The organism is Agrobacterium sp. K11 (genome assembly GCF_059429395.1).
In genome coordinates this window covers 169,655-284,297 of sequence record NZ_JCAHRB010000011.1, presented here as the reverse complement: position 1 = coordinate 284,297, position 114,643 = coordinate 169,655, and the positions used below count along the sequence as shown (strand labels likewise).

Below are 114,643 nucleotides of genomic sequence, written 5' to 3'. Positions count from 1 at the left end.
TTCTGGACGAGCCCTCCATCGGCCTGCACCAGCGCGACAATGCCCGCCTGCTCGATACGCTGAAACATCTGCGTGATATCGGCAATACGGTGATTGTGGTCGAACACGACGAGGATGCCATTCTGACGGCGGATTACGTTGTCGATATCGGCCCCGCCGCCGGCATTCACGGCGGTCAGGTCATCGCCGAAGGCACGCCGCAGGAGGTCATGGCCAATCCGAAATCGCTGACCGGCAAATATCTATCCGGCGAACTTGGCGTCGCCGTGCCGGCAGAACGCCGCAAGCCGAAGAAGGGCCGCGAAATCAAGGTTTTTGGCGCACGCGGCAACAACCTGAAGAATGTGACTGCGGCCGTTCCCCTTGGCGTGTTCACCGCCGTTACCGGCGTGTCGGGTGGTGGCAAATCCACCTTCCTGATCGAGACGCTCTATAAGTCGGCAGCACGCCGGGTGATGGGCGCGCGCGAAATTCCGGCCGAGCATGACCGCATCGATGGTTTCGAATTCATCGACAAGGTGATCGATATCGACCAGTCGCCAATCGGCCGCACGCCACGATCAAACCCCGCCACCTACACCGGCGCATTTACGCCTATCCGTGACTGGTTCGCCGGTCTGCCGGAGGCGAAGGCGCGAGGTTATGCACCTGGCCGTTTCTCCTTCAACGTCAAGGGTGGCCGCTGCGAAGCCTGCCAGGGCGACGGCGTCATCAAGATCGAGATGCACTTCCTGCCTGATGTCTATGTCACCTGCGACGTCTGCCACGGCAAGCGTTACAATCGCGAGACGCTGGATGTGACCTTCAAGGGCAAGTCCATTGCCGACGTGCTTGATATGACGGTGGAAGAAGGCGTTGAATTCTTCGCCGCCGTTCCGGCCGTGCGTGACAAGCTGCAAGCGCTGTTCGATGTCGGCCTTGGTTACATCAAGGTCGGCCAGCAGGCCAATACGCTCTCCGGCGGCGAGGCGCAGCGCGTCAAGCTCGCCAAGGAACTGTCAAAACGCTCCACCGGTCGCACGCTCTACATCCTCGATGAACCGACGACGGGTCTCCATTTCCACGACGTCAACAAGCTTTTGGAAATGCTGCAGGCGCTGGTGGATCAGGGCAATTCCGTCGTGGTAATCGAGCACAATCTCGAAGTCATCAAGACGGCCGACTGGATCATCGATATTGGCCCCGAAGGCGGCACGGGCGGCGGCGAAGTGGTGGCAACCGGAACGCCGGAAGACATCGTCAAGAACGAGCGCTCCTATACCGGCCATTTCCTGAAGGAACTTCTAGAACGCCGGCCAGCCGGAAAACGCGAGGCTGCGGAGTAATCCGCACCTTTCGCAGCAAGGGTACGTAAGGCCGATAGCCCGAGGAGGAACAGTATATGTCGACATCAGGCACGATCCGCACCGGTATCGGCGGCTGGACTTTCGAGCCGTGGGAAGGCACGTTTTATCCGGAAAAACTGCCGAAGAAACGCCAGCTGGAACATGCCAGCCGGCAATTGACGGCGATCGAGGTGAACGGCACCTATTATAGCAGCCAGAAACCCGAGACCTTCGCCAAATGGGCGGCGGACGTGCCTGAGGATTTCGTTTTCTCCCTGAAGGCAAGCCGCTTCGTCACCAACCGCAAGGTCCTGGCCGAGGCGGGTGAATCCATGACGAAGTTCCTGACGCAGGGACTGACAGAACTCGGCCACCATCTCGGTCCCATCCTGTGGCAATTCGCGCCGACGAAAAAATTCGACGCCGAGGATTTTGGCGCGTTTCTGGCATTGCTGCCCGAAAAACAGGACGGCATTAGCCTTCGCCACGTGGTGGAAGTGCGAAACCCGACATTTCAGGTGCCGGAATTCATCGATCTTCTCGCCAAACACAAGGTCGCGGTCGTCTGCGCCGACCATCACGATTATCCGATGCTGGCTGACGTAACTGCCGATTTCTTCTATTGCCGCCTGCAAAAGGGCGAAGACGATATCGAGACCTGTTATCCGAAGGCCGAGATCGACCATTGGGCAAAACGGGTCAAGACCTATGCGGCGGGCGGTGTTCCGGATGACCTGCCGCTGATCGCTCCCGATAGAAAAGTCGAGAAGACCCCTCGCGATGTCTTCGCTTTCTTCATCACCGGCGGCAAGGTCAATGCACCAAACGGCGCACAGGTATTGCAGAAATTGGTCTGACTGGCTCAGCCAGCCATTTCTTTCGCCGGGTTGAAATCGACTGCCGCGAACGCCGCCTCGATCACCTCGGTTCCAGCTCCCGGTCGTGTGGCGTCGCTGGAAAGGATTTGCCGGAAACGGCGCGCGCCGGGCATGCCCTGAAACAGGCCGACCATGTGGCGGGTGACGTGATTGAGGCGCCCGCCGGCGGCGATATAGTCGGCGGCGTAGGCCATCATCGCATCACGCAGCCCCATCCAGTCAGCTTGCCGGGCCTCTTCGCCATAAATGCGATGGTCGACATCGGCAAGGATGGACGTATTGTGATAGGCCGCACGGCCCAGCATCACGCCGTCCATATGCTGCAGATGGAGGCTTGCCTGATCGAGATCGGAGATACCGCCGTTGATGCCGATGAAGATGTCAGGATTTTCCCGCTTCATGCGATAGACGAGATCATAATCGAGCGGCGGCACCTCACGGTTTTCCTTCGGCGAAAGCCCTTGCAGCCAAGCCTTGCGCGCATGGATCCAGACCGCATCCGCGCCCGCCGCCACAACCCGCGAAAGAAAATCCGGCAGCACGGCTTCCGGCTCCTGATCGTCCACGCCAATGCGGCATTTGACCGTGACCGGCACCTTCGCAACGGCCTTCATCGCCGTCACGCATTGCGCGACAATCTCGGGTTCGCGCATCAGACATGCGCCGAAAGTGCCGGATTGCACCCGGTCCGAAGGACAGCCGACATTGAGGTTGATCTCGTCATAGCCATAATCGCTGGCGATCCGCACCGCCTCCGAAAGCTTTACCGGATCCGACCCACCGAGTTGCAATGCAACTGGATGTTCCTGAGTGTGATAGTTGAGCAACCTGTCGCGCTGGCCATGGATGATGGCGTCGGCAACGATCATTTCCGTATAAAGCAGCGCACGCTTCGACAATTGCCGGTGCAGAAATCTGCACCTCGTATCGGTCCAGTCGATCATCGGGGCGACTGCGAAGATTTTTTCTCCGTTATGGTATTGATTTTTCATGATATTCCAGAACTTCACCATTTTGCCGGCTAGGTGCTCGGCGGCATTTTGGGCCACTCTTTATCACACGTAACCCTTTGACTCCACTCAAAGCATACGGGCCGTAATTTCCTAGCTGCACCAAGAACTGCACCACGACAGCGGCGATCTGTGCTTGCAAATGCACCGTCACGTTATGCTATCATCCGTGGAAAGGTTACGCTGACCGGTGTAAGCGCCCGTCCACCTCGTAAGAGGCCCGCACCATAGAGTGGGATAACCAAGAGACTCCGGATTTAACTTCTCACGCCGCCGCCGCATTTTCGTGCATCTTCTTTAGAAGCTCGCTGACGTTTCCTGCGTGACAGGAGATGGTGCCTGCTACGCGATGCTCACGTCCACTCTCTTCTTCATCCTCATAACACGCCTCGAACATCTGAAAGGCGTCGGACCACGGTGCGATGTCGATCTCTTTGATTGCCTCATAGGCATCGACTGCAACGTTGAAGATGGCAGGCTCGATGTCAACGATCTGGGCGTACCACCGGAATGCTCCCACCACGTCTCCGGGGATGCGCTTATACTTTTTCGCATGCGCCGCCTCAGCGGCGGCTCCCCGCTCAATAAGTGAACGGTCAACAAGGCAGACACGGCTCAACTCAACGACGACCGGTTGCACGAAATCGGTGACGACACTGATCTTGCTCAGCAGTTCAGCCTCATGATGGAAAAGATTCCGTAGCGCCTTCAGCCCGATGAAGTTCGGAGAGTCGTGCAGACCGCCTTTTCTGTGACGCTTGAGTTTGTCGCTAAAGCTATGCAGCGAGTTCAGGAAGTGGAACAGCGTGTCCTCGTTCGGCGCTTGGCAGTGCCGGCCGTAGTCACGAAACAAGCGATCCGTAGCTGCCTGTAGGTCTTTCATTCACAATCCCTGATTGGAGCGTATGGCAAGAATCTATTCACGGCTAAATCTTCCAATCAACAGCCTGAAGCCGCCTTTGCCCGACATAGTGAGGGCGGTTTGTTAGGTTCATCACCAGCGCAACCGCTGCGGTAGTGAACTGGCCGCGAGTGTTGACCTTCACGTCCGCGTAGGGCTTCATCGCCATCTGAAGCTGCGCGCACAGACCGACAACCTTTTCTGTCGCAAACGACACTTTGATCTGGTGTGCGAACTCGTTACGCACCTTTCGGATCAGTTCATACTCCCGATACTCGGCTTCCGAAATCAGCCCGAGCCCGAAGGCTGCCGCGATCCGGGCAGAGAACGATCCGAGTGGCGCGTTGAACCCGCTGAGTAGCGCTTGGCTGCCCTTGTTCGGGATGAGGAACGCTTCGATGACTTTGCCGAGCTGATCGTCGAGCATTGCCGCCGCAGCGAGAGCTGCACCACGCTCGGTTTCCTTGTTGAAGTCGTCCAGAAAATCGGAGAAGCCGATCAGGTGCGGGTGGGTTTCAGAGAACGTTCTGCGATTATCTGCCACTCAACAACATCCTTTCCTTCGATCCACCATCGGTAGCATTTGCACCAGCCGCTTTGCGTTGGCTGCACCAGAACTGCACCATCGCAATTACAAAAATAAATAATCCAGCAATTTCAACGTCTTATTTCTCACCCGTCCAGTCGATCATCGGGGCCACGGCAAAGATGCGAGACCCTGATGTCACCGCTTTTTTATAGAAATTCAACTATTTACGCTCGCTTACTAGGGTAAAATTCTGTGATAGTTTTTCATTGAGCAGCACCAATGTTCATGATTGTCGGTCACTATCACGGCGAGAAGATAATAGACGTCTCGATTGATTATACCGCGCAGATCCTTTGAAAAAAAGGCGAGCGTGTAGTTTTTAACAAGGCGAAGAAATTCGACCACAACCCTAACGCTGAAGAATACACGGTTTCTCTAGAGCGAAATCGATGAGGCTGGTGGGCTTGAACGGTTGAATTCGGATCGCTTATCGCTATCCGATGCGAGCGACCGCTAGGTCAAAAATTGTGGGCGATGCTGCCGCTCGTGACGAGCCTCAGCTCGTTCTGGGAACAATTCCCAAGGTCGCGCATTAGTGGTCGTAGACGGCACTAAACACGTACCAATACGCCAAGCAGCGCGGGCGTCGTCCAATTCTTAATGCAGATTACTTTTCGGGCTCATAGAGTCGGACCGAAGTTCGGTTCCGAAATGAGAAATTATATAATCGCCTGACCAGTATTCTCTGATCGACGTAATATTAATTTTTGTGGGGCGCGGATGAGTTTTGGTTCGAAATTTTTGAAAAGTTTGTTTCAAAGTTCTCGTGAGGCGGAGCTTGAAAAATCATGGCCGACTGATTTTTACTCAACTGTTCCACATCGCTATTCCGTAAATCTTCACAGGTACAAAAAGATAGAGGATCAGCTCGATCCCAAAGCATTGTCGAGCGGCTTTACTCACAATGAAGAGCATCATAAACGTGACATGAACCGCTTCTTCACGTTTTGCCTCATATATGATCAAATTAAAAAAGAAAATATATCGGGTGATATCGCTGAAATTGGAGTATATAAGGGAAACACATCTTATATATTGGCGAATTTCGCAAGGGCGCTGGGGCGTACGGCGTATCTGTTTGATACCTTCGAAGGCTTCGATCCGAAAGATATCCAGGGCATCGATTCATCGATCCCCTTGCAGTTTTCCGATACCAGTCTTGAAAAGGTGCGGGAATTTGTAGGCGAGGACAATGTCGTCTACGTAAAAGGGTATTTTCCAGAGTCGGCTACGCAAATTCCGGACAACCTAACGTTTTCCGTCGTTCATCTTGATTGCGACCTTTACAATCCGATGATGAGTGCGCTGAACTATTTCTACCCAAGAATGGTCGAAGGTGGGTTTATCGTTGTCCATGATTATTCGAGCTTGCACTGGGATGGCGCCGAGAACGCAGCTGACGAGTTCTTTTCAGACAAGCCTGAATGCTTGATACCATTAGCGGACAGCGGCGGCAGTGCGATAGTGCGAAAGGCACGGGCATCTTCCGATAAATTCAACAATTGGCGAATAAAGCGACTTCATGATTTGTCGGTAGGAGCCTGGGTTCCCCCCCGAGTTTTAAAAACTTATTTGAAAGACGGATGGGCGGAAGTTGAAGACTGGGGCGTCTGGGGCCTGGGCGAACGCCATACGATGTCCTTGATAATTCCATTCGTACCGGAAACGGCCATTAGACTAATATTTGATGTCGATGCTCTATTACTTGGCAGACAGATAGAGCAGACTGTTGCCGTTCTGGTCGATGGTACCAATGTTGCCGAGTGGAAATTTACATCCAAAAATAAACGTGGCGATCGGGAATTGATCATTCCTTTACACTTGCTGCGAAGGGACCAGAATGATGAATCTCCCCCGACAATTTTCTTCGAATTTAGACCCGAGTTTTTTACATCTCCACATTCCCTGAAGCCATCAAGTGAGGATACGCGTCCACTTGGACTTGCGATTCACAAATTGAAGATAGAGGTTGAGTAGAGAAACTGGCCATTGCCCCATTTCGAGAAGGTCTCGGGTCTTTTTTGCCGCTGGCTTTTCTGACGGGGTACGCTACCGGCAAGCAATGATCAACGATTGAGTTTTCCGAGCGATCGTCTTGCAAACTCGCACATATATCAGGGCGGAGAACTCGGCCTCTGAACGATCGTCTGGTCGCTGGCGGTACCCACCTGCTCCTGCCGCAAAAGAAGATTAAGTTCGGTCGGCCAGCCGGGAATTCGTCTAACAAGGAGGTCGGGCGCGAATATGTGATTGTCTTTGTGTTTCGGCTACCAGGTGGTGACGGGAAGGGAACTAAGCCCGCAACTGCGCGTTGTCTAAATGGTAATCAACAAACCGGAGGAATCCCATGAAAACACTTGCGGACATTTTCGAGCACACATTGCAGGACGTCTACTACGCGGAGAACGCTATAACGAAAGCGTTGCCCAAAGTCGCGAAGGCAGCCAAAAGTGCCGAACTAAAGAAGGCCGCCGAGGATCACCTTGCAGAGACCAGGGATCAGATCAAGAAGCTTGACCAGGTCTTTAAATCCATTGGCAAGAAAGCCTCCGGGGAAAAGTGCGACGCCATTGAGGGCTTGATCAAGGAGGCCGAAGGTCTCATGGAGGAGGCAGAAGGAACTGCGCTCGACGCTGGCCTCTTGGCGGCCTGCCAGGCAGTCGAGCACTACGAGATCGCCCGCTATGGTTCGCTCCGCGAATGGGCGAAGGATCTCGGCCACGATGAAGCCCACAAAATTCTAAGCGAAATCCTCGATCAGGAGAAAGCAACGAACAACAAGCTGACTAACCTTGCGGTGACGGCCATCAATAAGACGTCCGCCGCCAAGAAAGCTGCGTAACTCGCGTTTGCGAAGGTCTCCCCAATTTGGGAGACCTTACTTTTTTGAACACTTAAAACGCGAGCCCTACCCCTCCTTCAAGTCTCATCTTGAGCCCACCTTACTGCAGCCTCGACGCGAGCCTACATTTCACACCTCGTAACCGCCGAATCGAGAGACCTGTAAGAGCCGCTATTTTCACTGAGCAAATTCGATCATCGTGGGCCAAGGCAAAGATTTTTTCGCCGTTTGCAAGCGCTTGTCTGTACCGGAACTACCTCTTTACGGCTGCGGTCATTTTGAACTGGAAATCACCCAGGAATCGCGGGACAAGACTTGCAGTTCTAAAAAAGACGACAGGAAATCCCATGGCCGCCACCGTCATTCCAGTTCCAGAACCCGTTCTTCTGCCTGTAGAGGGCACAAACGAGATGTTCCCCGTGCGGCGGGTCTATTGTGTCGGCCGCAATTATGCCGATCACGCCATCGAGATGGGCCACGATCCTTCAAGGGAACCGCCGTTTTATTTCCAGAAAAATCCGGACAACCTTCTGCCTGCGGGTCAGGATTTCCCCTACCCTTCGCTGTCGTCGAACGTGCATTACGAAGTCGAATGCGTCGTGGTGTTGAAAAGCGGCGGTGCGGATATTCCGGCAAGCGATGCGCTGGGCCACGTCTGGGGTTACGCGGTTGGCATCGATATGACACGCCGCGACCTTCAGGATGGTTTGAAGAAGATGGGACGCTCGTGGGAGGGCGCAAAAGCGTTCGAATATTCCGCGCCGGTCTCCGCCATCGTTCCCGCAGACAAGATCGGCCATCCGTCGACCGGTGCGATCTGGCTCGATGTCAATGGTGAGCGCAAGCAGACAGGCGATCTTGCGCAGATGATCTGGAAAGTGCCGGAAGTGATTGCCGAGCTTTCCAAGCTGTTCACGCTTGCCGCTGGCGATGTCATCATGACCGGCACGCCCGCGGGCGTCGGCCCTATCGTGCGCGGCGATCGGATCGAGTGTGGTGTAGACGGTGTCGGCACCCTGTCCGTTACGGTCGCCTGATCGCTATCGGCGCATAATCCAAAGGGAGAGAACCGCCATGCCGCTTTATCGCCTCGCAGATCGGGTGCCGCAGACCCCCGCCACGGATCGCTACTGGGTCGCACCCGATGCGAATGTCATTGGCTCGGTGATACTTGCCGAGGATGTCGGCATCTGGTTCGGCGCGACGCTGCGCGGCGATAATGATCCAATCAGCATCGGTCGCGGCACCAATATTCAGGACGGCGTGATGGTGCACAGCGATCTCGGTTTTGCCGCCACGATCGGCGAAATGTGCACTATCGGCCACCACGCCATCATCCACGGCTGCACCATCGGCGACAATTCGCTCGTCGGCATGGGCGCAACGATCCTGAACGGCGCAAAGATCGGCCGCAACTGCCTGGTCGGCGCCAATGCGCTGGTGACGGAGGGCAAGGAGTTTCCCGACAATTCCCTGATCGTCGGATCGCCGGCGCGTGCCGTCCGAACGCTGGATGACGAGGCCGTCGCCAGCATCCGCCGCTCGGCGGAAAATTACATCGAAAACTGGAAGCGTTTTTCGAAGGATCTGGAAGTCATCGAAGAATGACGGATGGCGGGCAAGAACGCCCGCTGTCGCCAAACGGTGTTACCCCGCGCAGGCGGCACACAGACCACGAATTTCGATAGTGGTCTTTTCCGCCTTGAACTTGCTGTCCTTGACCCAGCGCTCGAGGCGATGGTCGATCTCGTGATCGTGGAACTCGTTCACCTGGCCGCAGGATTCGCAAATGGCAAAGGCGACGGTGCCATGATGATGCGAGCAGCATTCGGCTTGCGTATGGGTGCAGGCAACAAAGGCGTTGAGACTTTCAAGCCGGTGCACGAGACCATATTCCACCAGCTTTTCCAACGCCCGGTAGACCTGCAGCGGCGCGCGAAAACCATCATCGCGCAGCTTGTCGAGGATCACATAGGCGCTGAGAGGCGCATGCGCATTCGACAAGGCATTCATGACCAGCGACTGGTTTTTGGTAAGGTTCTGCGCATTCATGACTTGCCTCCTTCATCTGCGGAGCGGGAAAAACCCGGTGCCGGCAACAGGCTTATAACGAACAGGATCACGGCGGCAACCACGATGGACGGTCCCGATGGCGTGTCGTAACTCAGCGATCCGAACAGGCCGCCAACGACGGCAACCGCTCCGATCAGAGATGCGACCACAGCCATCACCTCAGGCGTGGAAGAAAAACGTCTGGCTGTCGCCGCCGGTATGATGAGCAGCGATGTGATCAACATGATGCCGACCACCTTCATGGCGATGGCGATCACCAGCGCCATCAACAGCGTGAAGATGAGCTTGGCGCGTTCCGGGCTCAACCCCTCGGCCTCGGCCAACTCGGTATTGACTGTGGAGGCCAGCAGAGATCGCCACAGGAACACCATGGAAACCAGCACCACCAGCCCGCCGCCCCAGATCAGCGCGATATCGCTGCGGGTAACGGCCAGAATATCCCCGAACAGGAAGGAGACGAGATCGATGCGCACCCAGCTCATGAAGGCAACGATGACGAGACCGATCGCCAGCGCCGAATGAGAGAGTATGCCGAGGAGTGCATCGGCGGAAAGCGCCTGCCGCCGTTGCAGAAAAATCAGCAGGATCGAAACCGCCGAGGCTACAAGAAAGACGCTGACGATGAGGTTGATCTGCAACAGCAGCGACAGCGCAACGCCAAGCAGTGCCGAATGGGCCATCGTATCGCCGAAATAGGCCATGCGCCGCCACACAACGAAGCACCCAAGGGGACCGGCGGTGAGCGCAACACCGATGCCGGCGATCATGGCGCGAACGAAGAAATCGTCAAACATGCCGCTCTCCCTGCTGGTGGCTTGAAGTGGCGTGTCCGTCATGCTCGTGGCCGCAGCCGCAGTCCCCGTGGTCATAATTATGGTCGTGATGCTGCTCATGCGCATGATGATGGCCATCATCGGGGTGGCAATGTTCGGTCACCGAACCATCCGCGTGCTGCACCCGGCCATCGGGCAGATGGGTGTGGTCGTGATGGTGGCTGTAAACGGCAAGCGCCTTGGCGGCCGACCCACCGAAAAGTCGCATATATTCCGGGCTCTGGCTCACCGCCTGCGGCGTTCCCCGGCAGCAGACATGACCGTTCAGGCATATCACGGTATCGGTTTCCGCCATGACCACATGCAGGTCATGCGAGATTAACAGAATTCCGCAATTGTTTGAATTCCTGATATTTTTTATCAAATCATAAAGCGCGATCTCCCCGGAGAAATCAACGCCCTGCACGGGCTCATCGAGAACCAGCAGATCGGGCTTGCGCGCAATGGCGCGGGCAAGAAGCGCCCGCTGGAACTCTCCGCCAGAAAGATGCTGCACCTCCGCGTTTGCCAGATGCGCGATACCGGTGGCGTTCAGCGCGGCGTCGATTTCGCGCGCGGGAAGCGGCCCGGTCAGCGTCATCAACCGGCGCACAGACAGCGGCATGGTCCAGTCGACCGAAAGTTTCTGCGGCACATACCCGACCCTCAGACCGGCAATGCGCGATACCGCGCCCTCGCTCGGCTTCAAGACACCGATCGCCATTTTCGCGCTGGTTGATTTGCCCGAACCGTTCGGCCCGATCAACGTGACGATCTCACCCTTGCTGACGGAAAACTCCACGCCGCGCACGAGCCAGCGACCGTTGCGCTGCACGCCGGCATTGGAAAGTGACACCAGTATCTCTTTGCCCTCATGGGCGGAATGAAGCATGGGATTGTCCGATCGGCGATGTTGCTTACCGCTATCGCATACGTTATAGAGTTACGCAATAAATGTAATAACATAACTATACTTCTTCAAGTGGAGTGCATTTCATGAGATCGTTCGTGATCCCGCTCATGGCATCGGTAGCAATAGCGGCGGCCGCCTCCGGCGCCACCGCCGCCCCAAACGTCGTGGTCTCGATCAAGCCTGTCCATTCCCTCGTCGCGGCAATCATGCGTGGCGTGGGCGAACCGCAACTCATTGTCGACGGCGCCGCCTCACCGCATACCTATAATCTGCGGCCTTCCAATGCCCGCACGCTGGAAAAGGCCGATCTGGTCTTCTGGGTCGGGCCTGGACTGGAGGCATTTCTGCAGAAGCCGCTGGAGGCGTTGACCAGCAAGGCAACAGTGGTCGAACTGGAAGACGCCAAGGGGCTGGAAAAGCTTCCCTTCCGCGAAGGCGGCCCTTTCGAGGCGCATGACGATGGCGAAGAGGCCCATGGAGAACATGCCGGCCATTCGGACAGCGAAGACGCTCATGATCATGATCATGCGCACGATGACGGCGACCATGAACACGGCGCGTACGACACTCATCTGTGGCTCGATCCGGCCAACGCCAAGGCCATGGCCCAGACGATAGAAACCGCGCTGATTGCCGCCGATGCCGGCAACGCGGAAACCTATCAGGCCAATACGAAAAAACTGATCGACGATCTCGATGCGCTCGACAGCGAAATTGCGGAAACGGTCAAGCCTGTGAAGGACAAACCCTTCATCGTCTTCCACGATGCCTATCAATATTTCGAGCATCGCTACGGCGTAAAAACGGCGGGATCGATCACCGTCAGCCCCGAAACCCTGCCCGGTGCCGATCGCGTCAGGGAGATGCAGGAAAAGGTTCGCCAACTTGGCGCGACCTGCGTTTTTGCCGAACCGCAATTCGAGCCGAAACTGATCTCCGTCATAACCGAAGGCACGGCGGCAAAGTCTGCAACGCTCGATCCCGAAGCGGCCACGCTTGAACCGGGTCCTGATCTCTACTTCAAGATGATGCGCGGCATCGCCGGCTCGCTGAACGATTGCCTGTCCTGATCCGGACAGGCGTTCCTTCTATCAAGGCTTCGGCGCCATTGAGGACCAGACCGGGCGGCTGACGCTTTGCAGCGTTTCTGGCGGCGCACCGTTGATGCGTGCCAGCAGAGCCTTGGCAAGCTCCCTGCCCGCAAGCTTGATGTCCTCGTTGACTGTGTGGATTTGCGGCTGGATCCAGTTCAGGAATTCGGCGGATTGTTTCGACACGATATCGATATCCTTGCCGATCCTGACACCGGCTGCCTCAAACCCCGCCACAAGCGCAATCGTGCTGCTGCCGCTGATGGAGACAATGCCGTCAGGGCGATCGTCTGATTGCATCAGGCGCTTGCCGAAATCGCGGATCTTGTCGAGCGGCGTCTCGATGGTGATGGCATCCAACGGGAATTCGGAAACGCCGAAATCCCTGATACCGCGGGTGAACCCCTTGCGGGCGTGGTCGTGGAACGCAAACCGCGATGGCGGCACGATGATGGCGATCCTCTTTCGCCCACATTGCGCCAGCCGCTCCACGGCCTCATAGGCATAAGCCTCGTTATCGAAATCGTGATAGGCGTGCTCAATGCCCATGTCGGACCGCCCATGGGTAACGAAGGGCATTTTGCGCTCCGTCATGAAACGGACGCGCGGATCGTTCGGCTCGATTTTGGAGATGATCACCCCGTCCGCCGAACCGGTTTCGAGAATGTAGCGGATCGGCACCATGGAATCCTTGGCGTGGGTGTGAGGGGTAACGACGAGGTGATATTGCGTCGTCGCAAGAACCTCGGTGATGCCGAATACCATCTGGCTGGTGAAGCCCATCAATTCCTCGTCGACGCTCAGCACCAGCGCGATCACATTGGTCTTGCCGGTGCGAAGGCGCACACCAGCTCGGTTCGGCTGGTAACCGATCTGCTGGGCAATCAGCCGCACGCGCTCCTTGGTTTCCGCGCCGATGTCAGGCGCATCCTTCAGCGCGCGTGACACGGTGGTGATGCCAAGACCCGTCATGTAGGCGATGGTCTTCAAGGTCGGGCGCTCGCCCGTTGTCGCCTTCGCTTCGTCCCTGCCGGAATTACCAGTATCGTTCATGTTATTTCGCCACGCTTTGCAGAACAATAATCATAGATAGCTTTTTGTTTCTTGCAAAGGCAAACGTCGCCGGTCGCCGTCGCACCCGATCCGGTCTTCGGGCCTTTGGCTATAACGATGTAGGTCGTGAAAAATATCGAACAGACTTATCCCGGATTACCGACCTTACGCGCTCTCGAAACTTCCGCTCGAGAGAGAAACAATGCCAATAAACTAGATTAAATAGTATCAATAATTAATTGATATTAATAAATAAAAGTCAATAGATATCAAGGCATCCGTGCCCGTGGTTTTCCAATAGTACCAACGGGCATTTTTCGCGCATGAAGTTTCACTCCGAAGGCATGACGGAACGATTGTTTTACGGTAACGTTGCCGGAGGGAGGAGATTGCCGAGCTGAGCGAGCTGGATAACGGCTGGCTGGCGGGCATGCATCTTCCCCAGATTCCGACACAAGCCTGCGTCATAATGGCCAGCTTATCTTATTTGAATTCGTCCATGCAGGGTCCCATCATGATTTCTTCCTCCACGCGCGAAACCGTCATCGATCTGGCCGGGCTCTGGCGCCTGACCTCGGTGGAAGGAGACTACACGACCGACCTTACCGTGCCGGGAGACGTTCACAGCGCACTCAAAAACGCGGGCATCATTCCAGACCCCTATCACGGTGCCAATGAAAATGCGGTGCAATGGGTCGCGCATCGGGACTGGATCATAGAGCGGACCTTCATCCTCGATGACGCCGATGCCAGCTGGTATCTCGATATCGATTATCTCGATACCGTCGCGATCGTCTTCGTCAACGATGTCCCGGTCTTGAGTTCGGACAATTGCTTCCGACGTTACCGTCCCGATGTGTCTCGCGCCGTGCGGCCCGGTGAAAACACCATTCGTATCCATTTCCACTCCAACATCGCAGCGGGGGCGGAACGGCAGGCGCGACAACCTTTTTACATTCCCTATCATGAGGGCAACTCGCCGATTGCCAACGGCAACATGTTGCGCAAGCCACAGTGCCATTTCGGCTGGGACTGGAATATCGCGATTGCTCCGCTCGGCCTTTACGGCAAAATCCTGCTGAAGCGCCTCGATACGGCACGGGTCGAACACGTCGTCACCTCACAACATCATGTCGAGGGCGGCGTCGAGCTGCATGTGGCAATCACGCTGTTTGCCGAAGGTCCGGCGAGCCTTCCGCTCTATCTTTCCCTCAACGATGAAAGGCTGCGGCTTGATTGCGGCGTGGGTGCGGGTGAGACGGTGGTGCGCCACGTCTTCTTCGTGGAAGATCCCGCGCTCTGGTGGCCGGCGGGCAGCGGCGAACAGACGCTCTACACGCTGACGGTGGAGTTACCGGATGAAACCGTCACTCGCAGGATCGGCTTCAGGACCATTGAACTTCTGACGGACAAGGATGAGGCCGGTAGCCGATTTGCCTTCCGCATCAACGGTCGGGAAATCTTCTGCCGTGGCGCGAACTGGATTCCATCCGATGCGCTTTATTCGCTGACCAGCCGCGAAAAAACCGAAGACCTTCTATGTTCGGCCGTCGAGGCCAATATGAACATGATCCGCGTCTGGGGCGGCGGATTTTACGAGGAAGACTGGTTCTACGATCTCTGTGACCGTCTCGGTCTTCTGGTCTGGCAGGATTTCATGTTCGCCTGCAATCTTTACCCCTGCAGCGAAGACTTTCTCGACAATGTCGAACACGAGGTCGACTATCAGGTAAAACGCCTGTCCTCCCATCCGTCCATCGCGCTCTGGTGCGGCGACAACGAATTGGTGGGTGCCCTCACCTGGTTCGAGGAGCCCCGCAACAACCGCGACCGTTATCTCGTGGCTTACGACCGCCTCAACCGCACCATCGAAAAGGCGCTGAAAAAAGCCGCCCCCGAAGCACTCTGGTGGCCCTCCAGCCCGGCTTCAGGCTACCTCGATTATGGTGATGCCTGGCATGCGGATGGTTCCGGCGACATGCATTACTGGTCCGTCTGGCACGAAAACAAATCGTTCGACAATTACCGCTCGGTCAAGCCACGCTTCTGCTCCGAATTCGGTTTTCAGTCCTACACCTCCATGCCTGTCATCCGCACCTATGCGGAAGAGAAAGACATGAACATCGCCTCCCCGGTGATCGAACTGCACCAGAAGAATGTCGGCGGCAATGAGCGCATCGCTGGCACCATGTTCCGCTATTTCCGCTTTCCGAAGGATTTCGAAAATTTCGTGTATCTGAGCCAGGTGCAGCAGGCGCTGGCCATCCGAACCGCGGTCGACTACTGGCGCTCGCTGAAACCCCATTGCATGGGAACGCTCTACTGGCAGCTCAACGACACCTGGCCGGTTGCCTCATGGTCGAGCCTGGACTACGGCGGCGGCTGGAAGGCGCTGCACTATGCTGCCCGCCGGTTCTTCCAACCGGTCTCGGTTTCCGCCATTCCCTCGGAAGACGGGCGCCGGTTAAGTTTCTCCATGGTCAACGACACGGCGGAAGATGTCGAGATCGACATGAATATTGTCGCCCTCACCATGGAGGGTAACCGCGTGCCGCTGAAATCTGCCAACGGCACGTGCGGTACGGACAAGGCGGCGACGCTGACCGAAATCGACATGGACAGCCTGCCTGATGGTTCCATTCTTGCCTGGAACTTCATAGCATCCAACGGCATGACAGGCGAAGGCCATCATGTGCGCGACACCTACAAGTCTCTGGAGCTACAGCCCTCTGGACTGACGTTCTCCACCGGCACATTGAAAAACGGCCAGCTCGAAATCGATGTCACCGCAGCAGGTCTTGCCCTCTTCGTCATGCTGGAGGCCGATCAGCCCGGGCGTTATTCCGACAATCTGTTCGATCTCGCAGCGGGCGAAACACGCCGGATCATCTTCACCCCGAAGGCGGGCAGCGGGCAGCCGCAGTTCCGTATCTTCGATCTTTATACCTGCCAATCCTCGCATTGAAACCACGCGGCGAAAGGCTTAACCATCCTTAGCGGAACGGCAGGCAACGTTGCGCCTGCCCTCATCTTTCAAAGGTTTGCCGGCTTCTCCGGCAACCATTCATCAGCAAGTGGAGGAAGACCCATGGTTTGGCAACCGGCCGAAAACCGATATACATCCATGAAATACAATCATTGCGGAAAGACTGGCATGAAGCTGCCGGCGATCTCGCTCGGGCTGTGGCACAATTTCGGCAACGACACACCGCACCAGACCAAACAGGCCATTTGCCGCCGCGCCTTTGACCTCGGCATTACCCATTTCGATCTGGCCAATAATTACGGCCCACCACCCGGCAGCGCCGAAACTGCCTTCGGCGAAATCCTGAAGACGGATTTTAGAGGCTACCGCGATGAAATGGTCATCTCGTCCAAGGCGGGCTACAACATGTGGCCCGGTCCTTACGGCGAATGGGGCAGCCGCAAATATCTGATATCGTCCTGCGACCAGAGCCTGAAGCGCATGGGGCTGGACTACGTTGATATCTTCTACTCCCACCGTTTCGATCCCAACACGCCGCTTGAGGAAACCTGCGGCGCACTGGACCAGATCGTGCGCTCGGGCAAGGCGCTCTATGTCGGCATCTCGTCATACAACTCGAAACGCACCCGTGAGGCCGCCGCGATCCTGAAAGATCTCGGCACGCCCTGCATCATCCACCAGCCGAGCTACTCCATGATCAATCGCTGGATCGAGGAAGACGGTCTGGTCGATACGCTGGAAGATCTTGGCATTGGCTCCATCGTCTTTTCGCCGCTGGCGCAGGGCATGCTGACGACGAAATATCTGGGTGGCGTGCCTGATGGCAGCCGTGCATCGCAGAGCAAGTCACTCAACCCCGCCTTCCTCAACGAGCGCAATGTCGAAAACATCCGCGCGCTCAATCGCATTGCCGAGCGGCGTGGCCAAACACTCGCGCAGATGGCAATCGCCTGGGTGCTGCGCGGTGGTCGCATCACGTCGGCGCTCATCGGTGCGAGCCGTGTCGAACAGGTCGAGGATTGCGTTAAGGCACTCGACAATGCCGACTTCTCCACAGAGGAGCTTGCGGAAATCGACGGTTACGCGAAAGACGCGGATATCAACCTCTGGGCAAAATCCGCTGAACGCGTCTAATACTTGAAACAGGCTGCCCGGTTTACAACGGGCAGCCTGATCGACGCAAAAACTGGACTGAAATCTCCAACAGAAAGATTAACGTCCCCGTCTAACCATTAACAACCATTACATAAATGTAATTTTAAGTTCAGTTTCCGTTCATTCGTTTATTCGTAAGTTCTCCTTATCGAAACACGAGAGGAAACATTCATGAAAAAGTTCGTCACCATTCTTCTGGCCGCAACTGTTCTTGCTGCTCCAATGGCCCAGGCACAAAGCCGCCACGACGATCGTCATCGCGGTGTAACCGTCGAGCGTCATACGACAACCAAAAAAGTTATCGTCAAGAAGCACCGTTGGGATCGCGGTCAGCGTCTCTCGCCGGCAGAGCGTCGTCATTTCGTCGACCGCCGCGACTATCGCCGTTACCGCCTGGCAGAGCCGCGTCGCGACCAGCGCTGGGTACGCGTCGACAACCAGTTCCTGCTCATCAACGCCGTCACCGGCCTGATCGTCGGCCTTTCTGCGGCACGCTAAGTAAATCGACGGATGATATGAAAAAGGCCCGCTTGCACGGGCCTTTTGTCGTTTATCGTTATAGCCGATCAGAAAATGTCGGCGCCGCTGCCCCACGGGCCATGCGGCTTGTCGACACCGTCGGTGCGTTCGAAGCCATGCGCGCCGAAGAAGTCGCGCTGCGCCTGAATAAGGTTCGCGCTGCCGCGGGCGCGACGATAGGCGTCGAAGTAACCAAGCGCGGAAGCGAGCGCCGAAACCGGCAGACCGGAGAGAACCGCGTAGGAAACGACACGGCGCAGGGCGGCGTCGGTGTCCTTGACGATGCCGGAGAAGGCAGGCGTCACGATGAGGTTGGCCACATGCGGATCCTTGGTGAAGGCCGAGGTGATCTCATCGAGGAATTCCGAGCGGATGATGCAGCCGGCGCGCCAGATGCGGGCGATCGTCGGCATCGGCAGGTTCCAGTTGAACTCCTTCGATGCGGCCGACATGACGGCAAAGCCCTGTGCGTAAGCACCGACCTTGGCGGCCAGAAGCGCGCTTTCCAGATCGGCGATAAAGGCCTTTTTGTCAGCCGGTGCAGCTGCAACGGTCGGCAGGCCGAAGATCTTCTCGGCAGCTTCGCGCTCGTCCTTCTGCGACGACAGGATACGGGCAGCCACGGCGGCCTCGATGGCAGTTGCGGCGACGCCCATGTTCTGCGCCTCGATAACCGACCACTTGCCTGTACCCTTCTGGCCGGCCTTGTCGAGGATCAGATCGACCATCGGCTTGCCGGTGATCGGATCGGCAGCGCGCAGAACCTTCTCGGTGATTTCGATCAGGTAGGAGTTGAGACGGCCCTTGTTCCATTCACCGAATACATCGGCGATTTCAGACGCACTCATCTTCAGGCCGTCACGCAGGATGCCGTAGATTTCGGCGATCATCTGCATGTCGGCATATTCGATGCCGTTATGGATCGTCTTGACGAAATGACCGGCACCGTCGTTGCCGAGCCATGCCACGCACGGATCGTCATTATACTTGGCGGAAATGGAGGTCAGAACCTTCTCGACGCGCTTCCAGCTATCTTCGGTACCGCCGACCATGATCGACGGTCCGTGACGCGCACCTTCTTCACCGCCGGAAACGCCCATACCGATAAAGGTCAGACCGCTATCCTTCAGATTGTCGAAACGGCGGATCGTATCGCGGAAATTCGCATTGCCGGCGTCGATCATGATGTCGCCGTTCGAGAGATGCGGCTTCAGGATTTCCATCTGCTGGTCAACCGGATCGCCGGCCTTGATCATGATGATGATCGGGCGCGGAGGACGAATGGCGGCGACGAATTCCTCGATGGTTTCGCAAGGGATCAACTGCCCCTGCAAGTCCCCAGCCTCGGCGTAGAATTTTTTCGTCGCTTCAGGGGTTCGGTTGAATACGGCAATCTTGTTGCCCTTTTCCGCGATGTTCAACGCCAGGTTCGAGCCCATGACGCCGAGACCGATCAAACCGATTTCTGCCTGTTCCACGGATGTGCCTCCATCTTGCTTTTAGGTGGTCGTGTTGTGGCACTGTAATGAACAAACGGCAAGGCTAGGGGCGACTGAAACGATTAAATTTTGATGACGCAAATCAGCTTTGCATATTTGCGACAGGTCGGGGGAAGGTCGTAACCAATGCGCCCCCACTATGAAGGTCGTGGCCGGTCGTCGCCATCGTCCAGCGCTCGCCAGGCAGCGCCGTCCATATCCTCATATTGCCCTGATCGCACCGACCAGAGGAAGGCGAAAAGCCCGAGCGCTCCGAGAAACAGGGCGACGGGGATGAGATAGATCAACATGTTCATGCCGGTTGCGCCCCCTCGTCCGCAAATCCGGCCGGCACGCTCTGTTGCGCAGACACGGCTTCAGCCGTTCCGGCAAGACGCAGCGCATTTGCAACAACGATGAGCGACGATGTCGACATGGCGATGGCCGCGATCATCGGCGTCGCATAACCGGCAATCGCAATCGGCACGGCAATGACATTGTAGCCGATGGCAAGCGCGAAGTTCTGCCGGATAAGCCGTCCGGCCCGCCGCGATGTCTCGATGGCGACAGGAACGGCATCCAGATTCTCGTGCATGAACACGAAGTCGGCGGCCTGCCGGCCGATATCGGCGGCGGTTGCCGGTGCCATCGAAACATGTGCTGCGGCCAGCGCCGGCGCATCATTGATACCGTCGCCCACCATCAGAACCTTGCGTCCCTCGCCTGCCAGTGCCCCACAGCGCCCCGCCTTGTCTTTCGGCGACAGGTCCGCGTTCCATTTCGCAATGCCCAGACGCTGCGCCATGGCCTTCACGGCCGGTACCCGGTCACCGGATACGATTTCCAGCACCAGTCCTCGCGCAGAAAGGCTGCGCAGTGCCTGTACGGCGCCAGGACGCGGATTGTCCTCGAAACCGAAACTCGCCAGATACCCGCCGTCAAGCGAAAGCACCACTTCCGATCGCGCGTCGCCGTTTTCCATTTGCGATTCATCCGGGCAGGCAAAACGGCGGTTGCCGAGCCGGTAGGTTCCCGCCGGCGTGAGAGCCTCAACACCGGAGCCGGGAATTTCACGCACCGCTTCGTAGACCGGTAAAATTCCGCCATAGGCTGCATGCAGGGCTTTGGACAGCGGATGGCGTGAATGGGCGGCAAGGCCAGCCGCAATCGCCATCGTGGCGGGGTTCACATCGCCGGTTTCCACCAGTCGCGGCTTCCCGACCGTCAGGGTGCCTGTCTTGTCGAACAGCACGGTGTCGATTTCGGCCAGTCGCTCCATCGCCGAGCCTTCCTTGACCATGATGCCATGCCGAAAGAGCCGGCCTGCCGCCACCACCTGCACCACCGGAACAGCAAGGCCAAGCGCACAGGGGCAGGTGATGATGAGAACCGCAATCGCGATCAGCATCGCCTGCTTCCAGTCACCGCCCAAAACGCCCCAACCGAGAAAGGTCATGAGAGCAAGAAGATGTACGACGGGCGAATAATAGCTCGCGGCACGGTCGGCAATCCGCCGATAGCGCGCCCGCCCCCCTTCCGCCGCCTCCATCAGCCCGATCACTTCCGACAGAAACGAATCCTTTGCCGATGCGGTCACCCGCGCGGCGAGCGAACCGGTGAGATTGAGGGTGCCTGCCTGGAGCAGATCGCCCGCCTCCACCCGACGCGGCGCGCTTTCGCCGTTGACAATGGACATGTCGAGATCGCTGCTTCCGCTAGTGACCATCGCATCCACCGCCACGCGGTCACCGGCAGCAATCGCAATCGTCATGCCGGGTAGCACATCGCCAAGCGGGCGATACTCCCGCGTTCCGTCCTCACCGATAACGGTTGCGCCGCGTGGTGAAAGCCGGGCCAGGCCCGCAATTGCCGAGCGCGCCCTGTCACGCATGATATGGTCAAGCGTGCGGCCGATCAGCAGGAAGAACAGCAGCGACACGGTCGCGTCAAACCACGCATGTTCGCCATGATGAATCGTCTCCCATAGCGAGATTGCGTAGGATAGCGTGATGGCGAGCGCGATCGGCACATCCATATTGGTGCGGCCATGCTTCAGCGCATTCCAGGCCGACTGATAGAAGAACCGGCCGCCATAGATCAGCGCCGGCGCGGCAATCATCGCCGAAATCCAGTGGAACATGTCACGCGTCGCGGCATCGGCCCCGGACCAGACGGACACGGATAGAAGCATGATATTGGCGGAAGCAAAGCCGCAGAGCGCCACCGCCCTGATCAGTTGCGAGCGCAACACGTCCGAAGCATCCTGTCCGCTCGCGAAAAGATGCGTCCGGTATCCGGTTGCAAGGATTGCGCGGGCAAGTTCGGCGGGATCTGTCCTGATGCCATCGACATACTCTTTCCAGACAATCGCCACCCGTTTTGAGGACAGGTTCACGCGCGCCTGCTCCACCTGGCGGAGACGGCGCAGCGCCGTTTCGATGGTGGTGATGCAGGCGCCGCAATAAACGCCGGGCACGCTGAGATCTGTCTGGCGCAGCCCCTGCCCCAGATCGCGGCTTGCCAGCATCAGCTCCTCTGATGATGGTGGGTTGACGGGTTCGCCGAGTTGAAGCGACCCTTCCGTTCCCTGTGCACAACAGCTCATTGACGCCCCCTGATCACCGCGATCCGCGTGCCTTCATGCACGATGATCCTGCCGTCTTTTACGGCAGTGACCTCAACGATCCATTGGCCGGGCAGCATGTCATGCGGGCCGGTGAAGACCCCGGTAGACACCGGGGTCAGCTCCATGTCGAAATTCTGGTGCTCGCCGACCGGCCGGCGAAAACGCGCCGTTACGGTATCCGTATCCACAGGGCCGGTATCTGGATGAAACACCTCGTAGCGCACGGTCTTTTCATTCACCACCAGCCTGCCCTTGATACCGGTCGCGGCCCTTGCCTTGGCGGCCTCGGCCTTGGCGTTGAACTGCTGGCTGGCAACATAGGTATTGGGCACCACCAGCCCGCTCCAGCTGGTGACAGCGTTCCAGGCCATCACCATGTTGACGGTGATGACGATGCCGAAAAACATCACCATAACACCCAGCATATGCCAGCCGGTGAAAATGAAACCGGACGTCTGGCGATTGGTCGTTGTCATTTTTTCACTCCCGGAGCGTTGAAGACGGCGTCGTAACGGGCCGTCTCATGGCCGCCCGTATCGCTGACGATGAATTCGAAATTTTCAGCAGCCCGCGCGACGTGACTGCCCGGCAGGGTGACGAACACCTTCAGCGTTGTCGCCTCGTCCGGTTCCACCATCACCTCGAAGCTGCGAGAGGCTGCATCCGGCACGCCGTTTAACTTCATCACCGCACTTGGAATGCCCTCTATCGTCAGGCTCATTAGGCGCGGTTGCGGCACCATGTTGAGGATGCGAACGGTATAACCGTTGCGGATGGACCCGTTCGATTCCAGCACATATTGCGGGTTGCGGTCGTGCAGCACGTTAAGAGCCAGCCGCTCGCGCGTCACCAGAGCCACCAGCAAGCCGATGCCGACTGCAGCCCATATTGCCGTGTAAAGAAGCGTGCGCGGGCGAAAGACGATGCGCCAGTCGAAATGGCGAATGCTGTTTTTGAACCCGCCGTCCTCCTTGCGCACATTCGCAGGCCGGATTGCGTGCTGGCCGTTGCTGGTCGCAAGCGCCATGTTGGACTGGTATTCGGACAGCGTCGCATAGGCGATCAGCCCGCGTGGCTTACCAATCTTGTCCATCACCCCATCGCAGGCATCGATACAGAGCGCGCAGGTGATACATTCCAGCTGCTGCCCGTCTCTTATGTCGATGCCCATGGGACAGACTGCGACACAAGCATTGCAATCGACGCAATCGCCGACGCTCTCCCCTGTGGCCGCAGCCTTTTTGGCGTGCCTCGTGCGAGGTTCACCGCGCCAGTCATTATAGGTCACGACCAGCGAGTTCTCATCCAGCATCGCCGCCTGAATGCGCGGCCAGGGACACATATAGGTACAGACCTGCTCCCGCATCAGCCCGCCGAAAACATAGGTCGTGGCGGTGAGTATCGCGACGGTCGTATAGGCGATCATCGGTGCCTGCCCCGTCATGAACTCTCTCGCCAGCGTCGGCGCATCGGCAAAATAGAAGATCCATGCCCCGCCGGTCAGAACGCCGATCACCAGCCAGATTGCGTGTTTCATCACCCGCTTGCGCAGCTTGCCGAACGTGAAAGGTGCTGCATCGAGCTTCATGCGGGCATTCCTGTCGCCCTCGATCGCCCGCTCGACGACCAGAAACAGGTCCACCCAGACGGTCTGCGGACAGGTATAACCACACCACGCGCGTCCCACGGCGGAGGTTATGAGAAACAACCCCAGACCCGCCATGACCAGCAATCCCGCGACGAAAAAGAACTCCTGCGGCCAGATTTCGATGAAGAAGAAATAAAAGCGCCGGTTGGCAATATCGATCAGCACCGCCTGGTCGGGCGCATAGGGACCGCGATCCCAGCGCAGAAACGGCGTCAGATAATAAATGCCGAGCGTGACCAGCATAACCAGCCACTTGAACCGCCGGAACCGGCCCTCCGCGCGCTTCGGGAAAATTTTCTTGCGCGCTTCATAAAGGGGTTTACGCGTTTTTGCGGAATTGACAGCCTCCGCTTCCAGCCTTTCGACGGGCTGTTGCGGGCGGTCCTGTCCGACGGGATAGATGTTCATGATTGCAGTCCGTTTTTATCTCCTTGCTTTCTCCCATCTCACCGGCGAAACATCCTTGACTTACATCAAGCGCGGACAAAGTGGCGCAGCCTGCGGCCTGCATTAAAACAGGGAGGATGAGATGCCAGTCATGCAGTCAAAAATCATTCATCTGTCGGTGGAAAAACCATGGAGCCATGTCTTTGATTTCGCCTCCGACCCGCAAAACATGCCGCACTGGGCCGCCGGTCTAGCAGGCGGTCTGAAACCAGACGGCGAGGACTGGATCGCCGATGGCGGCCCGCTGGGTGAGGTCCGCGTCAATTTCGCGCCCTTAAACGAATTCGGCGTGATAGACCACGTCGTGACATTGCCGGATGGCATGAAGGTGTATAACGCGCTGCGGGTAACACCGAATGGCAGCGGTGCCGAAGTCAGCTTTACCCTGCTTCGCCTGCCGGACATGACGGACGGGGATTTCGAACGGGATGCGGAGATGGTCCGGGTCGATCTGGAGAAACTGAAGTCGCTGCTCGAAACGGATTGAAGGATAAAACGATGACCACGAATACGAATGACCGGCGCATCGACTATGTCGAATTCAACGTCGCCGATATCGAGCGCAGCAAGGAATTTTACGGCGGCGCTTTCGGTTGGTCCTTTAAGGATTACGGCCCGCAATATTGCGAGTTTTCCGACGGCCGGCTGACCGGCGGTTTCACCACCACGGCACCTGTGTCAGCCAAGGGTGGACCGCTTGTCATTCTTTACGCCGCCGATATCGAGAATGCGCACCGGCGTGTCGAGGCAGCCGGTGGGCAGATCAGCGTCGCCATATTCGCCTTTCCCGGCGGACGCCGTTTTCATTTCACCGATCCGGATGGATACGAACTGGCCGTCTGGTCTGATCGATAAGAAAAAGGGCCGCATCGAGCGGCCCTTTCCATTTGTTGGCTGTGACGTTCACTCGCCACCGCCCAGCGAGTGCACGAAGATCGCAAGCTGCTTGACCGTGGTATCACCAAGCCGTTCACCCCAGGCGGGCATGACCCCGTGTTTTGGCGACCGTATCTGTGCAACGATCCCCTGCTCGCCACTGGCCTTCAGCCAGATCGCGTCGGCCAGGTTGGGCGCGCCGAACTCGCGGTTGCCCTTGGCGTTCTCACCGTGGCACGAGGCGCAATTGTCGGCGAAAATCTGTTTACCGGGTTCTACGAGTGCCGGGTTGGAAGGCGTTCCTGTCAGGCTGACGACATAGGCGGCGACCTCGCGGATTTCCTCGGACTTGAGGATATCGCCGAAGGCCGGCATTTCCGACAGGCGCGTATCGGGATCGTCGGCAAAACGAATGCCGTGCTTTACCGTCGTATAGATATCCTCGACGCTGCCTCCCCACATCCAATCGTCGTCGTTGAGGTTGGGATATCCCTGCCCGCCTTCCGCACCCGAACCGTGACACTGGATGCAATTGACCTTGAAGGCGGCGGCACCGCCGGAAAGCGCAAATTGCCTTAGCGTCGGATCGGCCTCAATCTCGGCGAGCGAGGAACTGGCGATTCTGTCGGAATAGACGCTCTGCGCCTGTTTGGCGTCCGCCATATCGGCGGCGATCTCGGAACGGCTGCTCCAGCCGAGCAACCCTTGCGTTGCGCCATTGATCAGCGGCCATGCCGGATAGGCGATGGTGTAGCCGATGGCCCAGAGGATCGTGAAGTAGAAGGTCCAGACCCACCAGCGCGGCATCGGATTGTTAAGCTCGCGAATACCGTCCCATTCATGGCCGGTGGTTTCGACGCCGCTGATGTCATCAATGTGTTTTTCGGACATATCCTAGTCCTCCTTAAGCGGAATGCTGGCGGCGTCGTCCGCAGCTTTTTTCGATCCGGGACGAAGGGTGAAAACGACGACGCCGGCGAAGAACAGGGTCATGGCAAGCAGGCCCCAGCTATCGGCGAAGTGGCGCATGGCCGTGTAGGTTTCCATCGTATCGCCTCCTCACCGATATCCGGCGGCATCGTCATAGGTCGAGAAATCGACCAGCGTGCCGAGCATCTGCAAATAGGCAACCAGCGCATCCATTTCGGTAAGCTTGGCTGGATCGCCATCGAAATCGCCGACTTTCGCCTTCGGATAGCGCGCCAGAAGCTCGGTCGTATCGGCGTTCGGATCGGCCTGCGCGTGAAGATCAGCCGCTGATTTCTCGATCATCTCGTCGCTATAGGGCACGCCAACGGCGCGGTTAGCCTTCAGCTCCATCGAGATATCCGTAATCTTCAACGGCGTGGTTTTGAGGAACGCGTAGGACGGCATGATCGATTCCGGCACGACGGAGCGCGGATCGGCCAGATGCTGCACGTGCCATTCATTCGAATAGCGGTCGCCTACGCGTGCGAGGTCCGGCCCCGTGCGCTTGGAACCCCACTGGAACGGGTGGTCGTACATGGATTCCGCCGCCAGGCTGTAATGCCCGTAACGCTCCACCTCGTCGCGGAACGGCCGGATCATCTGGCTGTGGCAGACATAACATCCCTCGCGGATGTAGATGTTGCGCCCGGCCAGTTCCAGCGGCGAGTAGGGCCGCATGCCCTCCACCTTCTCGATGGTGTTTTCGAGATAGAAAAGCGGCGCGATTTCCACGATACCGCCGATTGAGACGACGAGCAGCGAACCGACCAGAAGCAGAGTGGCGTTGCGTTCGATGACGCCGTGTTTGTCGAGTATGGACATCGGCCTCTCCTTATTCAGCGGGCTGCAGCGAAGGTGCGGCGTCATTGCGGACGCCCTCCTCGCGTTGACGACCGAGGATGGTCATGGTGACGTTGTAGGCCATGATCAGCGCGCCACTGAGGAACATCAGGCCACCCAGCGCACGCATCACGTAATAGGGGAACAGCGCTGCGACCGATTCCGCGAAGGAATAGACGAGGAAGCCCTGCGTATCGTATTCGCGCCACATCAAGGCCTGCTGGATGCCGGCCACCCACATCACGGCGGCGTAGATGACGATGCCGATCGTGGCGAGCCAGAAGTGCCAGTTGACCAGTTGCAGGCTGTAGAGACGGTCCCTGCCCCACAGTTTCGGCGTCAGATAATAGATGGCACCGAAGGTGATCATGCCGTTCCAGCCGAGAGCGCCGGAATGCACGTGGCCGATGGTCCAGTCGGTATAGTGGCTGAGCGAGTTAACGGCCTTGATCGACATCATCGGACCCTCGAAGGTCGCCATGCCGTAGAAGGCCACCGCCATCACCATCATGCGCACGATAGGATCGGTGCGGATCTTGTCCCATGCGCCCGAAAGCGTCATCAGGCCGTTGATCATGCCGCCCCACGACGGCATCCACAGCATGATCGAGAACACCATGCCGAGCGTCTGCGCCCAGTCCGGCAACGCCGTATAGTGCAGATGGTGCGGACCGGCCCAGATATACATGAAGATCAAAGCCCAGAAGTGGATGATCGACAGACGGTAGGAATAGACCGGGCGGTTCACCTGCTTGGGAATGAAATAATACATCATGCCGAGGAAGCCGGCGGTGAGGAAAAAGCCGACGGCGTTATGGCCGTACCACCATTGCGTCAGCGCATCCTGCACGCCCGAGAAAGCGGAGTAGCTCTTGACGCCGAGGAACGACACCGGAATGGCGAGGTTGTTGACGATATGCAGCATGGCGATCGTCACGATGAAGCTCAGATAGAACCAGTTTGCCACATAGATATGCGGCTCCTTGCGCGTCAGGATCGTGCCGAGAAATGCGAGGAGATAGGCGACCCAGACTATCGTCAGCCAGATATCGACATACCATTCCGGCTCGGCATATTCGCGGCCCTGCGTGATACCAAGCAGATAGCCAGTGGCAGCCATGACGATGAAGAGGTTGTAGCCCCAGAACACGAACCAGCCGAGATTGCCGCCGAACAGGCGTGCGCGACAGGTTCTCTGCACCACGTAAAATGACGTGGCAATCAGCGCATTTCCCCCGAAAGCGAAGATCACCGCGGAGGTGTGCAGCGGCCGCATCCGGCCGAAATTGAAATAGGGCGCGATGTTGAGATCGGGAAAGGCGAGCTGAAGCGCCACCACGACCCCGACCAGAAACCCGACCACGCCCCAGAACACGGTAGCGACGACGCCGTATTTCACGACCTCATCGAAATATTCGGATTTCAGCCGGGCGCGCGCGGCCTGATCGACAGGCGCGAAAGAAACACGGCGCAGCAGAAGCACCGTGCTGACCAGAAGCGTAAAGAACAGCACCCACATATGGGCGGCGAAAAGACTGTCGTGAGCGAAAGCAGCCCCGAGCAGCGCGAGAAAAGCCCCAAGGGCCACGATCGCGGTTTCTAACGTGTAATTCATTGTTGGTTTCCCCCAACGTGCAAGCAGACCGACGAAAGGCTTGGCGCGCGCTTTACGAAGCGGAAACGGGCCTTTGCGTCGGTTGGAGCATTGCCACCGGCGTGGGGAAGCCACCTTGATCCAGATCAAGAAAGAGAAGCTGTCGCAGCACCGGCAAAACCGAGCCGGGATTTGGCGATAAGAAGTGCATAGAAACTGAAAGAACGGACGCCGACGCGCGACACCCGCTTTATAGGGCTTGCGTCAGCCCTTCATTTTCAGTGGCAGCCCGGCTGCGACGAAATAGACTTCATCGACGATGGCCGCGACGCGCTGGTGTAACCTTCCGGCGTGATCGCGGAATTCGCGCGCCATGCGGTTTTCCGGCACGATGCCAAGGCCGACCTCGTTAGAGACGAGAATCAGTTTCGCCTTGGTGGACGCGATTGCCGCTGCCAGCGTGGCGAACGCCGTCTCGATATCGGCGTTCTCCATCATCAGATTGGTGAGCCACAATGTCAGGCAATCGATCAGGATGACATTGTCCGGCGCATCCAGCCATGCGAGCACGGCAGCGATATCAACGGGCGCCTCGTGTGTCGTCCACTCCTCGCCGCGCCGGGCCTGATGATGGTCGATGCGATCGCGCATCTCGTCATCCCATGCCCGGCCGGTGGCCAGATAATGCAGGCGCCCGTTGGCTTTGCCCGCAAGGTCCTCGGCAAAACGGGACTTGCCGGAGCGCGCGCCGCCTAGAATGAAAACGGAGCGGTTTTTATCTGTCATGAAGAACCTGGAAGAAAAGAATAAGACGGACCGGCATCATTGCGGTTTCGCAAGCCAGAGACAGCCGTACATGAAGGGAACGATTCGTAGAAAAAGGCGTCCCCCGGTTATTCACGCCGGACTGCCGATGATACCGGGTCGGAGACGACAAAACCTGTCCGCACGATGCGGGACATATGACAGCCTTGGCAACTCCGGATGCCGGAAACACCGGTCCTGACAAAAAGCTAGGTGCGAACGGTCATTCTGTCAATCGGCGAGCGGTGTCTACGAAAAATCAAGCGGAACCGGTACGCAAAACCTTGACCCGGAACCGGCAGACCTTTCCGTCCGCGACGGGATTGATAAAGCCACTTGGTTACCGGAACGTTAGCAGAAAACGAAATGACGAAGCTGCAACGCGGCGGGAGAATGTTTGCCCATGGAGGCCGCTGCCATTGCCTTGCCATGGCCTTCAAATCAATATGGCCGCGAAGATTCGCAAACAGCAAGGTGACCTGCCCGTGATGACCGTCATGGACTATATCTCGATCGTCGTTTTTATCGTGTTATGGGCCACCTATACCCACCTCACGACGGGAACGACGCTGTTTTCGCGAACCAGCCTCAATCAGGCGATGGCGGAGCGCCGGCGCGACTGGATTTACAATTCTCTCAAACGCGACTTGAAGATGATCGACACTCAGATCATGGCGGGTTTGCAGAATGGTACCGCTTTTTTCGCGTCTACCTCGATCTTTGCCATCGGCGGCTGCTTTGCTCTTCTGGGGGCGACAGATCGGGTCGAAACCGTGTTTCGCGACCTGCCCTTCGTGCAATATGCCGGGCGCACAGCCTTCGAACTGAAGGTCATGGGGCTAACCTGCCTTTTCGGCTACTCGTTTTTCAAGTTCGGCTGGTCCTACCGCCTGTTCAATTATTGCACGATCCTGTTCGGTGCCATACCCATGGTCCATGATGTCAACGCGGATCGCGACGCTGCCGAGCGTGCCGCTGAAAACGTCATAAAGATGAACATCATCGCTGCTAAGAACTTCAATGATGGGCTGCGGACGATCTTCCTGTCGATCGGTTATCTCGGCTGGTTCATCAGCCCCTATGTCTTCATCGCAAGCACGGTCATCATCATAGTGGCGCTGTTGCGCCGCCAGTTCTTCTCCGAGGCCCGCCGCGCCATCATGGACAGGCCCGGGCCTTGAAATAGCCTTACTTCACGGGCCAAGCCCTTGAGTAGACAACGGCTTCAGACAGCTGAAACAGCGGGAATTATGGAAACAGAAACAGCTGCAATCGACACCCGCCGCAAGGGCCGCATGGGCGGTCTCGATACACTGCGCGGGCTGGCGCTCATCGCCATGGCGTCTTACCACTTCACATGGAATCTGGAGTATTTCGGCTATCTGGAGCCGGGTACGGCAACCACCGGCCTGTGGAAGCTTTATGCGCGTGCCATTGCCAGCTCGTTCCTGTTCCTCGCCGGTTTCAGCCTGTTTCTCGCCCATGGCAAAGCCATAAACTGGCCGTCCTTCGGCAAGCGTTTTGCAATGGTGGCGGGCTCGGCGCTGCTCATCACCATCGCTACCTATGTCGCCTTTCCGGATAGCTTCATCTTTTTCGGAATCCTGCACAACATAGCCGCTGCAAGCCTTGTCGGGCTGCTGTTCCTGCGGGCACCCCCGCTGGTGACGCTGCTTTTCGCGGCTCTTGCCTTTGCGCTGCCGCAATACGTCCAGTCGGATTTTTTCAACAGCAAATGGCTGGCATGGGTCGGTTTCTCCACCATGCCGCCGCGCTCGAACGATTATGTGCCGCTGTTGCCGTGGCTTGCGCCCTTTCTTGCCGGACTTGCGGTTTCGCAATTCGTCACACCGCGCAGCTGGCTGGACCGTTTTCGCAACCCAAGCTCCCCCCGCAATCTGATAGCAACAGCGGGCCGTCACAGCCTTGCCTTTTACCTCATTCATCAGCCGGCGCTGATTGGCCTCGTCTACGCGGTATCACTTGTGGCACCGCCTCCCCCTGTCGACCAGGTGGAGCTTTACAAATCGAGCTGTGAAAAAAGCTGCGTCCAGCAGGCTAACGGCCAGGAATTGTGCCAACGTTTCTGCGGTTGCACGCTTGAAAAGCTGCAAGCGGAAAGCCTGTTTGACATCATGATGGAAGGCAAGCTCAGCGCCGAGCAGCAGACGAAAGTCAGCGACGTGGCGCAACAGTGCACGGTTGAGGCGCAATAAAGGACGACACACGCCCAATCTACGCTCGGCGTCATTCTCGGGCTTGACCCGAGGATCTATCCACGTCGCGTAAAATCAAAAGCATGACGAAGTGAGAGGTTTTTCCTCTCCGCGGGAAATCCAGGGCCATCACGTCAAGCGCGACGGCGGGAAACCTGCATCAGGTCCCTACGCCGATTTCGGCAAGGCGCGTCAGGCAGGCCTCTTCGACATTGTCGAGCTCGGCCAGCGTCTCTTCGATGTCCTTGCGCTTTTGCCTGAGATCGGCGCGCTTCTCATCGACCTTCTTCATCAGAAGCACAAGCTGGCCTGATTCGCCCGGCGGCTCCTTGTAGACGTGAATGATCTCGCGAATTTCTGCGATCGTGAAACCGATACGGCGGCCGCGCAGGATTTCCTGAATGAGACGCCGGTCCGCAGACCTGAAAAGCCTCGTACGCCCGCGTCGCTCAGGGTGAATGAGGCCCTCATCCTCGTAAAATCGCAAGGTGCGGGTGGAAACACCGAATTCGCGCGTCAGTTCGGTTATGCTATAATACTTGTCCAAGGGCCTATCCGATTCATAACCGGACAATTATTATTTGACCTTCACGTAAAAGTCAATTTTTCCTGCCGCTTTCGCCTGTTCTGGCCTATCCCGAAATACCGTACCACCAGGTAGCGATGCCCAGAAACGAAAAAAAGCCGACAATGTCCGTTACCGCCGTCACGAAGACAGCAGAGGAAACGGCGGGATCTGCCCCGAACCTGTCGAGAACCAGCGGAATGAGAATGCCTGCCAGCGCCGCCGCCAGCATGTTGAGACACATGGCGGCAGCAATGATTCCACCGATATGGACATCCTGGAACCACACGCCTGCAACGATGCCGATGGCACAGCCGAACAACAACCCGTTCAGGATGCCAACGCCCGCTTCACGCCTGATAATGCGGGCAGCGTTGTGAATATCTAGGCTTTTGGTAGCCAGCGCCCGCACGGACACGGTCATGGTCTGCGATCCGGCATTGCCGCCCATCCCGGCAACCGTCGGCATCAAAATCGCCAGCGCAATGATCTGCTGGATCGTCGCATCGAAAAGGCTGATGACGGAGGCAGACAGAAAGGCGGTAAGGAGGTTAACCGCAAGCCATGGCACACGCGAGCGCGAGGTGCTGGTGATGCTGTCAGACAGTTCTTCGTCGCCCACACCGCCAAGGCGCAGCAAATCCTCTTCGGCTTCTTCCTGAATGACGTCGACCACGTCATCGATGGTGAGCACGCCAACCAGACGGCCGTTATTGTCCACCACGGCGGCGGATAGAAGGTCGTATTGTTCGAAAAGTTGCGCCGCTTCTTCCTGGTCCATTTCGGCCGGAATGGAGTGGTTGGTCTCGTGCATGATCGTTTCGATCTTCACCTGACGCTTGGCGCGCAGCACCTTGTCGAGATCGAGAGCGCCGACAAGCTTGAACGTGGGGTCGATGACGAAGATCTGCGTGAAGGAATCCGGTAGCTCCTCCTCCTCACGCAGATAATCAATGGTCTGTCCCACGGTCCAGAACGGCGGCACGGCAACGAATTCCGTCTGCATGCGACGGCCGGCGGAGCTTTCCGGATAATCCAGCGCCCGCATCAGCCGCACCCGTTCGGTGAACGGAAGTTGCGAGAGGATGTCCTCGCGGTCCTCGTCGTCGAGATCCTCGAGAATGTAGACGGCGTCGTCCGAATCCAGTTCGCCGATACCGGCAGCGATCTGCTCATTCGACATCTGGTCGACGATATCGAGACGGATGCCTTCATCCACCTCGGTCAGCGCCGTCATGTCAAAATCGGAACCCAGCAACCGCACGAGCGCGTGGCGCTGCTCCGGCATGATCGACTCCAGCACGTCGCCGAGTTCAGACTCATGCAGCCGCGCGACATTCTTGCGCAGGAAAAGCAGATCGCGGTCGGCAATCGCCGCCCCCACCATCGCCAGAAAGTCGGAGCGGACAGAGCCGTCCTCGGCGTAGATATCGGAGGGTGCCTCTGTCGGTTTCAACTCTTCGGGCGCGAGAAGATCGTCGTCACGGTCTGTCATCTGGCGTCCCCTTCTCTAAATGCCGCAGTGCACGAATTTGCAGGCAGAATGGCGTTAAAAAGTATATTGTCAACAACCGGATAGGTGAAAAACAACGGGCTTCGGAACTGCGACTAAAATGTCATGGACCGCCCTTTCGCAAGACCATGATTGAAGAGCGCAGCACTCCATGATGATGCAGCGGCAGGCAGTGCACCTCAATCCACACAACGTCCGGAAAGCCCTTGCCGTTCCGTCGGAACCGGTAAGATTGAGATTGACATATGTCGCCCATAGACGATTCTGAAAGAGCCTTTTTTATATATGATTGGCCGTTGCCAAACGGTAAGTATCCCTGGGCGGCCAGGAAAATTTCAGGAAAATCACGACAATGAGCAAGACAGATTTCATCGGCAAGGCTTCCGCCGCCGCAGGTGGCTGGGGCGCGCTTAAAAGCGTTGGCAAACGGCTGATGGAATCCGGCGCGCCGATTTCCGGCGCACGCGCGCTGCTGAAGGCAAACCAGCCGGGTGGATTCGATTGCCCGGGCTGCGCATGGGGCGATCCGGAGCATGGCTCTTCCTTCGAATTCTGCGAAAACGGCGTCAAGGCGGTCGCATGGGAAGCGACGGAAGCCCGGGTGCCGCCGGATTTTTTCGCCACCCGCACCGTCTCCGAACTGCGCGGCTGGTCTGACTACGATCTGGAAAAACAGGGCCGCCTCACCCACCCGATGCGTTACGACCGGGCGAGCGACAAATATCTGCCGGTCTCCTGGGACGACGCCTTTGCCGAAATCGGCGGCGTTCTCAATAGCCTCGACAGCCCGGACCGAGCGGAATTCTATACTTCCGGCCGCGCCTCCAACGAGGCAGCCTTCATCTATCAATTGATGGTGCGGCTTTATGGCACGAACAATTTTCCCGACTGCTCCAACATGTGCCACGAGGCAAGCGGTGTCGGCCTGAAAGCCTCGATCGGCGTCGGCAAGGGCACGGTGCTCCTGGAAGACTTCGAGCAGGCAGACGCGATCTTCGTAATCGGCCAAAATCCCGGCACGAACCACCCGCGCATGCTGGGCGACCTGCGCCGGGCAGCGCTTCGCGGCGCGAAAATCGTCGTCCTCAATCCAATCAAGGAAAAGGGGCTGGAGCGCTTCGCCGATCCGCAGGACAAGATCGAGATGATCACCGGCGGCAACACCAAGATCGCCACCAATTATTACCAGCCCCGGCAAGGCGGCGACATGGCGGTGGTGCGCGGCATGAGCAAGGCGATCTTTGCAGCCGACGACGCCGCAAGGACTTCCGGAGAATCTGCCATCATCGATTACGACTTCATCGCCGAACATGCGGTCGAGTTCGAGGCTTATCGTGATGCCGTCGAGGCGACGACCTGGGAAAGCATTCTCGACCAGTCCGGCCTCACCCGCGCAGAAATCGAAGAAGCCGCCTGCATCTACATGAATGCCGGCTCCGTCATCGCCACCTGGGCCATGGGCGTCACCCAGCATCGCCACTCCGTCATCATGGTTCGCGAAATCACCAATTTCATGTTGCTGCGCGGCAATATCGGCCGCCCCGGTGCCGGTCTTTGCCCGGTACGCGGCCATTCCAACGTTCAGGGTGACCGCACCGTCGGTATCGATGAAAAAGCGCCGCCGGCGCTGCTAGACGCACTGGAAAAAGAACTCGGCGTCGCCATGCCGCGCAAACCCGGCCACAACACCGTCGAAGCAGTAGCCGCCATGCTGGATGGCAAGGCGCAAACCTTCATCGCGCTCGGCGGCAACTTCATGCGGGCAACGCCCGACAGTCCGCTGATCGTCAAGGCTTTTGAAAATCAGAAACTGACGGTCAATATCGCCACCAAGCTCAACCATTCGCATCTGGTGCCGGGCGAAATCTCCTTCGTGCTGCCCTGCCTTGGCCGAACGGAAATCGACCGTAATTCTGCCGGCAAGCCGCAGATTGTCACGGTCGAGGATTCCATGAGCATGGTGCATGGTTCCGGCGGCATCAATCCGCCAGCCTCGGAAGAACTACGCTCCGAAGTCGCAATCGTTGCCGGCATTGCGCAAGCGACCCTTGGCAATGCGCAGGTCGACTGGAAAGCGCTTGCTGAGGATTACGATCTCATCCGAGACATGATCGAGCGGGTCATCCCCGGTTTCGACAATTTCAACGAACGCGTCCGCGTACCGCGCGGTTTTCGTCTGCGCAACACGGCCTCCGAACGGGAATGGAACACGCCGACGAAAAAGGCCGTCTTTTATAGCGGCCCGCTTCCCGAACAGACCGAGCATCAACAGGCGCTCACGGGCGACAATCTTTTCGTGCTGCAGACATTCCGCAGCCACGACCAATACAACACCACGATTTACGGCATGGACGACCGTTATCGCGGTGTTTATGGCGAACGTCAGGTCATCTTCATGAATCCTGCGGATATGGAGGCGCTGGGCGCCCACTCCCGCCAGCGCGTCGATGTCATCGGCGAATATGGCGATGGCGTGGAGCGGATCGCCCAAAATTTCCGGTTGGTCCCCTACAATATTCCGCGCGGTAGTGTCGGCGGATATTATCCCGAACTGAACGTGCTGGTGCCGCTGTCAAGCTATGGCGAAGGCAGCTTTACGCCAACGTCGAAATCGGTACTCGTCTCCTTCCGCCTGCTTGCCGGTTCCGCTTCTTGAACAGGATGGCTTGATGGGTGAGGAACAATCTGCAGCGGCTTTCATGGCAGCGGTGGAGCAGATCGTGCAAGGATCGTCGCAGGCGCTTTCGGCCACGGGCGCGGCGATGCTTCTGGCCATCAATATGGATATCGCCACCGACAGCCGCAGCATCGCCAATCGGCTGGGACTTGCGCATGCCCTCGTCCTGCGCGAAATCTCCGCCCTGTCACCGCGCTTTGTGCGGGTGACGAAACGCGACGCCCGCACCCAGCGCAGTTGGCTGGAGGTCACAGCGGAGGGACAGGCGCTCGCCGCGCTATCCTCTCAAACCTGAAACGAACGGAGCATTCCTTGGCAATCAGGCCGATCCTACCCTACCCCCATGCCGGCCTTTCCGAGATTTGCGCACCGGTCACTGTTTTTGACGACCACCTGCAAAATCTGGTCACGGACCTGATCGACACCATGCGCGCCGCCCCCGGCGTCGGCATCACCGCGGCTCACATCGGTGTAAAACAGCGCGTCTTCGTGCTTGAGCTGACGCCGGGAACCGTGCTGACATACATCAATCCCGAAATCGTCAGTCACTCCGCGCAGACCATGCGGCATGTGGAAGGCAGCGTCTCAATGCCGGGCTTCACCGAAGAGGTGGAACGTCCGTCTGAGGTCGAGGTGAGGTTTCAGGACGTAGTGGGCGTGGAACATCGAGAGAGCGCCAAGGGATTTCACGCCATCTGCATCCAGCACGAGATCGACCAGCTGGATGGTGTGTTCTGGCTGAAGCGCCTGTCGAAGCTGAAACGCGACCGGCTGGTGAAGAAATGGGAAAAATCCCGAAAGCCGTGACGATCAGCTAGCGATCGAAAGAGCAAAGTCCGCGTCGCCCTTCAAAGTGTTGCTGACGGTGCAGATATCTTCGGCCGCATGGGCAATTGCGGCGCGCGTCGCCTCATCGAAACTCCCGGCAATCTCCATCCTGATATCGAAACGAATGATGCGATAGGGCTCCTGCGCGGATTTCTCACCGGAAACGTCAACGAGCACGCTCTCGAAGCCGTCCAGCAACCCCATGCGGCTCGCCGCAATCCGGGCGCTGAGCGCCAGGCATGCCGCAAGCGACGAATAAAGGAGGTCGATCGGATTGAAGCCCGGTTCAGAGACACCCGTAACAATTTCCAGGGCGCCGCCGGTCACTGTCGAAATCAGTGGGCGACCAAGCCGCCCGACCTTGGCGGTGGCGCCAACCGGCCTCAACTTCACCTTTCCACCATCTATCATTCAAATATTCCTAATTTAATCGCGTGCAACCAATCGCATGGAACCAAAACCTGTCTGGCGCTTTTTACTCACACAACGGTGAACGACCGTTGAACCTTTATTATACAGGGAGCTGGGACCTATGGTTACATCTACGCTCGTCAGCATTCTGATCACCTTCCTGGTGATCGTGCTCGTCTTGTGGCTCATCGCACGACTGCCCGTCGGCGGCGGCGCGAAACAGATCGCGCAAGTCATCGTCATCATCATCGGCATTATTTCGCTGCTGAAATATCTCGCCGTCTTCTGATATCACGGTAGCGTGCGAACAGAAAAAGGCGGCGAAAGCCGCCTCTTTTTTGCGCCATTTTTCATGACACTCGATAGCTATTGGCGCGGCTCGAACTGGTAGGTTTTTTTGAGAGTGATATCACGAACGCTGCCGAGACCAAGAAACGGCGTATTTTCAGCATCGAAAATCGCCCTGCCCTTCGCCACGATCCAGCGGATAGAACCATCAGGCAGACGCACCTTGTAGCGCTGGTCGAAAAACACGCCGGTAGTGATGCTTTCGAAAATTGCCCGCGCCACCTGATCGCGCATTTCCACATCTATTCTTTCGAGAATATCCTCAATCGACACACCTCGCGATGCCACCGCTTCGGAAAAGCCATGACACTCCGCGGTGACGGTGTCCATGATCAACCTGTTGTCGGAAATGCTCCACATATAATAGCCGAGCGCATTGTCTGAATCCGCTTTGTCCCCCTGCACGAAAACCTCCAGACCTTTTTTTCTGACAAACGCTAACATCAGACCTCTAATATTCCACCCCTTGTTTTGAGGGGGTATTTAACCGGCTACTACAACGTGTATCGATATCCACCGAAATTTATTGACGAATGATCAGTGGGCCGGTTTTGAAAGCACGATAATTTCAGGGAAACCGTCGCAAAGCCAACCGCTTGCACCTACATGAGCAAGTAATGAAATTTCGAAGGAGGCTCATATGCTGCGAACCGCTCTTACTTTTGGATTGCTGTCGGTAACTGTTTTTCTCGCCGGGTGCCAGACATGGGAAAGTCCTTATCGCGGAAGCGGATGGCGGATGGATCAAGTCATGGATGGCGATCCTTACCGGGTCGGTGACGGTAATCATCAGGACAACGGCACGGCTTCGAATATCATTCGGCGCTGAAGCAGCTCCAGCAAAATTGCATAACGGTTTCACGTGCCAAAATACGTGGAACCAGAGATCACGAGCGCGTCCAATGGTTTGTTTAAACCGGACGCGCTTCAGCTCGTCTAAAGCAATTGACGGATTTCATCGACGTCAAATATTTCAAATTTTTTGGGAGAATGCAAAGCCAAGCAATTGGCAGAAAAAGAAAAAACCCGCCGAAGCGGGTTTCTTTGGTGCGGTCGAGAAGACTCGAACTTCCACGGGTTGCCCCACAGCGACCTCAACGCTGCGCGTCTACCAATTCCGCCACGACCGCATCGTGGTAGGCGTCGACTTGCGCCGACGGGGGTGCATGTAGCAAAAGGATTTTGGGTGCACAAGAGCGTCGTGACAGTTTTTTGAAATTAAAAATCGGCCTGGCCCACCCTATATGCAGGAAGCCCGGAAATGCTGGGGTTGCAGCCTTCTCATCATTTTGCGAGAAGGCTGTGGAAAGGACTTTTTCATGCTCACACGCACGGATATCGAGACAAATATGCTGCCCGTTCCCGGCTCGCCGCCTGTTCGCTGGCGAATCTCGGAAGGTCTCGTGCCTTATGAACAGGCAATAGAAGAGATGGAACGCGAAGTTTCCGCCATAGCCAATGGCGAGGCCGACGAACTCGTGTGGCTTCTGGAGCACCCGCCACTCTACACGGCAGGCACCAGCGCCGATGTTGCCGACCTCATCGAGCCGGAGCGTTTTCCGGTCTTCGCCACCGGTCGCGGCGGCGAATATACCTATCACGGGCCGGGACAGCGCGTCGTTTACGTCATGCTCGACCTGAAACGCCGGCGCCAGGATGTCCGCGCCTATGTTGCCGCGCTGGAGAATGTCATCATCCGCACGCTCGACAAGATGAATGTCCGTGGCGAACGGCGCGAAGACCGGGTTGGCGTCTGGGTCAGGCGTCCGGAAAAACCCCTGCTTCCCGATGGTAGCATGGCCGAGGACAAGATCGCCGCGCTCGGCATCCGGTTGCGCAAATGGGTGAGCTTTCACGGGCTGTCGATCAATGTCGATCCCGACCTCGCGCATTTTTCCGGCATCGTTCCCTGCGGCATCAGCGCCTATGGCGTGACCAGCCTTGTCGATCTTGGATTGCCGGTTATGATCGGCGATGTCGATGTTCTGCTGCGAGAAGCCTTTGAGGAGGTCTTTGGCCCGGCAGTGCCCGAAGCCGGCTCCGGCGGCTGAAACCCGCCGCAACTTTTTTATCGCCTGCCAGTGCATGCAATATCGATCACCAAAAGAGGAGGAACGACCATGTTCACAACGTCAGCCTATGCCTGCGATGACGGTTCTTCGCCGATGAAGCTCGCGACCATCAAGCGTCGCGATCCCGGCCCGCGCGATGTCGAAATCGAAATCGAGTTCTGTGGCGTCTGCCACTCCGATATCCATACGGCCCGCAGCGAATGGCCGGGTTCTCTCTACCCCTGCGTCCCCGGTCACGAAATCATCGGCCGCGTCGGTCGGGTGGGCGCGCAGGTCACGAAATTCAAGGCGGGTGACCGCGTCGGCGTCGGCTGTATCGTCGACAGCTGCCGTGAATGCGCAAGCTGCGCCGAAGGGCTGGAGCAATATTGCGAAAACGGCATGACCGGCACCTATAACTCGCCTGACAAGGCCATGGGCGGCGGCGCACATACGCTTGGTGGTTATTCTGCCCATGTGGTCGTCGATGATCGCTATGTGCTGCGGATCCCCGAAGGGCTCGATCCAGCAGCCGCAGCACCCCTGCTCTGCGCCGGCATAACCACCTATTCGCCGCTGCGGCACTGGAATGCAGGTCCCGGCAAGCGCATCGGCGTCGTCGGTCTCGGTGGCCTCGGCCATATGGCAGTCAAGATCGCCAATGCCATGGGCGCCACGGTCGTGATGATCACCACCTCCCCCGGCAAGGCAGAAGACGCGAAAAAGCTCGGTGCCCATGAGGTGATCGTTTCACGCGATGCCGACCAGATGAAGAAAGCGGCTTCCAGCCTCGATCTTATCATCGACGCGGTTGCCGCCGACCACGACATCAACGCCTATCTTGCGTTGCTGAAGCGAGATGGCGCACTGGTGCAGGTCGGAGCGCCTGAGAAGCCGCTATCGGTGCACGCATTCAGCCTCATCCCCGGCCGCAAGACCTTCGCCGGCTCGATGATTGGCGGCATTCCCGAAACCCAGGAAATGCTGGATTTCTGCGCCGAAAAAGGCATCGCCGCCGAAATCGAGATGATCAATATCGATCAGATCAATGAGGCTTATGAACGCATGATAAAAAGCGATGTGCGTTATCGCTTCGTCATTGATATGAAGAGCCTGCCACGCCAGAAGGCCGCCTGACCTCGTCGAGGGGGAGCGCCCTCTGGCGCTCCCGTTTCCTCGTCGGACCTTTTGGTTGAAAGCGCAGCCCTACCCATGACCAGCCAGACCGGTTTGAACGATGTCGCCAAGGGCATGATGATCATGGCGGGCTGCATGTTCGTGCTGCCCGTCATGGATGCCATCGCCAAATACATGGCGGTGAGCGGCGGAATGTCACCGGCGCAGGTCACTTTCTACCGCTTCTTTTTCCAGCTTCTGTGCACCCTGCCCCTGCTGCTGCTGGTCTCACCCAAAGCGCTGTTCAGCGCCAGACGACCGTGGATGAACTGCCTGCGCGGCGTGCTGCATGCCAGTGCCAGCCTGATGTTCTTCGCCGCCGTCAAATACATGCCACTTGCCGATGTCTTTGCCATCTATTTCGTCGAGCCATTCATGCTGACGATGATGTCGGCCCTCTTCCTTGGCGACAGGGTCGGCTGGAAACGCTGGACAGCGATTGCGGTGGGTTTCGGCGGCGCTCTGATCGTCATTCAGCCGAGTTTTGAGATCTTCGGCTGGACATCGCTCCTGCCGGTCGCCTGCGCATTTCTCTACACGCTCTACCTGTTCCTTAACCGCGCTATCGGCGATGCCGACAGTCCGCTTGTCATGCAGACCATGTCCGGCATTGCCGGCACGGTGTTCATGGCGGCAGCCCTTCTGGCCGGCGACGCCTACGGTGACAAGGATTTCGCGATCTCGCTTCCGCAATCCGGCTTCACCCTCACCCTGCTCATCGTGTTAGGGTCGATATCCGGCTATATGCATCTCCTGATCGTCAGGGCCTTCAGGCTGGCGCCGCTGTCGCTTCTGGCACCATTTCAGTATTTCGAAATCATCTCGGCGACGGTTCTCGGTTATGCGCTGTTTTCGGATTTTCCGACGCCATCGAAATGGCTCGGCATCCTCATCATCGTTGCATCCGGCCTTTTCATCATCTGGCGCGAGCGTGTGCAGACGGAAGCGAACCCGCCGCTCGACGGACAATGACGCCCAGAACGCTTTCAGGCGCCCGAGGGCTGCGGTCCTTCGTCGTGATGGTCCTGCGCCTCCACAAGGCTACCGAGCAGCCACAGCGAAACCTCGGCGGCCTCTCCGGCGGATTTGAAGCGGTATGAGCCGCTATATTTCGGCGTATCGAAAAACGTAACGACGAAACCGTCACCGCTTTCCAGACTTTCGACCCTTATCCGCTCGGGATCGATCATCAGGCACACATAATGGGATCCCATATTGCGCATGAAGCCGGCCTTGTTGTCGTGCAGCCGCACGAAGGCTGCGCCGCCATCCACCGTCATATGCAGGCTTCTGATCGCCTCGGTGGGAAACGCGCGGGCAAAATCCATGATCGCCTGCCCCACATCGTGGTTATTGTCCTCATCCGTTGCCCGTGTCATGCGCCAGGCATAAACAGCGAAGACCGCAAGCAGCACGAAAACGATTATCCAGACCGCCATATTCATGCGGGAAGGCTCCCTCAGCACCGAAACATCGCGATTCGCGAATCGAAACGATGCGAACCCGGCTCAAGCTCTTAAACACCGAGGCTTGCGTGAAGTGTGGCTCTCCGGCCTCGACGCGAAAATTGATCCGATCTGTCTGCGCGATGTGCAGGTCGAGCAATCAGAAACGCTTGAGGAAAGACGCCTTTGCCAGCAGCCATTGCCGGCGAAGCTGCGACAGTTGCACTTCGCCTTCAAACACGCCCGCTCCCGCCTTTCTGGCAGCGGCGATGACCGGGCCGGACAAGGCAACGGGAAGATAGGCCGCAAAGACATTCCGGGACATCTTGGCGCGTCTCGCCTTCTCGATGTGATCAAGCGCGTGCGTTGCAAAAATCTCGATGGCGATGCCGATGCGTTGTTTGTTGTCGCCTTCCAGAAACGTCTCGCGATCAAGCCCGGCAGCCGCGAGCATATCCGCGGGGATATAGACCTGCCCACGACGACGGTGCAGCGGCATCAGCATTAGAATGCCGGCCATGGCCTGCGCAACCCCCGCATGTCCCGCAGCTTCCGCACTTGCTGGAGTGTCTTCCGGCGAAAGCACAAGGCTCGCCAGCTGGATCAGTGCCGAGGCGGTCTCCCCCGCATAGCCTTCGAGCGCGTTACGATCCACGAACAGATCGTCATAAAGATCGAAGATGCGCGCCTCGATCATATTGGCAAGAACCGGTCGCGGCAGGCGATATTGCTCGATCGCCAACAAAAGAGCGGCAGCAACGGGGTGAGACTGGCTGTCCCCATGCGCATTGCCATCAAGGAGATCGCGCCACCATTGCATACGAACTTCGCCAGGCAGCGCCTCGCGCACGGAATCGCGGATTCGGGCAATTTCGGCATTGAAGGCGTAAAGCGCGGCAAGCGCTGCGCGCTTGTCGGCCGGAGACAGAAGGCACGCGAGATAGCGGTCGCGATCGGTGTCGCGCAGCGTCGCGAGGCAGACGTCTAGATTCTCTGTGGGTGCCATGTTTCCCCGCGCGAAACGTCCTGTCAGCCTTCGACGGCAATCAGCGCCGCAGCCACGGCGCGCGATTCCGAAAGCATGATATTATAGGTGCGAACGGCAGCACCCGTGCTCATCGGATCGACCGAAATGCCCGCTTGCCTGAAGGCTTCGCGCAATTCCTTCGGCAAGACCCGCATGCCATCACCCGTGCCGATCAAAAGCACCTCGATATCCTGCGCATCAGCCAGAACCTTGTCGAAATGCTCAAGCGTCAATTCTTTCACATCAACCGGGCTCCAGCCGTGAATGCCGGAAGGCAACAACAGGAGAGAGCCGCGGTGCGACATGTCTGCGAAACGGAAACCGCCATTGCCATAGGCATCGATGGGCGCCCGGCCGGGAAAATGGGCCGGGCGTATTTCAATACCGCCGGCCATCAGACGGCAGGCTTGCCGCCGATGGCATTGCCGGACTTCTCATCCTTCTCATCTTCCGCATCCTTGCTGTCGGGACGCAGCTTGAAGGCGATCAGCACCGGAGCCGCGATATAGACCGAGGAGAACACGCCGATGCCGACGCCGAACAACATTGCGAAGGTGAAGGAACGAATGACCTCGCCACCGAACAGATACAGTGCCAGCAGTGCCAGAAGCACGGTCAGACCGGTAAGGATCGTGCGCGAAAGGGTCTGGTTCAGCGATACGTCGATGATCATCGAAAGTGGCATCTTCTTGTATCGCCGGAGGTTTTCACGGACACGGTCGTAGATGACCACCGTATCGTTCAGCGAATAACCGATGATCGTCAGGATCGCTGCGATACTGGTCAGGTTGAACTCTATACCCAGGAAGACGAACAGGCCGATGGTGAAGACCACGTCGTGCACCATCGAGATGACCGCACCCAGTGCAAACTGCCACTCGAAGCGAACCCAGATGTAGATCATGATCGCCGCCATGGCGAGCACAACGCCGATCGTGGAGGTCACGGTCAGGTCACCGGACACGGCCGGACCAACGACTTCCACGCGACGGAAATCATACTTGTCCTGCAACTCGCCGCGCACCAGGGTGATTGCCGACTGCTCGGCATTTTCGCCGCCGTCCTGCGCCTGAATGCGGATGAGAACGTCCTGCGGCGTGCCGAAATTCTGTGCCTGGATTTCACCGAGGTTCAGCTGGTTCAGACGCTCGCGAATATCTGCGAGATCGGCCTCACCCTGCTTGGCGCGCACTTCGATAACCGAGCCGCCCTGGAAATCGATGCCGAGGTTCAGGCCCTTGGCGACGAAGCCGCCGACGCAGGCGAGCATGATCACACCGGTGATCATGAAAACCACACGGCGATAACGCATGAACGGAATGTCGCGACCGTCGAACATGGCGGTGCGTACACCCTTCGGCAGATGTTTCGGACGGCTGCGGCGAACCCAGTAGCCAAACATCCAGGCCGTCAGCGTATAGGCCGTGAAGACGGTGGTGATGATACCGACCGCAAGCGTGACGGCAAAGCCCTTGACCGGACCCGTACCCATGTAGAACAGCACGCTTGCAACGATCAGCGTCGTCAGGTTGGCGTCGATAATGGTCGCAAAGGCGCGTGTGAAACCATTATCCAGTGACTGGATCAGCGGTTTTCCGCTCTTCACCTCTTCGCGTATTCGCTCGTAGATCAGAACGTTGGAGTCCACCGCCATACCGATCGTCAAGACGATACCCGCAATACCGGGCAAGGTGAGCGTAGATCCGATCACACTGAGGACGGCGATCAGCATGACCACGTTGACAATGAGGGCGATGTTCGCAAGCAGGCCGAAGAAGCCATAAAAGACGAACATGAAGATGAGGACGCCGACAGCACCGATGGCGCTCGCCGTGAGGCCGGCGGTGATAGAGTCGTTACCAAGGCTCGGACCGACGGTGCGTTCCTCAACCACGGTCAACGTGGCCGGAAGTGCGCCCGCACGCAACAGGACTGCAAGGTCGTTGGCGCCCTGAACCGAGAAACTGCCGGAAATCTGTCCCGAACCGCCGATGATCGGCTCACGGATGACAGGTGCGGAAATGACCTGATTGTCGAGCACGATGGCGAAAGGCTTGCCGACATTCTGCTGCGTCGCCTGCGCAAAGCGCTGCGCACCGCGGCTGTCGAAACGGAAGGTGACGACGGGTTCGTTGGTCTGCTGGTTGAAGCTTGCCTGCGCATCGACGAGGTTGTCGCCGGAAACGAGCGCGCGGCGTTCCACCAGATAGGGAACCGGCGGATCGTCCTGCGAATAAAGAACCTCTGAGGTCGCGGGCGGACGGCCATTCATCGCTTCCTGCACCGGCATGGTGGTATCGACCATGCGGAAGGACAGCTTTGCCGTCTGGTTGAGAAGCGATTTCAGGCGCTGCGGATCCTGGAGGCCCGGCACCTGTACGATGATGCGGTCGGAACCCTGACGCTGGATGAGAGGTTCGGTGGTGCCGACTTCGTCAACACGGCGGCGCACGACCTCGATGGACTGCGACACGGCCGAGGACAGGCGATAATCCACGCCTTCATCGGTCAGGTTGAGCCGCAGCAGATTGTCGCCGCCGTCGTTCATCGTCACTTCTGTGATGGAACCGCCGACCAGCGTTCCGGCGGACACCGGCTGCGTCAGGTCGCGAAGCGCGGTTTTCGCCGCTTCATACTGAGCGGGATCGCTGATGCGAACCTGGATCTGCTGGCCATTGCCCGTAAGGCCCGAATAGCGGATGTTGGCGTCGCGAAGCTGCGTGCGCACGTCACCCACGATCGTTTCAAGCCGTTCCTTGACGATGTCGGAACGCTCGATCTTGAGCATGATGTGGGAGCCGCCCTGAAGGTCGAGACCGAGCGTTACCTTGTTGTCCTTGTACCAGGCAGGCATGCCCTCCAGCTGCTTGTCCGAAAACAGGTTGGGAGATGCGATGAAGACGCTTGCCAGCACAAGCAACCAGATAAAGACTGTTTTCCAACGGGAAAAATGAAGCATTTCGATCTCGGTCAGGGTTGGGGTTGCGCGATGCGCAACCCGTCAAATTCGGAAGCGGACGTTCAATTATCCGGCAGGATCAGGAAGCGGCTTCCGTCTTGACCACTTCGCCCTTCACGCGCACTTCGGCAATGTAAGCACGAGCGGCACGGATTTTCACGCCTTCGGCGATTTCGACTTCGAGTTCATTGTCGTCGATGACCTTGGTCACCTTGCCAACGATGCCGCCACCAAGAACGACCTGATCGCCACGGCGAATATTGGTCAACGTTTCCTGACGCTTCTTCATCTGCGCGCGCTGCGGGCGAATGAGGAAAAAGTACCAGACCACCATAAGCGGTGCAAACAGGAAAAGCATCTCAAGGCCGGAACCGAATGCAGACGCGCCGCCCGCCGTGTCCTGGGCAAAAGCTTGACTAATGAACATATAAAACTCCTCAACGATTACAGCACGACCTCGTATGCCGCCCCAGCTTTCAAGCCGCCGGAATATAGTGGGGAACGCCGGGAATGCAACAGATGCAGAAGCCACGCCGTACCGATTCCGGACCTCTTAACCTTTATGGGCCTGAAACGCCATGCTAGGCCGGGTTGAAAACATCGTTATGAACATCGGATAAGCGGAAGAAACACCATGATTCGAGAAGAGACGGCCACCCTGCTTCTTGCCGAACTGCGCCGGCTTAACGTCGCCATGGAACGGCTGGCAGGCCCGGCACCTGCCGTGAACGACTGGAATGCGGCGGATTGCTTTGTCTGGACGCCGGTCAATTCCTTTCTGCAGCCGGTCTCGCGTCCGAACCGCATTGCGCTGAAACTCATTCGCGGCGTCGATCATGTGCGCGATATCCTGCACGAGAACACACTGCGTTTTGCCGATGGTTTTCCCGCCAACAACGTGCTGCTCTGGGGCGCACGCGGCATGGGCAAATCCTCGCTGGTCAAGGCCGTTCACGAAGATGTGCGCGCCGCAAGCGGCGTTCCCTTGAAGCTGGTCGAGGTGCATCGCGAAGATATCCACACCCTGCCCGCCTTGCTGGATATATTGAAAGCTTCCGGCGAACGCGTCATCGTCTTCTGCGACGACCTCTCCTTCGATCACGACGACACGGCCTACAAGTCGCTGAAGGCAGCCCTCGATGGCGGCATAGAGGGGCGTCCGGACAACGTGCTGTTCTATGCCACGTCCAACCGCCGTCATCTTCTGCCGCGCCACATGATGGAGAACGAGCAATCGACCGCCATCAACCCTTCGGAAGCTGTTGAGGAAAAGGTCTCGTTGTCGGACCGCTTCGGCCTGTGGCTCGGCTTCCACAAATGCGGCCAGGAAGACTATCTGACGATGATTGACAGCTATGCCGAACATTTCGATCTCGGCCTTGATCGCGAAACCCTGCATCACGAGGCGCTGGAATGGGCGACCACGCGCGGCGGCCGCTCCGGTCGCGTCGCCTGGCAATATATTCAGGATGCCGCCGGGCGCCTGAGAAAATCGATCGACAGATAACGCCACCGTGACATCTGGCGAGAGCCGGTGTCGTTGCGGCTATAGGCGTTGTCGTATTCCCGACCGCCACATCGCCCGCCAAATGGTTTGCTGCACATATCCGGCGTAATGCCGGGTATCTGCGGCGGGCGGTGATCAAGAGGCAGGCGACGTTTGTCCAAACGCGCCGATTGTTCTTCTTTCCATCCCTTCGCCGATTGAGATTCCACGCGAGCCGCATACGGGTTCGCGCATGAGTTTTGACGATATCCTGTCCGCGGAGGAGCGGGCCGGTATTGGTGTTCAACCCAAGGAGGAGATGGATATGAGCAAAAACAGAGGCGTCGTCTATTTGCGCCCCGGCCAGGTCGAGGTCCGCGACATCGATGATCCGAAGCTGGAGGCGCCGGATGGCCGCCGTATCGAGCACGGTGTCATTCTCAAGGTTATTTCCACGAATATCTGCGGTTCGGACCAGCATATGGTGCGCGGCCGCACCTCGGCGATGCCCGGCCTCGTCCTTGGCCATGAGATCACCGGCGAAGTCATTGAAAAAGGCGTCGACGTCGAGATGCTTGATATCGGCGATATCGTCTCGGTGCCGTTCAACGTCGCCTGCGGTCGCTGCCGCTGCTGCAAGTCGCAGGATACCGGCGTGTGCCTGACGGTGAACCCCGCCCGTGCCGGCGGCGCCTACGGTTATGTTGATATGGGCGGCTGGATCGGCGGACAGGCCAGATACGTCACCATTCCCTATGCCGACTTCAACCTTCTGAAATTTCCCGACCGCGACAGGGCAATGTCCAAGATCCGCGACCTTACCATGCTCTCGGACATCCTGCCGACCGGCTTTCATGGCGCGGTCAAGGCCGGCGTCGGTGTCGGCTCCACGGTCTATGTCGCGGGCGCCGGTCCGGTCGGTCTGGCGGCTGCCGCATCTGCCCGTATTCTCGGTGCCGCCGTCGTCATGATCGGTGATTTCAACAAGGATCGCCTTGCGCACGCCGCCAAGGTCGGCTTCGAGCCCGTCGATCTTTCCAAGGGCGACCGGCTGGGCGACATGATTGCCGAGATCGTCGGCACCAACGAGGTCGACAGCGCCATCGATGCCGTCGGTTTCGAAGCGCGTGGCCATTCGGGCGGCGAACAGCCGGCCATCGTTCTTAACCAGATGATGGAAATCACCCGTGCCGCCGGCTCGATCGGCATTCCCGGCCTTTACGTCACCGAAGACCCAGGTGCGGTCGATGCCGCAGCAAAACAGGGCAGCCTGTCGCTTCGCTTCGGTCTCGGTTGGGCCAAGGCACAATCTTTCCATACCGGCCAGACGCCGGTGCTGAAATACAATCGCCAGCTCATGCAGTCGATCCTGCACGACCGCCTGCCCATTGCCGACATCGTCAATGCCAAGATCATCGCACTCGACGACGCCGTACAGGGATATGAAAGCTTCGACCAGGGTGCCGCAACCAAGTTCGTGCTCGATCCGCATGGCGATCTGCTGAAGTCGGCCTGATAACGGCGGCTTAAGACCCGCGAGATGGGAAACGCCCGCGATAGATATTGTCGCGGGCGTTTTTGCCAGCATTCACATTGTCACCATCAGGTGAAATCATGGATTAACTTCAAGCATCGCCTCCAGCTCGGAGGTGGCCAATGGTGAGAGATAGGGTCGAAACAGGCTGGACACCTGCCGAAGTCCCCAGTCCAGCTGCTGCGGCCCGAATTCGGTGACCCCTTCCTGAAGGTTGAGATAAGCCGCCCAATAGGTCGAGACGATCCAGAGATTGGTAAGCAGGGCCTCCCGCTCGGTTTCTGGAATCTCTGCAAGCCCTGCCCTCTCCATCCGGCTGACGATATCATCAACGGCAAGTCGCATTGCCGCGCTTATGCCGCGAACCGGCTCCACCAGCGCAGGTGCGGAGGAAAGAAGGCCGACAAGATCACGAAACAGGAAGCGGTAGTTCCACACCAGCGAAAACCAGAGCCGCAAAAAGCCAGCATATGTCGATGCGGCTACTTCGTCTTCTTCGTCAATCTTTGCGACAACCGCCAGCGCGTCGGTCTCGAACAGGGCAAACAGCGCCAGCACCAATGCCTCCTTGGTGCGGAAATGATAATAAAGATTACCCTCGTTGATATTCACTGCCCTTGCGATCTCGGCTGTGGTTACGTGATCAGGCCCCCTCTCGTTAAATAGTTGGAGTGCGGCAGCGATTATTCTCTGTCGTGTGGGGGAAGGACGCCCCGTCGATCGTCCGGCCTCGCTTTTCTTCATTGATATCGGACCCCGCTATTGAAACCTAAGGTGCACACCTTAAATGAATAAAATAAGGTAAACACCTTAACAAATAAATTTGAGTGTTCAACGCGAATAAAGGACCTGTCCATGCCCGGAACCGACCTTCGCACCCCGCTCCCGGATACATCCGCTGCGGCACCCGTATCGAAATTCGCCACAGCACGTTTGGCCCTCTCACTCATCCGCAACCCGCTGAACGCATTGCCACCGGAGATTTTCAACGAACCGGCGGTGTTTATCCGTGTCGGCGGTACGATGCGCGTCCATCTTGCCGATCCTGTCCTTATTCATGAGGCCCTCGTCAAGAACGCCCATCTGCTCGGCAAGGGTGAGGACGTGCGCCGCGCGCTTGGCCCCGCTCTCGGACAGGGCCTTCTGACCGCCGATGGCGATCACTGGAAATGGCAACGGCAATCGGTTGCCGCCGCCTTCCGGCACGAAAAGCTGCTGGAACTGCTGCCCGTCATGATCGAGGCGGCGGAGCGAACCGGCAGGCGCTGGCGCGCATCTCCTTTCGGTGACATCGATATCGGCCATGAAATGATGCGGACAACCTTCGACATCATCGTTGAGACCATGATGTCCGGCGGCCACGGGATCGATATCGGGCGCGTGGAGCAAAGCATCACCGACTATCTGAAACCGACAGGCTGGACCTTCGCTCTAGCCATGCTGGGCGCACCGGAATGGCTCCCTCACCCCGGTCGGCGCAAGGCCCGGGCCGCTGTCGGTTATCTGCGCTCCAGCCTGTCGACGGTGATTGCGGACCGGCGGCAGAACCCCGTCGAGAGAAACGATCTGGTGTCCATGCTGCTTGAGGCGAAGGACCCCGAGACGGGACGCATGATGAGCGACAAGGAAATCGTCGACAATCTGCTCACCTTCATCACCGCCGGTCACGAAACGACCGCGCTCGGTCTGGCATGGACGTTCAATCTGCTGTCGCAACACAGCGACGTGGAGCGGAAAGTCGTCGAGGAAATCGCAGCCGTCACGGGTGGAAATCCCGTCGCCGCAGAGCACATCGCCCAACTGACCTATACCAGACAGGTATTTTCCGAGGCGATGCGGCTTTACCCACCTGCCCCGGTGGTCACCCGCACGGCGTTGCAGGATCTCAAGCTCGGCGACCATGATATTCCTGCCGGAACCGTTCTTTATGTGCCGATCTATGCCGTCCACCGGCACACGGCGCTATGGGACGAACCGGAACGTTTCGACCCTTCCCGCTTCGAGCCGGAAAAGACCAAGGCGCGCCACCGTTACGCCTACATGCCCTTCGGTGCAGGTCCGCGTGTCTGCATCGGCAATGCATTTGCGATGATGGAGGCCGTGTCGATCCTGGCGGTGCTGTTGCAGAACGTCCATCTCGAAAACAGATCAGCAAGTCCGGCAGAGCCACTGATGAGGGTGACGTTGCGGCCGCAAAGCCGCTTGATGATGCGTATCACCGACCGCAAAAACAAATCGCCCGCGGCGTGAACCACCGCGGGCGACTATTAATCCGGGAAAACACCCGTCACCGGGCAGTGACGATCAAAGATCGACGTCGAGGATTGCCATGGAGAAGTTGTACGAGCGGTCGCCGTCCTCGTCATCGATGTAGACAACGCCAAGGAACTCTTCGCCAAGATACACTTCGGCGGAATCGTCCTTACGGGGACGCGCCTTCACAACCATCTTTTCATTGAAGGTGCGCTTGAAATAGGCGTCGAGTTTTTTGATTTCGTCGGCTTTCACCACTATTCTCCTGTGCGGTTCGGGTTGCGCCGCTTTTGGCATGGGACAAAGGCGAAAGTAAAGTGAAAGCGGCACATCGCCAATGTCTTTCACAGGCCATGTCGTTCACGCGAAGCCTTCCACACGGACGATTGAGAAAATATCGGACCCGTCAGATATCGGCTCCGATGACCTGATCCATCAGGCGCGAGGGTTCGGAACACCCTGCCTCTCCCACCACGCGCGCCGGCACACCGGCAACGGTGGTCTTAGGCGGGACCGGCTTCAGCACCACAGAACCGGCGGCGATGCGCGAGCAGCTGCCGATCTCGATATTACCGAGGATTTTCGCGCCCGCTCCGATCATCACGCCATTGGCGATCTTCGGATGACGGTCCGCCCCCTCCTTGCCGGTGCCGCCAAGCGTCACGCCATGCAGGATGGAAACGTTGTCGCCGATAACGGCCGTCTCGCCGACCACAAGCCCGGTGGCATGATCGAGGAAGATACCCTTGCCGATGCGTGCTGCCGGATTGATATCCGTCTGGAAAATGCTGGACGAGCGGCTTTGCAGATAAAGCGCCAGATCCCTGCGGCCCTTTTGCAGCAGCCAATGGGCAAGGCGGTGCGTCTGGATGGCCTGAAACCCCTTGAAATAAAGGAGCGGCTCCATGAAGCGCGTGCAGGCCGGATCGCGATCGTAAACCGCCTGGATATCGACGCGCAGCACGCTGCCCCATTCGGGCCAGTCATCCAGCATGTCCTGAAAGGTCTGGCGCAGAAGAACGGCCTGCATATCGGGATGATCGAGGAGTTCACAGATGCGATAAATCACGCATTCTTCCAGAGACCGGTGATTGAGGATTGTCGAATAAAGGAAAGCCGAAAGCAGCGGGTCCTGCGCCACGGCGCTTCGCGCTTCATGCAGCAAGCTGCCCCAGATCGGATCGACGATCGCCAGCTGTTCCGGCTGACGGGCCTCGGTACGTGCGACCATGAATGGTCTCCTCGTTTGCAGTAGTCGTTCTTTATACAGAAAAAGACGTGCATAAGAAATGGGATTCGAATGACGACTTTAAAGGCGGCAAGGCTTCAGTTTTTCTTCATGCAGCATGAAAAACCGTTTCTTGCCGCCACCCATCAAAGGCTGCGGTAAAATTCCAGAACCGCCGCCTTGAACACCCGGTCGCCAACGGCCAGCATGTGGTCACGGCCGGGAATGTCGATAGCGCGCGCATGCGGCATGATCGCCGCAAGTTCGGCACCTGATCCGGCGATATCGTCATTGGTTCCGACCGCGATCAGCGTCGGCGCATCTATCTTTGCGACCTGTTCGCGGCTGACGAGGACACGCGACGTCTCGATACAGGCGGCGAGTGCCAGCCGGTCGCTTTTCGTCTGGTCGGCAAAGGCGCGGAACATGCGGCCGCGCTCATGCGTGACGACATCGAGCGAGGGGGCCAGCAGCGCTTCGGCGATCGGATCCCAGTCGCCCACACCTTCCACCATGCCGATGCCAAGTCCGCCGAAAACCAGTGAGCGGACACGCTCCGGATGTGCCATCGCCAGAAAGGCCGAAATGCGTGCGCCCATGGAATAGCCCATCACATGAGCCTCCGCGATGCCGAGATGATTAAGCAGCGCCACCGCATCGCCGGCCATGACGGGCGGATAATAGGCTTGCGGATCATGCGGCTTGTCGCTTGCGCCATGGCCGCGATTGTCGATAGCAATCACCCGGTAACCGGCGTCACCAAGCGTTTTCAGCCAGCCTGGATGCACCCAGTTGACGTTGGCGCTGGAGGCAAAGCCGTGAATCAACAGAACCGGATCGCCCGCCGGATCACCCTCATCGAAATAGGCAAGGCGAAGGCCGTCATGGGAAAAATCGGAAAATTGCGGCATGTTGAGATTCATCAAGGACATCCTTTTTGCCGGACCATATGGCAGGAAATCGCAATTTTGAACATGTTTTCCTGACGATTTTTATGGAGATGCAATGCGTTTGAGGCTACATATCCGCAGCAATAAGCCCATGCTCGATGACGACCTGCGGCTTAACCACGATATTGCATTTGGAGACGAACATGGCCGGGCATTCCATTCCCCACTTCCAGAACGATGGCGGACACAGCGTGATCGAGATCGGCGTCAAGGAATTCATGTGCACCGGCGCTTCGGTGCCTTTCGATCATCCCCACATCTTCATCGACATGGGCGACGACAACGAGAAGGTCTGTTCCTATTGCTCCACCCTTTACCGCTACAATCCGTCGCTGAAGGCCGAGCAGACCAATCCTCCAGGCTGCGTCTTCCATGTGAAGGCCGCCTGACCTTCCACATTTCCTGATCGGGGCGCGACATGCCCATCAAATCCGTAGCCATCGTCGGTGCCGGCATCGCCGGTCTCACCGCAGCGCTCTCTTTTGCCCGCCAGGGCATCAGCTCTGACATCGTTGAACAGGCCGGCGAACTGACGGAAGTCGGTGCGGGCCTGCAAGTATCGCCCAATGCCGCCCGCATCCTTGCCGAACTCGGCGTGATGGCTGAGATAGAGGCGCGTTGGACCGAGCCGGTCAGTGTCGATCTGGCCGATGGCAAATCGCTTGCCACGTTGCTTTCCTTACCCGTGGGTGCGACGGCCCGCACACGCTGGGGCGCACCTTATGGCGTGCTGCATCGCTCGACGTTGCAAAACGCGCTTCTCAATGCGGTAACGCGCAATCCGCTCTGCCGCCTGCATCTTGGCAAACGTATCGAAAACGCGACGACAGACGTCATCGCTGCAACCACGTTCCGCGATCACGACCTGATCGTCGGCGCAGACGGTGTCTGGTCCGCGGCCCGTTTCGCTGTCCCCTCCGCCCCAACTGCCACCTTCTCCGGCAATATTGCCTGGCGCTTCACGGTCGCGGCAAAAGATGTGCCGTCAGCCATCAACAAAAGCGCCGTCACCGCCTATCTCGGTTCGGGTGGCCATATCGTCGCCTACCCACTGAAGGAAGTCGGCGGCTTCAACATTGTGGCCATCGCACTCGGCGCCGATCCCGGCGCAACATGGCGAGCGGAATCGAGCGGCCAACAGAAAGCCATGCTGCTTGCGCAGTTTCGCGGGTGGAGCCCGGATATCGTTCGGCTGCTGGCATCGTCGGAAAATCCGACCTTCTGGCCACTTTATCAGGCCGGTCCCGGACGCTGGCACAATGGTCGCGATACGGTGCTGATCGGCGACGCTGCCCACGCGATGATGCCCTTTGCCGCACAGGGGGCGGCGATGGCCATCGAGGATGCATTTGAACTGGCGGGCACATTGACCGGAACATCCCTGCCCGTACCACAGGCCCTTGCCGCCTTCGAAGCCCTGCGTCTGCCGCGCATAGAAAAGGCCCGCAAGCGGGCCTCTCTCAATCGTTTCGCCTATCACGCCACAGGCCCGGTTCGGCTTGCCCGGGACTTCGTCTTCTCGACACGTCCGAGGGAAGCCTTCCTGAAGGACTTCGACTGGCTATACGGCTACCGCGCCAAAAGCTGAGGTTAGACCGCGGCTGCCGCCGCAAACCCGGCCTCGAGATCCTTCTTGAGGTCGGCGATATCTTCAAGCCCTATCTGCAGACGGATGACCGGACCTTCCGACGGGCCTTTGGCAATCGTCCTGTCGACAAGCGACACCGACACGGCAAGCGATTCGTATCCACCCCAGGAATAGCCGAGCCCGAAGAAGGTCAGCGCATTCAGGAATGCCGCCGCAGTCTGCTTGTATTTGCCCTCTTCGGCCTTCAGCACAAAGGAAAATACGCCGCTCGCGCCCTTGAAATCGCGCTTCCAGAGTTCATGCCCGGCAAAGCTCGGCAGGGCCGGATGCAGAACGCTCACGACGTCGTCGCGGCTTTCCAGCCAGGTGGCGATGTCGAGGGCGCTTTTCTGGTGGTGCGCAAGTCGAATGCCCATGGAGCGCATGCCGCGCAGGATCTGATAGGCGTCATCAGGCGTCACGCAGATGCCAAGATTGGTGTTCGCCTGATAAAGCGTCTTCCAGTGCTTTTCATTGGCGGAAACAAAGCCCATCAGGACATCGGAATGACCTGACGGATATTTGGTGGCGGCATGGATGGAAACATCGACACCGAAATCGAGCGGCTTGAAATAAAGCGGTGTCGCCCAGGTATTGTCCATCGTCACGACGCAATCGTGCCTATGGGCAATCTCGGTGATCAGCCGAACGTCCTGAATCTCGAAGGTATTGGAACCCGGCGCTTCAAGATGCACCAGCTTGGTATTCGGGCGGATCAGCGCTTCGATACCCGTCCCGATCGCCGGGTCGTAATACTCCACCTCCACACCAAGCTTCTTCAGCATCGTGTTGCAAAAGCGGCGTGTGGGAAAATAAACCGAATCGACGATCAGCGCATGATCGCCGGCGCCAAGATAGGCGAGGAACGGCACGGTGATCGCCGCAAGGCCCGATGGCACGAGAATGGTTCCGAAAGAACCTTCCAGCTCGTTGACGAGATTGCATAGCGCATCGGTCGTCGGCGTGCCGTGGGTGCCATAGGTGTATTTCTGGTTTTCGGTCGAAAGCGTCTCGGCATCGGGGAAAAGCACGGTAGAACCGCGCACGATGGGCGGATTGACGAAACCGAAACAGTCGGCGGGATCGTTGCCGCCATGGGTCAGGCGCGTATTCATACCTGCGGTGGAAAGCAGGTCATTGGTCTTGGTCATTTCAGATCAGCTTTCGAAGGGATATTGACGCGAGCGACAATGCGGAGAGCCGGAGGCAAGGTCAAGTCCCGCAGAACATTCGTAGATGGGAGGATTGATCCACCCGGCAACAGCATACAAGAAGTATACAAAAATCGTGCAAGTGTATTTTTCCGCAAAAATATGCTTATATTTTCACCCTTTGCACACTTCCCGACCAAAATTTGGAAAATTCCGTTTTATAGGCACAATTATTGTCAGCATGTCTTGACCCCGCTGCCAATTACGATTGTGATAGAAAAAGCGGATCGAAAAGATCTGCTGAAGGGGGGAGCTGGGGCAAAAACAATATGCCGGTCCTCTTCCGATTGACGATAACAAACAAAGGTTGGGAAAAATGAAAAAGGCAATTCTGTCGGCCGTTATCGGCGCAGCAGTTTTGGGAGGAGCCTCGGTCGCTTCGGCTGCGACGCTTCAGGACGTGAAGTCGAAAGGTTTCGTCACCTGCGGCGTGAGCGCTGGCATTCCGGGATTTTCCAATCCCGATGACAAGGGCGAATGGTCCGGCATCGACGTGGACTATTGCCGCGGTATTGCCACTGCGGTTTTCGGCGATCCTACAAAGGCTAAATTTGTCGCTCTTTCGAGCAAGGACCGTTTTCCGGCTCTCCAGTCTGGCGAGGTCGACGTTCTGACCCGTAACACCACCTGGACGATCAGCCGCGACACATCGCTCGGCTTCAACTTCCGTACCGTCAACTATTATGATGGCCAAGGCTTCATCGCCAAGAAGGGCCTCAACGTGAAGTCCGCGCTTGAGCTTTCCGGCGCCGCTGTCTGCGTTCAGACCGGCACGACCACCGAGCTCAACCTTGCCGACTACTTCAAGACCAACAACCTGCAGTACAACCCGGTTGTTTTCGAAAAGGAATCCGATGCGACTTCGGCTTATGATTCCGGCCGTTGCGACGTTTACACCACCGACCAGTCCGGTCTGTACGCTATCCGTCTCAAGCTGAAGAACCCCGATGACAACATCGTTCTGCCTGAAGTGATCTCCAAGGAGCCGCTTGGACCGGCCGTTCGCCAGGGCGACGACCAGTGGTTCGACATCGTCACGTGGGTTCACTACGCGATGGTCAACGCCGAAGAGCTGGGCATCACGTCGAAAAACGTCGACGAGCAGAAGAACAGCGCCAACCCTGATATCAAGCGTCTGCTTGGTACTGAAGAAGGCACCAAGATCGGTACCGATCTCGGCGTGACGAACGACTGGGCCTACAACATCGTCAAGAAGGTCGGCAACTACGGCGAAGTCTTCGACCGTAACGTTGGCGCCGGCTCGCCGCTGAAGATCGAGCGTGGCCAGAACGCGCTTTGGACCAAGGGCGGCCTGCAATACGCACCGCCGGTTCGTTGATCGGGACTATCGTTGGCTAAGGACTGAAGGGAGGCTGGGCAATGCCCGGCCTCCACTTGAAATTATAGAATAAGCTCGCAAAGAGCATATAAAAGGGAAAGGTGCCTATGGCAGGCAACGCGGTCAGTTCGCAACGATCGCGCGCGCAAAGCGCGTCGTCACTCATTTACGATCCACGCATACGCGGAATTTTTTATCAGGTTCTGACAGTCGTCATCCTGACCGCCTTCGTCTGGATCATCGTGACGAATACGATCACAAATCTTCAACGGTCAAACATTTCGTCCGGCTTCGGCTTCCTCAATGGAAGAGCCGGCTTTGATATCGGCCAGTCGCTGATCGCTTACACCAGCGATGCGACCTATGGCCGGGCATTGCTCGTTGGTATTCTCAACACAATTCAGGTCGCATTTTTTGGCATCATCGCCGCGTCGATCATCGGTTTCATCGTCGGTATCGCCCGGCTGTCCAACAACTGGCTGATCTCGAAGCTGGCGCAGGCCTATGTGGAAATCTTCCGCAACATCCCGCCCCTGCTTGTTATCTTCTTCTGGTACAAGGGCGTCATCTCCGTTCTGCCGCAGGCCCGCGATTCGCTGCAGCTTCCGTTTGGAACCTACCTCAACAATCGCGGCTTCTTCTTTCCAAAGCCTCTCTGGGGCGAAGGGACGTGGCTGATACCGCTCGCTTTCGTGGTCGCCATCGTCATCAGCGTCTTCATTTATCGCTGGGCGAAGGCCAGGCAGGAAAGAACCGGCGAGCAGTTCCGCACCGGCATCACCGCAACACTTCTCATCATCGGCCTTCCGGCTGCGACATTCCTCGCGCTCGGCTCACCCCTGACATTCGATTACCCGATTGCCGGGCGGTTCAACCTTGCGGGCGGTTCGGTCGTCGCACCTGAATTCATGTCGCTGTTTCTGGCGCTCTCCTTCTACACCGCTTCCTTTATCGCCGAGATCGTTCGCGGCGGCATCAAGGCCGTGGCAAAAGGGCAGACCGAGGCAGCGGAGGCATTGGGTCTTCGCGCCAGCACGACGACACGTCTGATCGTCGTTCCTCAGGCGATGCGCATCATCATCCCGCCGCTGACAAGCCAGTATCTCAACCTGACCAAGAACTCGTCGCTTGCGGTCGCGGTCGGTTTCGCCGACATCGTCTCCGTTGGCGGCACGATCCTGAACCAGACGGGACAGGCGGTCGAAGTTGTCGCTATCTGGCTCGTTCTCTATCTCTCGCTGTCCATTCTCACGGCCGTGGTCATGAACTGGTTGAACGCGAAAATGGCCCTGGTGGAGAGATAATAGATGACGATCAGCAATCACGCGTTCGTGCGCCACACCATTGAAGAAGCCAAACCCGCGCCTTCAAGCGCGGTTGGCATCAGCCATTGGCTGCGCACCAAACTTTTCGCCACGCCGAAGGACACCGTCCTTACGGTTCTTGCCATCGCGTTCCTCGCCTATCTTTTGCCACCAATATTCAAGTGGCTGTTCGTAGACGCGGTATGGACCGGTACGGATCGCATCGCCTGCCTCACCGCCTCCCAGGGCGGTGCGCTGGCCGATGGCCAGTCCGGCGCATGCTGGGCCTTCGTTTCGGCGAAGTTCGGCCAGATCATGTTCGGCCGTTACCCGATCGATGAGCGCTGGCGTCCTATCCTTGTGATGGTCATGTTCACCATCCTCCTGGTGCCAATGCTCATTCCGAAAGCGCCGTTCAAGCGGCTCAATGCGCTGGCCCTTTTCATCATCCTGCCAGTCATTGCGTTTTTCCTCCTCATCGGCGGCGTCTTCGGCCTGCCCGTAGTGGAAACGCAGCTCTGGGGCGGCCTGATGGTCACCCTGATCCTGTCTTTCTTCGGAATTGCAGTGTCCCTGCCCTTCGGTATTCTTCTGGCGCTTGGCCGCCGGTCGAACCTGCCGGTAATCAAAATGCTGTGCGTGCTTTTTATCGAAGTTATCAGAGGTATTCCTCTGATCACCGTCCTGTTCTTCGCCAGCATCATGCTGCCGCTGTTCCTTCCCGACGGCTGGACCTTCGACAAGTTCCTGCGCGCTCTGGTCGGCGTGTCGCTCTTCTCGTCCGCCTATATGGCGGAGGTAATCCGTGGCGGCTTGCAGGCCATCCCGAAGGGGCAATATGAAGGGGCAGACTCGCTCGGCCTGAACTATTGGCAGAAAACCCGGCTGATCGTGCTGCCGCAGGCGCTGAAGCTCGTCATTCCGGGCATCGTCAACACTTTCATCGGTCTTTTCAAGGACACGTCGCTGGTCTCGATCATCGGCATGTTTGACCTGCTTGGCATTGTCACACTCAACCAATCGGATGCGAACTGGGCGACACCTGTCACCGCAATGACGGGCTATATTTTCGCCGGGTTCATATTCTGGATATTCTGCTTCGGCATGTCGCGTTATTCGCTGTTCATGGAACGGCACCTCGACACCGGGCATAAACGATAAGGGACGCTCAAAATGGCAGAAACCCAAACAAAAAAACTGGCCGTTTCGACAACGGACGTGGCAATCGAACTCGTCGGCATGAACAAGTGGTATGGCGACTTCCACGTCCTGCGCGACATCAACCTGAAGGTGATGAAGGGCGAGCGTATCGTCATCGCCGGTCCTTCGGGATCGGGAAAATCGACCATGATCCGCTGCATCAACCGGCTGGAAGAACATCAGTCGGGCACGATCAACGTCGACGGTATCGAACTCACCAACGATCTGAAGAAGATCGATGAGGTGCGTCGTGAAGTCGGCATGGTGTTCCAGCACTTCAACCTCTTCCCGCATCTGACGATTCTGGAAAACTGCACGCTGGCGCCGATCTGGGTTCGCAAGATGCCCAAAAAGGAAGCCGAGGAAGTGGCGATGCACTATCTGAAGCGCGTCAAGATCCCCGAACAGGCGCATAAATACCCTGGCCAGCTCTCCGGCGGTCAGCAGCAGCGTGTGGCGATTGCCCGCTCGCTGTGCATGAAGCCTAAGATCATGCTGTTTGACGAGCCGACCTCGGCGCTTGACCCGGAAATGGTCAAGGAAGTGCTTGATACCATGGTCAGCCTTGCCGAAGACGGCATGACGATGCTGTGCGTGACCCACGAAATGGGCTTTGCCCGCCAGGTCGCAAACCGCGTCATCTTCATGGACCAGGGCCAGATCGTCGAACAGAATTCGCCCGCCGAATTCTTCGACAATCCCCAGCACGAGCGCACGAGGCTGTTCCTCAGCCAGATCCTGCACTGAGACGCTGCAATCAGCTAACATCATGGAACGGGGCCATTTCGGCCCCGTTTTCATTTGACGACAGCCTCTCCACGCTCGACCTCATCCATGGGCTTGTCCTAAGGATCTAAGTCAACAAAATCGAGCGGTTGCAGATCTCGGGAAAACCCCAAGGGTGACGCCGGAATGTTTGGCAAGGTTCGCCATTCATTTTGATGGCTTCTTTCGCACCAGAAGCCCCGTTGAGTGAATCACCGGCCCCTGCAAATCGTCGTTTCACATCGTTCTTCATCCGCGAGAAGCACTGAAACTGCCAAGCCGACCTCGGTTTAACCATTTGTTACGAAACGGAAATCCTTGTTTTCCAGGGGTTCTGACAGCCAATGTCATTTTTTTGTCAAATCATGCATTTTTCCGCTTGCGGACCACGGGGAGCCTGACTATAAGGGCGCCACACCACAAGCGCACGCGCCCTTCGTCTATCGGTTAGGACGTCAGATTTTCATTCTGAAAAGAGGGGTTCGACTCCCCTAGGGCGTGCCACTTGCCTTCGTGTTTCCCCCTTCGTAAATACAAAGCAGCTTCGCAGATAGCAAATTCCTCACGCGTGATCGATGCGCCGGAACCGATTCCAGGGCGATACGTTAGAGTGCCGTCCCCCCGATGGAAGGCAAGCCGGATGAATCGCCAGCGGGCAAATCGACCGGCTTGCCTTTCCCCTTCCAGCCAAATCACAGTGTCGGTTCTTTCTGGCGGGCAGCAGATGCCAGCTAAGGGTTGGAAAACCACGCCCCGAGGCCTTCCACGAGTCATGAAGGCATTGCCGGCGCGCCGTGATAGCGGCGAAATTTCAAGGCCTTGGCCAGTCCCGGCGCAGTTTTCCACAGCCGTTCCGGCCTCCATAAAAAAACTCGTCACGAAGCGGAAAAAATCAATTTTTCCGCTTGCGGAGCAACGGGAGCCTGACTATAAGGGCGCCACACCACAAGCGCACGCGCCCTTCGTCTATCGGTTAGGACGTCAGATTTTCATTCTGAAAAGAGGGGTTCGACTCCCCTAGGGCGTGCCACTTGCTTCTCCTTGAAAATCAGTATTATGCGTTCAAATCTTCACGTGATGTGTGAGATAGAGGATGCATGCCGTTTCCGGCCGTCCTTCAGCTTTTCCCGTAAAATCAAGTCTCGATCTGTGCCGACTGTCAGGGCGCGAAAGCCGCGTCCAGAACACGCAGCTGCACACGCCTCTGGCCCTGCCAGAGATCGGCACCCACGGTGCCTGCCACGTGGATAGACCTACCACGCGCATTCAGCAGCATCTGCCCCAGAGGGGCCTCTGCGGCGCGGAATGCGATGCCGTCCAGCCGTGAGCCATCCATGGCCTCCAGCGTGATCTTGACGTGGGAGGTGCCGACCAGACGCACATCGCGCAGCCGGTGGGCAGGCACGGCAAAAATGGGCTGAGAATGGCCGGAGCCATAAGGACCAGCCTGTTCCAGCTGATCGACAAGCTGCAGGGTCGCGCCAGACGCGCCGATTGCACCGTCGATCTTCAGCACGCTGCTTTCCACCAGCTCGCTCACCGTCTTTGCGGCGGCTTCCTCGAAGAAGGTCCGGAGTTTGCCGAGATTGGCGCGTTCCACCGTCAGGCCCGCGGCCATGGCGTGACCGCCACCCTTGACCAGCAGGCCGGCATCCACAGCGGCGCGGACCATTCTGCCCATATCGAAACCATTGATCGAGCGGCCGGAGCCTGTGCCCTTGCCAGAGGGATCGAAAGCGATGGAAAAGGCCGGGCGGCGGAAACGGTCCTTGAGGCGTGAGGCAAGCAGGCCAACGATCCCCGGATGCCAGTTTTCCCGTGCGGTAACGATGACGCCAGCGCCAGACCCGTCGCCATACTCATAAAGCGCTTCCGCTTCGGCTTCCGCCAGCATCACGGCTTCCATCGCCTGTCGCTCGCGGTTCAGCTCATCCAGCTTTTCGGCAATCACGTCCGCCTGTGACGAGTCGTCGAGTGTAAGCAGACGGCTACCCAGTGCGGCATCGCCAATACGGCCACCGGCATTGATGCGCGGTCCGATCAGGAAACCGAAATGATACGGTGTCACCGGCCCGCCCAACCCCGCCTTTCTGAACAGCGCCGCCAGCCCGGCATTGTTCATATGGCGCGCGGCAATCAACCCCTTTACCACATAGGCGCGGTTCAGCCCCTTCAAGGGCACCACGTCGCATACGGTAGCGAGTGCGACTATATCGAGCAGCGCCAGCAGATCGATCGTGAACGCCTGTCTGTTGCGCCTGTCCTTCAACAGCCTGAGGGTGGCGACCAGAACCAGGAACACCACGCCGGCGGCGCAGAGATGCCCCTGCCCCGAAAGATCGTCTTCGCGGTTGGGATTGACCAGCGCCACCGCCGGCGGCAGTTCCGAACCGACCTGGTGGTGATCGATCACCACCACATCTGTTCCCGCATCCTTTGCGGCATTCAGAGATTCATGGCTGGTGGAGCCGCAATCGACCGTCACGATCAGGGTTGCGCCATTGGCGGCAAGCTGCTGCATCGCCGCCGGGTTCGGCCCATAACCCTCGAAAATACGATCTGGAATATAGATTTCCGGCGTCAGCCCGAAATGCGCGAGAAACCGATACATCAGCGCGGAAGACGCGGCGCCATCAACGTCATAATCGCCGAAGATCGCCACCTTCTCACCGGTCTCGATGGCGCGGACCAGCCTTTCGGCAGCCTTTTCGCAATCTGTCAGCACATGCGGGTCGGGCATCAATGAGCGAATGGTCGGATCGAGGAAAGCGAGAGCCTCATCCACCCCCACCCCTCGCCCGGCCAGCACCCGGGCAATCAGTTCGGGAATGGCATGGATCTGGGACATGGCCAGCGCACGGTTCTGTGCGGCCTGATCCAGCCGCGAAACCCAACGTTGCTCTGTCGCCGACCGCTCCACGCTTAGAAATGCGCGGACCACGGTATCGGCCGGCTCCATCATTGCCATCCTGTCCATCGTCCTGTCATGCGAATGCGTATCCGCGCCTTGTCATGACAACGGGCTAAATGGCGATGGCGCCTTTTTCAAGCAAAAACGCCCGTATGAGGTTTCACACCGAGAAAATCGAGAAAAACGGGCTGACGATCGATACCGCGCCGACCAGCAGCAACAGGGAAAACACCGCAAGTGAACACCAGTTGCGCTCATATTCGGCAATATCGAATTCCATGCCTCGAATATTGTCGTTGGCATTGTGAGGCCGCGCCCGATGATGGGCGGCCAGAACGCTTTCGCGCTTACTGTCCTTGAAAAGGATAATCGATGTCACAGCCACGCCTCCCTCGCTTGGTAACATGATTAACCATAGAGCCGAATCGCGTTGTTTTCCAGCGGTTCTGAGGCGATCCCCTCAAATTTTATGGCGGCTTATCCGGTGGCCGCCAAAATGGGTTTCGGGAGAAAAAAGACCGCGCCTCCATGTGGTGGCGCGGCCCTCAAATTCAGAAAAATCGTAAAGCGTCTCAGGTCCGCTCGATGCGGATGACCTGCGGCTCGCTGACCAGATATTTCTCGTTCTTGATCGCCTTGACGGCCTTGCGGATCGCATCTTCCATCGTCGCGTGGGTCACGAGGATAATCGTCTGCGGCGCGCCTTCCACATGCACGCGCTGGCGCTGCACGATGGATTCCAGCGAAATGTTGTTATCCGCCATGCGGGTAGCGATGGAAGCGAAGACGCCCGCCTGGTCCTTCACCGTCAGCCGGATGAAATAGCCGCCTTCATGGCTCTTCATCTTGGCGCGACGATAATCGGTCAGCGACTTCGCCGGACGGCCGAGCACCGGAACCTGCTGGGCACCGGGACGGCTCTTGGCGATATCGGCGATGTCACCGAGCACGGCAGAGGCCGTGGCATTGCCGCCCGCCCCTGGGCCAACCATCAGAAGCTCGCCAAGAATATCGGACTCGATCGCCACCGCATTGGTGACGCCATCAACCTGCGCGATAACGGAATCGAGCGGCACCATGGTCGGATGCACCCGCTGCTCGATACCGGATTCGGTCACCTGCGCCACGCCGAGAAGCTTGATGCGATAACCGAGCTCGGCGGCCGCTTGAATGTCCTCGCTGGAGATGTTGGTGATGCCTTCGAGATAGATGTCGTCGGCCGAAATCTTGTTGCCGAAGGCAAGCGTCGTCAGAATGGCGAGCTTGTGGGCGGTGTCGTTACCCTCGATATCGAAGGCCGGATCGGCTTCGGCATAACCCAGCCGCTGCGCTTCTTTCAAACAGACCTCGAACGACAGCCCTTCCTTCTCCATCTTGGTCAGGATGTAGTTGCAGGTGCCGTTCATGATACCGTAGATGCGCGACACATTGTTGCCGGTGAGAGATTCACGCAGCGCCTTGATGACGGGAATACCGCCGGCCACAGCCGCTTCGAAATTGAGAAGCGCACCCTTGTCTTCGGCAATCGTCGCCAGCTCGACGCCGTGCTTGGCAAGCAGCGCCTTGTTGGCTGTCACCACATGGAGACCGCGCGAAAGTGCTGCGCGCACAGCTTTTTCCGCCTGGCCGGAAGCACCGCCGACCAGTTCCACCAACACGTCGATATCGGCTTCGTTTGCAAGCTGCTCCGGCGTATCGAACCAGGTAATACCCTTGAGATCGATGCCGCGGTCACGCGAACGGTCGCGCGCGCTCACTGCAATAATCTCAATCGCGCGTCCGCAGGTAATCGCAAGTTCGTTGCTTCTCTGCTGGAGGATGCGCACGAGCGAAGCGCCGACAGTGCCGAGCCCCGCTATGCCGATTCTCAATGAATCTGCCATGGGTATGTTCCTGATTTGCTGGTGATGGTGACGGCCGGGGCCCGGCCGCCTTCGGTTGCCCTTATCTGTGGGCATTGAGCGAAACGACATTGTGCATCGTTTCGTCAGCACTCGACAGGAAACGCTTCAGATTGCGCGCTGCCTGACGAATTCGATGCTCGTTTTCAACGAGCGCGAGGCGGACGTAATCATCGCCCATTTCGCCGAAGCCGATGCCGGGAGCAACGGCAATGTCTGCCTTCTCGACCAGAAGCTTGGAAAACTCAAGGCTGCCGAGATGGCGGAACTTTTCCGGGATCTTCGCCCAGGCGAACATCGTCGCCGCCGGCGGTGGAACTTCGAAGCCCGCCTTGCCGAAAGTATCGACCATGACGTCGCGACGGCGGCGATACACGCTGCGTACCTCCGCGATGTCGGAGCCGTCGCCGTTCAGCGCGTGCGTCGCCGCAACCTGGATCGGCGTGAAGGCACCGTAATCGAGATAGGACTTCACGCGGGTCAGCGCCGCGATCAGCCGCTCGTTGCCAACGGCAAAGCCCATGCGCCAGCCCGGCATGGAGAACGTCTTCGACATGGAGGTGAATTCCACCGCAACGTCGATTGCACCGGGAACTTCGAGAACCGAAGGCGGCGGATTGTTGTCGTCGAAATAGATTTCCGAATAGGCAAGGTCGGAAAGCACGATGATTTCGTGCTTCTTCGCAAATGCGATCACGTCCTTGTAGAAATCGAGCGAGGCAACGTGCGCCGTCGGGTTCGACGGATAGTTGACGATCAGCGCCAGCGGCTTCGGAATGGAGTGGCGCACCGCCCGCTCCAAAGGCCCGAAGAAGCTCTCGTCCGGCTCCACATTCATGGAACGGATAACGCCGCCCGCCATCAGGAATCCGAAAGCGTGGATCGGATAGGTGGGGTTCGGACACAGGATCACGTCACCAGGCGCGGTTATGGCCTGCGCCATATTGGCGAAACCTTCCTTGGAACCAAGGGTCGCGACGACCTGCGTATCGGGGTTCAGCTTCACGCCGAACCGGCGGGCATAATAACCAGCCTGCGCGCGGCGAAGGCCGGGAATGCCCTTGGACGAGGAATAGCGATGGGTGCGAGGGTCCTGAACGACTTCGCACAGCTTGTCGACGATCGCCTTGGGGGTTGGAAGGTCGGGATTGCCCATGCCGAGATCGATGATATCGGCCCCGGCCGCTCGCGCGCTCGCTTTCAAACGGTTAACCTGTTCGAAGACGTATTGCGGCAGACGCCGGACCTTATGAAACTCTTCCATCACTTTCCTCATGGAAATGGACCGGTTCTGCCGGCCCATAACGAAGTTCGTTCTTGTTGTTAAACGCCGCCGACACGAACCGATCCGGCGGGCGCTATTCATTGTACCGCAAAGCACAAGAAAACCTACAGCGGTTTTCTCGGTCCACGCGGCATCGCGATCATCCGCCTTGTGGCTCGGCGCGGCCTTTTCAGACCACAGGCAAGGCGAATTGCGCAATGTAATCAGGAAACCTGCATAACGCCAGATTCTTGGAAAATGCAAGGCAGACCATGCTCAAGAACGGCCATTCCGGTCGTTCAGTCGCGCTCGCCCTTCACAATTGCCGCGCGAATGACGGAAAGCACCCGCTCCGGCTTGATATCGGTGCAGATGAGCTGGCTCGGATGCCCGTCCCAGTCGCCCGGCGGAAAGGCGCGGCCATCCGGCTTCTGAATGGTCTGGCCATCGGCAAGCCCGCCGCAGACGACGCGTATAGGGCCGCTGCGAGTCTCGAACAGTTCGGGCGCGACAAGGTAAACGCAGGCGCAGCTATCATGCACCACCATGCCATCGCCGGTCCGTGTCTTGTAGAAATCGATGTAGAATTGCGACAGATCGGAAAGTAGCTGCACCGGCTTGCCGCCCGCCTCTGCCATCTCGGCCATGAAGGCGCTCTTCATCACCGTTTTCGTCGTCACGTCCAGGCCGACGACGACCACGCGCCAGGGCGCGGTGAAGACGAGATCGGCCGCTTCCGGATCACCGTGAATATTGGCCTCGGCCGCCGGCGACACATTGCCGTTGATATCGAAGGCGCCGCCCATGACGATCACCTGCTTCACCAACGCCGCAAAATCCGGCTCTTCGCGCAGCGCCAAGGCCAGATTGGTCATGCGACCAACAGCGATCAGCGTCACCTCGCCGGGATTGGCCTTGACCGTCTCGATAATAAAGCGATGCGCGGGACGCGGATCGAGCGGGAGATCAATGGTCTTTGGAATATCGATATCGCCGAGACCGTTTTCGCCATGAATGAAAGTCGGCCAGTGGCCTTCCTTACGGGCCGGATCGAAGGTCACGCCCGCACCTTTCGCTACCGGCGCCGTCATCTGCCATTCCCGTTTCAGGAAGAGCGCATTGCGGGTGGTGATATCGATGGGCGCGTTGCCGAAGACGGTGGTGACGCCGATCAGATCGATATCGGGGTGACGGTGCAGGAAAAGAAGCGCCATGGCATCATCTACACCGGGGTCCGTATCGAATATCACTTTATGCATAATGCCCTCATCCTGATGTCTCGTCATCGCCGCGTCTGGCGGTGCGCCACGGAAACATACCCATAAGCGGCAACACCGCAATCCCCCTGCCCGTCCCGGATCGGAGAGAAAAATATTGCGTGGCGATCTTTTCGGTGAAAGAAGAGGCCCTCTCCCTTAAGCCCGCCTGGACATGCCAAGTGCAAGACATCGCCCTCAACGTTTTTCTCGTTCTTTTCTGCGTCGCCATTTTTGCCGGATTTATCGATTCCATCGCCGGCGGCGGCGGTCTCATCACTATCCCGGCCATGCTGATCATGGGAATTCCGCCGCTCGATACGCTCGGCACCAACAAGCTGCAATCGCAGTTCGGCTCGGCGTCGGCCACCATTGCCTATGCCCGCCGCGGCCATGTCAATCTGAGGGAACAATTGCCGATGGCGATCATGGCGATGATCGGCGGCGGGCTCGGTGCTTTCACCGCCGCCTTCGTGCCGTCAGACCTCCTGCGTACCATCATGCCCTTCCTGCTGATCGCGATTGCCCTCTATTTCGCCTTCAAGCCGCAGCTCAGCGATATCGACAGCCATCGCCGCATCACGCCTTTCGTGTTCGGCCTCACCGCCGCACCGCTCGTGGGTTTCTATGATGGCGTTTTCGGCCCCGGCGCGGGTTCCTTCTACATGCTTGCCTTCGTGGGGCTTGCCGGCTTCGGCATGCTGAAGGCAACCGCCCATACCAAGCTTCTGAACCTGGGTTCGAATTTCGGCGGCTTTGTTGTTTTTGCGGCTGGAGGCGCGGTTCTCTGGAAGCTTGGCATCGCCATGGGCATCGGCCAGTTCGTCGGCGCGCAGATCGGATCGCGTTTCGCGATGAAAAACGGCGCGAAGATCATCCGCCCGCTTTTGGTTCTTTCCTGTCTGGCAATGGCGACGAAGCTTCTTGCGGATGCATCATCCGCATGGTCAATCTCCACGATCTGGGAAACCATCTTCCCGAAATGACAGGAAAAGGACACGGCTCGAAGCTTGCGTTCGAACCGTGAATTTATGCCGTGGCGCGACGGCGCCTGCGATCGGCGATTTCGCGGATGACCACCATTGCGCCAACCAGCTTGTAGTTGGAGGAATAGCAGGGCGACATTTCCAGCGATTTTACGATCGTATGGCCGTCATGATCTTCGGCATAGGTGTATTTCGACGTACCGCCCTTGAAGCAATTGTCGAGCCTCTCCCGCAGATCGTTCTGAAAACGGTGCACTCCGACAAGCTCGGCGATATGACATCCCAAAGGCCCTTCCGGCGTATTGCGCGGAAAAGCATCGATCCCATTGGCGAATGATACCCGATAACCGGGAGAGACGACGACCACCGGCTCATCGAGGTCGTTCAGCATATCCTCATCGAGAATGAGATGGCGGTGATGCCACTCCAGGATGTCCTCGTCCTCGTCGCCGATCACCTTTGCCTTGAGCGGCATGCCGACATAGCGATCAACCAGCGTTCTCAAAAGATCGGAGTTGCGCTGCACGCAGCCGAGATCTTCCGCCTCGTGATTAAGGAGGTCGATGGCGAAACGGAATTGCTCACGAATGTCCTCGGAACTGCCGGTCTTACGCCCGATGACCCGATCAAGCAGCAGCTCCAGTTCACGCTCCAGCACTGCGATCTTGTCGGCCTCGTTCTTACCAACCGCTGATTGCAGTTCCGTATAACGCAGCCAGAACAGCTCAATCAAATCTTTCAACCCAACTCTCCCTGAACGGGCAAACAGCCCGCTCCCAATCCGAATGGATAGACACTTATCCCCTCATTGTAGCGTCTGTGCATTAAAAAATGACGTAACGACACGCAGGACCGCCGCAGGGATTAATCTCTAAAATATCATAGCTACTGCTATTTTTTCAATTTCGATAATCCATGAACGAAAAATAAGGTTCCACTAATAAGTAAAAATACTTAAAAACGCAATTTTACGGCCGAATTCTGTAAAAAATCACTAGAAATTCGGCCGCGCTGCAAATAATCAGATCTGGTGTTTAACGTCCCAACGGTCGTGATACCACAGCCATTGTTCGGGATATTCGCGGACCCAGCTTTCCACCTTGTCATTCAAAAGCTGCGCCGTCGCCTGAATATCGACATTTCCTTTTTCATCGCGCGGAATTTCAACCCTCGGCTCTATTTCCAGCCGGTAGCGGTTATCAGGCAGACGCACGCAGCGGGCGGGATAGACATCGCAATTGAACTGCCGCACCAGCTTGGCAAGAAGCGGGTTGGTGCGCACCTCATGGCCGAAGAACTTCGTCGTCAAGCCTTTGCCGAACTTCTGGTCGACGAGCACGCCGACACCGCCGCCCCTTTCCAGCTGCCGCGCAAGCGCGAAGGAAGAGCCGGCATGCGACGGCACGAGATTGCCCATGCGTTCCTTGCGGAACTTGAACACCTTGTCGGCCACGAAAGGATTATTCGGCGGCCGGAACAGCACCGTCACATCCAGACCGAAGGCAGAACTGGCCACCGGCAACAATTCGAAATTGCCGCTATGGGCAGTAAATACGATGAAGGGCCGCGGGTTATCGCGAAGCTCGATAAAGGTCGAAATACCCTCGACCCGGATACGGCCCGGCTCGCTATTTTCCGGATCGAAATCGAACAGCCTGTCGAGAAAGACATATTCCGCCGCAAGCCGCCCCATGCTGCCCCAGCTGTCCATTGCGATGGTAAGCCGCTCCTCTTCGGATTTCTCCGGAAAGGCGCGCGCCAGATTGTAGAGCATCAGCTTGTGGCGGCCGGTTTTCGGCCCCACCAAGCGCGCCAGCCTGTCGGCAGCGCGAATTCCCGCGTCAGCTGGAAATATCTTCAGCAGATTGAGAAGGCCGAAGGCAAACGTCGCAATCAGCCATTGCCGGAAATGGTCCAGCTTCAGGACGATCCGCGTAATGAACAGTTTCAAGGCGTCAATCCATCCGCAGAACGATTTTGCCGAATACCTGGCGCGTTTCCATGCGCTCCAGCGCCCGGTCGATATCCTCGAAGGTGACTTCGGTGTCGATAACAGGGTGAACGATGCCGCGCGCCATCTTCTGCATGGCGTTGGCCATGTTTTCCATGCGGCAACCGAAGGAGCCGAGCAGCTTCAGCTGCTGCTGGAACAGCATCATCAGGTTGATATCGGTCGATACGCCTGACGTGGAGCCGCAGGTGACGAGACGGCCGCCACGCTTCAGCGAGAACATCGATCCCGCCCAGGTGTCTTTGCCGACATGCTCGAACACCACGTCTACACCCTTCTTTTTCGTCAGCTTGCGCACGACGCCTTCGAAACGGTCGGTCCGGTAGTTGATGACGTGATCTGCACCCAGAGCCTTCGCCCGTTCGATCTTGTCGTCGGAGCCGACCGTGGTGATGACGGTGCAGCCCATCTTCTTTGCAAGCTGGATCGCCGCCGTGCCGATGCCGGAACCGCCGGCATGCACGAGGATCGTTTCGCCCGATTCCAGCTTGGCATTGTCAAACAGCATGTGTTCGACCGTGCCGAAGGTCACAGGCGCCAGAGCCGCGCCGATGGCATCGACGCCATGCGGCGCCGGAACGAGCTGGCGGGCCGGAATATTGATCTTTTCCTGCGCAAAGCCGTCGAGATGGAAACCGTGCACGCCCTGAACATGTTCACAAAGATTGTCACGGCCTTCACGGCACGGCTTGCAGATCCCGCAGGTGCGCGCGCCGTAGATCGCAACGAGCTGGCCAGGCAGCACATTCGAAACGCCCGGGCCAATGGCCTCCACCACGCCGGAAGCCTCAGCACCGATCGTCAGCGGCATCTTGCGCTTGGCAAAAGCCATGCCGCGCCAGCCCCAGACGTCGATGTGGTTCAGCGCCACGGCCTTGACGCGCAGCGTCACCTCGCCCGGACCTGGTGCATCGGGTTCAGGCAGGTCCACTTTTTCGAGCTTCCGGTCGTCCACGAGTTGAAGAGCGCGCATGTTTTTAGTCCTTCGCCCGGAGGCGTCTATCTCAAGAGTAATTCCAGCAAAACTCTGTAACGGTTTTGCGGTCGGAATGTGTAGTCACACCAGCGAGAGCGTTCCCGGGCTTCGTTCAGGCCGGAAACGCCCCTGTCTTCTGGCGGAACCGGTTAGGCCGGTTCACGCGTCATGACAAGGCTGGCATTCTGCCCGCCGAACCCGAAGGAGTTGGAAAGCACGGCATTGACCGTCGCGTCCCGCTTCACATTCGGCACCACATCGAGCGAAATGGTCGGATCAGGGTTGTTGTAGTTGATCGTCGGCGGCAGGGTGCCGGTCAGCATGGTCTGTAACGAGAACACCGCCTCCACAGCACCGGCCGCCGTCAGCGTATGGCCGATCATCGACTTGTTGGATGACAGCGGAATGTCTTTCAGGCCTTCGCCGAAGACGGCAAGCATCGAGCCATATTCCATCTTGTCGTTTTCCGGCGTCGAGGTGCCGTGGGCGTTGATGTAGCCGATATCGCTTTCAGCAACACCCGCATCCGCAAGTGCGGCGCGGATCGTCGCGATCGCCGGGCCGCCATCTGGCGAGGAACGCGTGCGGTGGAAGCTATCCGCCTTTTCACCGGCGCCCTTGATGATGCCGAGAACCTTCGCCCCGCGCGCAATCGCCGATTCCAGCGATTCCAGCACCAGCGTTGCCGCACCTTCGGCGATCACGAAACCGTCGCGGTCCTTGCTGAACGGCTTGGATGCCTTTTCCGGCGGCTCATTCTGGGTCGACAGCGCCGAAAGAAGCGAAAAGCGGATCAGCGCTTCGGCGCTGACCGAACCGTCTGTCGCAACCGTCAGCGCGCGCTCGGTGCGGCCCTGGCGGATAGCCTCGACACCAAGCTGGATTGCGGTCGCGCCGGATGCACAGGCCGTCGAGAGCGTGACCGGCAGGCCGCGTGTACCAAAGCGGTCCGAAAGACGCTCCGAAATCGCGCCGAAAAGAGCCGCTTCCTGAAACGCCGGGTCCGGACGTTGACGGAAAGCCGTCAGGAACCGTTCATAGGCATCACCCGGCTGGGCGGCCGGCGGAGACCGGTCGGCAAGCTCGAAACGCGCGCTCCATTCCGGCTCGATCGGTGGTGCAGCCAGAAACAGCGGGCCATCGAAATCGCCCGAGATGCCGGCCTGCGCCAAAGCCTCAATGGTTGTCTCGCGTGCAAAGGCATAAGAGCGCTCGACGGAATTCGGAACCGGGATGTCGATGAAATCGACGGTGCCGCTGATCCTTGTGGAAAGCCCCTCCGTCGGGAAACGGGTGATCTTGTGGATGCCCGACTTGCCCGCAGTCAGAGCCGCCCAGTTATCGGCAAGACCCTGCCCGAGCGATGTGATGATGCCCATACCGGTGACTGCAACGATCGGGCGACCGAGATGATCCTTGAAGTTGGAAGTCATGGTCTTTTCTCCTCACACGTCACGGGACAGAACGGCGACACCTTCGCCGCGCACATGGCCGACGGTGGTGACGACCGCTTCGCTGGCCGCCTCGCCCATAGGCTTTTCCGCGGCGCCATCGAAAGTAGGAACCTTAGCGCCGCTTTCAAGCGTCAGGGCAGCAAGCGCCAGCCCAAGCGGGAACTGTGCTTCAAGTCCATGGCCGGTGATACCGCCGAAACCGCGAATGACGGCCTGCGGCAAAGCTTTTTCGAGAATATTCTTTTCACGCTGCGTCACGGCGTCGTAACCGCTCGCACCGGAAAACACGACGGTCGCAGCACTGTCCTTTGCAGGGGCAAGCAGCCGTTCCATGCGCTTTTCCATCTTGCCGTCATCACGGCTACCACGATCGCCCTCGATGGCGTCGATGCGGGCATAGATGCGTGCGCCGCGTTCACTGGCGTGCTTGCGCGATTCCAGCACCAGGAAGGCTCCCAGCGAACCGGAAATCATGCCGCCGCCGTCCTGGCCGCCACGCGACCACAGCGGCTGCCAATCGCCCTGCGCATGCGCGCCAATCGCTTCAAACAGCAGGATCATGTCCGGGCGCTCAGCCGAGAAGGCGCCGCCCACCAGGGCGTGGCTGGATTCGCCGGAACGGATACGGTGAAACGCAGTCTCGACTGCGGAAATGCCGGCTGCTTCCTCGCCCATGAAGGTACGGGAGGACCCTGTGACCTTGTGAACGATGGAAATGTTACCGGCCATCAGATTGGAAAGCTGGGCGAGAAACAGGGTCGGACGCAATTCCGTCGTCAGCTTCTCGTTGAGCAGCACTTCGCGGTCGTTGCGCTTCAGCGCCTCATCGACAATCAGCGTATCAACATTGATGTCGCGCTCGCCACCGCCCGCAGCCACGATCATGTCCATGGTAGCGCAGGCTTCCGCGTTTTCCTTCAGCCCTGCATCATCAAGCGCGAGGCCGGCGGCAAAAACGCCGAGACGCTGCCAGTTTTCCATCTGGCGCTGGTCGCCGCGCTTGGCAATCTGCGTGGACCAGTCGATTTCCGGCATGGGATGAACCGGATAGGGTTTGAACTTTTCGGTCTCTATCACCGTTGCCGGCGCCGCAGTTCCCGAAAGAAGCGCAAGATGCGCCTGGCTGCCGACGCCGTGACAGGTCACGATGCCGACCCCGGTTATCACCACATCATTGTCAGATTTCATCGTCTGTCATCCTTTGCAGCCTGACCCATTGAAGCGGTCACGGCTATCCAACAGCGGTCGCAAACGACCACTCCATGCGTTGCGGAATAAAGCGCGCGATGCGGATTGGCAATGGTGAAGGCCCGATCCGCCAGCACAAGCCCACGATTTTCGTGAATCAAAACCGGGTCTAGGGGAAAAAGGCCGTCTCCCGGCATCAGCGGAAGCGCTTATTTTTGCGCATCCGCGGCAATCGCCGCCATCAGGCCGACTTCCTCGGCCCGCTTCCTGACGATAGGCGCGAGCGGAATTTCGCTGAAAGGCATTGTCCTGAGCTTCAGCTGCGCATCGCAGACCTTCTTGCCTTCGCAAGTGATCTTCGCCTTGGTGACTGCAAAACCCGAACCGTCATGTTCCAGCACCGCCTCGATATCGAGAACCGCGCCGGGCTCCACGAAGGTGCGCATCTTGGCGCCGTCAACCGACATCAGGAAGGGCATGGCGGAAAAATCGCTGAACGCCAGAACCATCATGCCGGAAGCCTGCGCCATGGTCTCGATCAGAAGCACGCCCGGAACCAGCGGCATGCCGGGGAAATGTCCCTCGAAAACCGGGCTTTTGTCGGGAACGACAGACCGCGCCTTCAATGTGCGCGTCGCCATATCCACGGCTTCGACCTTGTCGATCATCTGAAAATATTCAAGCAGCATCCGTCCGGCCCGTTTCTGGTCGGTTACGACCCGTCCCTGAAGGTCAGGTCCAGAAAAAGAAATGCCCGCTCGAAGCGGGCATTATCGCCTCAGCCCTTGGCTGCGCGCAATTCGTCGATCTTGGCACAGAGGTTCTTCAGCACGAAATATTCTTCGGTGGTAACCTTGCCTTCGTTGACTTCCTGCGTCCACTGCTCGAGCGGAATCTTGATACCGAATTCCTTGTCGATGGCGAAAACGATATCCAGAAAGTCGAGGCTGTCGATGCCCAGATCGTCGATCGTGTGGCTTTCCGGCGTAATGGTTTCGCGGTCGATTTCGCTGGTTTCGGCGATAATGTCGGCAACCTTGTCGAATGTAGCTGTCACGCCCATAATCCTTATTGTCGTTCGTATTAAATATCCTGTCTGACGCACCACATAGGCAAGTCGCACAAAAAAGCCAATGGTTTCGTGACGTAACTTTGAAATTTGCCTTAAAACTGTTGCCTAAACAGCAACCGAATGACGGCCGCGTCCGCTGCCGAGATAGGCGTCGAAGGTTGCCGCAATATGACGGACAAAGGGTTTTCCCGCCTCCGTCACGGCAAAAACATCGCCATCCATCCGCACCACACCGTCTCTGTCGCCGCCAGCGAAAAGCTGCGCCTCCATGCTGACGGAATGGCTGGCCTTGCCGAAACGCCGCTTCAAATCGCCCAGATCGAGCAAAAAATCGCACATCAGCCGCTCGATGACATAGGAGCGCAGGTGATCGTCCTCGGACAATTCTATTCCCTTGAGAACCGCGAAACCACCCTCGCCCACCATCCGCTGATATTCCCCCGTCGCCACCATGTTCTGCACGTAGCCCTGGGGCAACCGGCCGATCGCGGATGCACCAAGCCCGATCAGGGCATCGGCCGTGTCAGTGGTGTAGCCCTGAAAATTCCGCCGCAGCTCCCCCGTCTCGACCGCCCGGCTCAGAGTGTCGGCGGGCTTGGCGAAGTGATCGATCCCGATTGCCCTGTAACCCGCCTTGCCGAGCATCTCCGCCGCCATCGTCATCTGGCGGTAGCGCTCGGCAATATCTGGCAATGCCTGCTCAGGGATCAGCGACTGGTGTTTTTTCATCCACGGAACATGCGCATAACCGAACAGCGCGATCCGGTCGGGGTCGAGTGAGATGATCTGGTCAACCGTCTGTTGCAATGTCTCGCAGGTCTGGAACGGCAGGCCATAGAGAATGTCGCAATTGACCGAGTGAACGCCCCTTGCCCGCACGGCATCTACCACCGATTCCGTCTGCTCGAAGGTCTGAATCCGGTTGATGGTTTTTTGCACTTTGTCATCAAAGTCCTGCACACCGAGGCTCGCGCGCGTCATGCCGATGACGGCAAGCGCGTCATAGCGACTTTCGTCAAGATCGTTCGGGTCCATTTCCACGCTGATTTCGGGCGCCAGACCAAAGGTGAAATGGCGTTTTAGACAGTCCATCAGGCCCACCATGTCTTCAGGCCTCAGCATAGTGGGAGAACCGCCGCCAAAATGCACCGCGCTGACCACTGCATCGGGGGAAACAAGCGAGCCGACGGCTTCTATCTCCCGCCTAAGTGCCTCAAGATAAACGGCAATCGGCTCGTATTTCAGCGTGTGCTTGGTGTGGCAGGCACAGAACCAGCACAGCCGGTCGCAATAGGGAATATGCAGGTAAAGCGATATCCGGTTCCGGTGGCCAAGCTCGCCGAGCCAGCGGCGATAGGTGCCATTATCGATTCCCTCGTGAAAGTGCGGCGCGGTAGGATAGCTCGTGTAACGCGGCACGGCGCCCGAATATTTGCGAAGAAGTTCGGTATTCATCCCCGGATTTGCCTTTTATCAAGAAAATGTCGATTTCCTCCCCTTCAGTAACGGCTGCGACAGTTTGCAACTTTGACTTCAATCAAATTGCACCTTAAGTTCTTGCTAAAGTAGACGCGGGGGCGACGACTACGCGGCGCAAGCCTTCGAAAAGACCGGATTTTACACCTGCGGTCGCATTCGTCCCTTAAAGCCAGCATCGGAAAAGGCTGATGGACACGCTACAGAAGACCATCCATAATTCGGAATATCCCGTCGTATGCCGCTCCTGCGAGGCGCGTCACGGTGGTCTTTGCAGCACGTTGACGCCGCAGCAGCTCTGCGACCTCAACCGTCATTCCAGCCGTAAGAAGCTGGAAGCGGGCAACGAGCTGCTTGCCCAGGGGGAACTCGTCAGTTCCTACGGCAACATTCTCAACGGCGTCGTGAAGCTCTCGAAGATGATGTCGGATGGCCGCCAGCAGATCGTCGGCCTGCAATTTGCACCGGATTTTCTCGGCCGCCCGTTCATGGCGGAAAGCAAGATGACGGCCGAAGCCGCAACCGATGTGGAAATCTGCCTGTTCCCGCGCCGTATCGTCGACCGCATGGTTTCCGAAGTGCCGGATATGGAACGCAAGCTTCACAGCCAGTCTCTGAAGGAACTGGATGAGGCGCGCGACTGGATGCTGACACTTGGCCGAAAATCGGCACAGGAAAAGGTTGCCAGCTTCCTTTATATGATAGCCACGCATATCGATCCGGAAAAGGACGATAAATCAACGTTCGACCTGCCGCTATCGCGCGCAGACATAGCTGACTTCCTTGGTCTCACCATCGAAACAGTTAGCCGGCAAATGACTAAGCTGCGCAAGGAAGGCACGATCAGCATCGAGAACAACCGTCATATCACGGTGCCGGACCTCGATATGCTCAGCGAAGCCGCCGGAAACGACTGACCGGCGTTTTTCAACTTTTCATCGTCCCTGCGGCGCTGACGTTCCGATGTTGATGTACGGCGCCCGCGCCTGCGCGGGTGCGAGCGCAAAACCGGCAAGAACCAGCAAAGCAGCGATGCATCTCATGATATTTCACCCTGTCTACCGCTTTTTCAGCGGCCTGTTTGTTATGACCGCATCATAAGCGGCAAAGCGCATCCATCCGCTTAACATCTTCAGTAAGCAGATGGTTCAAAGGCAGGGTAAATAAGGGGTTATGAGAACGGCTTGGTAACAGAATGAAGCACAAGGATTGCCGTTATCCTTGGCCTTGTGCCGAGCGAATCTCGAGATCCACAGGTCGTCTATTCTCGGTAAAGGCCCCAGAACGACGAACGGAAGACCTCACTGCGTAGCAGGCGTCGCAACCGGCTTCTGGTTTTCGCCAAGCGCCCGCAATTCCGCGACTCGGCGTTTGTATTCGGCTTCCGAAATCTGGCCGTTGCGGCGTGCAGCACCGAGGCGCGACAGGTTCGATTCCATTTTGGACGCCTCGTCATCCCCCATCTGGCTGCCGGCAGCCGTAATCGGTGCTGAAAAGCTTGGATAGGTGCCGGTATCGCGTCTCTGGCTCACCACATTGTCGCTGACGGGGCGCGGGCCAACGATTTGGGCTTGCGGGTGGGGCATATGGGCCGGTGCGACGATCGGTGCCGGGGTCTTGCAGGCGGCAAGTACTGTAACGAGCATGGCGCCGGAAAGCGAAAGAAGGGCGATCCTTCCAGCGTTTTCCGCAAATCTTCCCCATGTACCCATGTGCTTGCCCATCGTCATGTTCCGCCTGTAAGGATATCGCCGATATCGAATTCGACTGCGGTTCGGCTCTTCGTGGCCTCCCCTTGCTGGTGGAACTTGTATTCGTTTTCATGCAGAATGTGCAAACACAAATTTGGTGGAGGACAGCGCATGGCAGGTGTTGACGGCGGGGCAGAGAAAAAGGGTGGCAAAACGCCCGGTTTCGACGCCACATCCGCCGAGGCTTACCTGATCCGCGACCCGGAAGCCTTTGCGGTCAACATCGCCCGCGCGCTGGAAAACCTCGGCAAAGCCGCGTCCGAATGGCTGGCACCCCGCGAACGCGGTGAAATTCCGCAGACCAGCGCCGATCCGATGACCGACCTCGTCAAGACGCTGTCCGACGTCGCCGAATATTGGATGGCTGAACCGAAGCGTTCACTCGAAGCGCAGACCCACCTGCTTTCCAGCTATTTCGATCTGTGGACAAAATCGGTGGCACAGTTTTCGGAAGATGACGATTCCCGCTCGGAAAAGGCCGCACAGACCGGCCCTGCAGAGCGAAAGAACAGGCGTTTTGCCGACGCGGACTGGCAGGCCAATCCATTTTTCGATTTTCTCCTCAAAGCCTATCAGACCACCGTCGGTTTTGCCGACCGGATGGTTATGGAAGCCGAAGGGCTGGACGAGCACACCCGCACCAAGGCGTTGTTTTACATGCGCCAGGTGACGGAAGCCCTCTCGCCGGCCAACTTCGTCTTCACCAATCCGCAGGTCTTCCGCGAGACGGTCGCGTCCAGCGGGGCCAATCTCGTCAAGGGCATGGCACAGCTTGCCGAAGATGTCGCGGCCGGCCACGGCCATCTGAAACTGCGCCAGACCGATTACAGCAAATTCGTCATCGGCCAGAACATCGCCATCACATCAGGCAAGGTGGTTGCCAAAAGCCCGCTCTGCGAGATCATCCATTACGCGCCGACGACGAAAAAGGCCTTCAAACGGCCGCTGCTCATCGTGCCGCCATGGATCAACAAATTTTATATCCTCGATCTCAACCCACAGAAATCCTTCGTTAAATGGTGTCTCGATCAGGGTCACAGCGTGTTCATGGTCTCGTGGATCAACCCGGACGCCAGGCTGGCCGACAAGGGCTGGGAGGACTATATCCGCGAAGGTATCGATTTTGCCCTCGACACGATCGAGGAGCAAACCGACGAAAAAGAGATCAACGCCATCGGCTATTGCGTCGGCGGCACGCTTTTGTCTTCGGCCCTGGCATTGCATGCGCAGGAAGGCAATGAGCGCATTCGCAGCGCCACACTTCTCGCCGCCCAGACGGATTTCATCCATGCCGGTGACCTCAAGGTCTTCATCGACGAAGGCCAGCTCGCCGCGCTCGACAGGCACATGCAGGCCGTCGGTTATCTCGATGGCTCGATCATGGCCACAGTCTTCAACATGCTGCGCGCCTCCGATCTCATCTGGCCCTATATGGTCGATAATTATCTGCGCGGCACGGAACCCCTGCCCTTCGATCTCCTCTACTGGAATTCAGATTCGACTCGGGTGACCGCTGCCTGCCATTCCTTCTATCTGCGCAATTGTTATCTCGACAACAATCTCGCCCGCGGGCTGATGCGCGTGGCGGACAAGCGGATCAACCTCGGCGACATAAAAATCCCCGTCTATGATCTCGCCACCCGCGACGACCATATCGCGCCAGCGAAATCGGTCTTCACGGGGGCGGCACTGTTCGGCGGCCCCGTGGAATTCGTGCTCGGCGCTTCCGGCCACATAGCCGGTGTGGTCAATCCGCCGCAATCCGAAAAATACCAATATTGGACAGGCGCATCACCATCCGGAGACTTCGATGCCTGGCAGGCCGCAGCCACGGCCCACAAGGGATCATGGTGGGTGCACTGGCAAAACTGGATCGAAAGCCAGAATGGCGAGAAGGTAAAGGCAAGGACGCCGGGAGACGGCAAGCGACCAGTGCTCGGTGATGCACCCGGAACCTACGTCCTGTCCTGACCAGCCCCCACCTCTCATCTTTCAGGCCACATGCTCTTCACGCCCCCACTCGTTCCCGCCACGCTGATCGCCCGCTACAAGCGTTTCCTCTTCGACGCCGTTCTGGAGGACGGCACGGCGATTACAGGCTCCTGCCCCAATACCGGCTCCATGCGCGGATTGACCACGCCCGGCTCGCGTATCTGGCTGTCCGAGCATGACAGCCCAACCCGCAAGTACCGGCATATGCTGGAAATGGTCGAGGCCGATGGCACCGTGGTCGGCATCAATACCGGCATGCCGAACCGGCTGGCGGAAGAAGCGATCCTCAATGGCCGCATCCCGCAGCTTGCCGGCTATTCGACGATCCGGCGCGAGCAGAAATACGGCCGCAATTCCCGCATCGATTTCCTGCTTTCCGAAATTGGGCGGCCGGATGCCTATGTGGAAGTAAAAAACGTGCATTTCATGCGCGAAAAAGGTCTGGCCGAATTCCCTGATACCGCCACCAAACGCGGCGCCAAACATCTGGAGGAGCTGGGCGACGCAGCAGAGGCCGGTCACCGCGCGGTGATGCTCTATCTCATTCAGCGTAACGATTGCGACCGGATGCGCATCTGCGATGATCTGGATCCGGTCTATGCGCTGGCGTTTCAGCGAGCCATGTCGCGCGGCGTGGAGGCCTATGCGGTGAAATGCGACGTTTCCCCGGCACAAATTTCAGTCACGGGAACGGTTAAGATGGACGAATGGCGTCCGGCTGTTTTATGAACAGGGACGTAAAGAGACAGAAAGCACTATGATGGTCACCTATATCGACGCAGCCTCCGCCCCCCTCAAGAATACCGGCGTCATCCGCCTTTATACCCCTGAGGATTTCGACGGGATGCGCAAGGCGTGCCAGCTGACGGCGCGTTGCCTCGACGAACTGGCGGCAATCGTCAAGCCGGGTGTGACGACTGATGCCATCGACCGTTTCGTCTTCGAGTTCGGCGCCGACCATGGCGCTTTGCCGGCAACACTGAATTACCGCGGTTATACGAAATCCGTCTGCACCTCTATCAACCATGTGGTCTGCCACGGCATTCCGGACGCAAAGCCGCTGCGTGAAGGCGAAATCGTCAATATCGACGTGACCTATATTCTGGACGGCTGGCACGGCGATTCGAGCCGCATGTATCCGGTTGGCACGATCAAGCGCGCGGCTGAACGTCTGATGGAAGTGACCTATGAATGCCTGATGCTCGGCATCGCGGCAGTGAAACCGGGTGCGCGCACCGGCGCGATCGGCGCGGCTATTCAGGCCTATGCCGAGGCGGAACGCTGCTCGGTGGTGCGTGATTTCTGCGGCCACGGCGTTGGACGCCTGTTCCACGACACCCCCAATATCCTGCACTACGGCCGCCCGGACGAAGGCCCGGAGATTCGCGAGGGAATGATCTTTACCATCGAGCCGATGATCAACCTCGGCAAGCCGCATGTGAAGGTGCTCTCCGATGGCTGGACGGCAGTAACGCGCGACCGCTCCCTTTCCGCGCAATACGAACATGCGGTCGGCGTAACCGCTACCGGTTGCGAAATCTTCACACTGTCGCCGGGCGGCTTTGACCGTCCGGGCCTGCCGCCACTCGCATAAGGCCAGACCGCCATGGCAAAACGCCCTGCCCCGCCTTCCGCCGATCTTCCATCGACCTCCGGCTTTCAGGCGGGAAACGGCGATCTGTTCGACGGAACGGATGAGCGCGGCTTCTTTGCCGAACCGCGAAGTGCGGTGAAGAAGACCTCGGAACACCCCGCAGCCATTGCGGAGCCGGAAGCGGAGATCGCACACTATCACGGCCATAGGGACAGGCTGCGGGCGCGTTATCGCGACGGCGGCGACACCGCCCTTGCCGATTACGAACTGCTGGAGCTTCTGCTTTTCCGGCTGATCCCGAGGCGTGATACGAAACCCATCGCCAAGGCGTTGATCGCCCGCTTTGGTACCCTTGGCGGGGTGCTTGGCGCGCCGCTGCCGCTGTTGCAGGAGGTGAAGGGCGTGGGTGAGGCCGTGGCGCTCGATCTGAAGCTCGTCGCCTCCGTTTCCCAGCGCATGCTGAAGGGCGAAATCCGCAACAAGCAGATTCTCGGCTCCTGGTCTTCGGTCATCGACTATTGCCATGCCGCCATGGCCCATGAAACCCGCGAACAATTCCGCATCCTGTTCCTCGACAAGCGCAACGTCCTGATCGCCGACGAGGTGCAGGGTCAGGGAACCGTGGACCACACGCCGGTTTACCCGCGCGAAGTGGTGCGCCGCGCCCTCGAACTTTCCTCTACAGCTTTGATTTTAATACATAATCATCCGAGTGGAGACCCTACCCCCTCGCGTGCCGATATCGAGATGACCAAAACCATCATCGATACGGCAAAGCCGCTGGGGATAGCGGTGCACGACCACATCATCATCGGCAAAGACGGCCACGCCAGCTTCAAAGGGCTTCGGCTGATCTGAAATCCATGGGTATTAACGCGAAGGGCTTTCCCGGCCTGCAACCCATAAGAGCGACATCAATACAAAATTAACACCTATAAATTAGCATTTCCGAAAATAAGAATAAAGGCATCTGACTTTGGTGCCTGAAGAAACGGGGGTGCTTTATGCGTAATGGAGTGCATTTCCTTCGTGATCGATCCGGCTCGTCCGCTGTCGAGTTCGCTATCGTCGCGCCGATTTTCTTTCTCGTCCTGCTGACAATGATTGCCTACGGTATCTACCTGATGGCCGCCTATTCTGTGCAGCAGATCGCCGCCGACGCGGCAAGGACGGCAGTTGCCGGACTGAATACGACCGAGCGCCAGCAGCTGGCCCGTGATTTCGTCACCAAAAGTGACCTCAGCTACGCCTTCATGGACAAGACGCGTTTCACGGTCAACGTCGCCACCGATCCCGCCAATGCCAACCAGTTCACGGTCAAGGTGGAATATGACGCCCGTGATCTGCCGATCTGGAGCCTCTACAGCTACACCCTGCCCGAGCCGGTCATCCGGCGTTTTTCCACAATCCGGATCGGAGGAGCATGACATGCAAAATATCTCTTCTTTGCTTCCCCGTTTCCTGAAGGATCGCACAGGCAACATCGCCATCTCGGCCGGGCTTACCGCACCGCTTTTCATCGGCATATTGGCGCTTGGCGTCGATTATGGCTATCTGACCCTGCAGAAGCGGCAATTGCAGCAGACCGCCGATCTTGCGGCCATATCAGCGGCGGCCAATGCCGCTGATCCCGAAAAGGCGGTCCAGCAATATTTTGCCCTCAACGGCATGAATCTCGGGGTCAAGACACCGAATGGCCTCTTGACCGTAGACGGTCTTCAACCTTTCGACCCCTTGAACGAATTTGCCAAGAGCAACGGTTATGCCGAAGTCGTCAAAGGTCACTATGAGCCGGACGCGACCCTGCCTGTCGGCCAGCGTTTCGTCGAAAATGCACTTCCCACCAATGCGATGAAAGTGAATATCGTCGAAAAGGGCCAGATATTCTTTGCCTCCGCCTTCACCACGCCGCCCAAGATTTCCGCGGCTGGAACGGCCTCATCCCAAAAGATCGCGGCATTTTCGGTGGGCTCGCGACTGGCAAGCCTCGATGAAGGCATTTTGAACAGCCTGCTCGGCGGCTTGCTCGGTACGACGGTCTCGCTCAAGGTTATGGATTACCAGGCGCTTGTGGCTGCTGATGTCAACGCGCTGCATGTCGTCGAAGCGCTGGCTGTCGATCTCAACCTGACAGCCGGCACCTACAAGGATGTCCTGAAGACGGAAATCACCTACGGCAAATTCCTGGACGCGCTGACGAAGACCACCGGCCTGCAGCCGGCTGTGGCCAACATTCTGAAGACGCTGGCAAAAACCGCCAACAAGAGCAACATCAAGCTCAAGCTTGAAGAAATCCTCAATCTCGGCCCGTTCTCGGACAAGCTGATCGGTAGCGGCGAAAACCTAAAGGTCACCGCAGGCGTCTTCGATCTTCTCAACGCCGCCGCCGTGGCAGGCAATGGCGGCAACCAGCTGGCGCTCAACCTCAACGCCAATCTTCTCGGTCTAGCCTCGGTCAAGACAACGCTCGCCATCGGTGAGCCACCCGTCGAAACGCCGTCGCTTGCCGTCGGCGGCCAGGGCACCGTGGTACGCACCGCACAAACCCGGCTGGCGGTCAGTGTCGTGGTTGACGGGCTTCAGGCGATTGCCGGTCTGAAGGTCAATATTCCGCTCTATGTGGAAGTCGCCCATGCCGAAGCGCGGCTCGCCGACATTCGCTGCACGGGCGGCGGACAGGGTACGGTCGATGTCGAAGTCGTTCCCGGCGTCGCAGAAATCGCGCTTGGCAATGTCGATACCACGGCCTTTGCCAATTTCGGCAAGGATCCGCGCGTTACCAAGACGGCGATCGTGGATTCGGCCCTGCTCGCCATCAATGGCAGCGCCCTCATCAATGCCACGAACATGACGAAGACCAAGCTGACCTTTACCCAGTCGGATATCACCCAGGCCAAGATCAAGAGTGTTTCCACGAAGGATACCGTTACCACTCTTGTCAGTTCACTGTTGAAGAACCTCAATCTGGATATCAGGCTTCTCTTCCTTAATATCGATCTGGGAGGTCTGGCGGGCATCCAGTCAGCGCTTGCCAACACGCTCGCGGCAGTCACGGCGCCCGTGGATCAGCTGCTCTACAACGTGCTGCTGGTACTCGGCGTCAAGATTGGCGAAGCCGATGTGCGCGTCACCGACGTTCGCTGCCAGCAGCCGGCACTCGTCCAGTAATCAGGCCGACAACCATAAAAAAAGCCGCCGGCAGTATCCGGCGGCTTTTTTGTTTGATCTGCCTCTGTCAGGCAGTAGCAATTGCCAGACGCTTCTCGTCACGGCCGCTCTTCATGCGCTCGGACAGAAGGAAGGCCAGCTCCAGTGCCTGATCGGCGTTGAGACGCGGATCGCAATGGGTGTGGTAACGATCCGACAGCGAATCTGCCGTCACGGCGCGGGCGCCGCCGGTGCACTCGGTCACGTCCTTGCCGGTCATCTCGATGTGGATGCCGCCTGGATGTGTGCCTTCGGCGCGGTGGATCTGGAAGAAGCTTTCGACTTCCGACAGGATACGCTCGAACGGACGCGTCTTGTAGTGGTTGAGCGTGATGGTGTTGCCATGCATCGGATCGCACGACCAGACGACCTTGCGGCCCTCTTTCTCCACGGCACGGATGAGCTTCGGCAGGCTGTCGGCAACCTTGTCGTGGCCGAAACGGCAGATCAGCGTCAGACGACCTGCCTCGTTTGCAGGGTTCAGCGCGTCGATCAGCTCGATCAGATTATCAGGCGTCAGCGACGGTCCGCACTTCAGGCCGATCGGGTTCTTGATGCCGCGGAAATATTCCACATGCGCATGGTCGAGTTGACGTGTCCGGTCGCCGATCCAGATCATGTGGCCCGACGTGGCATACCAGTCACCGGAGGTCGAATCGACGCGGGTCAGCGCCTCTTCGTAACCGAGCAGCAGAGCCTCATGGCTGGTGAAGAAATCGGTTTCGCGCAGGCTAGGATTGTTTTCTGCGCTGATGCCGATTGCCTGCATGAAGTTCATGGTCTCGGAAATCCGGTCAGCCAGCTTGCGGTAACGATCCGCCTGCGGGCTGTCCTTGATGAAGCCGAGCATCCACTGGTGAACGTTTTCAAGGTTGGCGTAGCCGCCCATTGCGAAAGCGCGCAGCAGGTTAAGCGTCGCCGCCGACTGGCGGTACGCGTCGAGCTGACGCTCGGGGTTCGGCACGCGCGAGGTCTCATTGAACTCGATGCCGTTGATGATGTCGCCGCGGTAGGACGGCAGCGTCACGCCATCGAGCACTTCCACGTTCGAAGAGCGGGGCTTGGCGAACTGACCGGCAATACGACCGACCTTCACCACCGGCAGCTGCGCACCATAGGTCAGGACGACAGCCATCTGCAGGAAAGCGCGGAAGAAGTCGCGGATATTATCCGCGCCATGCTCGAGGAAGCTTTCGGCGCAATCGCCACCCTGCAACAGAAAGGCGTTGCCGTCTGCCACATTGGCAAGCTGCTTTTTCAGGCGGCGGGCTTCACCGGCAAAAACGAGCGGCGGATAGGTCGCAAGCGTGGCTTCCGTCGCCGCAAGCGCTGCCGCGTCAGGATATTCGGGAACCTGCTGGATCGGTTTCTGCCGCCAACTGCCGGGTGTCCAATTCTGTGCCATGTCCTTACCCTTTTCTCGCCCGCGCATTTGTGCACGACCGCCTCGAAAAATTGAGCGGCTTATAGCTCCAAGCACAGGCTTTGCATAGCCGATGTCAGGGCCATCGGGCCCATTCCGCCCGTTTTGGGCGTTTAACGTGCATAAAAGTCAATTCAAACGATTTAATAAACCCGCCACCACCCGGAAAACAACGGTTTTCAAGCGGTGGCGAGCAAAGCGGAGACGTGATCACGTCGCGCAAGCGACGGCGTTACACGCGCTCGCCGTCCACCACGCGGTAGCTTGGCGAATACATCGTCACCAGTTCCTCGGCCGCTGTCGGATGAACCGCCATGGTGCGATCGAAATCGTCCTTGGTGCATCCGGCCTTCAGCGTGATGCCGAGAAGCTGCGCCATTTCGCCTGCCTCGTGGCCGAGAATATGCGCGCCGACGACCTTACGGTCGGCGGCATTGACGATCAGCTTCATGATCGTCTTTTCCTGTCGCCCGGACAACGTTGCCTTCATCGGACGGAACTGCGCGCGATAGACCTCCAGTTGCGGGTATTTCTTGCCCGCTTCCTCTTCAGAAAGTCCAACCGTGCCGATTTCCGGCTGCGAGAACACCGCAGTGGCAATAAGCTCGTGGTCCGGCTTGGTCGGGTTGTTCTTATACTCGGTTTCGATGAAGCACATGGCCTCGTGGATCGCCACCGGCGTCAGCTGTACCCGATCGGTGACGTCGCCCAGTGCGAAGATACCAGGAACGTTCGTGCGCGAATACTCATCGACGATGATCGCGCCGCGCGCATCCACCTTCACACCGGCATTTTCAAGGCCTAGACCATGCGTATTCGGATCGCGACCGAGCGCCAGCATCACCAGGCCGACATGCAGCGAGTTGCCCTGCTTCGTCCGTGCCACAAAGCCGCCCGCACCTTCCTTGCTCACTTCCTGAATGACGTCTTCAAGAATGATACGAATGCCCTTGGCTTCCATCGCTTCATGAAGGCCCTTGCGCATATCGTGATCGAAGCGCGAAAGGATTTCCCTGCCGCGATAGATCAGCGTCGTTTCGACACCGAGTCCGTGGAAGATATTGGCGAATTCCACGGCGATGTAACCACCGCCAGCGATCAGGATCGATTTCGGCAGCTCTTCCAGGTCGAAAGCCTCGTTGGAGGAGATCGTCAGCTCGTGGCCGGGCAGCGCCTTGTGTTCGTTCGGCGTACCGCCAACGGCAATCACGATACGCTCGGCCGTGAAGGTCTCACCAGTCTTCGTCAGCTTCACGGTATGCGCATCGACAAGCTCTGCACGGCTGTCGAAAATATCGGCCTTGGCGTTATCCAGACCCTTGCGGTACAGCCCTTCGAGACGGGTGATTTCCCTGTCTTTCGCTTCGATCAGTTTTTTCCAGTCGAAACGACGCTCGCCAACGCTCCAGCCGAAACCTTCGGCATCCTCGAAATGCTCCGGAAATTGCGAGGCATAAACGAACAGCTTCTTCGGCACGCAACCACGGATGACGCAGGTTCCGCCGTAACGGTATTCCTCGGCAATTCCCACACGCTTGCCGAGTGAGGCGGCAACGCGAGCGCTGCGCACCCCGCCCGAGCCGCCACCGATAACGAAAAGATCGTAGTCATAAGCTGTCATAGTCAAAACCCCTGATCAAAACCACGTGCCATCGGCCTCAAGGCGGGCTGTGGCGTATTCATGGCACATATAGGTGCTGCGACGCACAAATGAAAAGCCCGACCTTACGGCCGGGCTTTGAATATTTCTGAACGTGAGCTTTGGGACCCGACGCTCTATCTATTTCACTCAGGGCTTGTGAGCCGGAGCGCCACCGGTGTTGCCCTGATCGGCCGGAAGCGGCTTCAGATCAGCGCCGGCCACCTTCTGCAATTCGGTCATGCTGGAGGTGTTCAGATCGCGGTTGATGCCCGCGGCCCAGATGTCGGCAGCCTTCATCAGTTCGCGCGTGGCGATAGGGCCGTCCTTCAGAAGCTTCTTGCCGGCTTCGCTGCTGTAGAAGGTTGAGATGGCGTTCAGCTCTTCGACGGAGAAGGCGCGCGCGTAGGTGAGTGCTGCCTCGCGTTCCAGATCGGCGCGGCGCGGCGCAAGCTCAAGTGCCTTGGCGTCTACAGTCGCGGTGATCACGTCCTGCACATTCGGCGATGCCTGAATGAGTTCGGCCTTCAGACGTTCCGCCAGACCCGGCAGGATATCATCGAAACGGTCAGTAACGCCAAGAGAGGCGATCGCCTGCCGTGCGGCGGCTATATGCGCTTCCGAAATTTCCTGAGCGCGTGCGGCAGTACCGAACACGATGCCGGAAATGAGGATCGAAGCAGCGGCAGCTTTGCCCAGTCCCGCTAGTTTGATCATGAAAATCTCGCTCCTGTTATACTGCCTGCATCACGCGGGCGCCTTCAGGACCCGCAATGATGGCAAGCGATGCCAAATTTATGAAAAGTCCGTGCTCGACAACACCGGGGATAGTGTTCAGCTCGCGTGCAAGCGCTTCTGCATCAGGAATACGGCCAAAAGATGCGTCGAGAATGAGGTGTCCACCATCCGTCATGAAGGCGCCGTCGCCCGACGAACGCATCGTCAGGTCGCCCGAGAGGCCGGACCGCGCCGCCAGTTTCTCGATGGCGATCTGTGTCGCCACCTGACCGAACGGATTGATTTCGATGGGAAGCGGAAAGGCGCCAAGCGTCTCCACAACCTTGCTCTGGTCGGCGATGACGATCATGCGGGCGGATGCCGCCGCCACGATCTTTTCGCGCAGAAGCGCACCGCCACCACCCTTGACGAGTCGCAGGCCGTGATCCACTTCGTCCGCACCATCGATGGTAAGGTCCAGTTCCGGCAACTCATCGAGAGATTTCAGCGGCACACCAAGCTCCACGCAAAGGCGCGCAGTACGCTCGGATGTCGGTACGCCTTCGACCTTCAGGCCTGCAGCAACCTTTTCCGCCAGAAGCCTGACGAATTCCTCAGCTGTAGAGCCCGTGCCGATACCAAGTCGCATCCCGTCTTGCACATGGGACAATGCGGCCTCGGCGGCCTTGATCTTCATCTGGCGGGCATCCATGTGCCTGAAACTCCGGTAGCTTTGTCGTCGCCGTGCTGTTTACACGGGTCGAAAGCCAAACGAAAGCATTTTTGCAGGCAACGAACAGAACGTTGTGGCGCGGTTGCAAAGACAAAGCCGTTTGCCTAGGCTTGGCCACAACGAACGCATCGATATCATCGCCAAAAGCATTCTCTCAAGAGGCCAGTTCCCGTGACATCCCGCCCGCTCTCCCCGCTCGCCATCTTCGACCTCGATGGTACGCTCGTCGACACCGCCGCCGATCTCGTTTCCAGCCTCAACCACACCATCGCCGCAGCCAGTCTTGCCCCCGTTACCTATGACGACCTGACGCATCTCGTCGGCCAGGGCGCGCGTGTGATGATCAAGCGGGCCTTCGCGTTGCGTCAGGTAGAATTGCCGGAAGCCGAACTGGAGCCGCTGTACGAGCGTTTCATTGACCATTATCGCGCAGAAATGCCCGGCGACAGCCGCCCCTACCCCGGCATCGTCAGCGTACTGGATGCGCTTTCGTCAGCTGGCATCACGCTCGCGGTCTGCACCAACAAGACCGAAATCCTTGCGATTCCACTGCTCGAAAAACTGGATCTCACCCGATATTTCGCCGCCATCACCTGTGGCGACACCTTCCCCTTCCGCAAGCCTGATGCGCGCCATATTCTCGGCACCATCGAAAAGGCTGGCGGCGACCCGCAGCGCTCGGTCATGGTGGGTGACAGCATCAACGACATTCTCGCCGCCAAAAATGCGGCCGTCCCATCGATCGGCGTCACCTTCGGTTATTCGGATGTGCCGATGGCCGAACTCGAACCAGATGTCGTGATAGATGATTTTGCAACGCTAACGCCAGATCTAGTGGGAAGGCTGCTGACAGAACGCAACGCCGCTGCATAAATCGGAACACTCTCAGGCTCGCCATGGTCGATCGCAATTTCCTTTTCCCTCGCACCGCCGTCGGCATTGTCGCCGTCGGCGATTCTGGCGAGGCCCTGCTTTTGAGGGCAATGCTGGAAAGCCTAGGCGCATCGGTAAGGCTTTATCTCCCCGGCACGCCGGAAGACATTCTGGTCTGCCTGAAACAGCCAGACAACCCGCCGCCCTACCTCATCATCAGCGGTCATGGCGATGAAAACGGCCTAGTCGTCGGCGAGTGCGACACGGAGATAACCCGAACAGAACTGAAAAACGGCAGCATGCACGCCGACATTCTCTCTGGTAACATCGACCTGCGGGACACAGTGGTGTTCAGCACCGCCTGCTGCACGGGTTCGCAGGATTTCGCCAAAGTATTCATTGAAGGTCGAGCACACGCCTACATAGCCTCACACGGCTATCCCGATGGTGCGGCAACGCCGCTTTTCGTTCATCTATTCTTTTACCAACTCCTCATCCGCAAATCATCGCTGGAAGATGCGCTGTTGAGCGCAAACATGCTCGACGGCGATGGCGAACTGGCATTCACGCTTTTTACGGCATCGTCGCTACGATAGTAACTGGCAGTCGCAGAAACAAAAAAAGCGCCGTTTCCGGCGCTTTCTTTTTCTCAATGAGATTTCTATCAAATCGACGCGGCCCGCGCCTTCGTCGTTACCGCAAACGCCTTCTGGACGTAGCTGTCACGGTCGTAGACGTCGTCGAAGAACTGCACCTTGCCGGCCTTGTCCGGCCAGGCAGTAAAATAGGCCACGTAGACCGGTATCTTCACCGGCACCTGCACGGCGCGGTTCTTGCCCGCTGCAATCTGCTCGTTGACCTTGTCGACGCTGGTGCCAAGCACCGCCGCCGCCATGCGGCGCGGGTCGACCAGACGGATACAGCCGTGGCTCAGCGCCCGCATGTCGCGGTTGAAGAAGCTCTTGGCAGGCGTATCATGCATGTAAATGGCATGCGCATTCGGGAACAGGATTTTCAGGTCGCCCAGTGCATTGTCGCTGCTTGGCGGCTGACGCACCGAAATGGCATTGGTCGAGCCGAACCAGTTGACGCTGGTGGAAGAAACCGCACGGCCACCCACCTGCACCTCATAACCCAGACGGTCGAGATAGGACGGATCGCGGCGCAGCTTCGGCAGCATCTCGTTGACGATGATCGACTGCGGAACACCCCAATAGGGGTTGAATTCGACGGTCTGGATTTCGTCCTGGAAGAAGTAGGTCTGGTTGGCCTTGGAGCCGACCACCACCTTCATGCCGAACTGTTCCTGTCCGTCATTGTGGTAATAGGCCATGAAGGCGGGCTGGTTGATCAAGACGTAGCGCTGGCCGAGATCGGCCGGCAGCCAGCGGATCTGCTCCATCGCCACCTGCACCTTGGCAATCCGGGCGTCGTTGCTTTCGCCGACCATGGCACGCACGGTCGCGCGGCCGATGACGCCGTCGGCCTTCAGGCCGTTTTCGCTCTGGAATGCCTTCACCAGATCAACGAGATCAGGCGTATAATCCGGCGTCTGCTGGTAGCCAGAAATGATCGCCGCATGTTCCGCCTTGAAGGCAGGCGAAGCGCGATGTTCGATTGCCTTGACGACGCTCGCCATGTCGCCGCTGCTGTTGCCGGGTTTCAGCACCAGATCGGCGGGGACCTTGACCGTGTTGGCCGCATCACCCTCGCTGCGCAACCGGGCCAGTTCGGCCTTCAGCGCCAGATATTCGGCGTTCGAAGGTTCACGGCTGCGCAGATAGGCTGCGATATCGGGGCTGAGGCCTGCAAGCTTCAGCACGGGCGCAAGGTTCACCGTCTTGCGCTTGAAATCGTGGTAACCGGACAGCCGGTTCGGATCGACACGGCCACGCGTCGTATCCTGCACATAGGCCAGGACCTTGGCGGAAAGCGCAAGCTCGAACTGCATCTGCGCGCGCTGATAGGCGTCGGAGGTCGATGCGGAAGCCACTTCCACCGGCGTGCCGGATGCGTTCGCGCCTGCGCTGATGCTGGCGGTTACGTCCTTTGCGGGTACTGAAATGCTGTAATCGGCCGGATCGAGGCCGCTTTCGCCAACAGTCTCCAAAAACGCCATGACGGCGTTCGCGCGGGCAGTCAGCTCGCCTTCCGAAACCCAGAGCGCCTTGCCGCCGGCACCGTAATAGGCTTCCAGAGCCTTGCCGATTTCGGGGGTGGCGCTGAACTTCACATTGGCAAGACCCTCGCCGAAATTGGCGGTGTTCACAGCGCGTGCGGTATCGGCCTTGTAATCGTAATAACGTGGACCGGAAACACGCGGCAGAGGCTCGGGATCGGATGCATCGGCGCTCGGTCCGACCGTCGGCGGCGAGGTGACGATACCGGCTGGAGGCATTTCACCGCGATCGCGCGCAACCTTGCCAGGCCCGCCACGCAAAAGGTCCATCAGCGTTACCGCGCCGGCACTGCCGGGAAGAGCGGTGGAAACGGAAAGACCGAGAGCCAGCACCAGCGCTGCCGATGTTTTTCCAGATGTGACTTGCAATTTGATCCTCGTAGCACCCAGCGCCGCCAACGAAGACGGAGCATCCAGTTTCATGCTTGTCTAGCCGATAGACGGCCCGTTGAAAAGAAAACGCCGAAGTCCAGAACGCACCCGAAATGAACCTCATATTACGGCCAAAACCATAAAAACGTAATTTCCAGAATTGGCGAGAATGGTTAAATTTCTATTTATTTCATTCACTTTGCCGTGGTTGGCCAAGCCGTTCCAAGCCGGTGAAACCCCGGTTTTCCGGGCTTTTATCGACGTAGTAAAAATGACACGCCAAGGTCTTTTTCTTAACCGGGCAGGATGAGCGCCAAAATCGCCCTGTCCCAAGGGAAATATCTGCCAGGCATGCCTCGCAACGCTTTCATTGCCAGCGCGATGATTCTATATATCGGCGCGCGCAAGGCGGGCGAAGTGCCGTTTTGGCGGAGGAAAACGAGTAAAAAGGCAAGATTGATGACAGCCACACGGACGGAAACCGATACATTTGGACCCATTGAAGTTCAGGCCGATCGCTATTGGGGCGCGCAGGCGCAGCGCTCGCTCGGCAACTTCAAGATCGGCTGGGAAAAGCAGCCCGCCTCTGTCGTTCGCGCGCTCGGCATCGTCAAGCAGGCCGCCGCCCGTGCGAACATGGCGCTTGCAGGCCTCGACCCCAAGGTAGGCGACACCATCATCGCAGCCGCACAGGAAGTCATCGACGGCAAGCTGACTGAACATTTCCCGCTGGTCGTCTGGCAGACCGGTTCCGGCACGCAATCCAACATGAATGCCAATGAGGTGATTTCCAACCGCGCAATCGAAATGCTCGGCGGCGAAATGGGCACCAAGAAGCCGGTTCACCCCAACGACCACGTCAATATGAGCCAGTCCTCGAACGACACCTATCCGACGGCGATGCACATCGCCTGCGTGGAAGAAATCGTTCACCACCTGCTGCCGGCCCTCAAGCATCTGCACTCGGCGCTGGAAGCCAAGGTCAAGCAGTTCGAAAAGATCATCAAGATCGGCCGCACCCACACGCAGGATGCCACGCCGCTGACGCTCGGCCAGGAGTTTTCCGGTTATGCCGCGCAGGTCGCCTCGGCGATTGCCAATATCGAACTCACCCTGCCCGCACTTTCCAAGCTTGCCCAGGGCGGCACGGCGGTCGGCACGGGCCTGAACGCCCCCGTCGGTTTCGCTGAAAAGGTTGCCGAAGAGATTTCCAAGATCACCGGCCTGCCGTTCGTGACGGCGCCGAACAAGTTCGAAGCGCTTGCCTCGCACGATTCCATGGTGTTCTCGCATGGCGCGATCAATGCCGCAGCAGCAGCCCTGTTCAAGATCGCCAACGACATCCGCTTCCTCGGCTCCGGCCCGCGCGCCGGTCTTGGCGAATTGTCGCTGCCGGAAAACGAACCCGGCTCATCGATCATGCCGGGCAAGGTCAACCCGACGCAGTCGGAAGCGCTGACGCAGGTTTGCGCCCACATCTTCGGCAACAATGCAGCGCTCTCCTTCGCAGGCTCGCAGGGGCACTTCGAACTGAACGTGTATAATCCGATGATGGCCTACAACTTCCTGCAGTCGGTCCAGCTTCTGGGCGATGCCGCCGTCTCCTTCACCGACAACTGCGTCGTCGGCATCGAAGCCCGCGAAGACAACATCAGGAAGGGCGTCGAGAACTCGCTGATGCTCGTCACGGCTCTCAACAGCAAGCTCGGCTACGACATCTGCGCCAAGATCGCCAAGACCGCGCACAAGAACGGCACGACACTGCGCGACGAGGCCGTCGGCGGCGGATACCTCACGAACGAGGAATTCGACCAGTATGTGCGCCCGGAAAACATGATCGGCCCGAAGTAAGCCGGTCGGGATCATCGCTGGAATAGAGAACGGGCCTTCGGGCCCGTTTTTTGTTTGTTCGATTGACGGATGAGCGATGAGACCGTGGTGTAGGGTCAAAGCATTGGGATGTCCCGGTACTGACCACTCTTGGTGTTTTTAAATCGTCCCCGTAAGCTGTTCTTCCGCAGAGAATGCCGAAACCAGATGCACGATTGAGGATGACATCATGATCTGCCGCCGCAGCCTGCTTCTTGGTGGTGCGTTCCTCGCCACGGCCATGAAAGTCCCAAGTCTGTTTGCACAAGGCGATCGGCAATGGATTTCGCTTTGGCCCGGCCCGCCTCCGGGAGGCGGTGGTCCGAACGGCGTCCCGAATATAAGCAAAAAAGGCGCTGTCACCAACATTGCCGTACCGAGCCTGGAGGTCTTCGCTCCCGCAAAGCCAAATGGTTCCGCAATGATCATTGCAGGTGGCGGTGGATATAAACGCATCGAGGAAGGCAAGGAGTCCTATCCCGCCGCACGCTGGCTCGCGGCCAGAGGCATTTATGCTTTTGTCCTCACCTATCGTCTGCCGATTGAAGGATGGGCTGCTGGACCGCTGGCACCGCTTCAGGATGCGCAGCGCGCATTTCGTCTGGTGCGTGCACGCGCTTCGGACCGGCAGATCGATCCGTACAGGATCGGCGCACTTGGTTTTTCTGCGGGTGGGCACTTGATGGGGTTGGCCGCCGCCCGCTCGGCTTTTGCGTCTTACGAAGCAGTCGATGACATCGACAGGCAATCAGCCCGGCCGAATGTTGCGGCCATGATCTATCCGGTCATCACGCTTGCAGCGCCCTATGAACATACATCGACCCGGAGGTCACTTATCGGCAGGCACCCGACAGACGAGGCAACACGAGAGTGGTCAGTGGAAAGCCATGTGAGCAAAGATTGCCCTCCGGTCTTCCTCACGCAGGCGGATGACGACCGGATTTCCAATCCCGCCAATAGCCGTATCATGCAGCAGGCGTGCGAGAAGGCGGATGTGAATGTCGAATTTCACCCAATCATTTCTGGCGGCCACGGCTTCGGCATGGGCAAGCCCGGAACCCCCACGCAAGAATGGCCTGGATGGTATGAGGCATGGCTGAGGAAGCACAACCTTCTGGCCTGACGCTTTCTGTGCGCACCCCAATAAAAAAGGGCCGCAAAAGCGGCCCTCTTCATCTCATTCAAACCGTCAAACCAGCCGGCTCTGCTCCACCGCCGCTTCGACGAAGCTGGCAAACAGCGGATGCGGGTCGAGCGGGCGGCTCTTGAGTTCCGGGTGGTATTGCACACCGATGAACCAGGGATGGTCAGGATATTCCACCGTTTCCGGCAGCACACCATCAGGAGACATGCCCGAGAAGACGAGGCCGCATTCTTCCAGCCGGTTCTTGTAGTCCACATTCACTTCGTAGCGGTGGCGGTGGCGCTCGGAAATATCCGTGGAACCGTAGATTTCGGCGATCTTCGTGTCCTTCTTCAGCGCTGCCTTGTAAGCGCCGAGACGCATGGTGCCGCCTAGATCGCCCTTGGTGGAGCGCTTCTCCAGCTCGTTGCCCTTTACCCACTCGGTCATCAGGCCAACGACGGGCTCAGCCGTCGGACCGAATTCGGTGGAGGAGGCATTCTCGATGCCGGCCAGATGACGCGCCGCTTCCACGACTGCCATCTGCATGCCAAAGCAGATGCCGAAATAGGGCACGTTGCGCTCACGGGCGAACTGCGCCGCCATGATCTTGCCTTCCGAACCGCGCTCGCCGAAACCGCCTGGCACCAGAATGCCGTTGACCTTTTCGAGATAGGGCGTCGGATCTTCCTTTTCGAAGACTTCCGACTCGATCCACTCCAGCTTGACCTTGACGCGGTTGGCAAAACCACCGTGATGCAGCGCCTCGATCAGCGACTTGTAGGCGTCCTTGAGGCCGGTATACTTGCCGACGATCGCAATCGTTACCTCGCCTTCCGGCGTGCGGATACGGTTGCAGACCTCTTCCCACTGTTCCAGACGCGGCTTCGGCGCCGGTTCGATACCAAAAGCGGCCAGCACTTCCGAATCGAGACCTTCATTGTGGTAGGCGATCGGAACGTCATAGATGTTGGCAACATCCAACGCCTGAATGACGGCGGAAGGACGCACGTTGCAGAACAGCGAAAGCTTGCGGCGTTCCGCTTCCGGGATTTCCCGGTCGGCGCGCACCAGCAGGATGTCGGGATGAATGCCAAGCGCCTGCAGTTCCTTCACGGAATGCTGGGTCGGCTTGGTCTTCAATTCGCCGGCTGCCGGAATGTAAGGCATCAGCGTCAGGTGAACATAGATTGCAGTGCCGCGCGGCAGGTCGTTGCCGAGCTGGCGGATCGCCTCCATGAACGGCATCGCCTCGATATCACCCACTGTGCCGCCGATTTCGCAGATGACGAAGTCGTAATCGTCATTGCCTTCGGTCACGAAATCCTTGATCTCGTTGGTGACATGCGGAATGACCTGAACGGTCGCGCCGAGATAATCGCCGCGGCGTTCCTTGTCGATGATGTTCTTGTAGATGCGGCCAGTGGTGATGTTGTCGGTCTTGGTCGCCGAACGCCCCGTAAAGCGTTCATAGTGGCCAAGGTCGAGGTCCGTCTCGGCACCGTCGTCCGTCACAAACACTTCACCGTGCTGTGTCGGGCTCATCGTGCCGGGATCGACGTTCAAATAGGGGTCAAGTTTGCGAAGCCGCACCCGATAACCACGGGATTGCAGCAATGCTCCGAGTGCCGCAGCTGCGATGCCCTTACCGAGAGAGGAGACCACGCCGCCTGTGATGAATACATATCGCGCCATGGGATTCACCGGATACCTTTTTACCTCTGATTCCGCCAGCCCAAATTTCATGCTGTTGCAAATTCGCTGTTGACGAATTGGCAATGGGATGTGGCGAAATGCGAACAAAAGAAAACCGGCAGGCTTTTGGCCTGCCGGAGCGTTAAATCATAACCGGGCTTATTGACCGGTCGGAACTGCGTTCGGATCGGCGGGCTTGGCCGGCGCCGGAGCGGCTTCACCAGCAGTGGCCGGTGCAGGCGTGGTCTGCGCAGGTGCTGCAGCGCCGCTGTTGGTCGGAACGCCATTCTCAGCCGGAGCCGGCGTTGCCGGCGTCTGTGCCGGGCCGAGCGTGTCGAGAATACCGTTGCCCTGACCCTGCGTGGCCGGAATACGGTTCAGAATATCCGTCGGGCGCGATTCGTACCGGGTCAGAAGACCAAGTCCGAGCGACGTCACGAAGAACAGCGCGGCAAGGATGCCCGTCGTGCGGGTCAGCGCATTGGCCGTTCCGCGCGCGGACATGAAGCCCGAACCGCCGCCGATGCCGAGGCCGCCGCCTTCGGAACGCTGGATCAGAACCACGCCGACAAGCGCCAGCACGATCATGAGGTGAATAACAATCAAAACGGTCTGCATGACAATCCATTCCATGCCCCGCGCGGAGCACTACAAAGAAGGTTTCGCGGCTCTTTACATGAGGCGAAGGCTTATTCCAAGCCCCTTTCCCGCCACTGTGGCAGGAAAGCGTGTCTCAAGCCGTCAGTTGCTCGTATGCCGCATAGATGGAAAGGAAGTCGGAGGCTTTCAAGCTCGCGCCGCCGATCAATGCGCCGTCGACATTCTCGACACCCATCAGTTCCAGCGCATTGGCAGGCTTCACCGAGCCGCCGTAAAGAATCCGCATGGTCTTGCCTTCATCACCAAAGCGCTTGACCAGCTCGTCGCGCATGAAGGCATGAGCCTCGCGCACATCCTGCGTGGTCGGCGTCAGACCCGTGCCGATCGCCCAGACCGGCTCATAAGCGATGACGGTGTTTTCGGCGGTTGCCTCGTCCGGAAGCGATCCGGCGAGCTGGCGCTTGAGGATATCGAGCGTCTGGCCCGCCTTGCGCTCATCCGCCGTCTCGCCAATGCAGACGATGGCGATAAGATCGGCCTGATGGGCGGCAACGGCCTTGGCACGGACCAGATGATCCGTCTCGGCATGGTCGGTGCGGCGCTCGGAGTGGCCGACGATGACATGGGTGCCGAAGCAATCGGCAATCATCTCGGCGGAAATGTCACCCGTATGCGCGCCGGAAACATTCTGGTGGCAATCCTGTCCGCCAATCATCAGCGGGCTGTCGTCGCAGAGCGCGGTTGCCACATAAAGAAGCGTCGATGGCGGGCAGATCAGCGCATCCACCTTTTCGGAAAGCGCGCCCTTGACGCCCTCTGCCATGGCCTTGATCTGATCGAGCGACGAACGGGTGCCGTTCATCTTCCAGTTTCCGGCTACAAGCGGTCGAACATTCGGCGTCATGCGTATCCCATTCCCTTTGTCTCGGAGAGCCGCTTGCGCGAACATCCCTTACCTCAGCCGCCAGGCGGCCCCTAATCGCGACAGAAACCCTGCCGGAAATCCCGGAATATTTCCTTAAACGCAGCTGATGACAATTGGTACAAAAAAGCAGTCATAAGCTTCAAAACGTCGGTCAATTTGCCGAAATTCGCGCCTGTCGAACCAAAACTGGACCTCATCGGCTCAAAATCCAGTTCAAAACCGCCCGCCAGTCGGTCATGCGCACCGGCGTTCCATGCGTGCCTGTCTCAAAAAGCGTGAAGCGCGCCGGCTCTCCCGCCTTCAGCAAGGTGCGGAAGATGGTCGCCTGGCTGTCGGCGGAATAGACCTTGTCGGCGCTGCCATGGGTGAACCACACCGGCTTTTTGGCTTTCGCAAAGGCGCTCTTCGGAAAGTCGGGATCGACCGCGCCGCCAAGGATCGCCATGCCCTTGAGATTGCCGACGGTCGCCTTGTCGCGGCTGATGCCGTAGCAGATGAAGCTGCCCATGGAGGCGCAGGCCAACACCACCGGCTTGCCGCCGGATTTGCTAGCCACATAGGCGATCAGCGCGGAAACGTCGGCAACGCCATTGGCATCGAAGGATCGTACGCTCGGCACATAATAGGTGCCGCCATTGGCGACAGCCAGATTTTTCAGCCGGTTGAAATTGCCACCGAACGTATAGTCGTTCATGCCAAGCCGCCGGTCGCCGCCGCGCCCGTGAATGAAGATCACGGTGAAGGCCTGCCCGGATGATGGCCCGACGCGGCCCACCTCAAGCGCCCTGCCCTCAACCGCCACGGATTCCATCGCCTGCGCTGTCTTGGGCGCCATATCCACATATTGCAGCTTCACCCGGCGTTCCGGTACCTCGTCGCGGCCGTTGATATCGCGCATCTCCTGATAATCGATCACCTCAGATGCGCCGCCATCGGCCGTGGAAAGCACTGTCTGGCTGGAAAACAGCTCGTCCTTGAACGGCCGCAGCGGCCCGTCCGCCGCCCCGGCACCGCCCGGCATCGCCGCAACAGTCAGGCAGAAAAGAGTACAAAACGTGAAATGAGCTGTGGACATGACTTGGTTAACCGTTCATTCGTGGCTGCGAGACTTGCCATTGCCAGGGCGGCAGCGCAATCCTCCTGTTGCGAAACCCTGACATAGTCGTGGCATAGGGTGCGCCGCGTTAGGCCACACGCCCTGCACGTTTGGCGCTATACTTGCCCCTATTGGCATACTGATTCGCTTGGCGAAATTCTGACGACACGCTTTTTTGAACCTTGGACATGATGGACGATAGCAACGATCTCTTCTCCGGTCTTCCGGTGGCACCAAACAGCGAAACGGAAAAGAACGAGGACACGGCAAAACCCGTGAAGGCCCCGGTGTCCGCAGCCGCGAACGTGAACGTGCAGCCGAAACCAGCAGCCGTTGCGGCCGTCACGACGCCCCCACCCCCAGCGCCCGTGTCCCCCTCCGGTGACGATTACGGTGCCTCGTCGATCCGCGTGCTCGAAGGGCTGGAACCGGTGCGCATGCGGCCCGGCATGTATATTGGCGGCACAGACGAGAAGGCGCTGCACCACCTCTTTGCCGAAGTCATCGACAACTCCATGGACGAGGCCGTCGCAGGCCACGCCAATTTCATCGAGGTCCATCTCGATACCGAGGGTTTCCTAACCGTCACCGATAACGGACGCGGCATTCCCGTGGAAAACCATCCGCAGGTTCCGGGCAAGTCGACGCTCGAAGTCATCATGACCAAGCTGCATGCCGGCGGCAAGTTCGATGGCAAGGCCTATGAAACCTCCGGCGGCCTGCACGGCGTCGGCGTTTCCGTGGTCAATGCGCTGTCCGATCTTCTGGAAGTGGAAGTCGCCCGTAACCGCAAGCTTTACCGCCAGCGCTTTTCGCGCGGCGCGCCGATCGGCGGTCTCGAAGAACTGGGTGACGTGCACAACCGTCGTGGCACCCGCGTGCGTTTCCATCCGGACCCGCAGATCTTCGGCGATCACGCAAAATTTGAACCGGCCCGTATTTTCCGCATGGCCCGCTCCAAGGCCTATCTCTTCGGCGGCGTCGAAATCCGCTGGAGCTGCGATCCCGGCATGGTGCCCGCCGGTGGCGAAATCCCCGAAAAGGCCGTTTTCCATTTCCCCGGTGGTCTGAAGGACTACCTGGCCGCCACGCTCGGCAAGGAATTCACTGTCACCCGCGAGATTTTCTCCGGCCGCACCGAAAAGACCGGTGGCCACGGCGCGCTGGAATGGGCTGTGACCTGGTATGGCGGCGACACGCAGATCCATTCCTATTGCAATACCATCCCGACGCCTGAAGGCGGTACGCATGAGGCCGGTTTCCGCATCGCACTCACCAAGGGCCTGAAGAACTATGCGGAGCTGACCCAGAACAAGCGAGCCAGGGAAATCACCACCGATGACGTGATGATCTCGGCAGCGGGCATGCTCTCCGTCTTCATCCGCGAGCCGGAATTCGTCGGCCAGACCAAGGACAAGCTCGCGACCGTCGAAGCCCAGCGCATCGTCGAAAACGCGCTACGCGATCCCTTTGACCATTATCTCACCGGCAATCCGGGCGAAGCGGCGAAGCTGCTGGACTGGGTGATCGAGCGCGCCGAAGAACGCCTGCGCCGCCGCAAGGAAAAGGAAGTCAACCGCAAGACGGCGGTGCGCAAGCTGCGCCTGCCCGGTAAGCTGGCGGACTGCTCGCAGAACACGGCTGAGAATGCCGAGCTTTTCATCGTCGAGGGTGACTCGGCTGGCGGCTCGGCCAAGCAGGCGCGCAACCGCGCCAATCAGGCCATCCTGCCGCTGCGCGGCAAGATCCTCAACGTCGGCAGCGCCAGCCGTGAAAAACTCTCCGCCAACCAGCAGATCGCCGATCTCATACAGGCGCTGGGCTGCGGCACGCGCACCAAGTACCGCGAAGAGGATCTGCGTTACGAACGCATCATCATCATGACGGATGCCGACGTCGATGGCGCCCATATCGCCTCGCTGCTCATCACCTTCTTCTATCAGGAAATGCCGGAACTCATTCGTGGCAACCACCTCTATCTCGCGGTGCCGCCGCTCTACGTCATCCGTCAGGGTGCCAAGAGCGCCTATGCCCGTGACGACGCCCACCGCGCCGAATTGATGGAAACCGTCTTCAAGGGCAAGAAGGTCGAAATCGGCCGCTTCAAAGGCCTTGGCGAAATGATGGCGGCACAGCTGAAGGAAACCACCATGGATCCCGAAAAGCGCACCCTGCTGCGCGTAGAGATCGACGACGTGGATTTCGAAGGCACCCGCGAGGCGGTCGACAATCTGATGGGCACCAAGGCGGATGCCCGCTTCCGCTTCATTCAGGAACGGGCTGCCTTCGCGGATAATCTGGATATCTGATCAACCGTCCCGGCCAGCCATGCGCCAACCGGGACGATTTGAGTCATGCCGCCGCCACATCTTCGCGAACGTCCAGAACGCGGTCGATCAAACCCCACTCCAGTGCCTCTTCCACCGTCATGAAACGGTCGCGATCCATTGCCGCTTCAAACTCGTCATAGCTGCGTTTGCAATGCTCGGCATAAAGCCGCGTCATTCGGTGCTTTGTCTGCCTGATTTCTTCAGCATGGATGAGCATATCCGACGCCTGCCCCTGAAACCCGCCGGACGGCTGGTGAATGAGGATGCTGGCGTTGGGCAATGCCGCCCGCGCGCCCGGTTCGCCCGCCATAAGCAGGAACGAGCCCATCGAACGGGCGGTCCCCATGCACAGAGTATGAACCGGCGCGCGGATGTAGCGCATGGTGTCATACATTGCGAGACCGCTGGTCACGACGCCGCCTGGAGAATTGATGTAGAGATGGATCGGCTTTTTCGGGTTTTCCGCCTCCAGAAACAGCAGTTGCGCGCAGACAAGCGCGGAAACAGCGTCGTTGACCTCACCGTTGAGAAAGATGATCCTTTCCCGCAACAGCCGGGAATAGATGTCGAAAGACCTTTCTCCCCTTGCGGATTGTTCAACTACCATAGGGACGAGTTGCATCGCTTCGCGCATCGGCGAACTCCTGTCGTTTGAAAATGTAAGGAAATGTCGTGGATCAGGCGGCGAGCTTGATGGGCGAACCGTTGTGGTTTGCGGCAGCCTTTGTCATCCGACCGGAACCGGTGATGGGCAACTCATGAATGACCCGCAGGCTGGTGCCGCCGCTCGCGTTGGGTGCAATCCTGAAGGTGACGGTGCTTTCCAGAAATGGCGGAACGTCATCCCGCATCCTGTAACAGACCTCCTTCCCCGGGGTGATCCTAATCGCCTCGGGTTCAGCTAAAGCCTCCTTCGGCAACCAGTTTTCACGGAAGGCCGGAATGCTGATCGCACGCCAGACTTTTTGCAGCGGCTCATCGAGATCATATTCCAGCTCGACAACGGGTTTGGGTGCTGCGGGCAGTTCCCTGTTCATTGATCCATATCCTTCAGCAAGAGCTTCAGTGCTTCTACGCGCTGCGGCCAGTAGGCGCGGTATTTGCCAAGCCATGTCGCAATCCGTGTCAGCCCATCCGGATCGACCTCGTAATTGACGAAACGACCCTGCCGCCGTTCGACGACCAGCCCCGCCCCCCGCAGCACGGCAAGATGCTGCGACATGGCCGGCTGGCTGATATCGAAACCCTCACGCAAGGCGGAAGCGTTCTGGGCACCATCCGCGAGCTTTTCGAAAATAGCGCGGCGTGTCGGATCGGCCAGCGCCCGGAAAATATCATTCTCTGTCATGACAACAGATAAGCATACACTTATGTGATTCACAAGTCCCGCCTCCTGCATTCGCTTCGCAAGGCAGGCTTTTTCGCTCCCGCACCCTCTTCTGCCGTGAACGCTTTATGTGCTCGCGCGTTTTCACCCGGCCTGATAATCTTCAGGCCGGGAGTGATCAAAACAAGTGACTGCATTTACGGTCTTTATCGCCATGGTGCTGCTGGTCGTCGGACCAGCCCTGTTTGTTGTCATCAGCAAGCAGCGGGAAAAGGCCATTCCCAAACGCCCCTCAACTGCCCTGCCCGTTGCCGAGGATGCGACCGGGCTCGACCGCCACTGGCAGTCGATAAGGAATGGCTGGAACGAGAAAAACGCGCTCTGCCTGCTGCATTCCAATCTGGATGCCTTTGCAGTACGCATGGCGGCGGCGCGGGCGGCCGGACGCAGCCTTGATCTGATGTATTACATGTGGAACGCCGATCTGACCGGTCGGCTGATGATGCGCGAGGTCATTGCAGCGGCAGATCGCGGCGTGCGCGTGAGGCTGCTTCTGGACGATCTCGGCGTCTCGATGTCCGACCGCATCTTCCACGCCATCGACAGCCATCCCAATATCGAGCTGCGGCTGTTCAACCCAACCAGGGCGCGGGAAAACATCTTGTATCGAAGCCTGGAACTGGTCCTCCGGTTCCGAAGCGTCAACCGGCGCATGCACAACAAGGCGTGGATTGCCGACGGACGCGCCGCGATCGTTGGCGGCCGTAATATTGGCGACGCCTATTTCGATGCCGCCGAACGGGCCAATTTCCACGATTTCGACATTCTCGGTTTCGGCAGGATCGTTGCGGATGCCACCGAAATCTTCGACGACTACTGGAACAGCGCCGTTTCCGTTCCCGTGCGCTCGCTTCTGGCGCGCAGGCCGAGCAAGCTTGCCAGGTTAAGGCGCGAGCTTGCTGCGCTGCCGAAAAGCGAGGCTGCCAAACCTTATCTCGAGCGCGTCGAAAACCAATATGGCAGCGGTCATTTCCTGATGTCGGACCGCCTGCACTGGGTCGATGAAGCCGACGTGCTTGCCGACCCGCCGGAAAAAGCAGCGGGAAAACGCCGCAACGGCCACAACTTCCTGATGGAGAGCCTGCTGCCGCTGATGCAGGCGGCAAATGACAGCCTGCACATCACCTCCCCTTATTTCATTCCCGGCAAACAGGGCTTGAACATTTTTGCAAACCTTGCCGAGCGCGGCGTCTCGGTTGCCATCCTCACCAACTCGCTGGCTGCAACAGATGTTGCCGCCGTTCACGCCGGTTACGCACGGTATCGAAAGCCGCTTCTGCTGGGCGGGGTGCGACTGCATGAACTGCGTGCACAGGCGGACCAGCCAAGCTTTACGCTTCGCGGTTCAGGACAGGCGAGCCTCCACACCAAGGCTTTCTCCCGCGACGGCAAGACCGGCTATATCGGCTCGCTCAATTTCGATCCGCGCTCTGCTTCTCTCAATACGGAAATGGGCGTCGTTTTCACCTCAGCCCCGCTGGTTGCGCGCATGGACGAGATATTCAGCGAAGAAATCCGCCGCTCGATGAGCTTCGAGCTGGATATAGACAACGGCAATCGCATCGTCTGGATGACCGAAGAACACGGCCAGCCGAAGACATACCGGCGTGAACCGGACGCTGCCATCAGCCGCCGGATCGTCGCGGGCATCATGCGTTTCCTGCCGCTCGAGTCTCAGCTTTGACTTATCGCGGCTTTGACAACGAAAAGTCCGATCAGGCCGCCGGTCTCACGCCAGCCTTGGCCAGCTGTATCTGCACCAGCGTGTCGAGGTTCTGGTTAACGCGGCAATAAAATTCCTCGTCGATGAAGGGCCGCAGCATGAAATCGTTGCCACCCGCCTTCAGGAACCGCGCCGACAAAAGCCGGTTGGTGGACGAGGAAACGCCGATGATGCGCAACTCGTGCGAACCGCGCACGGTGCGGATGCGCCGTGTAAGTTCGAAACCGTCAATATCGGGCATATTGTAGTCGGTCACCACCAGCCCGATATCGGGATTGGCCTTCAGGATTTCGAGCGCCTTCGCACCGCTATCGGCAAGGCTGACGCGGAAATTATAACGCTTGAGGCGGCTGGAAAGCAGCGCCCGCGCCGTTGGGCTGTCATCCACGATCAGCACATGGTGGCGGTGGTTGGTGAGGAACCGACAGATGGATTCCGTCAGCATGTCCACGGCAAAGATATTGTCTTTCAGAATGTAGTCGACCACGTTCTTGGCGATCAGCGTTTCGCGGGTCGCCTCATGAAACGTGCTGGTGAAAACGATGGTCGGGATTGAAAGATCGATCAGATATTCCAGCGCCTCGCCATTCTCCGCCCCCGGAAGATTGATGTTGGAAATCGCAAGCGTCACGGGTTCGGCCGAGTGTTCGTAGCACGCCTGCAACTCCTCGAAGTTGCGGCACACCTCCACGGAAACGCCCAGCAATTCTTTCAGGCGCATGCTCACCATCTGGGTGAACACATTGGTATCTTCCGCAAGCAAAATGCGGCAATTGGTAAATGGCACACCCGAATATTGCATGCCCGTAATGCCCAGAAAATTCATTTTGTCCCAGTCCCCCGTCGTCTTTCACGGGAAATTAGCAGGCGTATTTTTCAGAATGATTAATAACACTTTTGCCCGAAAACAGTCGGCATACATGCTTACCCAAAAGAAAACACGGCCCCCGAGGGAGGGCCGTGTTTCGAATGCTTCCAGGAAAATCCCTCAGGCGCGCAGCAGCGCGTTTTCCGTATCGAAGGGGCTTTCTTCCACCACCTCGGCGTCATAAAGCGTGCCGAGAATGCGGATTTTCAGCTTCGTGCCAATCGTGGCATATTCGGGTTTCAGCATGGCAAGCGCAATCGATTTGCCGATACGCCAGCCAAAGCCGCCGCTCGTCACACGGCCGGCAAGTGCGCCATCTGCATCGAAGATAGCTTCAGAACCACGGGCATCGACATCCGTATTGCCCGAAACGGTCAGCGTCGAGAATACCGATTTCAAGCCGGCTTCCTTGTATGCCACCAGTGCGTCGCGGCCGATGAAGTTTTTCTCCGGACGCAGGAAACGGTCGAGACCGGATTCATAGGCGTTATATTCGACCGAAAGCTCGCGGCCCATGTTGCGATACGACTTTTCAAGCGACATCGACACCATCGCACGAATACCGAATGGCTTGATGCCAAACTCGGCGCCTGCTTCCATCAGCCGGTCGAAGATGTAGTTCTGCATTTCGATAGGATGGTGCAACTCCCAGCCCAGTTCACCGACGAAGTTGACGCGCAGTGCATGCGCCGTCGCCACACCCACGGAGATCTGCTTCGCCGTCAGCCACGGGAAATCCTTGTTCTCGAGGCTGGTACGGGTCAGCTTCTTCAGGAGATCGCGCGACTTCGGACCGGCAAGCACCAGCACGCCGTATTTTTGGGTGATGGGCTGCAGCACGACGGAACCGTCGGTGGGCGCAAGCCGCTGGAGCACGTCATGATCGTGCGCCTCAAGACCACCGGCGGACACCAGATAGAAGCGGCCCGGCGCCCATTCATAGACGGTGAACTCCACCTTCACGCCGCCATTCGGCGTCAGAAGGTGCGTCAGCGCAATACGGCCGCGCTTCTTCGGCACGATATTGGCGAGAATGCTGTCCAGCCAGGCGCGCGCGCCGGGACCGGAGACTTCCATCTTGGCGAAGGCCGACATGTCAAGCACGCCGATATTCTGGGTGACGTTCTTCACCTCGTTGCCGACATGTTCGAAATAGTTCGAGCGGCGGAACGACCACTTCTCAACGATACGGCCATCATCCAGTGGCGGCGCATAGTTGTGGCTGGTGATGACATCCGCACCGACGCCGAGGTCCTCTTCGCGCAGCGCATAACCTTCCGGCGCATACCAGTTGGCACGCTCCCAGCCGTAAACGGAACCGAACACGCCGCCGAGCTTCTTCAGACGGTCGTAAACCGGCGTCGTCTTCAGCGGACGGGCAGCGGAACGTTCTTCATCAGGGTAATGCATGGTGAAGACGTTGGCATAGGCTTCCTCATTCTTGGCAATGAGGTAACCTTCCGTTGCGTGAGGGCCGAAACGGCGCGGATCGACACCCATCAGATCGAGTGTAGGCTCACCATCGACGATCCATTCGGCAAGCTGCCAGCCAGCACCACCGGCAGCGGTGATGCCGAACGAGTGGCCTTCATTCAGCCAGAAATTCTTCAGGCCCGGTGCCGGACCGACGATCGGGTTGCCATCAGGCGTATAGGCGATAGCGCCGTTATAGACCTTCTTGATACCGACTTCACCGAAAGCCGGAACGCGCACCATCGCCGTTTCGATATGCGGCATAAGGCGGTCAAGTTCCTCCTGGAACAGCTCATATTCGCTATCGTCAGAGGGACCGTCGACATAACAGACCGGAGCGCCGACTTCGTAAGGGCCGAGGATCAGACCGCCGGCCTCCTCGCGCATGTACCAGGCCGAATCCGATTCACGCAGAACGCCCATTTCCGGCAGACCCTGACGGCGGCGCTCCAGAATGGCCGGATGCGGCTCGGTGACGATATATTGGTGCTCAACCGGGATGACCGGAATATTGATGCCGACCATCTCGCCGGTCTTGCGGGCAAAGGAGCCGGTGCAGGAGATGATATGTTCGGCGATGATTTCGCCCTTATCCGTCGTCACCTTCCAGTGACCGTCTTCCAGCTGCTCGATGGCGGTGACGGTGGTGTTGCGATAGATGGTGGCGCCACGGTCGCGCGCGCCCTTCGCAAGCGCCTGCGTCAGGTCGGCGGGCTGGATATAACCATCATCGGGGTGCTGGATGGCGCCCAGCAGGCCGTCCGTCTCGCAAAGCGGCCAGATTTCCTTCACCTGCTCCGGCGTCAGCATGTTGACCCGCACACCGATGGTCTCGGCAATGCCGGCATAATACATATATTCGTCCCAGCGATCCTTGGTACGGGCGAGACGAATGTTCGAGACCTTGGAGAAACCGACATTCATGCCGGTCTCTTCCTGAAGCTCCTCGTAGAACTTCACCGAATACTTGTGGATCTGGCCGACCGAGTAGCTCATGTTGAACAGCGGCAAAAGACCGGCTGCGTGCCAGGTGGAACCGGAGGTCAGTTCCTTGCGCTCGATAAGGACGCTGTCGCTCCAGCCCTTCTTGGCAAGATGATAAAGCGTCGAAACGCCGACGACGCCGCCACCGATCACCACCGCCCGTGCATGTGTCTTCATTTACAGAACCCCTAAAAAGCGCCGGCATTGCCTGTCGTGCTGCCAAATCGATGGGATGGAATATGAAGCGCCCGGCGGCCGTTCAGCCGCCTGATTGCGACATGGCCATAGGGTGCTGCGACAGGGGAGAAAATGCCGTCGCTGGAGGCGGGTTTCAAACCACCGTCGCCTTTTGAAGACGACGGTGGCGCACATATGGGAAAATACCAACCGGAACAGATCAAGTGTCAGCCAAGACGGATTGGAGCCTGAACCGCCGGATAAACCGTCTATCTGGTCTGAAGCTGCAATTGCATTCCCCGCACATCCGGGCCGTCCAAGTTTAACCCCTTTATAACGTCATTGCCGGGAACGATAATCGAGTTCTTGAGGACAGGACCGCCTGGCAGATTGTGTATCCCGCCGCCGCCACCGGGCGGAGGTGGTGGCGGCGGAAAAACGCCGCCACCATCATCCTTGCTGCAAGGTGGAATGCGATAAATGCAATCATCGTTGAATTGCGCAATATCTCCACTCGCAGACGGGCGAACCAAATCCTGCGCATTTGCCAGAAACGGAAAAAACATACCGAAGAGAAAAATAGCCAGTCTCATTTCGCAACCTCCTGCGAAGATGCACAAATCTTGGCGCGGTCTTTTACGTCCTTGCCAGCGGCAGCTTTTGCCGCGGCGTCCAGCCATGCGGGCGTGCTGTTGCGCATACCGATGGAAACGCTGTTGAAGCCTATGACGAGCGGCCTCGCAAACTGGCTATCGGAAAAGAGGCCGGAACTGTTCGTGCTGCGAATGGTGTTGTCATTGCCGGCCATGTTTTCGGCCGCCGGCTGCTGGCCCTGCGGGCCTGTGGTCGCGGCAACGTCCGCACCATCCACAGTCTTCTGGACGTCACCTTTGTTTCCCCTCGCATCGATGAAACCCGAGCGTGCCCGGCCGTTGGTGACCTTTACCCCGCGTGTCAGAAACGCCTGACGCACGACCAGCAGGCGAATGTCGTAAATATAGCGCGAACCACAGTCCTCTGTCTCCGCGGTTCTCAAAATATTGCGGCTGAGAATGTACGAGAGTTTTTCGCGAAGATAGTCGTCGGCGCAATAGACCTTGGTGTCGTCATCATTGCAAAACCGCATCAGCGCATTTTGTGCATGGAAGGGATTGATCGCATAGGTCTGCACATTCTGAAGCTCGATTTCCTCGATATCCGCCCGTGCGCCACCAAAGGCGATATTGCGTAAAAGTCCTGCCATTCCTTCTTTGCGTTCTATCCTGACGATGGGAAACAGCGCGTCCTTCACCACCAGGCCAGACGTCGTCCCATCCATAGCAACCTCCGTACGCGGTTGAGCAATCGACAGAGACTTTTTATCCTCCGACCAGGTGCTGTCGCCAAAATAAGGCGCCTCAGACTTGACCCCGAGATATCCCCGCAAATTAGGTATCTGGGTAATCTTGACGTAGCGACCGATGAAGGCTTCGCTTTCGAGGTCGGTCGGCAAAGACTTGAACTTGTGGCCCGAATCCACGACCTCGGCGATGATGTCTCCGACATAAATATCCTCCTGTGGAGGATAGACCGGCTCGATGCCCAGTCTGCGGATGGATGCATTCCAGCGTTTCGGCAGGTAATCATCCGTCACATCGGTTTCGCCCATCAGGAAAAACAGACCGGCAGAACCGATAACGACACCTGTCGCCAGTAAGGATACTCGGGCGGCATGGGGTGTCACCCACCTCCACGCACTCCTCAATTTTTCCCGCAAAGACGTTTTCGCGGGAACTTGGCCCGGAGGCTGGGCAGGCTGGGCAGGCTGGGCAGGCTGGGCAGGCTGGGCAGGCTGGGCATTTTCATCGACTGGATCCGGCATGTGAACCCCGACAGGAAAGAAATGAACTAAGTATAACCCAGAATATCAACTTAAAGTTTAAAAAACAATACAGTCATCGAGGGAATTTTCACTGTATTTCATGATGACGACCGACAAAATCCGGTTTCCCTCCCAATAAGATCTTTCCTCTGTTTGGCGTCTCATCCGCCACTATGCAAATAGGGCGCGAGGATAACTCCCCGCGCCCGTCAACGCCCGTATCGGCTGCGTCGCCGCAGCCGCGGTAGCCGCAGATTAACTGTCCTTGCCGGCCGCCTTCAACGTCGCCTTCGGCTCCACCACGGTTTTGTCACCCGCCTTGCCCGCATCCTTTTCCGGTGCAGTTGCCGCGGCAGGCGCCGCCGCGCCCGTATGCGCCGCCACCGCCTTGTCACCCTCTTCCGAAAGCAGCGCCGCCAGCATTTGCGGATTTGCATCGCCTTCCACGTGGATGTTGAGGTTACGCTGCGGGAACGGGATGGCGATCCCCTCTTCGCGGAAGCGTTTCAGGATCGCGATCCTCAGCGCGTTTTTCACGCCAAGCCCGTTCGAAAGATCGGCGAGGTGGAAACGCAATTCGAAATCCAGCGAGAAGTCGCCGAAACGGAGGAATTCCACGTGCGGTTCGGGGTTGCGCAGTACGGGCGGCTGGGTGCGCACCAGTTCCAGCAGAATATCCATCACCTGCTGCGGATCGGATTCATAGGCAACGGAGACCGGAATTTCCGCACGCATGATACGGTTGCGGTGTGTCCAGTTGCCGACGGAGGAATTGATGAATTCCGAATTTGGCACGATGATCGACTGGCCGCGGAAGGTTTCAATCTCGGTCGCGCGCACCGAAAGCCGTTTGACGGTGCCTTCAGTCGTGCCTGTCACCACCCAGTCACCCACCTTGAAGGGACGCTCGACCAGCAGGATGAGGCCGGAGACGAAGTTCGAGACGATGTTCTGAAGGCCGAAACCGATACCGACCGAAAGGGCAGACGCCACCAGCGCCAGGCTGGAGAGGTTAAGACCGGCGGAAGAGACGCCGAAAATGGCCGCAACCGCGATACCGAGATAACCGATGCCGGTCTTGACGGAGTTGCGCACGCCCGCATCCACCTGCCCGCGCGCCATGACGTTGTTGTCCAGCCACTTCTGGAACCAGCGTGTGATGATGTAGCCGATAGCAAAGACGAGGACGCCGCCGAACAGCCCGATCAGCGAGATGGAGGCATTGCCGACGGTGATGCCGGTCAGCAGACGATAGGCCCAGCTTTCGATATCGCCCGGCTGGAACCCCCAGGAAAACAGGATGAGCGGCACGCCGAAGGCGAGTGCGATCACATAGATGCCGAGCCCCGCCGCAAGACCGGCCTGATCCAGCGCAACCGGGCCGAGACCGTAGCGCCGCCCGAGATAACGACCGGCCAGGGATTCGGAAAAGGCGCCCTGTCGCGAAATCGCCTTGCCGGAAAGAATGCCGATATACATTGTTGCGAGCACCGCACCGGTGGCGACGATCTGCGTCGCAAGGAACCGCGCCAGCCCCACATAACCCGTCAGGCAGGCACCGATGAGAACAAGCCCGCCGACCCTGAGCAGAATGACCAGCCAGCGCGGCAGGCGCTGGTTGCCGGTCTCGTAGTCCTGCCCCTCACCGATCACCGGGCGCAGGAACGACACGGTGAGCAGGATGATGCCAATGATGATGGAGGCAATGAAGCTCTTGGCAACGGTGACGATCAGCGGCGAATAGAGCGTCTCGCTGATCGTGCCGAACAGATAATCGAGACCGTTGACGAGCGCCATCAAAAGCACAGCCGAGGACAGCGTGTGCGCTCCGCGATTGGAAACCTGCAACAGACGCCATTCCGGCTGCGTCGGCGCAAAAATCGCGTAGCTCAGCCGCGACACGAAATAGACGAAGCCCGTAACTGCCATGGCCCCGAACAGGATCGGCGCGATATCGGAACGAAGCACGTTGAAATTATCGAGGAAAAACGCCGAGGTCACCAGAAACAGGAAAA

General features: G+C 58.3%; 107 protein-coding genes and 3 tRNA genes (2 of these 110 cut by a window edge). 47 read left to right on the top strand and 63 right to left on the bottom strand.

Annotated features, from left to right (window positions below):
- Positions 1–1,325, top strand: the 3' portion of a protein-coding gene (uvrA, locus tag AC5SEO_RS21220) for an excinuclease ABC subunit UvrA (RefSeq protein ID WP_003515263.1). Its footprint begins 1,597 nt before the window's first position; the window shows 1,325 of its 2,922 coding nt (coding positions 1,598–2,922); the start codon falls outside the window, past its left edge; it ends in the stop codon at positions 1,323–1,325.
- A gap of 56 nt (positions 1,326–1,381) precedes the next feature.
- Positions 1,382–2,182: a DUF72 domain-containing protein gene (locus tag AC5SEO_RS21215; protein WP_174068357.1), complete on the top strand. Its 801-nt coding sequence runs from the start codon at positions 1,382–1,384 to the stop codon at positions 2,180–2,182.
- Between the two features lie 5 nt (positions 2,183–2,187).
- Here AC5SEO_RS21215 and dusA read toward each other — a convergent pair whose 3' ends face one another.
- From dusA to AC5SEO_RS21200, 3 genes are all read right to left on the bottom strand, one after another.
- Positions 2,188–3,195 carry a tRNA dihydrouridine(20/20a) synthase DusA gene (dusA, locus tag AC5SEO_RS21210; protein WP_035252171.1) on the bottom strand — a complete coding sequence of 336 codons (1,008 nt, stop codon included), beginning with the start codon at positions 3,193–3,195 and terminating at the stop codon, positions 2,188–2,190.
- A gap of 283 nt (positions 3,196–3,478) precedes the next feature.
- Positions 3,479–4,096 (bottom strand): hypothetical protein, encoded by a 618-nt coding sequence (locus tag AC5SEO_RS21205; RefSeq protein WP_495364013.1) that lies wholly within the window; start codon positions 4,094–4,096, stop codon positions 3,479–3,481.
- A gap of 43 nt (positions 4,097–4,139) precedes the next feature.
- On the bottom strand, positions 4,140–4,658 hold the full coding sequence (locus AC5SEO_RS21200) for an MltR family transcriptional regulator (RefSeq protein ID WP_174068358.1): 519 nt from the start codon (positions 4,656–4,658) through the stop codon (positions 4,140–4,142).
- A gap of 765 nt (positions 4,659–5,423) precedes the next feature.
- On the opposite strand from AC5SEO_RS21200, the gene AC5SEO_RS21195 reads away from it, so the two are divergent.
- The 4 genes from AC5SEO_RS21195 to AC5SEO_RS21180 all read left to right on the top strand — a co-directional run bounded on the left by AC5SEO_RS21195 (position 5,424) and on the right by AC5SEO_RS21180 (position 9,153).
- Positions 5,424–6,680: a TylF/MycF/NovP-related O-methyltransferase gene (locus AC5SEO_RS21195; protein WP_236771213.1), complete on the top strand. Its 1,257-nt coding sequence runs from the start codon at positions 5,424–5,426 to the stop codon at positions 6,678–6,680.
- A gap of 370 nt (positions 6,681–7,050) precedes the next feature.
- The gene (locus AC5SEO_RS21190) at positions 7,051–7,545 is read left to right on the top strand and encodes a YciE/YciF ferroxidase family protein (RefSeq protein ID WP_003515270.1); all 495 of its coding nucleotides are present in this window, start codon (positions 7,051–7,053) and stop codon (positions 7,543–7,545) included.
- Between the two features lie 347 nt (positions 7,546–7,892).
- A complete protein-coding gene (locus AC5SEO_RS21185) occupies positions 7,893–8,582 on the top strand; it encodes a fumarylacetoacetate hydrolase family protein (protein WP_112674356.1) in 690 nt (229 codons plus the stop codon).
- 37 nt (positions 8,583–8,619) lie between these two features.
- Entirely contained in the window at positions 8,620–9,153 is a 534-nt protein-coding gene (locus AC5SEO_RS21180) for a gamma carbonic anhydrase family protein (RefSeq protein WP_013636159.1), read from the top strand.
- A 39-nt stretch (positions 9,154–9,192) separates the two neighbouring features.
- Here the strand turns inward: AC5SEO_RS21180 and zur are convergent, their stop codons facing one another.
- Genes zur through znuC form a run of 3 tightly spaced genes read right to left on the bottom strand, consistent with a single transcriptional unit; the run spans position 9,193 to position 11,322 of the window.
- Positions 9,193–9,597: a zinc uptake transcriptional repressor Zur gene (zur, locus tag AC5SEO_RS21175; protein WP_025593459.1), complete on the bottom strand. Its 405-nt coding sequence runs from the start codon at positions 9,595–9,597 to the stop codon at positions 9,193–9,195.
- Positions 9,594–10,412 carry a zinc ABC transporter permease subunit ZnuB gene (gene znuB, locus AC5SEO_RS21170; RefSeq protein WP_174068359.1) on the bottom strand — a complete coding sequence of 273 codons (819 nt, stop codon included), beginning with the start codon at positions 10,410–10,412 and terminating at the stop codon, positions 9,594–9,596. Before znuB ends, zur begins: the two co-directional genes overlap by 4 nt.
- On the bottom strand, positions 10,405–11,322 hold the full coding sequence (znuC, locus tag AC5SEO_RS21165) for a zinc ABC transporter ATP-binding protein ZnuC (RefSeq protein ID WP_174068360.1): 918 nt from the start codon (positions 11,320–11,322) through the stop codon (positions 10,405–10,407). The genes znuB and znuC overlap by 8 nt, the downstream gene beginning before the upstream one ends.
- Before the next feature lie 104 nt (positions 11,323–11,426).
- On the opposite strand from znuC, the gene znuA reads away from it, so the two are divergent.
- Positions 11,427–12,413 (top strand): zinc ABC transporter substrate-binding protein ZnuA, encoded by a 987-nt coding sequence (gene znuA / locus AC5SEO_RS21160; RefSeq protein WP_495364012.1) that lies wholly within the window; start codon positions 11,427–11,429, stop codon positions 12,411–12,413.
- A 21-nt stretch (positions 12,414–12,434) separates the two neighbouring features.
- On the opposite strand, the gene AC5SEO_RS21155 is transcribed toward znuA, so the two are convergent.
- The gene (locus AC5SEO_RS21155; RefSeq protein ID WP_013636164.1) at positions 12,435–13,487 is read right to left on the bottom strand and encodes a LacI family transcriptional regulator; all 1,053 of its coding nucleotides are present in this window, start codon (positions 13,485–13,487) and stop codon (positions 12,435–12,437) included.
- 499 nt (positions 13,488–13,986) lie between these two features.
- On the opposite strand from AC5SEO_RS21155, the gene AC5SEO_RS21150 reads away from it, so the two are divergent.
- The 3 genes from AC5SEO_RS21150 to AC5SEO_RS21140 all read left to right on the top strand — a co-directional run bounded on the left by AC5SEO_RS21150 (position 13,987) and on the right by AC5SEO_RS21140 (position 18,126).
- On the top strand, positions 13,987–16,452 hold the full coding sequence (locus tag AC5SEO_RS21150) for a beta-mannosidase (protein ID WP_174068361.1): 2,466 nt from the start codon (positions 13,987–13,989) through the stop codon (positions 16,450–16,452).
- A gap of 123 nt (positions 16,453–16,575) precedes the next feature.
- The gene (gene mgrA / locus AC5SEO_RS21145) at positions 16,576–17,607 is read left to right on the top strand and encodes an L-glyceraldehyde 3-phosphate reductase (protein WP_003515285.1); all 1,032 of its coding nucleotides are present in this window, start codon (positions 16,576–16,578) and stop codon (positions 17,605–17,607) included.
- A 192-nt stretch (positions 17,608–17,799) separates the two neighbouring features.
- Positions 17,800–18,126 carry an RcnB family protein gene (locus AC5SEO_RS21140; RefSeq protein WP_003515287.1) on the top strand — a complete coding sequence of 109 codons (327 nt, stop codon included), beginning with the start codon at positions 17,800–17,802 and terminating at the stop codon, positions 18,124–18,126.
- Positions 18,127–18,194: 68 nt separating this feature from the next.
- Here AC5SEO_RS21140 and gnd read toward each other — a convergent pair whose 3' ends face one another.
- From gnd to ccoG, 5 genes are all read right to left on the bottom strand, one after another.
- Complete coding sequence (gene gnd / locus AC5SEO_RS21135) at positions 18,195–19,625, bottom strand: NADP-dependent phosphogluconate dehydrogenase (protein WP_003515289.1); 1,431 nt, start codon at positions 19,623–19,625, stop codon at positions 18,195–18,197.
- A 158-nt stretch (positions 19,626–19,783) separates the two neighbouring features.
- Complete coding sequence (gene ccoS / locus AC5SEO_RS21130) at positions 19,784–19,942, bottom strand: cbb3-type cytochrome oxidase assembly protein CcoS (RefSeq protein WP_003515291.1); 159 nt, start codon at positions 19,940–19,942, stop codon at positions 19,784–19,786.
- Positions 19,939–22,230 carry a cation-translocating P-type ATPase gene (locus AC5SEO_RS21125; RefSeq protein ID WP_174068362.1) on the bottom strand — a complete coding sequence of 764 codons (2,292 nt, stop codon included), beginning with the start codon at positions 22,228–22,230 and terminating at the stop codon, positions 19,939–19,941. Before AC5SEO_RS21125 ends, ccoS begins: the two co-directional genes overlap by 4 nt.
- Positions 22,227–22,727 (bottom strand): FixH family protein, encoded by a 501-nt coding sequence (locus AC5SEO_RS21120; protein WP_065660933.1) that lies wholly within the window; start codon positions 22,725–22,727, stop codon positions 22,227–22,229. The genes AC5SEO_RS21125 and AC5SEO_RS21120 overlap by 4 nt, the downstream gene beginning before the upstream one ends.
- The gene (gene ccoG / locus AC5SEO_RS21115) at positions 22,724–24,307 is read right to left on the bottom strand and encodes a cytochrome c oxidase accessory protein CcoG (protein WP_113473141.1); all 1,584 of its coding nucleotides are present in this window, start codon (positions 24,305–24,307) and stop codon (positions 22,724–22,726) included. Before ccoG ends, AC5SEO_RS21120 begins: the two co-directional genes overlap by 4 nt.
- Before the next feature lie 121 nt (positions 24,308–24,428).
- Here ccoG and AC5SEO_RS21110 point away from each other — a divergent pair, with 121 nt between their 5' ends.
- Both AC5SEO_RS21110 and AC5SEO_RS21105 read left to right on the top strand, forming a co-directional pair.
- On the top strand, positions 24,429–24,833 hold the full coding sequence (locus tag AC5SEO_RS21110; protein ID WP_174068363.1) for an SRPBCC family protein: 405 nt from the start codon (positions 24,429–24,431) through the stop codon (positions 24,831–24,833).
- 11 nt (positions 24,834–24,844) lie between these two features.
- The gene (locus AC5SEO_RS21105; RefSeq protein WP_003515303.1) at positions 24,845–25,201 is read left to right on the top strand and encodes a VOC family protein; all 357 of its coding nucleotides are present in this window, start codon (positions 24,845–24,847) and stop codon (positions 25,199–25,201) included.
- Between the two features lie 48 nt (positions 25,202–25,249).
- Here the strand turns inward: AC5SEO_RS21105 and ccoP are convergent, their stop codons facing one another.
- The 5 genes from ccoP to cobU form a co-directional block, all read right to left on the bottom strand.
- Positions 25,250–26,113 (bottom strand): cytochrome-c oxidase, cbb3-type subunit III, encoded by an 864-nt coding sequence (gene ccoP / locus AC5SEO_RS21100; protein ID WP_003515305.1) that lies wholly within the window; start codon positions 26,111–26,113, stop codon positions 25,250–25,252.
- A gap of 3 nt (positions 26,114–26,116) precedes the next feature.
- A complete protein-coding gene (locus tag AC5SEO_RS21095) occupies positions 26,117–26,269 on the bottom strand; it encodes a CcoQ/FixQ family Cbb3-type cytochrome c oxidase assembly chaperone (RefSeq protein WP_003502810.1) in 153 nt (50 codons plus the stop codon).
- Between the two features lie 12 nt (positions 26,270–26,281).
- On the bottom strand, positions 26,282–27,013 hold the full coding sequence (ccoO, locus tag AC5SEO_RS21090) for a cytochrome-c oxidase, cbb3-type subunit II (protein ID WP_003515307.1): 732 nt from the start codon (positions 27,011–27,013) through the stop codon (positions 26,282–26,284).
- A 10-nt stretch (positions 27,014–27,023) separates the two neighbouring features.
- The gene (ccoN, locus tag AC5SEO_RS21085) at positions 27,024–28,646 is read right to left on the bottom strand and encodes a cytochrome-c oxidase, cbb3-type subunit I (RefSeq protein WP_003515308.1); all 1,623 of its coding nucleotides are present in this window, start codon (positions 28,644–28,646) and stop codon (positions 27,024–27,026) included.
- A gap of 243 nt (positions 28,647–28,889) precedes the next feature.
- Positions 28,890–29,411 carry a bifunctional adenosylcobinamide kinase/adenosylcobinamide-phosphate guanylyltransferase gene (gene cobU, locus AC5SEO_RS21080; RefSeq protein WP_065702497.1) on the bottom strand — a complete coding sequence of 174 codons (522 nt, stop codon included), beginning with the start codon at positions 29,409–29,411 and terminating at the stop codon, positions 28,890–28,892.
- A gap of 506 nt (positions 29,412–29,917) precedes the next feature.
- Between cobU and AC5SEO_RS21075 the strand changes: the two genes are divergently transcribed.
- A complete protein-coding gene (locus AC5SEO_RS21075) occupies positions 29,918–30,610 on the top strand; it encodes a DUF599 domain-containing protein (protein WP_013636176.1) in 693 nt (230 codons plus the stop codon).
- A gap of 69 nt (positions 30,611–30,679) precedes the next feature.
- The gene (locus tag AC5SEO_RS21070; RefSeq protein WP_003515315.1) at positions 30,680–31,645 is read left to right on the top strand and encodes a heparan-alpha-glucosaminide N-acetyltransferase; all 966 of its coding nucleotides are present in this window, start codon (positions 30,680–30,682) and stop codon (positions 31,643–31,645) included.
- 160 nt (positions 31,646–31,805) lie between these two features.
- Here AC5SEO_RS21070 and AC5SEO_RS21065 read toward each other — a convergent pair whose 3' ends face one another.
- Together AC5SEO_RS21065 and mgtE are read right to left on the bottom strand one after the other, a co-directional pair.
- The gene (locus tag AC5SEO_RS21065; protein WP_003515319.1) at positions 31,806–32,192 is read right to left on the bottom strand and encodes a MerR family transcriptional regulator; all 387 of its coding nucleotides are present in this window, start codon (positions 32,190–32,192) and stop codon (positions 31,806–31,808) included.
- 85 nt (positions 32,193–32,277) lie between these two features.
- Positions 32,278–33,705, bottom strand: a complete 1,428-nt coding sequence (gene mgtE / locus AC5SEO_RS21060; RefSeq protein ID WP_013636179.1) for a magnesium transporter — start codon at positions 33,703–33,705, stop codon at positions 32,278–32,280.
- Between the two features lie 370 nt (positions 33,706–34,075).
- Here mgtE and AC5SEO_RS21055 point away from each other — a divergent pair, with 370 nt between their 5' ends.
- Genes AC5SEO_RS21055 through AC5SEO_RS21045 form a run of 3 tightly spaced genes read left to right on the top strand, consistent with a single transcriptional unit; the run spans position 34,076 to position 37,207 of the window.
- On the top strand, positions 34,076–36,379 hold the full coding sequence (locus AC5SEO_RS21055; RefSeq protein WP_174061350.1) for an FdhF/YdeP family oxidoreductase: 2,304 nt from the start codon (positions 34,076–34,078) through the stop codon (positions 36,377–36,379).
- Positions 36,380–36,392: 13 nt separating this feature from the next.
- The gene (locus tag AC5SEO_RS21050; RefSeq protein ID WP_174061351.1) at positions 36,393–36,695 is read left to right on the top strand and encodes a hypothetical protein; all 303 of its coding nucleotides are present in this window, start codon (positions 36,393–36,395) and stop codon (positions 36,693–36,695) included.
- A gap of 17 nt (positions 36,696–36,712) precedes the next feature.
- Positions 36,713–37,207, top strand: coding sequence for a peptide deformylase (locus AC5SEO_RS21045; RefSeq protein WP_173992635.1), 495 nt, complete (start codon positions 36,713–36,715; stop codon positions 37,205–37,207).
- 3 nt (positions 37,208–37,210) lie between these two features.
- On the opposite strand, the gene AC5SEO_RS21040 is transcribed toward AC5SEO_RS21045, so the two are convergent.
- Entirely contained in the window at positions 37,211–37,639 is a 429-nt protein-coding gene (locus AC5SEO_RS21040; RefSeq protein WP_003515329.1) for an OsmC family protein, read from the bottom strand.
- 121 nt (positions 37,640–37,760) lie between these two features.
- Between AC5SEO_RS21040 and AC5SEO_RS21035 the strand changes: the two genes are divergently transcribed.
- Positions 37,761–37,928: a Thivi_2564 family membrane protein gene (locus tag AC5SEO_RS21035; RefSeq protein ID WP_003502827.1), complete on the top strand. Its 168-nt coding sequence runs from the start codon at positions 37,761–37,763 to the stop codon at positions 37,926–37,928.
- 77 nt (positions 37,929–38,005) lie between these two features.
- Here AC5SEO_RS21035 and AC5SEO_RS21030 read toward each other — a convergent pair whose 3' ends face one another.
- Positions 38,006–38,431: a PAS domain-containing protein gene (locus AC5SEO_RS21030; RefSeq protein WP_174068365.1), complete on the bottom strand. Its 426-nt coding sequence runs from the start codon at positions 38,429–38,431 to the stop codon at positions 38,006–38,008.
- 196 nt (positions 38,432–38,627) lie between these two features.
- On the opposite strand from AC5SEO_RS21030, the gene AC5SEO_RS21025 reads away from it, so the two are divergent.
- A complete protein-coding gene (locus AC5SEO_RS21025) occupies positions 38,628–38,816 on the top strand; it encodes a hypothetical protein (protein WP_080580964.1) in 189 nt (62 codons plus the stop codon).
- Between the two features lie 216 nt (positions 38,817–39,032).
- On the opposite strand, the gene AC5SEO_RS21020 is transcribed toward AC5SEO_RS21025, so the two are convergent.
- Positions 39,033–39,117 (bottom strand) — tRNA-Leu (locus AC5SEO_RS21020).
- Positions 39,118–39,306: 189 nt separating this feature from the next.
- Here AC5SEO_RS21020 and lipB point away from each other — a divergent pair.
- From lipB to AC5SEO_RS21005, 3 genes are all read left to right on the top strand, one after another.
- Complete coding sequence (gene lipB, locus AC5SEO_RS21015; RefSeq protein WP_174068366.1) at positions 39,307–40,038, top strand: lipoyl(octanoyl) transferase LipB; 732 nt, start codon at positions 39,307–39,309, stop codon at positions 40,036–40,038.
- A gap of 69 nt (positions 40,039–40,107) precedes the next feature.
- Complete coding sequence (locus tag AC5SEO_RS21010) at positions 40,108–41,175, top strand: NAD(P)-dependent alcohol dehydrogenase (RefSeq protein ID WP_003515339.1); 1,068 nt, start codon at positions 40,108–40,110, stop codon at positions 41,173–41,175.
- 75 nt (positions 41,176–41,250) lie between these two features.
- The gene (locus tag AC5SEO_RS21005; RefSeq protein WP_038491061.1) at positions 41,251–42,186 is read left to right on the top strand and encodes a DMT family transporter; all 936 of its coding nucleotides are present in this window, start codon (positions 41,251–41,253) and stop codon (positions 42,184–42,186) included.
- A gap of 14 nt (positions 42,187–42,200) precedes the next feature.
- Here AC5SEO_RS21005 and AC5SEO_RS21000 read toward each other — a convergent pair whose 3' ends face one another.
- From AC5SEO_RS21000 to yajC, 5 genes are all read right to left on the bottom strand, one after another.
- A complete protein-coding gene (locus AC5SEO_RS21000) occupies positions 42,201–42,659 on the bottom strand; it encodes a hypothetical protein (RefSeq protein WP_003515343.1) in 459 nt (152 codons plus the stop codon).
- Between the two features lie 160 nt (positions 42,660–42,819).
- Complete coding sequence (locus tag AC5SEO_RS20995; RefSeq protein WP_038491063.1) at positions 42,820–43,665, bottom strand: phytoene/squalene synthase family protein; 846 nt, start codon at positions 43,663–43,665, stop codon at positions 42,820–42,822.
- 23 nt (positions 43,666–43,688) lie between these two features.
- On the bottom strand, positions 43,689–44,081 hold the full coding sequence (locus tag AC5SEO_RS20990; protein ID WP_003515346.1) for an Mth938-like domain-containing protein: 393 nt from the start codon (positions 44,079–44,081) through the stop codon (positions 43,689–43,691).
- Complete coding sequence (gene secDF / locus AC5SEO_RS20985) at positions 44,081–46,645, bottom strand: protein translocase subunit SecDF (RefSeq protein ID WP_003515348.1); 2,565 nt, start codon at positions 46,643–46,645, stop codon at positions 44,081–44,083. The genes AC5SEO_RS20990 and secDF overlap by 1 nt, the downstream gene beginning before the upstream one ends.
- Positions 46,646–46,724: 79 nt before the next feature.
- On the bottom strand, positions 46,725–47,072 hold the full coding sequence (gene yajC, locus AC5SEO_RS20980) for a preprotein translocase subunit YajC (protein WP_003515350.1): 348 nt from the start codon (positions 47,070–47,072) through the stop codon (positions 46,725–46,727).
- A gap of 207 nt (positions 47,073–47,279) precedes the next feature.
- On the opposite strand from yajC, the gene AC5SEO_RS20975 reads away from it, so the two are divergent.
- Both AC5SEO_RS20975 and fdhA read left to right on the top strand, forming a co-directional pair.
- Positions 47,280–48,152: an ATP-binding protein gene (locus AC5SEO_RS20975; protein WP_013636188.1), complete on the top strand. Its 873-nt coding sequence runs from the start codon at positions 47,280–47,282 to the stop codon at positions 48,150–48,152.
- Between the two features lie 304 nt (positions 48,153–48,456).
- Positions 48,457–49,647, top strand: coding sequence for a formaldehyde dehydrogenase, glutathione-independent (gene fdhA, locus AC5SEO_RS20970; protein WP_025593503.1), 1,191 nt, complete (start codon positions 48,457–48,459; stop codon positions 49,645–49,647).
- A gap of 96 nt (positions 49,648–49,743) precedes the next feature.
- Here fdhA and AC5SEO_RS20965 read toward each other — a convergent pair whose 3' ends face one another.
- Entirely contained in the window at positions 49,744–50,409 is a 666-nt protein-coding gene (locus AC5SEO_RS20965) for a TetR/AcrR family transcriptional regulator (protein ID WP_013636190.1), read from the bottom strand.
- A gap of 111 nt (positions 50,410–50,520) precedes the next feature.
- On the opposite strand from AC5SEO_RS20965, the gene AC5SEO_RS20960 reads away from it, so the two are divergent.
- On the top strand, positions 50,521–51,915 hold the full coding sequence (locus AC5SEO_RS20960) for a cytochrome P450 (protein ID WP_174068367.1): 1,395 nt from the start codon (positions 50,521–50,523) through the stop codon (positions 51,913–51,915).
- A 54-nt stretch (positions 51,916–51,969) separates the two neighbouring features.
- Here AC5SEO_RS20960 and AC5SEO_RS20955 read toward each other — a convergent pair whose 3' ends face one another.
- The 3 genes from AC5SEO_RS20955 to AC5SEO_RS20945 all read right to left on the bottom strand — a co-directional run bounded on the left by AC5SEO_RS20955 (position 51,970) and on the right by AC5SEO_RS20945 (position 54,069).
- Positions 51,970–52,173: a DUF3126 family protein gene (locus AC5SEO_RS20955; RefSeq protein ID WP_003515356.1), complete on the bottom strand. Its 204-nt coding sequence runs from the start codon at positions 52,171–52,173 to the stop codon at positions 51,970–51,972.
- Positions 52,174–52,324: 151 nt separating this feature from the next.
- On the bottom strand, positions 52,325–53,149 hold the full coding sequence (gene cysE / locus AC5SEO_RS20950) for a serine O-acetyltransferase (RefSeq protein WP_003515358.1): 825 nt from the start codon (positions 53,147–53,149) through the stop codon (positions 52,325–52,327).
- A gap of 143 nt (positions 53,150–53,292) precedes the next feature.
- On the bottom strand, positions 53,293–54,069 hold the full coding sequence (locus AC5SEO_RS20945) for an alpha/beta fold hydrolase (protein WP_174068368.1): 777 nt from the start codon (positions 54,067–54,069) through the stop codon (positions 53,293–53,295).
- A 170-nt stretch (positions 54,070–54,239) separates the two neighbouring features.
- Here AC5SEO_RS20945 and AC5SEO_RS20940 point away from each other — a divergent pair, with 170 nt between their 5' ends.
- The gene (locus tag AC5SEO_RS20940; protein WP_003495891.1) at positions 54,240–54,485 is read left to right on the top strand and encodes a zinc-finger domain-containing protein; all 246 of its coding nucleotides are present in this window, start codon (positions 54,240–54,242) and stop codon (positions 54,483–54,485) included.
- A gap of 29 nt (positions 54,486–54,514) precedes the next feature.
- A complete protein-coding gene (locus AC5SEO_RS20935) occupies positions 54,515–55,684 on the top strand; it encodes an FAD-dependent monooxygenase (protein WP_174068369.1) in 1,170 nt (389 codons plus the stop codon).
- A gap of 2 nt (positions 55,685–55,686) precedes the next feature.
- On the opposite strand, the gene AC5SEO_RS20930 is transcribed toward AC5SEO_RS20935, so the two are convergent.
- Positions 55,687–56,874, bottom strand: coding sequence for a cystathionine beta-lyase (locus tag AC5SEO_RS20930; RefSeq protein ID WP_003515364.1), 1,188 nt, complete (start codon positions 56,872–56,874; stop codon positions 55,687–55,689).
- A gap of 376 nt (positions 56,875–57,250) precedes the next feature.
- On the opposite strand from AC5SEO_RS20930, the gene AC5SEO_RS20925 reads away from it, so the two are divergent.
- The 6 genes from AC5SEO_RS20925 (at position 57,251) to AC5SEO_RS20900 (ending at position 62,572) form a co-directional block, all read left to right on the top strand.
- Positions 57,251–58,273 carry an amino acid ABC transporter substrate-binding protein gene (locus AC5SEO_RS20925; RefSeq protein ID WP_003515366.1) on the top strand — a complete coding sequence of 341 codons (1,023 nt, stop codon included), beginning with the start codon at positions 57,251–57,253 and terminating at the stop codon, positions 58,271–58,273.
- Between the two features lie 107 nt (positions 58,274–58,380).
- Positions 58,381–59,577, top strand: a complete 1,197-nt coding sequence (locus AC5SEO_RS20920) for an amino acid ABC transporter permease (protein ID WP_174061357.1) — start codon at positions 58,381–58,383, stop codon at positions 59,575–59,577.
- A gap of 3 nt (positions 59,578–59,580) precedes the next feature.
- Positions 59,581–60,738: an amino acid ABC transporter permease gene (locus AC5SEO_RS20915; protein ID WP_013636194.1), complete on the top strand. Its 1,158-nt coding sequence runs from the start codon at positions 59,581–59,583 to the stop codon at positions 60,736–60,738.
- A 12-nt stretch (positions 60,739–60,750) separates the two neighbouring features.
- A complete protein-coding gene (locus tag AC5SEO_RS20910) occupies positions 60,751–61,524 on the top strand; it encodes an amino acid ABC transporter ATP-binding protein (protein WP_003515372.1) in 774 nt (257 codons plus the stop codon).
- Between the two features lie 447 nt (positions 61,525–61,971).
- Positions 61,972–62,046, top strand: a tRNA-Glu gene (locus tag AC5SEO_RS20905).
- Positions 62,047–62,497: 451 nt separating this feature from the next.
- A tRNA-Glu gene (locus AC5SEO_RS20900) sits at positions 62,498–62,572 on the top strand.
- A gap of 129 nt (positions 62,573–62,701) precedes the next feature.
- On the opposite strand, the gene recJ is transcribed toward AC5SEO_RS20900, so the two are convergent.
- From recJ to AC5SEO_RS20875, 5 genes are all read right to left on the bottom strand, one after another.
- Complete coding sequence (gene recJ, locus AC5SEO_RS20895) at positions 62,702–64,510, bottom strand: single-stranded-DNA-specific exonuclease RecJ (protein ID WP_419459973.1); 1,809 nt, start codon at positions 64,508–64,510, stop codon at positions 62,702–62,704.
- A 103-nt stretch (positions 64,511–64,613) separates the two neighbouring features.
- Positions 64,614–64,838: a hypothetical protein gene (locus tag AC5SEO_RS20890; protein ID WP_025593517.1), complete on the bottom strand. Its 225-nt coding sequence runs from the start codon at positions 64,836–64,838 to the stop codon at positions 64,614–64,616.
- Positions 64,839–65,025: 187 nt separating this feature from the next.
- Entirely contained in the window at positions 65,026–66,336 is a 1,311-nt protein-coding gene (locus AC5SEO_RS20885; protein ID WP_003515377.1) for a homoserine dehydrogenase, read from the bottom strand.
- Between the two features lie 61 nt (positions 66,337–66,397).
- Entirely contained in the window at positions 66,398–67,618 is a 1,221-nt protein-coding gene (locus AC5SEO_RS20880) for an LL-diaminopimelate aminotransferase (protein ID WP_003515379.1), read from the bottom strand.
- A gap of 299 nt (positions 67,619–67,917) precedes the next feature.
- The gene (locus tag AC5SEO_RS20875) at positions 67,918–68,877 is read right to left on the bottom strand and encodes a nucleoside hydrolase (protein WP_174068370.1); all 960 of its coding nucleotides are present in this window, start codon (positions 68,875–68,877) and stop codon (positions 67,918–67,920) included.
- Positions 68,878–69,056: 179 nt separating this feature from the next.
- Between AC5SEO_RS20875 and AC5SEO_RS20870 the strand changes: the two genes are divergently transcribed.
- Positions 69,057–69,860: a TSUP family transporter gene (locus AC5SEO_RS20870; protein ID WP_113291789.1), complete on the top strand. Its 804-nt coding sequence runs from the start codon at positions 69,057–69,059 to the stop codon at positions 69,858–69,860.
- Positions 69,861–69,903: 43 nt separating this feature from the next.
- On the opposite strand, the gene AC5SEO_RS20865 is transcribed toward AC5SEO_RS20870, so the two are convergent.
- The 8 genes from AC5SEO_RS20865 to hemN all read right to left on the bottom strand — a co-directional run bounded on the left by AC5SEO_RS20865 (position 69,904) and on the right by hemN (position 78,016).
- Positions 69,904–70,602, bottom strand: a complete 699-nt coding sequence (locus tag AC5SEO_RS20865) for a hypothetical protein (protein ID WP_003515385.1) — start codon at positions 70,600–70,602, stop codon at positions 69,904–69,906.
- A 279-nt stretch (positions 70,603–70,881) separates the two neighbouring features.
- Complete coding sequence (locus AC5SEO_RS20860; RefSeq protein ID WP_003515386.1) at positions 70,882–71,811, bottom strand: lipid A biosynthesis lauroyl acyltransferase; 930 nt, start codon at positions 71,809–71,811, stop codon at positions 70,882–70,884.
- Between the two features lie 4 nt (positions 71,812–71,815).
- A complete protein-coding gene (locus tag AC5SEO_RS20855) occupies positions 71,816–72,844 on the bottom strand; it encodes a zinc-binding dehydrogenase (RefSeq protein ID WP_003515388.1) in 1,029 nt (342 codons plus the stop codon).
- Positions 72,845–72,996: 152 nt separating this feature from the next.
- Positions 72,997–74,280 carry a beta-ketoacyl-ACP synthase gene (locus tag AC5SEO_RS20850; protein ID WP_003515389.1) on the bottom strand — a complete coding sequence of 428 codons (1,284 nt, stop codon included), beginning with the start codon at positions 74,278–74,280 and terminating at the stop codon, positions 72,997–72,999.
- A 12-nt stretch (positions 74,281–74,292) separates the two neighbouring features.
- Complete coding sequence (locus AC5SEO_RS20845) at positions 74,293–75,489, bottom strand: beta-ketoacyl-ACP synthase (protein WP_038491088.1); 1,197 nt, start codon at positions 75,487–75,489, stop codon at positions 74,293–74,295.
- A 209-nt stretch (positions 75,490–75,698) separates the two neighbouring features.
- On the bottom strand, positions 75,699–76,178 hold the full coding sequence (locus tag AC5SEO_RS20840; RefSeq protein WP_019566224.1) for an ApeI family dehydratase: 480 nt from the start codon (positions 76,176–76,178) through the stop codon (positions 75,699–75,701).
- Between the two features lie 89 nt (positions 76,179–76,267).
- Positions 76,268–76,552: an acyl carrier protein gene (locus tag AC5SEO_RS20835; protein ID WP_019566223.1), complete on the bottom strand. Its 285-nt coding sequence runs from the start codon at positions 76,550–76,552 to the stop codon at positions 76,268–76,270.
- Positions 76,553–76,666: 114 nt separating this feature from the next.
- Positions 76,667–78,016: an oxygen-independent coproporphyrinogen III oxidase gene (hemN, locus tag AC5SEO_RS20830; protein ID WP_174068371.1), complete on the bottom strand. Its 1,350-nt coding sequence runs from the start codon at positions 78,014–78,016 to the stop codon at positions 76,667–76,669.
- 212 nt (positions 78,017–78,228) lie between these two features.
- On the opposite strand from hemN, the gene fnrN reads away from it, so the two are divergent.
- Positions 78,229–78,954 carry a transcriptional regulator FnrN gene (gene fnrN / locus AC5SEO_RS20825; RefSeq protein WP_003515395.1) on the top strand — a complete coding sequence of 242 codons (726 nt, stop codon included), beginning with the start codon at positions 78,229–78,231 and terminating at the stop codon, positions 78,952–78,954.
- 384 nt (positions 78,955–79,338) lie between these two features.
- On the opposite strand, the gene AC5SEO_RS20820 is transcribed toward fnrN, so the two are convergent.
- Positions 79,339–79,761 (bottom strand): hypothetical protein, encoded by a 423-nt coding sequence (locus tag AC5SEO_RS20820; protein ID WP_080863740.1) that lies wholly within the window; start codon positions 79,759–79,761, stop codon positions 79,339–79,341.
- A gap of 138 nt (positions 79,762–79,899) precedes the next feature.
- On the opposite strand from AC5SEO_RS20820, the gene AC5SEO_RS20815 reads away from it, so the two are divergent.
- The 6 genes from AC5SEO_RS20815 to AC5SEO_RS20790 all read left to right on the top strand — a co-directional run bounded on the left by AC5SEO_RS20815 (position 79,900) and on the right by AC5SEO_RS20790 (position 86,542).
- On the top strand, positions 79,900–81,759 hold the full coding sequence (locus tag AC5SEO_RS20815) for a class I poly(R)-hydroxyalkanoic acid synthase (protein WP_174068372.1): 1,860 nt from the start codon (positions 79,900–79,902) through the stop codon (positions 81,757–81,759).
- Between the two features lie 30 nt (positions 81,760–81,789).
- Entirely contained in the window at positions 81,790–82,509 is a 720-nt protein-coding gene (gene sfsA / locus AC5SEO_RS20810; RefSeq protein ID WP_003515398.1) for a DNA/RNA nuclease SfsA, read from the top strand.
- Between the two features lie 31 nt (positions 82,510–82,540).
- Positions 82,541–83,374 carry a type I methionyl aminopeptidase gene (gene map / locus AC5SEO_RS20805; protein WP_025593534.1) on the top strand — a complete coding sequence of 278 codons (834 nt, stop codon included), beginning with the start codon at positions 82,541–82,543 and terminating at the stop codon, positions 83,372–83,374.
- A 12-nt stretch (positions 83,375–83,386) separates the two neighbouring features.
- Entirely contained in the window at positions 83,387–84,232 is an 846-nt protein-coding gene (gene radC / locus AC5SEO_RS20800) for a RadC family protein (protein ID WP_174068373.1), read from the top strand.
- Between the two features lie 146 nt (positions 84,233–84,378).
- A complete protein-coding gene (locus AC5SEO_RS20795; RefSeq protein WP_003515401.1) occupies positions 84,379–84,801 on the top strand; it encodes a TadE/TadG family type IV pilus assembly protein in 423 nt (140 codons plus the stop codon).
- Between the two features lies 1 nt (position 84,802).
- Positions 84,803–86,542 carry a TadG family pilus assembly protein gene (locus tag AC5SEO_RS20790; protein WP_003515402.1) on the top strand — a complete coding sequence of 580 codons (1,740 nt, stop codon included), beginning with the start codon at positions 84,803–84,805 and terminating at the stop codon, positions 86,540–86,542.
- 67 nt (positions 86,543–86,609) lie between these two features.
- Here the strand turns inward: AC5SEO_RS20790 and AC5SEO_RS20785 are convergent, their stop codons facing one another.
- The 4 genes from AC5SEO_RS20785 to rpiA all read right to left on the bottom strand — a co-directional run bounded on the left by AC5SEO_RS20785 (position 86,610) and on the right by rpiA (position 91,072).
- The gene (locus AC5SEO_RS20785) at positions 86,610–87,986 is read right to left on the bottom strand and encodes a class II 3-deoxy-7-phosphoheptulonate synthase (protein ID WP_003515403.1); all 1,377 of its coding nucleotides are present in this window, start codon (positions 87,984–87,986) and stop codon (positions 86,610–86,612) included.
- A 250-nt stretch (positions 87,987–88,236) separates the two neighbouring features.
- The gene (gor, locus tag AC5SEO_RS20780) at positions 88,237–89,625 is read right to left on the bottom strand and encodes a glutathione-disulfide reductase (RefSeq protein WP_174068374.1); all 1,389 of its coding nucleotides are present in this window, start codon (positions 89,623–89,625) and stop codon (positions 88,237–88,239) included.
- Positions 89,626–89,793: 168 nt separating this feature from the next.
- A complete protein-coding gene (locus tag AC5SEO_RS20775) occupies positions 89,794–90,360 on the bottom strand; it encodes a DUF2059 domain-containing protein (RefSeq protein WP_003515410.1) in 567 nt (188 codons plus the stop codon).
- Between the two features lie 16 nt (positions 90,361–90,376).
- Positions 90,377–91,072 carry a ribose-5-phosphate isomerase RpiA gene (gene rpiA / locus AC5SEO_RS20770; RefSeq protein ID WP_003515412.1) on the bottom strand — a complete coding sequence of 232 codons (696 nt, stop codon included), beginning with the start codon at positions 91,070–91,072 and terminating at the stop codon, positions 90,377–90,379.
- Positions 91,073–91,264: 192 nt separating this feature from the next.
- Between rpiA and AC5SEO_RS20765 the strand changes: the two genes are divergently transcribed.
- Entirely contained in the window at positions 91,265–91,966 is a 702-nt protein-coding gene (locus tag AC5SEO_RS20765) for an HAD family hydrolase (protein WP_149910070.1), read from the top strand.
- A gap of 23 nt (positions 91,967–91,989) precedes the next feature.
- A complete protein-coding gene (locus AC5SEO_RS20760; protein WP_174061363.1) occupies positions 91,990–92,562 on the top strand; it encodes a hypothetical protein in 573 nt (190 codons plus the stop codon).
- A 68-nt stretch (positions 92,563–92,630) separates the two neighbouring features.
- Here AC5SEO_RS20760 and AC5SEO_RS20755 read toward each other — a convergent pair whose 3' ends face one another.
- Positions 92,631–94,568 (bottom strand): L,D-transpeptidase family protein, encoded by a 1,938-nt coding sequence (locus AC5SEO_RS20755; RefSeq protein ID WP_076845397.1) that lies wholly within the window; start codon positions 94,566–94,568, stop codon positions 92,631–92,633.
- Between the two features lie 408 nt (positions 94,569–94,976).
- On the opposite strand from AC5SEO_RS20755, the gene fumC reads away from it, so the two are divergent.
- Entirely contained in the window at positions 94,977–96,368 is a 1,392-nt protein-coding gene (gene fumC, locus AC5SEO_RS20750) for a class II fumarate hydratase (RefSeq protein WP_174068375.1), read from the top strand.
- Positions 96,369–96,576: 208 nt separating this feature from the next.
- On the top strand, positions 96,577–97,509 hold the full coding sequence (locus AC5SEO_RS20745; protein WP_174068376.1) for an alpha/beta hydrolase: 933 nt from the start codon (positions 96,577–96,579) through the stop codon (positions 97,507–97,509).
- Between the two features lie 66 nt (positions 97,510–97,575).
- Here the strand turns inward: AC5SEO_RS20745 and pyrG are convergent, their stop codons facing one another.
- The 4 genes from pyrG to AC5SEO_RS20725 all read right to left on the bottom strand — a co-directional run bounded on the left by pyrG (position 97,576) and on the right by AC5SEO_RS20725 (position 101,804).
- Positions 97,576–99,213, bottom strand: a complete 1,638-nt coding sequence (pyrG, locus tag AC5SEO_RS20740) for a CTP synthase (protein WP_333704228.1) — start codon at positions 99,211–99,213, stop codon at positions 97,576–97,578.
- Positions 99,214–99,363: 150 nt separating this feature from the next.
- Positions 99,364–99,822: a preprotein translocase subunit SecG gene (gene secG, locus AC5SEO_RS20735; protein ID WP_065687408.1), complete on the bottom strand. Its 459-nt coding sequence runs from the start codon at positions 99,820–99,822 to the stop codon at positions 99,364–99,366.
- Between the two features lie 115 nt (positions 99,823–99,937).
- Positions 99,938–100,708, bottom strand: coding sequence for a triose-phosphate isomerase (gene tpiA / locus AC5SEO_RS20730; RefSeq protein WP_003515430.1), 771 nt, complete (start codon positions 100,706–100,708; stop codon positions 99,938–99,940).
- A 214-nt stretch (positions 100,709–100,922) separates the two neighbouring features.
- Positions 100,923–101,804 (bottom strand): dienelactone hydrolase family protein, encoded by an 882-nt coding sequence (locus AC5SEO_RS20725; RefSeq protein WP_174068378.1) that lies wholly within the window; start codon positions 101,802–101,804, stop codon positions 100,923–100,925.
- Positions 101,805–102,013: 209 nt separating this feature from the next.
- Here AC5SEO_RS20725 and parE point away from each other — a divergent pair, with 209 nt between their 5' ends.
- A complete protein-coding gene (gene parE / locus AC5SEO_RS20720; protein ID WP_013636223.1) occupies positions 102,014–104,134 on the top strand; it encodes a DNA topoisomerase IV subunit B in 2,121 nt (706 codons plus the stop codon).
- Positions 104,135–104,177: 43 nt separating this feature from the next.
- Here the strand turns inward: parE and AC5SEO_RS20715 are convergent, their stop codons facing one another.
- The 3 genes from AC5SEO_RS20715 to AC5SEO_RS20705 are packed head-to-tail and all read right to left on the bottom strand — an operon-like array spanning position 104,178 to position 105,503.
- Positions 104,178–104,789, bottom strand: coding sequence for an ATP-dependent Clp protease proteolytic subunit (locus AC5SEO_RS20715; protein ID WP_013636224.1), 612 nt, complete (start codon positions 104,787–104,789; stop codon positions 104,178–104,180).
- A 43-nt stretch (positions 104,790–104,832) separates the two neighbouring features.
- Complete coding sequence (locus AC5SEO_RS20710) at positions 104,833–105,192, bottom strand: SRPBCC family protein (protein ID WP_112959154.1); 360 nt, start codon at positions 105,190–105,192, stop codon at positions 104,833–104,835.
- Positions 105,189–105,503 carry an ArsR/SmtB family transcription factor gene (locus tag AC5SEO_RS20705; protein WP_003515444.1) on the bottom strand — a complete coding sequence of 105 codons (315 nt, stop codon included), beginning with the start codon at positions 105,501–105,503 and terminating at the stop codon, positions 105,189–105,191. Before AC5SEO_RS20705 ends, AC5SEO_RS20710 begins: the two co-directional genes overlap by 4 nt.
- A 166-nt stretch (positions 105,504–105,669) precedes the next feature.
- Between AC5SEO_RS20705 and AC5SEO_RS20700 the strand changes: the two genes are divergently transcribed.
- Positions 105,670–107,226 carry a phospholipase D-like domain-containing protein gene (locus AC5SEO_RS20700; RefSeq protein WP_174068379.1) on the top strand — a complete coding sequence of 519 codons (1,557 nt, stop codon included), beginning with the start codon at positions 105,670–105,672 and terminating at the stop codon, positions 107,224–107,226.
- 31 nt (positions 107,227–107,257) lie between these two features.
- Here AC5SEO_RS20700 and AC5SEO_RS20695 read toward each other — a convergent pair whose 3' ends face one another.
- The 5 genes from AC5SEO_RS20695 to AC5SEO_RS20675 all read right to left on the bottom strand — a co-directional run.
- A complete protein-coding gene (locus AC5SEO_RS20695; protein ID WP_003515447.1) occupies positions 107,258–108,091 on the bottom strand; it encodes a response regulator in 834 nt (277 codons plus the stop codon).
- A 162-nt stretch (positions 108,092–108,253) separates the two neighbouring features.
- Complete coding sequence (locus tag AC5SEO_RS20690) at positions 108,254–110,767, bottom strand: GcvT family protein (RefSeq protein WP_174068380.1); 2,514 nt, start codon at positions 110,765–110,767, stop codon at positions 108,254–108,256.
- A gap of 269 nt (positions 110,768–111,036) precedes the next feature.
- Positions 111,037–111,360 (bottom strand): hypothetical protein, encoded by a 324-nt coding sequence (locus AC5SEO_RS20685; protein ID WP_174068381.1) that lies wholly within the window; start codon positions 111,358–111,360, stop codon positions 111,037–111,039.
- Complete coding sequence (locus tag AC5SEO_RS20680; protein WP_174068382.1) at positions 111,357–112,490, bottom strand: hypothetical protein; 1,134 nt, start codon at positions 112,488–112,490, stop codon at positions 111,357–111,359. Before AC5SEO_RS20680 ends, AC5SEO_RS20685 begins: the two co-directional genes overlap by 4 nt.
- 393 nt (positions 112,491–112,883) lie before the next feature.
- Positions 112,884–114,643: the 3' portion of a mechanosensitive ion channel family protein gene (locus AC5SEO_RS20675; RefSeq protein WP_065660903.1), read on the bottom strand. 910 nt of this gene lie beyond the right edge of the window; 1,760 of the gene's 2,670 nt are visible here — the last part of the coding sequence; its start codon lies beyond the right edge, outside the window — the gene reads right to left on this strand; its stop codon occupies positions 112,884–112,886.

Bases quoted from the DNA above. Each gene is read 5' to 3' on its own strand.
- AC5SEO_RS21215 (WP_174068357.1), top strand. From the start codon at position 1,382: ATGTCGACATCAGGCACGATCCGCACCGGTATCGGCGGCTGGACTTTC.
- dusA (WP_035252171.1), bottom strand. From the start codon at position 3,195: ATGAAAAATCAATACCATAACGGAGAAAAAATCTTCGCAGTCGCCCCG.
- AC5SEO_RS21205 (WP_495364013.1), bottom strand. From the start codon at position 4,096: ATGAAAGACCTACAGGCAGCTACGGATCGCTTGTTTCGTGACTACGGC.
- AC5SEO_RS21195 (WP_236771213.1), top strand. From the start codon at position 5,424: ATGAGTTTTGGTTCGAAATTTTTGAAAAGTTTGTTTCAAAGTTCTCGT.
- AC5SEO_RS21190 (WP_003515270.1), top strand. From the start codon at position 7,051: ATGAAAACACTTGCGGACATTTTCGAGCACACATTGCAGGACGTCTAC.
- AC5SEO_RS21185 (WP_112674356.1), top strand. From the start codon at position 7,893: ATGGCCGCCACCGTCATTCCAGTTCCAGAACCCGTTCTTCTGCCTGTA.
- AC5SEO_RS21180 (WP_013636159.1), top strand. From the start codon at position 8,620: ATGCCGCTTTATCGCCTCGCAGATCGGGTGCCGCAGACCCCCGCCACG.
- zur (WP_025593459.1), bottom strand. From the start codon at position 9,597: ATGAATGCGCAGAACCTTACCAAAAACCAGTCGCTGGTCATGAATGCC.
- znuB (WP_174068359.1), bottom strand. From the start codon at position 10,412: ATGTTTGACGATTTCTTCGTTCGCGCCATGATCGCCGGCATCGGTGTT.
- znuC (WP_174068360.1), bottom strand. From the start codon at position 11,322: ATGCTTCATTCCGCCCATGAGGGCAAAGAGATACTGGTGTCACTTTCC.
- znuA (WP_495364012.1), top strand. From the start codon at position 11,427: ATGAGATCGTTCGTGATCCCGCTCATGGCATCGGTAGCAATAGCGGCG.
- AC5SEO_RS21155 (WP_013636164.1), bottom strand. From the start codon at position 13,487: ATGAACGATACTGGTAATTCCGGCAGGGACGAAGCGAAGGCGACAACG.
- AC5SEO_RS21150 (WP_174068361.1), top strand. From the start codon at position 13,987: ATGCAGGGTCCCATCATGATTTCTTCCTCCACGCGCGAAACCGTCATC.
- mgrA (WP_003515285.1), top strand. From the start codon at position 16,576: ATGGTTTGGCAACCGGCCGAAAACCGATATACATCCATGAAATACAAT.
- AC5SEO_RS21140 (WP_003515287.1), top strand. From the start codon at position 17,800: ATGAAAAAGTTCGTCACCATTCTTCTGGCCGCAACTGTTCTTGCTGCT.
- ccoS (WP_003515291.1), bottom strand. From the start codon at position 19,942: ATGAACATGTTGATCTATCTCATCCCCGTCGCCCTGTTTCTCGGAGCG.
- AC5SEO_RS21125 (WP_174068362.1), bottom strand. From the start codon at position 22,230: ATGAGCTGTTGTGCACAGGGAACGGAAGGGTCGCTTCAACTCGGCGAA.
- AC5SEO_RS21120 (WP_065660933.1), bottom strand. From the start codon at position 22,727: ATGACAACGACCAATCGCCAGACGTCCGGTTTCATTTTCACCGGCTGG.
- ccoG (WP_113473141.1), bottom strand. From the start codon at position 24,307: ATGAACATCTATCCCGTCGGACAGGACCGCCCGCAACAGCCCGTCGAA.
- AC5SEO_RS21110 (WP_174068363.1), top strand. From the start codon at position 24,429: ATGCCAGTCATGCAGTCAAAAATCATTCATCTGTCGGTGGAAAAACCA.
- AC5SEO_RS21105 (WP_003515303.1), top strand. From the start codon at position 24,845: ATGACCACGAATACGAATGACCGGCGCATCGACTATGTCGAATTCAAC.
- ccoP (WP_003515305.1), bottom strand. From the start codon at position 26,113: ATGTCCGAAAAACACATTGATGACATCAGCGGCGTCGAAACCACCGGC.
- AC5SEO_RS21095 (WP_003502810.1), bottom strand. From the start codon at position 26,269: ATGGAAACCTACACGGCCATGCGCCACTTCGCCGATAGCTGGGGCCTG.
- ccoO (WP_003515307.1), bottom strand. From the start codon at position 27,013: ATGTCCATACTCGACAAACACGGCGTCATCGAACGCAACGCCACTCTG.
- ccoN (WP_003515308.1), bottom strand. From the start codon at position 28,646: ATGAATTACACGTTAGAAACCGCGATCGTGGCCCTTGGGGCTTTTCTC.
- cobU (WP_065702497.1), bottom strand. From the start codon at position 29,411: ATGACAGATAAAAACCGCTCCGTTTTCATTCTAGGCGGCGCGCGCTCC.
- AC5SEO_RS21075 (WP_013636176.1), top strand. From the start codon at position 29,918: ATGACCGTCATGGACTATATCTCGATCGTCGTTTTTATCGTGTTATGG.
- AC5SEO_RS21070 (WP_003515315.1), top strand. From the start codon at position 30,680: ATGGAAACAGAAACAGCTGCAATCGACACCCGCCGCAAGGGCCGCATG.
- mgtE (WP_013636179.1), bottom strand. From the start codon at position 33,705: ATGACAGACCGTGACGACGATCTTCTCGCGCCCGAAGAGTTGAAACCG.
- AC5SEO_RS21055 (WP_174061350.1), top strand. From the start codon at position 34,076: ATGAGCAAGACAGATTTCATCGGCAAGGCTTCCGCCGCCGCAGGTGGC.
- AC5SEO_RS21050 (WP_174061351.1), top strand. From the start codon at position 36,393: ATGGGTGAGGAACAATCTGCAGCGGCTTTCATGGCAGCGGTGGAGCAG.
- AC5SEO_RS21040 (WP_003515329.1), bottom strand. From the start codon at position 37,639: ATGATAGATGGTGGAAAGGTGAAGTTGAGGCCGGTTGGCGCCACCGCC.
- AC5SEO_RS21035 (WP_003502827.1), top strand. From the start codon at position 37,761: ATGGTTACATCTACGCTCGTCAGCATTCTGATCACCTTCCTGGTGATC.
- AC5SEO_RS21030 (WP_174068365.1), bottom strand. From the start codon at position 38,431: ATGTTAGCGTTTGTCAGAAAAAAAGGTCTGGAGGTTTTCGTGCAGGGG.
- AC5SEO_RS21025 (WP_080580964.1), top strand. From the start codon at position 38,628: ATGCTGCGAACCGCTCTTACTTTTGGATTGCTGTCGGTAACTGTTTTT.
- lipB (WP_174068366.1), top strand. From the start codon at position 39,307: ATGCTCACACGCACGGATATCGAGACAAATATGCTGCCCGTTCCCGGC.
- AC5SEO_RS21010 (WP_003515339.1), top strand. From the start codon at position 40,108: ATGTTCACAACGTCAGCCTATGCCTGCGATGACGGTTCTTCGCCGATG.
- AC5SEO_RS21005 (WP_038491061.1), top strand. From the start codon at position 41,251: ATGACCAGCCAGACCGGTTTGAACGATGTCGCCAAGGGCATGATGATC.
- AC5SEO_RS21000 (WP_003515343.1), bottom strand. From the start codon at position 42,659: ATGAATATGGCGGTCTGGATAATCGTTTTCGTGCTGCTTGCGGTCTTC.
- AC5SEO_RS20995 (WP_038491063.1), bottom strand. From the start codon at position 43,665: ATGGCACCCACAGAGAATCTAGACGTCTGCCTCGCGACGCTGCGCGAC.
- AC5SEO_RS20990 (WP_003515346.1), bottom strand. From the start codon at position 44,081: ATGGCCGGCGGTATTGAAATACGCCCGGCCCATTTTCCCGGCCGGGCG.
- secDF (WP_003515348.1), bottom strand. From the start codon at position 46,645: ATGCTTCATTTTTCCCGTTGGAAAACAGTCTTTATCTGGTTGCTTGTG.
- yajC (WP_003515350.1), bottom strand. From the start codon at position 47,072: ATGTTCATTAGTCAAGCTTTTGCCCAGGACACGGCGGGCGGCGCGTCT.
- AC5SEO_RS20975 (WP_013636188.1), top strand. From the start codon at position 47,280: ATGATTCGAGAAGAGACGGCCACCCTGCTTCTTGCCGAACTGCGCCGG.
- fdhA (WP_025593503.1), top strand. From the start codon at position 48,457: ATGAGCAAAAACAGAGGCGTCGTCTATTTGCGCCCCGGCCAGGTCGAG.
- AC5SEO_RS20965 (WP_013636190.1), bottom strand. From the start codon at position 50,409: ATGAAGAAAAGCGAGGCCGGACGATCGACGGGGCGTCCTTCCCCCACA.
- AC5SEO_RS20960 (WP_174068367.1), top strand. From the start codon at position 50,521: ATGCCCGGAACCGACCTTCGCACCCCGCTCCCGGATACATCCGCTGCG.
- cysE (WP_003515358.1), bottom strand. From the start codon at position 53,149: ATGGTCGCACGTACCGAGGCCCGTCAGCCGGAACAGCTGGCGATCGTC.
- AC5SEO_RS20945 (WP_174068368.1), bottom strand. From the start codon at position 54,069: ATGAATCTCAACATGCCGCAATTTTCCGATTTTTCCCATGACGGCCTT.
- AC5SEO_RS20940 (WP_003495891.1), top strand. From the start codon at position 54,240: ATGGCCGGGCATTCCATTCCCCACTTCCAGAACGATGGCGGACACAGC.
- AC5SEO_RS20935 (WP_174068369.1), top strand. From the start codon at position 54,515: ATGCCCATCAAATCCGTAGCCATCGTCGGTGCCGGCATCGCCGGTCTC.
- AC5SEO_RS20930 (WP_003515364.1), bottom strand. From the start codon at position 56,874: ATGACCAAGACCAATGACCTGCTTTCCACCGCAGGTATGAATACGCGC.
- AC5SEO_RS20925 (WP_003515366.1), top strand. From the start codon at position 57,251: ATGAAAAAGGCAATTCTGTCGGCCGTTATCGGCGCAGCAGTTTTGGGA.
- AC5SEO_RS20920 (WP_174061357.1), top strand. From the start codon at position 58,381: ATGGCAGGCAACGCGGTCAGTTCGCAACGATCGCGCGCGCAAAGCGCG.
- AC5SEO_RS20915 (WP_013636194.1), top strand. From the start codon at position 59,581: ATGACGATCAGCAATCACGCGTTCGTGCGCCACACCATTGAAGAAGCC.
- AC5SEO_RS20910 (WP_003515372.1), top strand. From the start codon at position 60,751: ATGGCAGAAACCCAAACAAAAAAACTGGCCGTTTCGACAACGGACGTG.
- recJ (WP_419459973.1), bottom strand. From the start codon at position 64,510: ATGGCAATGATGGAGCCGGCCGATACCGTGGTCCGCGCATTTCTAAGC.
- AC5SEO_RS20885 (WP_003515377.1), bottom strand. From the start codon at position 66,336: ATGGCAGATTCATTGAGAATCGGCATAGCGGGGCTCGGCACTGTCGGC.
- AC5SEO_RS20880 (WP_003515379.1), bottom strand. From the start codon at position 67,618: ATGGAAGAGTTTCATAAGGTCCGGCGTCTGCCGCAATACGTCTTCGAA.
- AC5SEO_RS20875 (WP_174068370.1), bottom strand. From the start codon at position 68,877: ATGCATAAAGTGATATTCGATACGGACCCCGGTGTAGATGATGCCATG.
- AC5SEO_RS20855 (WP_003515388.1), bottom strand. From the start codon at position 72,844: ATGCGCGCTCTTCAACTCGTGGACGACCGGAAGCTCGAAAAAGTGGAC.
- AC5SEO_RS20850 (WP_003515389.1), bottom strand. From the start codon at position 74,280: ATGACTTCCAACTTCAAGGATCATCTCGGTCGCCCGATCGTTGCAGTC.
- AC5SEO_RS20845 (WP_038491088.1), bottom strand. From the start codon at position 75,489: ATGAAATCTGACAATGATGTGGTGATAACCGGGGTCGGCATCGTGACC.
- AC5SEO_RS20840 (WP_019566224.1), bottom strand. From the start codon at position 76,178: ATGCTGCTTGAATATTTTCAGATGATCGACAAGGTCGAAGCCGTGGAT.
- AC5SEO_RS20835 (WP_019566223.1), bottom strand. From the start codon at position 76,552: ATGGGCGTGACAGCTACATTCGACAAGGTTGCCGACATTATCGCCGAA.
- hemN (WP_174068371.1), bottom strand. From the start codon at position 78,016: ATGAATACCGAACTTCTTCGCAAATATTCGGGCGCCGTGCCGCGTTAC.
- fnrN (WP_003515395.1), top strand. From the start codon at position 78,229: ATGGACACGCTACAGAAGACCATCCATAATTCGGAATATCCCGTCGTA.
- AC5SEO_RS20820 (WP_080863740.1), bottom strand. From the start codon at position 79,761: ATGGGCAAGCACATGGGTACATGGGGAAGATTTGCGGAAAACGCTGGA.
- AC5SEO_RS20815 (WP_174068372.1), top strand. From the start codon at position 79,900: ATGGCAGGTGTTGACGGCGGGGCAGAGAAAAAGGGTGGCAAAACGCCC.
- sfsA (WP_003515398.1), top strand. From the start codon at position 81,790: ATGCTCTTCACGCCCCCACTCGTTCCCGCCACGCTGATCGCCCGCTAC.
- map (WP_025593534.1), top strand. From the start codon at position 82,541: ATGGTCACCTATATCGACGCAGCCTCCGCCCCCCTCAAGAATACCGGC.
- radC (WP_174068373.1), top strand. From the start codon at position 83,387: ATGGCAAAACGCCCTGCCCCGCCTTCCGCCGATCTTCCATCGACCTCC.
- AC5SEO_RS20795 (WP_003515401.1), top strand. From the start codon at position 84,379: ATGCGTAATGGAGTGCATTTCCTTCGTGATCGATCCGGCTCGTCCGCT.
- AC5SEO_RS20790 (WP_003515402.1), top strand. From the start codon at position 84,803: ATGCAAAATATCTCTTCTTTGCTTCCCCGTTTCCTGAAGGATCGCACA.
- AC5SEO_RS20785 (WP_003515403.1), bottom strand. From the start codon at position 87,986: ATGGCACAGAATTGGACACCCGGCAGTTGGCGGCAGAAACCGATCCAG.
- gor (WP_174068374.1), bottom strand. From the start codon at position 89,625: ATGACAGCTTATGACTACGATCTTTTCGTTATCGGTGGCGGCTCGGGC.
- AC5SEO_RS20775 (WP_003515410.1), bottom strand. From the start codon at position 90,360: ATGATCAAACTAGCGGGACTGGGCAAAGCTGCCGCTGCTTCGATCCTC.
- rpiA (WP_003515412.1), bottom strand. From the start codon at position 91,072: ATGGATGCCCGCCAGATGAAGATCAAGGCCGCCGAGGCCGCATTGTCC.
- AC5SEO_RS20760 (WP_174061363.1), top strand. From the start codon at position 91,990: ATGGTCGATCGCAATTTCCTTTTCCCTCGCACCGCCGTCGGCATTGTC.
- AC5SEO_RS20755 (WP_076845397.1), bottom strand. From the start codon at position 94,568: ATGAAACTGGATGCTCCGTCTTCGTTGGCGGCGCTGGGTGCTACGAGG.
- fumC (WP_174068375.1), top strand. From the start codon at position 94,977: ATGACAGCCACACGGACGGAAACCGATACATTTGGACCCATTGAAGTT.
- AC5SEO_RS20745 (WP_174068376.1), top strand. From the start codon at position 96,577: ATGATCTGCCGCCGCAGCCTGCTTCTTGGTGGTGCGTTCCTCGCCACG.
- secG (WP_065687408.1), bottom strand. From the start codon at position 99,822: ATGCAGACCGTTTTGATTGTTATTCACCTCATGATCGTGCTGGCGCTT.
- tpiA (WP_003515430.1), bottom strand. From the start codon at position 100,708: ATGACGCCGAATGTTCGACCGCTTGTAGCCGGAAACTGGAAGATGAAC.
- AC5SEO_RS20725 (WP_174068378.1), bottom strand. From the start codon at position 101,804: ATGTCCACAGCTCATTTCACGTTTTGTACTCTTTTCTGCCTGACTGTT.
- parE (WP_013636223.1), top strand. From the start codon at position 102,014: ATGATGGACGATAGCAACGATCTCTTCTCCGGTCTTCCGGTGGCACCA.
- AC5SEO_RS20715 (WP_013636224.1), bottom strand. From the start codon at position 104,789: ATGCGCGAAGCGATGCAACTCGTCCCTATGGTAGTTGAACAATCCGCA.
- AC5SEO_RS20710 (WP_112959154.1), bottom strand. From the start codon at position 105,192: ATGAACAGGGAACTGCCCGCAGCACCCAAACCCGTTGTCGAGCTGGAA.
- AC5SEO_RS20705 (WP_003515444.1), bottom strand. From the start codon at position 105,503: ATGACAGAGAATGATATTTTCCGGGCGCTGGCCGATCCGACACGCCGC.
- AC5SEO_RS20695 (WP_003515447.1), bottom strand. From the start codon at position 108,091: ATGAATTTTCTGGGCATTACGGGCATGCAATATTCGGGTGTGCCATTT.
- AC5SEO_RS20690 (WP_174068380.1), bottom strand. From the start codon at position 110,767: ATGAAGACACATGCACGGGCGGTGGTGATCGGTGGCGGCGTCGTCGGC.
- AC5SEO_RS20685 (WP_174068381.1), bottom strand. From the start codon at position 111,360: ATGAGACTGGCTATTTTTCTCTTCGGTATGTTTTTTCCGTTTCTGGCA.